General features: G+C 36.5%; 123 protein-coding genes, 1 rRNA gene, 2 pseudogenes and 1 riboswitch (2 of these 127 only partly in view). Of the genes and pseudogenes, 44 read left to right on the forward strand and 82 right to left on the reverse strand.

The window, feature by feature from the left end:
• Positions 1–259, reverse strand: a 16S ribosomal RNA gene (locus ACUXVC_RS24645) (it extends 1,293 nt beyond the left edge of the window).
• Between the two features lie 405 nt (positions 260–664).
• Between ACUXVC_RS24645 and ACUXVC_RS24650 the strand changes: the two genes are divergently transcribed.
• Both ACUXVC_RS24650 and ACUXVC_RS24655 read left to right on the forward strand, forming a co-directional pair.
• Entirely contained in the window at positions 665–1,345 is a 681-nt protein-coding gene (locus ACUXVC_RS24650; RefSeq protein ID WP_000386677.1) for an MgtC/SapB family protein, read from the forward strand.
• Positions 1,346–1,437: 92 nt separating this feature from the next.
• Positions 1,438–2,433 (forward strand): potassium channel family protein, encoded by a 996-nt coding sequence (locus ACUXVC_RS24655; RefSeq protein WP_000842316.1) that lies wholly within the window; start codon positions 1,438–1,440, stop codon positions 2,431–2,433.
• Here the strand turns inward: ACUXVC_RS24655 and ACUXVC_RS24660 are convergent.
• Positions 2,420–2,833 carry a YugN-like family protein gene (locus tag ACUXVC_RS24660; protein ID WP_000612347.1) on the reverse strand — a complete coding sequence of 138 codons (414 nt, stop codon included), beginning with the start codon at positions 2,831–2,833 and terminating at the stop codon, positions 2,420–2,422. The two genes, ACUXVC_RS24655 and ACUXVC_RS24660, sit on opposite strands and share 14 nt — an antisense overlap.
• Positions 2,834–2,940: 107 nt before the next feature.
• The gene (locus ACUXVC_RS24665; RefSeq protein ID WP_000103664.1) at positions 2,941–4,293 is read right to left on the reverse strand and encodes a glucose-6-phosphate isomerase; all 1,353 of its coding nucleotides are present in this window, start codon (positions 4,291–4,293) and stop codon (positions 2,941–2,943) included.
• 274 nt (positions 4,294–4,567) lie between these two features.
• On the opposite strand from ACUXVC_RS24665, the gene ACUXVC_RS24670 reads away from it, so the two are divergent.
• A complete protein-coding gene (locus tag ACUXVC_RS24670) occupies positions 4,568–4,801 on the forward strand; it encodes a DUF378 domain-containing protein (protein WP_000105788.1) in 234 nt (77 codons plus the stop codon).
• Positions 4,802–4,910: 109 nt separating this feature from the next.
• Here the strand turns inward: ACUXVC_RS24670 and yugI are convergent, their stop codons facing one another.
• The 3 genes from yugI to ACUXVC_RS24685 form a co-directional block, all read right to left on the reverse strand.
• A complete protein-coding gene (gene yugI, locus ACUXVC_RS24675; protein WP_000003764.1) occupies positions 4,911–5,255 on the reverse strand; it encodes a S1 domain-containing post-transcriptional regulator GSP13 in 345 nt (114 codons plus the stop codon).
• Between the two features lie 253 nt (positions 5,256–5,508).
• Positions 5,509–6,699 carry an aminotransferase gene (locus ACUXVC_RS24680; RefSeq protein ID WP_095690063.1) on the reverse strand — a complete coding sequence of 397 codons (1,191 nt, stop codon included), beginning with the start codon at positions 6,697–6,699 and terminating at the stop codon, positions 5,509–5,511.
• The gene (locus ACUXVC_RS24685; protein ID WP_000255696.1) at positions 6,696–7,193 is read right to left on the reverse strand and encodes an Lrp/AsnC family transcriptional regulator; all 498 of its coding nucleotides are present in this window, start codon (positions 7,191–7,193) and stop codon (positions 6,696–6,698) included. The genes ACUXVC_RS24680 and ACUXVC_RS24685 overlap by 4 nt, the downstream gene beginning before the upstream one ends.
• A gap of 118 nt (positions 7,194–7,311) precedes the next feature.
• On the opposite strand from ACUXVC_RS24685, the gene ACUXVC_RS24690 reads away from it, so the two are divergent.
• Together ACUXVC_RS24690 and ACUXVC_RS24695 are read left to right on the forward strand one after the other, a co-directional pair.
• Entirely contained in the window at positions 7,312–8,304 is a 993-nt protein-coding gene (locus tag ACUXVC_RS24690) for a 2-hydroxyacid dehydrogenase (protein ID WP_002094180.1), read from the forward strand.
• A gap of 109 nt (positions 8,305–8,413) precedes the next feature.
• Entirely contained in the window at positions 8,414–9,253 is an 840-nt protein-coding gene (locus ACUXVC_RS24695) for an alpha/beta fold hydrolase (protein WP_001015204.1), read from the forward strand.
• Positions 9,254–9,373: 120 nt separating this feature from the next.
• Here ACUXVC_RS24695 and ACUXVC_RS24700 read toward each other — a convergent pair whose 3' ends face one another.
• A complete protein-coding gene (locus tag ACUXVC_RS24700; RefSeq protein ID WP_000537641.1) occupies positions 9,374–9,625 on the reverse strand; it encodes a YugE family protein in 252 nt (83 codons plus the stop codon).
• A gap of 117 nt (positions 9,626–9,742) precedes the next feature.
• Between ACUXVC_RS24700 and ACUXVC_RS24705 the strand changes: the two genes are divergently transcribed.
• Entirely contained in the window at positions 9,743–10,894 is a 1,152-nt protein-coding gene (locus tag ACUXVC_RS24705) for a MalY/PatB family protein (protein WP_001175830.1), read from the forward strand.
• 198 nt (positions 10,895–11,092) lie between these two features.
• Here ACUXVC_RS24705 and sodC read toward each other — a convergent pair whose 3' ends face one another.
• Together sodC and ACUXVC_RS24715 are read right to left on the reverse strand one after the other, a co-directional pair.
• Positions 11,093–11,632, reverse strand: a complete 540-nt coding sequence (gene sodC, locus ACUXVC_RS24710; RefSeq protein WP_023523265.1) for a superoxide dismutase [Cu-Zn] — start codon at positions 11,630–11,632, stop codon at positions 11,093–11,095.
• A 68-nt stretch (positions 11,633–11,700) separates the two neighbouring features.
• Complete coding sequence (locus ACUXVC_RS24715; RefSeq protein ID WP_000982763.1) at positions 11,701–11,877, reverse strand: hypothetical protein; 177 nt, start codon at positions 11,875–11,877, stop codon at positions 11,701–11,703.
• Positions 11,878–12,042: 165 nt separating this feature from the next.
• On the opposite strand from ACUXVC_RS24715, the gene ACUXVC_RS24720 reads away from it, so the two are divergent.
• Entirely contained in the window at positions 12,043–12,426 is a 384-nt protein-coding gene (locus ACUXVC_RS24720) for a kinase-associated lipoprotein B (RefSeq protein ID WP_001209343.1), read from the forward strand.
• A gap of 40 nt (positions 12,427–12,466) precedes the next feature.
• Here the strand turns inward: ACUXVC_RS24720 and kapD are convergent, their stop codons facing one another.
• The gene (gene kapD / locus ACUXVC_RS24725; protein WP_000344360.1) at positions 12,467–13,090 is read right to left on the reverse strand and encodes a 3'-5' exonuclease KapD; all 624 of its coding nucleotides are present in this window, start codon (positions 13,088–13,090) and stop codon (positions 12,467–12,469) included.
• A gap of 289 nt (positions 13,091–13,379) precedes the next feature.
• On the opposite strand from kapD, the gene ACUXVC_RS24730 reads away from it, so the two are divergent.
• Entirely contained in the window at positions 13,380–14,705 is a 1,326-nt protein-coding gene (locus ACUXVC_RS24730; protein ID WP_000545210.1) for an ArsB/NhaD family transporter, read from the forward strand.
• 78 nt (positions 14,706–14,783) lie between these two features.
• On the opposite strand, the gene ACUXVC_RS24735 is transcribed toward ACUXVC_RS24730, so the two are convergent.
• Entirely contained in the window at positions 14,784–15,251 is a 468-nt protein-coding gene (locus tag ACUXVC_RS24735) for a hypothetical protein (protein ID WP_095690061.1), read from the reverse strand.
• 117 nt (positions 15,252–15,368) lie between these two features.
• Between ACUXVC_RS24735 and ACUXVC_RS24740 the strand changes: the two genes are divergently transcribed.
• Both ACUXVC_RS24740 and ACUXVC_RS24745 read left to right on the forward strand, forming a co-directional pair.
• The gene (locus tag ACUXVC_RS24740) at positions 15,369–16,082 is read left to right on the forward strand and encodes a DNA alkylation repair protein (RefSeq protein ID WP_095690060.1); all 714 of its coding nucleotides are present in this window, start codon (positions 15,369–15,371) and stop codon (positions 16,080–16,082) included.
• A gap of 344 nt (positions 16,083–16,426) precedes the next feature.
• Complete coding sequence (locus ACUXVC_RS24745; protein WP_000287154.1) at positions 16,427–17,803, forward strand: glycine--tRNA ligase; 1,377 nt, start codon at positions 16,427–16,429, stop codon at positions 17,801–17,803.
• A 39-nt stretch (positions 17,804–17,842) separates the two neighbouring features.
• Here the strand turns inward: ACUXVC_RS24745 and ACUXVC_RS24750 are convergent, their stop codons facing one another.
• Entirely contained in the window at positions 17,843–18,226 is a 384-nt protein-coding gene (locus tag ACUXVC_RS24750; protein ID WP_001140612.1) for a hotdog fold thioesterase, read from the reverse strand.
• 95 nt (positions 18,227–18,321) lie between these two features.
• On the opposite strand from ACUXVC_RS24750, the gene ACUXVC_RS24755 reads away from it, so the two are divergent.
• Both ACUXVC_RS24755 and ACUXVC_RS24760 read left to right on the forward strand, forming a co-directional pair.
• Positions 18,322–19,065, forward strand: coding sequence for a DUF3298 and DUF4163 domain-containing protein (locus tag ACUXVC_RS24755; protein ID WP_000810334.1), 744 nt, complete (start codon positions 18,322–18,324; stop codon positions 19,063–19,065).
• A 50-nt stretch (positions 19,066–19,115) separates the two neighbouring features.
• Complete coding sequence (locus ACUXVC_RS24760; RefSeq protein WP_095690059.1) at positions 19,116–19,709, forward strand: biotin transporter BioY; 594 nt, start codon at positions 19,116–19,118, stop codon at positions 19,707–19,709.
• Positions 19,710–19,754: 45 nt separating this feature from the next.
• On the opposite strand, the gene galU is transcribed toward ACUXVC_RS24760, so the two are convergent.
• Positions 19,755–20,642, reverse strand: a complete 888-nt coding sequence (galU, locus tag ACUXVC_RS24765; protein WP_000757815.1) for a UTP--glucose-1-phosphate uridylyltransferase GalU — start codon at positions 20,640–20,642, stop codon at positions 19,755–19,757.
• Between the two features lie 108 nt (positions 20,643–20,750).
• Positions 20,751–22,475 (reverse strand): phospho-sugar mutase, encoded by a 1,725-nt coding sequence (locus ACUXVC_RS24770; protein ID WP_001104220.1) that lies wholly within the window; start codon positions 22,473–22,475, stop codon positions 20,751–20,753.
• A 143-nt stretch (positions 22,476–22,618) separates the two neighbouring features.
• On the opposite strand from ACUXVC_RS24770, the gene cdaS reads away from it, so the two are divergent.
• Positions 22,619–23,224 (forward strand): sporulation-specific diadenylate cyclase CdaS, encoded by a 606-nt coding sequence (gene cdaS, locus ACUXVC_RS24775; protein WP_001158743.1) that lies wholly within the window; start codon positions 22,619–22,621, stop codon positions 23,222–23,224.
• A gap of 174 nt (positions 23,225–23,398) precedes the next feature.
• On the opposite strand, the gene pepA is transcribed toward cdaS, so the two are convergent.
• The 5 genes from pepA to ACUXVC_RS24800 form a co-directional block, all read right to left on the reverse strand.
• Positions 23,399–24,883, reverse strand: a complete 1,485-nt coding sequence (pepA, locus tag ACUXVC_RS24780) for a cytosol aminopeptidase (protein ID WP_095690058.1) — start codon at positions 24,881–24,883, stop codon at positions 23,399–23,401.
• A 145-nt stretch (positions 24,884–25,028) separates the two neighbouring features.
• On the reverse strand, positions 25,029–25,655 hold the full coding sequence (locus tag ACUXVC_RS24785) for a 3D domain-containing protein (protein ID WP_002094181.1): 627 nt from the start codon (positions 25,653–25,655) through the stop codon (positions 25,029–25,031).
• Between the two features lie 85 nt (positions 25,656–25,740).
• Complete coding sequence (locus tag ACUXVC_RS24790) at positions 25,741–26,058, reverse strand: YuiB family protein (RefSeq protein ID WP_000027016.1); 318 nt, start codon at positions 26,056–26,058, stop codon at positions 25,741–25,743.
• Positions 26,055–26,561 (reverse strand): NUDIX hydrolase, encoded by a 507-nt coding sequence (locus tag ACUXVC_RS24795; protein WP_000517993.1) that lies wholly within the window; start codon positions 26,559–26,561, stop codon positions 26,055–26,057. The genes ACUXVC_RS24790 and ACUXVC_RS24795 overlap by 4 nt, the downstream gene beginning before the upstream one ends.
• Positions 26,562–26,878: 317 nt before the next feature.
• Positions 26,879–28,087 (reverse strand): NAD(P)/FAD-dependent oxidoreductase, encoded by a 1,209-nt coding sequence (locus tag ACUXVC_RS24800; protein WP_141240972.1) that lies wholly within the window; start codon positions 28,085–28,087, stop codon positions 26,879–26,881.
• 462 nt (positions 28,088–28,549) lie between these two features.
• Between ACUXVC_RS24800 and ACUXVC_RS24805 the strand changes: the two genes are divergently transcribed.
• Positions 28,550–29,539: an NAD(P)/FAD-dependent oxidoreductase gene (locus ACUXVC_RS24805; RefSeq protein WP_000829772.1), complete on the forward strand. Its 990-nt coding sequence runs from the start codon at positions 28,550–28,552 to the stop codon at positions 29,537–29,539.
• A 114-nt stretch (positions 29,540–29,653) separates the two neighbouring features.
• Here ACUXVC_RS24805 and ACUXVC_RS24810 read toward each other — a convergent pair whose 3' ends face one another.
• Entirely contained in the window at positions 29,654–39,988 is a 10,335-nt protein-coding gene (locus ACUXVC_RS24810; protein WP_446025864.1) for an isopeptide-forming domain-containing fimbrial protein, read from the reverse strand.
• A gap of 446 nt (positions 39,989–40,434) precedes the next feature.
• On the opposite strand from ACUXVC_RS24810, the gene ACUXVC_RS24815 reads away from it, so the two are divergent.
• Together ACUXVC_RS24815 and ACUXVC_RS24820 are read left to right on the forward strand one after the other, a co-directional pair.
• Positions 40,435–40,914, forward strand: a complete 480-nt coding sequence (locus tag ACUXVC_RS24815) for a GyrI-like domain-containing protein (RefSeq protein WP_095690054.1) — start codon at positions 40,435–40,437, stop codon at positions 40,912–40,914.
• A gap of 218 nt (positions 40,915–41,132) precedes the next feature.
• On the forward strand, positions 41,133–42,380 hold the full coding sequence (locus ACUXVC_RS24820) for an MFS transporter (RefSeq protein WP_098976058.1): 1,248 nt from the start codon (positions 41,133–41,135) through the stop codon (positions 42,378–42,380).
• Positions 42,381–42,397: 17 nt separating this feature from the next.
• On the opposite strand, the gene ACUXVC_RS24825 is transcribed toward ACUXVC_RS24820, so the two are convergent.
• Positions 42,398–43,279 carry a helix-turn-helix domain-containing protein gene (locus tag ACUXVC_RS24825; protein WP_098976059.1) on the reverse strand — a complete coding sequence of 294 codons (882 nt, stop codon included), beginning with the start codon at positions 43,277–43,279 and terminating at the stop codon, positions 42,398–42,400.
• An 80-nt stretch (positions 43,280–43,359) separates the two neighbouring features.
• Here ACUXVC_RS24825 and ACUXVC_RS24830 point away from each other — a divergent pair, with 80 nt between their 5' ends.
• Complete coding sequence (locus ACUXVC_RS24830; RefSeq protein ID WP_446025865.1) at positions 43,360–43,821, forward strand: DUF523 domain-containing protein; 462 nt, start codon at positions 43,360–43,362, stop codon at positions 43,819–43,821.
• A 30-nt stretch (positions 43,822–43,851) separates the two neighbouring features.
• Here the strand turns inward: ACUXVC_RS24830 and ACUXVC_RS24835 are convergent, their stop codons facing one another.
• From ACUXVC_RS24835 to ACUXVC_RS24855, 5 genes and pseudogenes are all read right to left on the reverse strand, one after another.
• Complete coding sequence (locus ACUXVC_RS24835; RefSeq protein WP_089171920.1) at positions 43,852–44,205, reverse strand: YxeA family protein; 354 nt, start codon at positions 44,203–44,205, stop codon at positions 43,852–43,854.
• Between the two features lie 106 nt (positions 44,206–44,311).
• Positions 44,312–44,497, reverse strand: a complete 186-nt coding sequence (locus ACUXVC_RS24840; protein ID WP_069356400.1) for a methyltransferase — start codon at positions 44,495–44,497, stop codon at positions 44,312–44,314.
• A gap of 113 nt (positions 44,498–44,610) precedes the next feature.
• Positions 44,611–44,795, reverse strand: a pseudogene (locus ACUXVC_RS24845) (hypothetical protein).
• Between the two features lie 104 nt (positions 44,796–44,899).
• On the reverse strand, positions 44,900–45,682 hold the full coding sequence (locus ACUXVC_RS24850; RefSeq protein WP_098976060.1) for a hypothetical protein: 783 nt from the start codon (positions 45,680–45,682) through the stop codon (positions 44,900–44,902).
• Positions 45,683–46,071: 389 nt separating this feature from the next.
• Positions 46,072–46,164 (reverse strand): annotated as a pseudogene (locus ACUXVC_RS24855) (iron-sulfur cluster assembly accessory protein); the annotation flags it as partial.
• A gap of 406 nt (positions 46,165–46,570) precedes the next feature.
• Here ACUXVC_RS24855 and ACUXVC_RS24860 point away from each other — a divergent pair.
• Entirely contained in the window at positions 46,571–47,134 is a 564-nt protein-coding gene (locus tag ACUXVC_RS24860) for a GNAT family N-acetyltransferase (protein WP_001084691.1), read from the forward strand.
• 105 nt (positions 47,135–47,239) lie between these two features.
• Here ACUXVC_RS24860 and ACUXVC_RS24865 read toward each other — a convergent pair whose 3' ends face one another.
• The 3 genes from ACUXVC_RS24865 to ACUXVC_RS24875 all read right to left on the reverse strand — a co-directional run bounded on the left by ACUXVC_RS24865 (position 47,240) and on the right by ACUXVC_RS24875 (position 48,987).
• A complete protein-coding gene (locus tag ACUXVC_RS24865; RefSeq protein ID WP_053563443.1) occupies positions 47,240–47,593 on the reverse strand; it encodes a HesB/IscA family protein in 354 nt (117 codons plus the stop codon).
• Between the two features lie 41 nt (positions 47,594–47,634).
• Positions 47,635–48,501: a diaminopimelate epimerase gene (dapF, locus tag ACUXVC_RS24870; RefSeq protein WP_098976061.1), complete on the reverse strand. Its 867-nt coding sequence runs from the start codon at positions 48,499–48,501 to the stop codon at positions 47,635–47,637.
• Positions 48,502–48,747: 246 nt separating this feature from the next.
• A complete protein-coding gene (locus ACUXVC_RS24875; RefSeq protein ID WP_000595026.1) occupies positions 48,748–48,987 on the reverse strand; it encodes a YuzB family protein in 240 nt (79 codons plus the stop codon).
• A gap of 352 nt (positions 48,988–49,339) precedes the next feature.
• On the opposite strand from ACUXVC_RS24875, the gene ACUXVC_RS24880 reads away from it, so the two are divergent.
• The 4 genes from ACUXVC_RS24880 to ACUXVC_RS24895 all read left to right on the forward strand — a co-directional run bounded on the left by ACUXVC_RS24880 (position 49,340) and on the right by ACUXVC_RS24895 (position 52,312).
• Positions 49,340–50,410, forward strand: coding sequence for an NAD(P)/FAD-dependent oxidoreductase (locus ACUXVC_RS24880; RefSeq protein WP_088115400.1), 1,071 nt, complete (start codon positions 49,340–49,342; stop codon positions 50,408–50,410).
• 233 nt (positions 50,411–50,643) lie between these two features.
• Positions 50,644–50,817, forward strand: coding sequence for an aspartyl-phosphate phosphatase Spo0E family protein (locus tag ACUXVC_RS24885; RefSeq protein ID WP_001054090.1), 174 nt, complete (start codon positions 50,644–50,646; stop codon positions 50,815–50,817).
• Positions 50,818–50,871: 54 nt separating this feature from the next.
• Positions 50,872–51,531, forward strand: coding sequence for an ABC transporter ATP-binding protein (locus ACUXVC_RS24890; RefSeq protein ID WP_098976062.1), 660 nt, complete (start codon positions 50,872–50,874; stop codon positions 51,529–51,531).
• Positions 51,515–52,312, forward strand: coding sequence for an ABC transporter permease (locus ACUXVC_RS24895; RefSeq protein WP_000679254.1), 798 nt, complete (start codon positions 51,515–51,517; stop codon positions 52,310–52,312). Before ACUXVC_RS24890 ends, ACUXVC_RS24895 begins: the two co-directional genes overlap by 17 nt.
• A 200-nt stretch (positions 52,313–52,512) precedes the next feature.
• Here the strand turns inward: ACUXVC_RS24895 and phnA are convergent, their stop codons facing one another.
• The 6 genes from phnA to ACUXVC_RS24925 all read right to left on the reverse strand — a co-directional run bounded on the left by phnA (position 52,513) and on the right by ACUXVC_RS24925 (position 56,825).
• The gene (gene phnA, locus ACUXVC_RS24900) at positions 52,513–52,854 is read right to left on the reverse strand and encodes an alkylphosphonate utilization operon protein PhnA (protein ID WP_000212735.1); all 342 of its coding nucleotides are present in this window, start codon (positions 52,852–52,854) and stop codon (positions 52,513–52,515) included.
• A gap of 159 nt (positions 52,855–53,013) precedes the next feature.
• On the reverse strand, positions 53,014–53,295 hold the full coding sequence (locus ACUXVC_RS24905) for a hypothetical protein (protein ID WP_065229545.1): 282 nt from the start codon (positions 53,293–53,295) through the stop codon (positions 53,014–53,016).
• A gap of 69 nt (positions 53,296–53,364) precedes the next feature.
• Positions 53,365–54,162, reverse strand: a complete 798-nt coding sequence (locus ACUXVC_RS24910) for a DUF2628 domain-containing protein (protein WP_072940842.1) — start codon at positions 54,160–54,162, stop codon at positions 53,365–53,367.
• A gap of 299 nt (positions 54,163–54,461) precedes the next feature.
• Entirely contained in the window at positions 54,462–56,120 is a 1,659-nt protein-coding gene (locus ACUXVC_RS24915) for an outer membrane protein assembly factor BamB family protein (protein ID WP_446025866.1), read from the reverse strand.
• Between the two features lie 30 nt (positions 56,121–56,150).
• Positions 56,151–56,534: a hypothetical protein gene (locus tag ACUXVC_RS24920; protein ID WP_078385294.1), complete on the reverse strand. Its 384-nt coding sequence runs from the start codon at positions 56,532–56,534 to the stop codon at positions 56,151–56,153.
• A gap of 36 nt (positions 56,535–56,570) precedes the next feature.
• A complete protein-coding gene (locus tag ACUXVC_RS24925; RefSeq protein WP_000383680.1) occupies positions 56,571–56,825 on the reverse strand; it encodes a DUF7660 family protein in 255 nt (84 codons plus the stop codon).
• A gap of 89 nt (positions 56,826–56,914) precedes the next feature.
• On the opposite strand from ACUXVC_RS24925, the gene ACUXVC_RS24930 reads away from it, so the two are divergent.
• Together ACUXVC_RS24930 and ACUXVC_RS24935 are read left to right on the forward strand one after the other, a co-directional pair.
• Positions 56,915–57,385 (forward strand): SMI1/KNR4 family protein, encoded by a 471-nt coding sequence (locus tag ACUXVC_RS24930; protein WP_053563438.1) that lies wholly within the window; start codon positions 56,915–56,917, stop codon positions 57,383–57,385.
• Positions 57,372–58,010: a DUF4304 domain-containing protein gene (locus ACUXVC_RS24935; RefSeq protein ID WP_141241130.1), complete on the forward strand. Its 639-nt coding sequence runs from the start codon at positions 57,372–57,374 to the stop codon at positions 58,008–58,010. The genes ACUXVC_RS24930 and ACUXVC_RS24935 overlap by 14 nt, the downstream gene beginning before the upstream one ends.
• Before the next feature lie 75 nt (positions 58,011–58,085).
• On the opposite strand, the gene ACUXVC_RS24940 is transcribed toward ACUXVC_RS24935, so the two are convergent.
• From ACUXVC_RS24940 to ACUXVC_RS24950, 3 genes are all read right to left on the reverse strand, one after another.
• A complete protein-coding gene (locus ACUXVC_RS24940; RefSeq protein ID WP_053563437.1) occupies positions 58,086–58,754 on the reverse strand; it encodes a hypothetical protein in 669 nt (222 codons plus the stop codon).
• 123 nt (positions 58,755–58,877) lie between these two features.
• Complete coding sequence (locus ACUXVC_RS24945; protein ID WP_134207568.1) at positions 58,878–59,672, reverse strand: nucleotidyltransferase domain-containing protein; 795 nt, start codon at positions 59,670–59,672, stop codon at positions 58,878–58,880.
• 52 nt (positions 59,673–59,724) lie between these two features.
• Positions 59,725–60,033: a YuzD family protein gene (locus ACUXVC_RS24950; RefSeq protein ID WP_000248588.1), complete on the reverse strand. Its 309-nt coding sequence runs from the start codon at positions 60,031–60,033 to the stop codon at positions 59,725–59,727.
• A 195-nt stretch (positions 60,034–60,228) separates the two neighbouring features.
• On the opposite strand from ACUXVC_RS24950, the gene ACUXVC_RS24955 reads away from it, so the two are divergent.
• A complete protein-coding gene (locus ACUXVC_RS24955) occupies positions 60,229–60,465 on the forward strand; it encodes a NifU family protein (RefSeq protein WP_000431159.1) in 237 nt (78 codons plus the stop codon).
• A 320-nt stretch (positions 60,466–60,785) separates the two neighbouring features.
• The gene (locus ACUXVC_RS24960) at positions 60,786–61,001 is read left to right on the forward strand and encodes a hypothetical protein (protein WP_001125507.1); all 216 of its coding nucleotides are present in this window, start codon (positions 60,786–60,788) and stop codon (positions 60,999–61,001) included.
• A gap of 61 nt (positions 61,002–61,062) precedes the next feature.
• Here ACUXVC_RS24960 and yutH read toward each other — a convergent pair whose 3' ends face one another.
• Positions 61,063–62,064 carry a spore coat putative kinase YutH gene (gene yutH / locus ACUXVC_RS24965; protein ID WP_088025375.1) on the reverse strand — a complete coding sequence of 334 codons (1,002 nt, stop codon included), beginning with the start codon at positions 62,062–62,064 and terminating at the stop codon, positions 61,063–61,065.
• A 120-nt stretch (positions 62,065–62,184) separates the two neighbouring features.
• Here yutH and ACUXVC_RS24970 point away from each other — a divergent pair, with 120 nt between their 5' ends.
• Positions 62,185–62,676 carry a phosphatidylglycerophosphatase A family protein gene (locus ACUXVC_RS24970; protein WP_000665102.1) on the forward strand — a complete coding sequence of 164 codons (492 nt, stop codon included), beginning with the start codon at positions 62,185–62,187 and terminating at the stop codon, positions 62,674–62,676.
• Positions 62,677–62,699: 23 nt separating this feature from the next.
• Here the strand turns inward: ACUXVC_RS24970 and ACUXVC_RS24975 are convergent, their stop codons facing one another.
• Positions 62,700–63,179, reverse strand: coding sequence for a GNAT family N-acetyltransferase (locus tag ACUXVC_RS24975; RefSeq protein ID WP_088025373.1), 480 nt, complete (start codon positions 63,177–63,179; stop codon positions 62,700–62,702).
• A 162-nt stretch (positions 63,180–63,341) separates the two neighbouring features.
• Here ACUXVC_RS24975 and ACUXVC_RS24980 point away from each other — a divergent pair, with 162 nt between their 5' ends.
• From ACUXVC_RS24980 to ACUXVC_RS25000, 5 genes are all read left to right on the forward strand, one after another.
• A complete protein-coding gene (locus ACUXVC_RS24980; RefSeq protein ID WP_078401278.1) occupies positions 63,342–64,445 on the forward strand; it encodes an HpcH/HpaI aldolase/citrate lyase family protein in 1,104 nt (367 codons plus the stop codon).
• Entirely contained in the window at positions 64,390–65,736 is a 1,347-nt protein-coding gene (locus ACUXVC_RS24985) for a phosphoribosyltransferase family protein (protein WP_340782371.1), read from the forward strand. The genes ACUXVC_RS24980 and ACUXVC_RS24985 overlap by 56 nt, the downstream gene beginning before the upstream one ends.
• A 5-nt stretch (positions 65,737–65,741) precedes the next feature.
• Positions 65,742–66,854: a cysteine protease StiP family protein gene (locus ACUXVC_RS24990; protein WP_098125866.1), complete on the forward strand. Its 1,113-nt coding sequence runs from the start codon at positions 65,742–65,744 to the stop codon at positions 66,852–66,854.
• Positions 66,851–67,666 carry an HAD family hydrolase gene (locus ACUXVC_RS24995; protein WP_000575380.1) on the forward strand — a complete coding sequence of 272 codons (816 nt, stop codon included), beginning with the start codon at positions 66,851–66,853 and terminating at the stop codon, positions 67,664–67,666. Before ACUXVC_RS24990 ends, ACUXVC_RS24995 begins: the two co-directional genes overlap by 4 nt.
• A 555-nt stretch (positions 67,667–68,221) precedes the next feature.
• Complete coding sequence (locus ACUXVC_RS25000; RefSeq protein WP_446025867.1) at positions 68,222–68,803, forward strand: NAD(P)H-dependent oxidoreductase; 582 nt, start codon at positions 68,222–68,224, stop codon at positions 68,801–68,803.
• A 188-nt stretch (positions 68,804–68,991) separates the two neighbouring features.
• Here the strand turns inward: ACUXVC_RS25000 and ACUXVC_RS25005 are convergent, their stop codons facing one another.
• From ACUXVC_RS25005 to ACUXVC_RS25015, 3 genes are all read right to left on the reverse strand, one after another.
• Positions 68,992–69,756: a TIGR01457 family HAD-type hydrolase gene (locus tag ACUXVC_RS25005; RefSeq protein ID WP_000276470.1), complete on the reverse strand. Its 765-nt coding sequence runs from the start codon at positions 69,754–69,756 to the stop codon at positions 68,992–68,994.
• 107 nt (positions 69,757–69,863) lie between these two features.
• Positions 69,864–70,496 (reverse strand): helix-turn-helix transcriptional regulator, encoded by a 633-nt coding sequence (locus tag ACUXVC_RS25010; RefSeq protein ID WP_000503349.1) that lies wholly within the window; start codon positions 70,494–70,496, stop codon positions 69,864–69,866.
• A gap of 80 nt (positions 70,497–70,576) precedes the next feature.
• Entirely contained in the window at positions 70,577–71,017 is a 441-nt protein-coding gene (locus ACUXVC_RS25015; protein ID WP_000274010.1) for a DUF86 domain-containing protein, read from the reverse strand.
• A 147-nt stretch (positions 71,018–71,164) separates the two neighbouring features.
• Here ACUXVC_RS25015 and glpX point away from each other — a divergent pair, with 147 nt between their 5' ends.
• The 3 genes from glpX (at position 71,165) to ACUXVC_RS25030 (ending at position 73,290) form a co-directional block, all read left to right on the forward strand.
• The gene (glpX, locus tag ACUXVC_RS25020; RefSeq protein ID WP_000439090.1) at positions 71,165–72,136 is read left to right on the forward strand and encodes a class II fructose-bisphosphatase; all 972 of its coding nucleotides are present in this window, start codon (positions 71,165–71,167) and stop codon (positions 72,134–72,136) included.
• Between the two features lie 16 nt (positions 72,137–72,152).
• The gene (locus ACUXVC_RS25025) at positions 72,153–72,419 is read left to right on the forward strand and encodes a DUF3055 domain-containing protein (protein WP_000392611.1); all 267 of its coding nucleotides are present in this window, start codon (positions 72,153–72,155) and stop codon (positions 72,417–72,419) included.
• Positions 72,420–72,792: 373 nt separating this feature from the next.
• Positions 72,793–73,290 carry a hypothetical protein gene (locus ACUXVC_RS25030; protein ID WP_001174588.1) on the forward strand — a complete coding sequence of 166 codons (498 nt, stop codon included), beginning with the start codon at positions 72,793–72,795 and terminating at the stop codon, positions 73,288–73,290.
• A 45-nt stretch (positions 73,291–73,335) separates the two neighbouring features.
• Here the strand turns inward: ACUXVC_RS25030 and ACUXVC_RS25035 are convergent, their stop codons facing one another.
• Positions 73,336–73,647, reverse strand: a complete 312-nt coding sequence (locus ACUXVC_RS25035; RefSeq protein WP_000970508.1) for a YutD family protein — start codon at positions 73,645–73,647, stop codon at positions 73,336–73,338.
• A gap of 115 nt (positions 73,648–73,762) precedes the next feature.
• Here ACUXVC_RS25035 and ACUXVC_RS25040 point away from each other — a divergent pair, with 115 nt between their 5' ends.
• Positions 73,763–74,341 (forward strand): YhcN/YlaJ family sporulation lipoprotein, encoded by a 579-nt coding sequence (locus ACUXVC_RS25040; RefSeq protein WP_098125868.1) that lies wholly within the window; start codon positions 73,763–73,765, stop codon positions 74,339–74,341.
• Between the two features lie 34 nt (positions 74,342–74,375).
• Here the strand turns inward: ACUXVC_RS25040 and ACUXVC_RS25045 are convergent, their stop codons facing one another.
• Positions 74,376–75,110 (reverse strand): MerR family transcriptional regulator, encoded by a 735-nt coding sequence (locus ACUXVC_RS25045; RefSeq protein ID WP_000178775.1) that lies wholly within the window; start codon positions 75,108–75,110, stop codon positions 74,376–74,378.
• Between the two features lie 100 nt (positions 75,111–75,210).
• On the opposite strand from ACUXVC_RS25045, the gene ACUXVC_RS25050 reads away from it, so the two are divergent.
• On the forward strand, positions 75,211–76,026 hold the full coding sequence (locus tag ACUXVC_RS25050) for a YhfC family intramembrane metalloprotease (protein WP_016079840.1): 816 nt from the start codon (positions 75,211–75,213) through the stop codon (positions 76,024–76,026).
• Positions 76,027–76,051: 25 nt separating this feature from the next.
• Here ACUXVC_RS25050 and ACUXVC_RS25055 read toward each other — a convergent pair whose 3' ends face one another.
• Entirely contained in the window at positions 76,052–76,483 is a 432-nt protein-coding gene (locus ACUXVC_RS25055; protein WP_446025868.1) for a hypothetical protein, read from the reverse strand.
• Between the two features lie 133 nt (positions 76,484–76,616).
• On the opposite strand from ACUXVC_RS25055, the gene ACUXVC_RS25060 reads away from it, so the two are divergent.
• Complete coding sequence (locus ACUXVC_RS25060; RefSeq protein ID WP_000720575.1) at positions 76,617–77,171, forward strand: histidine phosphatase family protein; 555 nt, start codon at positions 76,617–76,619, stop codon at positions 77,169–77,171.
• A gap of 74 nt (positions 77,172–77,245) precedes the next feature.
• Complete coding sequence (locus ACUXVC_RS25065; protein WP_000272751.1) at positions 77,246–77,725, forward strand: YbaK/EbsC family protein; 480 nt, start codon at positions 77,246–77,248, stop codon at positions 77,723–77,725.
• Between the two features lie 20 nt (positions 77,726–77,745).
• Here the strand turns inward: ACUXVC_RS25065 and lipA are convergent, their stop codons facing one another.
• Positions 77,746–78,642: a lipoyl synthase gene (gene lipA, locus ACUXVC_RS25070; protein ID WP_000166367.1), complete on the reverse strand. Its 897-nt coding sequence runs from the start codon at positions 78,640–78,642 to the stop codon at positions 77,746–77,748.
• Between the two features lie 189 nt (positions 78,643–78,831).
• Here lipA and ACUXVC_RS25075 point away from each other — a divergent pair, with 189 nt between their 5' ends.
• A complete protein-coding gene (locus ACUXVC_RS25075) occupies positions 78,832–79,815 on the forward strand; it encodes a M23 family metallopeptidase (protein WP_098127150.1) in 984 nt (327 codons plus the stop codon).
• A gap of 73 nt (positions 79,816–79,888) precedes the next feature.
• Here ACUXVC_RS25075 and yunB read toward each other — a convergent pair whose 3' ends face one another.
• The 18 genes from yunB to ACUXVC_RS25165 form a co-directional block, all read right to left on the reverse strand.
• Positions 79,889–80,620, reverse strand: a complete 732-nt coding sequence (gene yunB / locus ACUXVC_RS25080; RefSeq protein WP_000021807.1) for a sporulation protein YunB — start codon at positions 80,618–80,620, stop codon at positions 79,889–79,891.
• Positions 80,621–80,674: 54 nt separating this feature from the next.
• A complete protein-coding gene (locus tag ACUXVC_RS25085) occupies positions 80,675–80,977 on the reverse strand; it encodes a YunC family protein (protein ID WP_000248467.1) in 303 nt (100 codons plus the stop codon).
• Between the two features lie 65 nt (positions 80,978–81,042).
• Positions 81,043–82,458 carry a bifunctional metallophosphatase/5'-nucleotidase gene (locus ACUXVC_RS25090; RefSeq protein WP_206705040.1) on the reverse strand — a complete coding sequence of 472 codons (1,416 nt, stop codon included), beginning with the start codon at positions 82,456–82,458 and terminating at the stop codon, positions 81,043–81,045.
• 525 nt (positions 82,459–82,983) lie between these two features.
• On the reverse strand, positions 82,984–84,381 hold the full coding sequence (gene sufB / locus ACUXVC_RS25095; RefSeq protein ID WP_001118824.1) for a Fe-S cluster assembly protein SufB: 1,398 nt from the start codon (positions 84,379–84,381) through the stop codon (positions 82,984–82,986).
• Between the two features lie 48 nt (positions 84,382–84,429).
• Entirely contained in the window at positions 84,430–84,861 is a 432-nt protein-coding gene (gene sufU, locus ACUXVC_RS25100; protein WP_000009523.1) for a Fe-S cluster assembly sulfur transfer protein SufU, read from the reverse strand.
• Entirely contained in the window at positions 84,851–86,071 is a 1,221-nt protein-coding gene (sufS, locus tag ACUXVC_RS25105) for a cysteine desulfurase SufS (RefSeq protein ID WP_001020767.1), read from the reverse strand. Before sufS ends, sufU begins: the two co-directional genes overlap by 11 nt.
• A complete protein-coding gene (sufD, locus tag ACUXVC_RS25110) occupies positions 86,071–87,363 on the reverse strand; it encodes a Fe-S cluster assembly protein SufD (RefSeq protein ID WP_000152173.1) in 1,293 nt (430 codons plus the stop codon). The genes sufS and sufD overlap by 1 nt, the downstream gene beginning before the upstream one ends.
• Before the next feature lie 15 nt (positions 87,364–87,378).
• Positions 87,379–88,164: a Fe-S cluster assembly ATPase SufC gene (gene sufC / locus ACUXVC_RS25115; RefSeq protein WP_000929163.1), complete on the reverse strand. Its 786-nt coding sequence runs from the start codon at positions 88,162–88,164 to the stop codon at positions 87,379–87,381.
• Positions 88,165–88,402: 238 nt separating this feature from the next.
• Positions 88,403–89,209, reverse strand: coding sequence for a methionine ABC transporter substrate-binding lipoprotein MetQ (gene metQ / locus ACUXVC_RS25120; RefSeq protein ID WP_095690035.1), 807 nt, complete (start codon positions 89,207–89,209; stop codon positions 88,403–88,405).
• 73 nt (positions 89,210–89,282) lie between these two features.
• A complete protein-coding gene (gene metQ, locus ACUXVC_RS25125) occupies positions 89,283–90,095 on the reverse strand; it encodes a methionine ABC transporter substrate-binding lipoprotein MetQ (protein WP_053563423.1) in 813 nt (270 codons plus the stop codon).
• Between the two features lie 23 nt (positions 90,096–90,118).
• Positions 90,119–90,784 (reverse strand): methionine ABC transporter permease, encoded by a 666-nt coding sequence (locus ACUXVC_RS25130; protein ID WP_000359401.1) that lies wholly within the window; start codon positions 90,782–90,784, stop codon positions 90,119–90,121.
• The gene (locus ACUXVC_RS25135) at positions 90,777–91,802 is read right to left on the reverse strand and encodes a methionine ABC transporter ATP-binding protein (protein ID WP_000601791.1); all 1,026 of its coding nucleotides are present in this window, start codon (positions 91,800–91,802) and stop codon (positions 90,777–90,779) included. The genes ACUXVC_RS25130 and ACUXVC_RS25135 overlap by 8 nt, the downstream gene beginning before the upstream one ends.
• 178 nt (positions 91,803–91,980) lie before the next feature.
• Positions 91,981–92,088, reverse strand: a riboswitch (SAM riboswitch).
• Positions 92,089–92,213: 125 nt separating this feature from the next.
• Entirely contained in the window at positions 92,214–92,558 is a 345-nt protein-coding gene (locus tag ACUXVC_RS25140) for a hypothetical protein (RefSeq protein WP_001242140.1), read from the reverse strand.
• Between the two features lie 152 nt (positions 92,559–92,710).
• A complete protein-coding gene (locus tag ACUXVC_RS25145; protein WP_002025020.1) occupies positions 92,711–93,019 on the reverse strand; it encodes a thioredoxin family protein in 309 nt (102 codons plus the stop codon).
• Between the two features lie 3 nt (positions 93,020–93,022).
• On the reverse strand, positions 93,023–93,367 hold the full coding sequence (locus tag ACUXVC_RS25150) for a toprim domain-containing protein (RefSeq protein WP_000640870.1): 345 nt from the start codon (positions 93,365–93,367) through the stop codon (positions 93,023–93,025).
• A gap of 370 nt (positions 93,368–93,737) precedes the next feature.
• Positions 93,738–94,121, reverse strand: a complete 384-nt coding sequence (gene gcvH / locus ACUXVC_RS25155) for a glycine cleavage system protein GcvH (protein ID WP_000026896.1) — start codon at positions 94,119–94,121, stop codon at positions 93,738–93,740.
• Between the two features lie 41 nt (positions 94,122–94,162).
• Positions 94,163–94,528, reverse strand: coding sequence for an arsenate reductase family protein (locus tag ACUXVC_RS25160; protein WP_446026157.1), 366 nt, complete (start codon positions 94,526–94,528; stop codon positions 94,163–94,165).
• Between the two features lie 494 nt (positions 94,529–95,022).
• A complete protein-coding gene (locus tag ACUXVC_RS25165) occupies positions 95,023–95,550 on the reverse strand; it encodes a hypothetical protein (RefSeq protein WP_000826910.1) in 528 nt (175 codons plus the stop codon).
• A 144-nt stretch (positions 95,551–95,694) separates the two neighbouring features.
• On the opposite strand from ACUXVC_RS25165, the gene ACUXVC_RS25170 reads away from it, so the two are divergent.
• Positions 95,695–96,342, forward strand: coding sequence for a phosphatase PAP2 family protein (locus ACUXVC_RS25170; RefSeq protein WP_000713773.1), 648 nt, complete (start codon positions 95,695–95,697; stop codon positions 96,340–96,342).
• A 65-nt stretch (positions 96,343–96,407) separates the two neighbouring features.
• Here ACUXVC_RS25170 and ACUXVC_RS25175 read toward each other — a convergent pair whose 3' ends face one another.
• From ACUXVC_RS25175 to ACUXVC_RS25220, 10 genes are all read right to left on the reverse strand, one after another.
• Positions 96,408–97,421: a PTS transporter subunit IIC gene (locus ACUXVC_RS25175; RefSeq protein ID WP_000666168.1), complete on the reverse strand. Its 1,014-nt coding sequence runs from the start codon at positions 97,419–97,421 to the stop codon at positions 96,408–96,410.
• A gap of 22 nt (positions 97,422–97,443) precedes the next feature.
• Positions 97,444–98,394, reverse strand: a complete 951-nt coding sequence (locus ACUXVC_RS25180) for an L-lactate dehydrogenase (protein WP_000820648.1) — start codon at positions 98,392–98,394, stop codon at positions 97,444–97,446.
• A 242-nt stretch (positions 98,395–98,636) separates the two neighbouring features.
• Positions 98,637–98,888, reverse strand: coding sequence for a spore coat protein (locus ACUXVC_RS25185; protein WP_001002982.1), 252 nt, complete (start codon positions 98,886–98,888; stop codon positions 98,637–98,639).
• A gap of 13 nt (positions 98,889–98,901) precedes the next feature.
• A complete protein-coding gene (locus ACUXVC_RS25190) occupies positions 98,902–99,087 on the reverse strand; it encodes a hypothetical protein (protein ID WP_001180555.1) in 186 nt (61 codons plus the stop codon).
• A gap of 143 nt (positions 99,088–99,230) precedes the next feature.
• Positions 99,231–99,944 carry a CPBP family intramembrane glutamic endopeptidase gene (locus ACUXVC_RS25195; RefSeq protein ID WP_001232991.1) on the reverse strand — a complete coding sequence of 238 codons (714 nt, stop codon included), beginning with the start codon at positions 99,942–99,944 and terminating at the stop codon, positions 99,231–99,233.
• 459 nt (positions 99,945–100,403) lie between these two features.
• Complete coding sequence (locus ACUXVC_RS25200) at positions 100,404–100,952, reverse strand: TetR/AcrR family transcriptional regulator (RefSeq protein ID WP_446025869.1); 549 nt, start codon at positions 100,950–100,952, stop codon at positions 100,404–100,406.
• 3 nt (positions 100,953–100,955) lie between these two features.
• Positions 100,956–101,678, reverse strand: coding sequence for an MBL fold metallo-hydrolase (locus ACUXVC_RS25205; protein WP_088022049.1), 723 nt, complete (start codon positions 101,676–101,678; stop codon positions 100,956–100,958).
• A gap of 138 nt (positions 101,679–101,816) precedes the next feature.
• Positions 101,817–103,601: an acyl-CoA dehydrogenase family protein gene (locus ACUXVC_RS25210; protein WP_000416293.1), complete on the reverse strand. Its 1,785-nt coding sequence runs from the start codon at positions 103,599–103,601 to the stop codon at positions 101,817–101,819.
• Between the two features lie 265 nt (positions 103,602–103,866).
• Entirely contained in the window at positions 103,867–105,039 is a 1,173-nt protein-coding gene (locus ACUXVC_RS25215; RefSeq protein WP_001206331.1) for an acetyl-CoA C-acetyltransferase, read from the reverse strand.
• Between the two features lie 21 nt (positions 105,040–105,060).
• Positions 105,061–107,442, reverse strand: coding sequence for a 3-hydroxyacyl-CoA dehydrogenase/enoyl-CoA hydratase family protein (locus ACUXVC_RS25220; protein WP_000486359.1), 2,382 nt, complete (start codon positions 107,440–107,442; stop codon positions 105,061–105,063).
• Positions 107,443–107,679: 237 nt separating this feature from the next.
• Here ACUXVC_RS25220 and ACUXVC_RS25225 point away from each other — a divergent pair, with 237 nt between their 5' ends.
• Together ACUXVC_RS25225 and ACUXVC_RS25230 are read left to right on the forward strand one after the other, a co-directional pair.
• The gene (locus ACUXVC_RS25225) at positions 107,680–107,826 is read left to right on the forward strand and encodes a YuzL family protein (RefSeq protein ID WP_001096344.1); all 147 of its coding nucleotides are present in this window, start codon (positions 107,680–107,682) and stop codon (positions 107,824–107,826) included.
• A 97-nt stretch (positions 107,827–107,923) separates the two neighbouring features.
• Entirely contained in the window at positions 107,924–108,763 is an 840-nt protein-coding gene (locus ACUXVC_RS25230) for a D-alanyl-D-alanine carboxypeptidase family protein (RefSeq protein WP_023523353.1), read from the forward strand.
• A 22-nt stretch (positions 108,764–108,785) separates the two neighbouring features.
• On the opposite strand, the gene ACUXVC_RS25235 is transcribed toward ACUXVC_RS25230, so the two are convergent.
• The 4 genes from ACUXVC_RS25235 to ACUXVC_RS25250 form a co-directional block, all read right to left on the reverse strand.
• On the reverse strand, positions 108,786–109,703 hold the full coding sequence (locus ACUXVC_RS25235) for a proline dehydrogenase family protein (protein ID WP_000436780.1): 918 nt from the start codon (positions 109,701–109,703) through the stop codon (positions 108,786–108,788).
• A gap of 311 nt (positions 109,704–110,014) precedes the next feature.
• Entirely contained in the window at positions 110,015–110,260 is a 246-nt protein-coding gene (locus tag ACUXVC_RS25240) for a YusU family protein (protein ID WP_001290600.1), read from the reverse strand.
• A gap of 48 nt (positions 110,261–110,308) precedes the next feature.
• Positions 110,309–110,611 (reverse strand): MTH1187 family thiamine-binding protein, encoded by a 303-nt coding sequence (locus ACUXVC_RS25245; protein WP_001018860.1) that lies wholly within the window; start codon positions 110,609–110,611, stop codon positions 110,309–110,311.
• A 77-nt stretch (positions 110,612–110,688) separates the two neighbouring features.
• Positions 110,689–112,689 carry a methyl-accepting chemotaxis protein gene (locus tag ACUXVC_RS25250; protein ID WP_088020145.1) on the reverse strand — a complete coding sequence of 667 codons (2,001 nt, stop codon included), beginning with the start codon at positions 112,687–112,689 and terminating at the stop codon, positions 110,689–110,691.
• A 186-nt stretch (positions 112,690–112,875) separates the two neighbouring features.
• Here ACUXVC_RS25250 and ACUXVC_RS25255 point away from each other — a divergent pair, with 186 nt between their 5' ends.
• The gene (locus ACUXVC_RS25255) at positions 112,876–113,634 is read left to right on the forward strand and encodes a TrmB family transcriptional regulator (protein WP_000939479.1); all 759 of its coding nucleotides are present in this window, start codon (positions 112,876–112,878) and stop codon (positions 113,632–113,634) included.
• 146 nt (positions 113,635–113,780) lie between these two features.
• On the opposite strand, the gene ACUXVC_RS25260 is transcribed toward ACUXVC_RS25255, so the two are convergent.
• The 3 genes from ACUXVC_RS25260 to ACUXVC_RS25270 all read right to left on the reverse strand — a co-directional run.
• Positions 113,781–114,293 (reverse strand): tellurite resistance TerB family protein, encoded by a 513-nt coding sequence (locus tag ACUXVC_RS25260; protein ID WP_053563418.1) that lies wholly within the window; start codon positions 114,291–114,293, stop codon positions 113,781–113,783.
• A gap of 105 nt (positions 114,294–114,398) precedes the next feature.
• On the reverse strand, positions 114,399–114,572 hold the full coding sequence (locus ACUXVC_RS25265) for a hypothetical protein (RefSeq protein ID WP_097912934.1): 174 nt from the start codon (positions 114,570–114,572) through the stop codon (positions 114,399–114,401).
• 80 nt (positions 114,573–114,652) lie between these two features.
• Positions 114,653–115,343 carry the 3' portion of an MFS transporter gene (locus tag ACUXVC_RS25270; protein ID WP_446025870.1) on the reverse strand. Its footprint extends 548 nt past the window's final position, so the window shows 691 of its 1,239 coding nt (coding positions 549–1,239); its start codon lies off the right edge, out of view; the stop codon is at positions 114,653–114,655.

Here is a 115,343-nt window from a genome sequence, read left to right on the forward strand (position 1 = left end):
CTAGCTAATGCGACGCGGGTCCATCCATAAGTGACAGCCGAAGCCGCCTTTCAATTTCGAACCATGCAGTTCAAAATGTTATCCGGTATTAGCCCCGGTTTCCCGGAGTTATCCCAGTCTTATGGGCAGGTTACCCACGTGTTACTCACCCGTCCGCCGCTAACTTCTCGAGAGCAAGCTCTCAATCCATTCGCTCGACTTGCATGTATTAGGCACGCCGCCAGCGTTCATCCTGAGCCAGGATCAAACTCTCCAATAAAGTTAGTTTGTCTAGCATCTAAAAATAAAAATTGACGTTTCACGTTGTTTGTTTCGTTCAGTTTTCAAAGAACTACTTGGTCGCTCATTTGCGACTTCCTTATGTTAACATCTTCGTTTTTCGATGTCAACTAAGTTTTTCAATTTCTTTTTTGTCGTTTTCTGCGTTTCTGCATCAGCGACGGTTATTAATATATCATGGTGAAAAATGAAATGCAACACCTTTTATAAACTTTTTTTAAAACTGCCCACATTTCTTTTTTAATATCATATACTTAAACGAAATATCTCTTTCATGTATGAGTAATTCCTACATATATTTTATATAAAGTTACTCTATCAAAAAACGTTTCTTTCTATACTAAGCGTTTTATTCATATACCATATCATACAAGGAGGAATATATATGGACTATACCGATTTATTAATCAAACTAGGTCTCTCGGCGATTTTAGGGTTTGCCATTGGTTTAGAACGCGAATTAAAACGGAAACCACTTGGTTTAAAAACGTGTTTAGTTATTTCTATTATTAGTTGCCTCCTAACGATTGTTTCTATTAAAGCAGCTTATAACTTACCACATACCGATCATATGAATATGGATCCACTTCGACTTGCCGCTCAAATTGTATCAGGAATTGGTTTTTTAGGTGCTGGCGTAATTTTAAGAAGAGGCAACGATAGCATTGCAGGGCTCACGACCGCCGCTATGATCTGGGGTGCTTCTGGTATTGGTATTGCCGTTGGAGCTGGTTTCTATATCGAGGCGATTTTCGGAATGTGTTTCCTTATGATTAGTGTCGAACTTATACCACTCGCGATGAAATATGTAGGCCCTAGGTCATTTCGTCAACGTGATATCGCTGTGAAACTTGTTGTACGAAATATGGACAATATCCCAATCGTAATTGAAGAAATAAAGGAAATGGATATAAAAGTTAAGAATATGAAGCTTAAAACATTAGAAAACGGTTCTCACTATTTACATCTTAAACTGTCCATTGATCAAAAAAGACCTACTGCTGATGTTTACTATGCTCTTCAACATCTTGAAAGTGTCCAACAAACTGAAGTGGAAAGTATGTAGCATAAAACAAACTCTCTTTAATTAGAGAGTTTTTCTTTTTTCTATAATGGTAACAATGAATGTAGTCCTGCAAAACAAGGAGGAATTTACTATTGAAATCCCGTCCGAATTTAGTAGATACATTTCGTGATTCCATTATTTTTCGTTTAATTTGTTTTATTATTGTATTCACTGCTTTTTCTGGTTTTCTTATACATAGATTAGAACCCTCTCATTTCACTACATGGTTTGACGGAATTTGGTGGTCAATCGTTACCATTTTTACAGTTGGATATGGCGACTTTGCTCCCCATACAACGATAGGAAAACTAATAGGTATAAGTATTATTTTATTAGGAACTGGCTTTTGTTCTTATTATATGGTTCTATTCGCTACTGAGATGATCAGTAAACAATATATGAAAATTAAAGGTGAAGAAGCCGCTACCTCTAACGGTCATATGATTATCGTTGGCTGGAATGAGCGTGCAAAACATGTTGTAAAGCAAATGCATGTATTACAACCAAACCTTGATATCGTTTTAATTGATGAAACACTTTCTTTACTCCCAAAACCATTTCATCATTTAGAATTTATAAAAGGTTGTCCGCACCACGATCAAACTTTATTAAAAGCTAATATTAAAACGGCACACACCATATTAATAACAGCGGATAAAGAAAAGAACGAAAGCTTAGCAGATACACAATCCATTTTAAATATTTTAACTGCAAAAGGACTCAATCCAAACATTCACTGCATCGCAGAACTACTTACTACTGAACAAATTCAAAATGCAACGAGAGCTGGCGCGTCAGAAATTATAGAAGGAAATAAATTAACGAGTTATGTATTTACCGCTTCTCTTTTATTCCCTTCTATTTCAGGTGTACTATTCTCACTTTACGATGAAATCTCTGATAATAAATTACAACTGATGGAGCTTTCTCCGTCCTGCACCGGACAAACCTTTGCAAATTGTAGCTATACCCTTTTAAAACAAAACATTCTCTTACTAGGTATAAAGCGCGACGATCAATATATGATTAACCCAGTCCATACCTTCATTCTTATCGAAAGCGACGTACTCATTGTTATTCACCATTAAGAAAATGTTTTTCTAGTTCCCGCATGAGCACTTTTCCAATATTGATATATTTTCTTTTCACTTCTGCATCTGGATCTTTCGGTTCAGCAAATTGATCCATCCCACTCGTTCCCGCGGTTAAAGTATTCACATTATCATCTAGTTCGTCTTGATATACGTGCGAAAGAATATACGGCGTTTCAAGACGGACTACTACACCAGGTACATCTAGTTCACCATCTACTGCTGTAAACGGCACTCGTAAAAATTGATACCCATCTTCTTCATCGATTTTGTAATCGAAGCATCCTTTATCATAATCCCAATTACCACCAATACTATATCCAAGTGGTTTCATAACCTCTTCTAATTTATATAACGCATATGTACGTCCTTCTAAATTTGATTGAATCGGAATCAAGCCCATCCCTCCAAGACTTTTCCTTTAGCATACCCACTCTAGTTTGAATATACTGATGGACTTTTCGATAAAATAATAAAAAGCGACCGGAATCCGATCGCTTTTTATTATTTTAAACGCTCTTCTAATTCTGCTTTTAATTCTTCAAATCCTGGTTTACCAAGTAAAGCAAACATGTTTTTCTTGTATGCTTCTACGCCAGGTTGGTCAAATGGATTTACGCCTAATAAGTAGCCGCTCATCGCACATGCTTTTTCGAAGAAGTATACAAGGTAACCGAATGTGTACTCATTTAATTCAGGAATATTTACGATTAAATTTGGTACTCCCCCGTCGCTATGTGCAAGTAATGTACCTTCGTATGCTTTTGTGTTTACGAAGTCTACAGTTTCACCAGCAAGGTAGTTTAATCCGTCTAAATCGTTGTCTTCTAATTCGATTGTTAGTTCATGTGTAGATTTACCTACTTTAAGAACTGTTTCAAATAAGTCACGACGACCTTCTTGAACGTATTGACCTAATGAGTGTAAGTCAGTTGAGAAGTTTGCTGAAGATGGGAAAATACCTTTTTGATCTTTTCCTTCACTTTCACCAAATAACTGTTTCCACCACTCAGCGAAGTATTGAAGTGCTGGCTCATAGTTAACAAGCATTTCAATTGTTTTTCCTTTATTGTATAAAGCGTTACGAACTACTGCGTATTGGTAAGCTGGGTTTTCTTCTAGTTCTGATGTTCCGAAGTCATCATGACCAGCAGCTGCACCTTTCATCATCTCTTCAATATTTAAGCCACTTACTGCGATTGGTAATAAACCAACTGGCGTTAATACAGAGAAACGTCCTCCAACATCATCTGGAATAACGAATGTTTCGTAACCTTCGTTATCAGCTAATGTTTTTAATGCACCACGTGCTTTATCTGTAGTTGCATAAATACGTTTGCGAGCTTCTTCTTTTCCATACTTCTCTTCTAATAACTTACGGAAAATACGGAATGCTAGTGCTGGCTCTGTTGTTGTACCTGATTTGGAAATAACGTTAATAGAGAAGTCTTTACCTTCTAATACGTCCATTAAATCTTTCATGTAAGTGGAGCTAATGTTTTGTCCAACAAATAGCACTTGTGGAGTTTTACGTTGTTCTTTAGATAGCGTGTTGTAGAAAGAATGACTTAACATTTCGATTGCTGCGCGTGCTCCTAGGTAAGAACCACCAATACCTACAACAAGTAAAATGTCAGAGTCGTTTTTAATTTTTTCTGCGCATTTTTGAATGCGAGCGAATTCTTCTTTGTCATATTGAAGCGGAAGGTCTACCCACCCAAGGAAATCGTTCCCAGCTCCAGTTTTTTCGTGGATTGCGTGATGTGTTACTTTCACTGCATCACGTAAATAAGTGATTTCATGTTCACCGATGAAGGATAACGCTTTAGAATAGTCGAACGTTACATGTGTACTCATCTTTTTCCCTCCAATTATGGATATGTATTTCTGTATTCACTTTAGCGAAACTGAAGTTGTAAATCAAGCGATTCAACCATTGTAAACGTAACCAATATATATTTTTTAGAAAAAGTTCATTTTTTGCATAAAAATTCGCATTTTTCGGTATAGATGTATATACATCCTCTTTCGAACATTTTTTATGTATAAAAACAACATAACTACCCCATTCTATAAAAGAGTTAATTAACTCATCGCTTGCTCATGCTTCACAATTAAGGGGGGCTTTTTCATGAGTACTTTGCAACGTATCGCATTAGTCTTTACTGTAATTGGCGCTGTGAACTGGGGACTAATCGGATTTTTCCAGTTTGACTTAGTAGCAGCCATTTTCGGCGGACAAAATTCAGCTCTTGCACGTATTATTTACGGCATCGTTGGTATATCTGGGCTTATCAACCTTGGTTTACTGTTTAAACCATCTGAAAATCTTGGTACGCACCCAGAAACAAACGAAATTCGATAATCAGTATGTCCTTTCACCTCCGACATACGAATATGATTGCATGCAATCATATTTGCAAATATATATCATAAGATAAAGTAAAAGAGGAACGCTCATATGCGTTCCTCTTTTACTTTGTTAACTCGGACTCTTCAATCCATTCTGCCAACTTTTCTCGCAGCGTATTAAATCCGTTTTCAGATGGGTTCGGTATAAGAATCCTTCCTTGTTTTCTTTTCGCCGCTTTTAACGATAAACTCATTTTTCTGTGCTCTTCATCAATTGAAAGTACCTTTACTTCTACTGTATCGCCGACTTTTAAAAAGTCATGAATATCCTTTACATATCCATTTGTAATTTCAGATATATGCACAAGTCCTTGTGTTTCTGCATCTAACGCTACAAATGCACCGTAATCTTGAATTCCAGTCACTTTCCCTGTTACAACCACTCCTGTTGTATATTGTTCTGACATATGAAACACTCCCATACGTTTACCATTCTCTCTACAATTATAGAGAGCAAAGCAGATATATTTATTTTAAATATCCGATTGGTTAGTACGCATTCTAGATAATGATATCTAGAATGCGTATACCTTATATTAGTAAATTATACCACTATGACAGAACTCATTCAAAATTCATGAAAAATTTCCCTTAAAGAAGTATAATTCTCCAATATTGGGATAGACTACTAACACATGGCTTTCTAGTATTCCCCCCCTTTTATGGACAAAGCGTATTACGTTTTGTCCTTTTTTTATTTTCTACAAATCGTTCCATTCTCTTCATCGCTTCCATAAGTTGTTCAAGCGACGTCGCATATGAACAACGAATAAATCCTTCACCACTTTCGCCAAATACGCTACCAGGGACAACGGCCACTTTTTCTTCCAACAATAACTGTTCTGCAAATTCCGCTGAAGATAATCCGGTTGAAGATATAGAAGGAAAAACATAAAATGCTCCGCCCGGCACATGACACGTTAAGCCCATTTCATTGAAAGATGTCGTCATGAAGTTACGACGCTTCTTATAGCTATCTCTCATTCGAATTACTTCATCGTTCCCTGCGCGTAACGCCTCAAGTGCTGCAAACTGAGACATCGTCGGTGCACACATCATTGAATACTGATGGATTTTGAGCATTAATTCTGAAAATTGAACAGGAGCTGCAATCATACCGAGGCGCCATCCTGTCATCGCAAATCCTTTTGAAAATCCTGAAATTAAAATCGTATGCTCACGCATATTTTTAATACTCGCGAAACTTGTATATACTTCGTCGTATACAAGTTCTGCATAAATTTCATCAGATAATACGATTAAATTGTACTTCTCAACAATCACTGCTATTTCTTCAAGCTCGGATTTATTTAGCATTGCACCTGTCGGGTTATTTGGTGAACAAAGCAAAATTGCCTTTGTTTTCGCTGTAATAGCTGCTTCAATTTGTTCTGGTTGTACTTTAAACTCGTTTTCTAACGTAGTCGCCACAGGAACCGGAACTCCTCCAGCTAATGTCACAAGTGGTGCATAAGAAACGAAGCTCGGTTCAATAATGAGCACTTCATCATCAGGATTTATAATGGCGCGCATCGCTACATCTAACGCCTGGCTCGCTCCAACTGTAACAATGATTTCATCACTTGGATCATAAGATACTGCAAATTGTTTTTTTAGATACTTTGCTATTTCTTGACGGAGCTCCAATAATCCTGCATTTGCTGTATATGACGTATACCCTTGTTCCAAAGAACGAATACATGCTTGCCTTACATTCCAAGGTGTAACAAAATCCGGCTCTCCTACCCCGAGGGAAATAACACCTTTCATATTTGCTGCTAAATCAAAAAATTTTCGAATACCAGATGGTTTTAAAGATTCTGCTGATCTAGATAGTTCAAATTGCTTCATGGTGTCACCACAATTCGCTTATCATCATCGTCTTTTTCATAAATAACACCCTCATGTTTATACTTCTTCAAAATGAAATGAGTAGTTGTAGAAACAACAGATTCAATTGTTGCTAATTTCTCAGAAACAAACATCGCTACTTCTCCCATCGTTTTCCCTTCTAATGTAATAGAAAGATCATATGTCCCTGACATTAAATAAACGGATTTCACTTCTGAATAACGATAAATTTGTTCAGCAACCGCATCAAACCCAACGCCATGCTTTGGCGTAACTTTCACATCGATCATTGCCGTTAAACCTGTATGTTCTTTCACCTTCGTCCAATCAATATGTGTTACATAATCCACAATAATCTTTTCATTTTCTAACCTCGCAACCATCTTCTTTACTTCTTCTACCTCTATATTTAACAGCTTCGCTAATGTATCTACAGATAATCGACTACTCTTTTCAAGACAAGCTAATAATTCTAATTCTTTTTCTGTCACCATATAAATCATCCTTCCTTTTCGTTTGTGTTTAAATTATACAAATACCCTTTCCAGTTTGAAAAGAAGATTTTTCTATTGAATTATGTCAAAATAAAGTGAAACTTTAATCAGCGGAAAAATGCGTGATAAAGCGAAAGGGGATGGAACCGTGAAACCAAAAGTTTATATTGCTGAACCAGTTCCAACATTTGTAGAAAACTATTTATCAGAACACTGTGATTATGAAAAATGGGATCAGAATGAGAAAGTACCTCGTGATGTTCTATTAGAGAAAATACAAGATAAAGATGGGTTATTAAATTTCGGATCTGCTATTAATGAAGAATTACTGACAGTTGCTCCTAACTTAAAAGTAGTGAGCAACATTTCTGTCGGTTACGATAATTTTGATTTACAAGCGATGAAAAACCGAAATGTTATCGGAACGAATACACCATACGTATTAGATGATACAGTAGCTGATCTCGTTTTCGCCCTTATGCTATCAGCTGGGCGCCGCGTTTGCGAACTCGATTCTTACGTGAAAAATGGTGAATGGAACGCTGAAATCGGAAAAGAACACTTCGGACTAGATGTACACCATAGCACAATTGGTATTATCGGTATGGGCCGAATTGGAGAAGCCGTTGCAAAACGAGCAAAATTCGGATTTGATATGAATGTTCTTTACTATAACCGCCGTCGTAAAGAAGAAGCTGAACAAAAATTCGATGCTACATATTGTGATTTACAAACGCTACTGAAGCAGTCTGACTTTATTGTTCTTCTTACTCCATTAACAGATGAAACATATCACCTTATTGGAGAAAAGGAATTTTCATTAATGAAAGAAACAGCAATCTTCATTAATGCTTCTCGCGGGAAAACAGTAGATGAAGAAGCGTTAATCCATGCTTTAACAGAAAAGAAAATCTTTGCAGCAGGTATCGATACATTTACACAAGAGCCGATTCAAAAAGATAATCCACTCTTATCATTACAAAATGTTGTAACTTTACCACACATCGGATCTGCAACATTAAAAACTAGGCAGCAAATGGCTATGACCGCCGCTGAAAATTTAGTTGCAGGATTACAAGGAAAAACACCGCCTAATATTGTTCGCGGGTAATACTGAATAAACGAAAGGCAAGATGACGTCGTCATCTTGCCTTTTTTTGTTAACATATTTTCTTCTTCCTTGGAGATGATATGAACAAAAATCAATGGAGTGACAAAAAATGAATCACGAATATACTTGTCCTTATTTCACTTTTTCCACTCGCGGCACTACTATTCATTACGAATTGTATGAACACGATAACAAAACAGAACGTCCTACTTTCGTACTCGTTCACGGCTTTTTATCTTCCTCATTCAGTTACCGTCGTCTCATTCCCTTACTATCGAAAGCAGGAACAGTGATTGCTCTTGATTTACCACCGTTCGGAAAAAGTGATAAGTCTCATCTGTTTAAGTATTCTTATCACAATTTAGCAACGATTATTATTGATTTAATTGAACATTTATCTCTCTCAAACATTGTATTAGTTGGGCACTCTATGGGTGGGCAAATTTCTCTCTATGTAAACCGTATACGTCCTGAACTCATTTCAAAAACGATTTTACTATGCAGCTCTAGCTATTTAGCACGCGCAACCTTACCTTTACTATACTCTTCTTATTTACCGTTCTTTCATTTATACGTAAAGAACTGGATTATTAGACGCGGTATTGTTCATAACTTAATGAATGTCGTTCATGATCACTCATTAATTGACGATGAAATGAAAAAAGGTTACTCCGCTCCTTTTTATGACGACCGTATATTTCCCGCTTTAACTCGCATGATACGAGACCGTGAAGGTGACTTATCTTCAACTGAATTACAAAAAATCGAAACACCTACACTACTCATTTGGGGTGAAAAAGACCGCGTCGTCCCTGTACATGTAGGTCATCGTCTACACAAAGATTTACCGAATTCAAAATTTATTTCTTACGAAAATACAGGACATTTACTACCTGAAGAAAAGCCTGAACATGTTTATGAAGAAATTATCGCTTTTTCTGCGCAATAAAGTGAAACTTTAATTAGCCCCCACCTAACTTCTTTGCTTCTGCTGAATTTTGAGGTGGGGGTCTTACTGCCCGGCAAATAGCGGGATAATATAAAAAAGGCCGTCGGAAATTCCGACAGCCTATAATGAACAGCTTCCGCCTTCTTTTATTACAAGTAATTCCACAGCTAATTTCTCACATTTTTCAAGCGCAGGTACTTCCTCAAAAGACATAAAGTATATATGTTGAATCTTCTTTGCGATGTATTTTGGATCATCAAACACACTTATGACGTTCACAACATCGCTCGCTTCTGTTTCATAAAACTCCGGTCCCATTTGAAACGGATCCCAATTCTTCACAACCTCTATCATCTTTTCATATGTACCCATTCGCTTCCCGCCTTTTCACTTTTTAATACTTTTCTTTATCCTATCACATCAGCTATTCTATAAGAAGAGAGAGAACTTTCATAACTTATTGGTTTTACAGAAGAAGGGGGCAAACGTATGCAACTATTTCATAAAGCAATCAATCGACGTGGAACGCATAGTATAAAATGGGATACATATAAAAACGAAGAACTTATCCATGCTTGGATTGCTGATATGGATTTTGAAGTACCAACACAAATTCAAACTGCTTTAAAGAAACGTATTGAGCATCCTATTTTCGGCTATACACTTCCTCCCGAAAATATTGGAGATATTATTTGTAACTGGACAAAAAAACAATATAACTGGGACATTCAAAAAGAATGGATTGTTTTTAGCGCGGGGATCGTTCCAGCTCTTAGTACGAGCATACAGGCTTTCACAAAAGAAAACGAATCCGTTCTCGTACAACCACCTATTTATCCTCCATTTTTCGAAATGGTCACAACAAACAACAGGCAGTTATGCGTGAGTCCATTACAGAAACAAAATGATACATATGTGATAGACTTCGAGCATTTAGAAAAGCAGTTTCAGCAAGGTGTCAAACTCATGCTTCTTTGTAGCCCTCATAACCCAATCGGACGCGTTTGGACGAAAGAGGAACTTGTGCAGCTCGGATTGTTATGTACTAAATATGACGTTATCGTTGTCGCGGATGAAATTCATTCCGATATCATTTATGCAGACCATACACATACGCCGTTCGCTTCCTTATCTGAAGAATTAGCAGAGCGCACTATCACTTGTATGGCTCCAAGTAAAACATTTAATATCGCTGGATTACAAGCTTCGATTATTATCATTCCAAACGAAAAACTCCGTCACGCCTTTACAGCTATCCAATATAGACAAGGCTTCCACGGGTTAAATATCTTTGCCTACACAGCGATGCAAAGTGCCTATACAGAATGTAATGATTGGTTAAACGAAATTCGATTATATATAGAAGATAATGCTCAATTTGCTTGTGAATATATTAAAACTCACATACCTGCTCTTTCCGTAACGAAGCCAGAAGGTAGCTTTTTATTATGGATTGATTGTTCTCGTCTAAAGCTTTCTCAAAACGAGCGTACTGCATTACTTGAGGAAAAAGGAAAAATCATCGTTGAACCTGGTGAGAAATACGGGTTAGGTGGCGAAGAACATATTCGAATTAACATCGGCTGTCCACGATCTGTTTTAGAAGAAATTTTGAACAGACTGCGTCATACGTTTTCATAATAATAGAGTAGTCTGTCCCCTAATCATTCTTGGACAGACTCCTTTGTCATATTTTGTCGGTAAGTTGATATATTTCAAGTTACGGTCAATATATTCTAATAATCGCCGATATAATTTGAGTTACAATCGATATATTCCAATAATCGCTGATATATTTTCACTTATACTACACAAAAAAAGCTACCAGCACGGTAGCTTTTACTTTTTCTTCATATCCGCTGCTTTTTTTACAATTACACCACAAGCAATTCGATCGCCTGATTTACCTGTCGGTTGTGTCATACCATCATCAGGGTTTTCTGTAATAATAATAGACGCTCCATCTTTTCTATGAATCGTCGTTTTTCCTTCTTCAAGTGTGATGTGAGGTGCATCGATTTCCGCTTTAATCTTCCCAGAACCATCTGCAACTACGTTCGGTAAATCACCGTTTTCTGCACCCTTCGGATTAAGAAGACCATGTTTTTTATCATCAGGATTAAAATGATTCCCGGATGATTCAAAACGAGGTGCCTTACACTCTCCGATTTCATGTACATGTAGTCCGTGTGGTCCTGGCGTGAAACCTTCTCCTTTAATCGTAATTTTCACGCCACTTGTTTGCTGCACTACTTTCGCAGTCCCTACTTCATCTCCTGAAGCATTATGTAATTTCACTTCAATTTCTTTCGGCTTTCCTTGGTCACAACCTGCCATCAGAAATAATAAACAACAACTGAAAAAAAGCCGTTTCTTCATTCCATTCCCTCCAAAATATATTCTGCCCTTAGATTGTCCGAGCATAGAGGGAAACATACAAAAATGCGTTACTGTTTCTTTTCAGCTAATAGTTTTTCTTCAACTTTCTGTAATCGCTCTGCTTCGCGTTTTGATACACGAATGAACATACGCCACGTAGCAACGGCACCAATTATAAATAGCACGCAAACAATCCCTGGAATAATATATTCTGTTTTATCTTCCGGAAAATATAAAGGCATCATATAGAACACTCCTTATTATAGGATTTGTAAAACATCAGAATTTTCTGTTATATAACTTTAAATTATAGTGGAACCTATCCATATTCTCAAGGGGGCGTTCCGAAAGCGAATGATTTCTTTGACTCCTTCTCCTACTTTCCTTACTATAAACTTGAGGTGAAAAATATGAGAGAAACATTTGAAATTGGTGAAATCGTTACTGGCATTTATAAAACTGGCAAATACATCGGCGAAGTTACAAATAGCCGCCCTGGCAGTTACGTCGTAAAAGTATTAGCTGTTTTAAAACATCCGGTGCAAGGTGACTTACATAACGTAAAACAAGCTGACGTACCATTTTTCCATGAAAGACGCGCTTTAGCTTTCCGTGAACAGACGAACATTCCAGAGCAAATGGTGAAAAAATATGAAGGAGAAATTCCGGATTATACCGAGTCACTAAAATTAGCATTAGAAACCCAAATGAATTCATTTTCTGAAGATGATTCACCTTTTGCAGAGCGTAGTCTAGAAACATTAGAACAGTTAAAGAAAGACTACAAACTTTAAAAAACAAAACGACCAAATTACATAATGTGCAATTTGGTCGTTACTGTGTGCTCACTTTCTTTAACACTTTTGAAAAATCAACGAGTTCTCCTAATGTTGGAGGTGCTGGTTTTACTAAATACTCTTTATCTTTTTCTACTAGTTTAAAAATATTGTACGTCGTCATCGCATCATCAAGCGCACAATGATGCTTCCCTGTCCCTACTTTTCCGTACGCCTCAATCGCTTTCCATAATCCTGTTTGATTTCTTTCTCCAAAAAACTTCTTATACTCAAGCGATAAATCACGACACTGTCCGAAGAATGGAAAAGCTATCCCTGCCATTTCACAATTATGCTTCAGCACTTTCATATCCATATTTCCCCACGTTACAATTGTCGGTTTACATTTTGTTTCGTATTCCGCAAGCTTCTTAACGAGTTCAGGAAATGAAATCCCTTTATCCACGACTTCTTGTTTTATTCCTAAAAACTTCTTACATCGATCCGTTAAAGAGGGAAATGTTTTCGGCCTGACATGTGATGAATACGTATCTTCCACCTTACGGCCAGCAACTGAAACGAGTCCTACCTCAATAATTTCCGGAAAAAATCCTTTCGGTTTCTTTCTATGCTGGGGCATCGTAAACTCAAAGTCTAAAAATAAAAATCGTTGTTCATCCATACGATCCCTTCCTTATCATTTTTATCATTCCTTTCTATTTGACACTCCTACACGAACAAGCTCGAATGCTAATTCCATTTTAAATATTCAGATTGGATGTATCTTATATATATGTCAAATGCCCACAAATATTTTAAAAAATAAGAAAAAATGACCTATGCAGAAAATATGACAAAATCCCTCCTTTCATTTACATCCGCAGTTTTTCTACTTTATAATGACGTTATGTGTGTTTCATCTAGTTAATATTTGACACACTAAGAAAAATGAATGAAAGGAGATGAGATTTTTGCACGAAACAACGCAAGAACTCGCTAACTGGCAGTATTATTTTGCTATCGCAGTCTTTTTAATTACATATGCCATTATTATTTCTGAAAAAATTAATCGCGCTGTCATCGCACTTCTTGGTGCAGCATTCATGGTAATTGTGGGGGTCGTCGATTTACATAACGCCTTTACGAAACATATTGAATGGGGAACGATTACGCTACTCATCGGTATGATGATTTTGGTGAACATTACGAGTAAATCAGGTGTTTTCCAATACGTTGCCATTAAAGCAGCAAAAGGGGCACAAGGAAATCCAATTAAAATTTTAATTTCCCTTTCCCTACTTACCGCGCTTGGCTCCGCATTTTTAGATAACGTTACAACTGTACTTCTTGTTGTTCCAGTTACTTTATCTATTACGCGCATACTGCAAGTAAATCCTGTTCCATATTTACTTTCTGAAATTATTTTTTCAAACATTGGGGGAACGGCAACATTAATTGGTGATCCACCTAACATTATGATTGGTTCTGCCAATAAGCATTTAGACTTCAATGCTTTCCTATTGAACCTAGCACCAATCGTAATTATTATTATTGGAGTTACAGCAACAATACTTTACTTCATGTACCGTAAACAATTAATTGCCGATCCTGTACAGGTTAAAAAATTAATGAGCTTAGATGAAAAACAATACATTAAAGATCCAGTATTAATGAAAAAATCTTTAACGGTGCTTGGACTTACGATTGTAGGTTTCATGACTCATTCTATTTTCCATATTGATGCGGCTATCATTGCCTTAACTGGTGCTACTGTACTTATGTTAATTGGTGTGAAAGAGCATGAAATTGAAGAAGTATTTGCAAGCGTAGAGTGGGTAACAATCTTCTTCTTCGCAGGGCTATTCGTACTTGTTGGAGGACTTATCGATATCGGTCTTATCAAAATGTTGGCTCAAAAAGTAATTGGTATAACAGGCGGAGATATTTCTTACGCATCCATCCTTATTTTATGGGTATCTGGTATCGCCTCTGCAACAATTGATAACATCCCATTCGTCGCAACAATGATTCCACTTATTAACGATATGGCAGTCGGGCTAGGCTTATCACCATCTGACGCACAAATCGATGTATTATGGTGGGCATTAGCACTAGGTGCTTGTCTCGGTGGAAACGGAACATTAATCGGAGCTTCTGCTAACGTAATCGTTGCAGGTATTGCGAGCCGCGAAGGACATAAATTTAGTTACATGGAATTCCTAAAAGTCGGTTTCCCAATTATGATCGTTTCATTAATCATTTCTCACATTTATATTTATTTACGCTATCTTATGTAGTAAAAAGAGCGCTCTGATAATCAGGGCGCTTTTTTACTTATATCTAAAATATATCGACTTATCAACAAAACGAAAAATCTACTCTTTATATCTCACCGGTTCATTTCGAATAATAAATAAATGAATCGGTAAGAACACCGAAAATGTGATTACATGAATAATCGTAAATAATATAGAGTTCGTTCCATATCTGTCTAAAATAGCGTAGATAAGATAAATAGACAATACAATCGATACAGCTGTTGCTAGTAAACTTATAATTGGTACGAAATTAAAAATGAAACATGCAACATATATACCGAATACTTTCCACCCTGCTTCTTCTTTCAAAAAATCTGGTAATTTATCTTTCGCTATGTCACCCCACGTCTTACTATTCAAAAACGGAATAAACGCAAGCACCCCGTCCGTTGCACCATCATTTTTCGCCATCGAATAAAGTGCAAAAGCCGTTAACAAATATGAAATAATTGCCCAAATCAATATAACAAGAATAAACGCAAAACTAAGAGCAAAGAAACCTGCTAGTACGCCTTGATCCTCCATCTTATCCTCTCCTCTCTACTTTCAACATATTTCATTACATTGCAAGTTATGTTTTAAAATTTATCCAAACTCTTTGTATAATAAGAGAAGAAAGAGAATAAGAGAGGAGAAACACTTATGCATCCATTTGTAAAAGCATTACAAGAGCATTTCACAGCTCATAAAAATCCTGAAAAAGCAGAACCTATGGCTCGTTATATGAAAAATCACTTCCCATTTCTAGGTATTCAAACACCGGAAAGACGCCAATTATTAAAAGACGTCATTCAAATACATACTCTCCCAGATAAAAAAGACTTCCAAATTATCGTACGTGAGCTTTGGGACTTACCAGAACGTGAATTCCAAGCGGCCGCACTTGATATTATGCAAAAATATAAAAAGCATATAAACGAAACTCATATCCCCTTCTTAGAAGAACTTATTGTCACAAAATCTTGGTGGGACTCTGTCGATAGCATCGTCCCTACATTCTTAGGTACTATCTTTTTAAAACACCCAGAATTGATTTCTGCTTATATTCCAAAATGGATTGCATCAGATAGCATATGGTTACAACGCGCCGCTATTTTATTCCAACTGAAATATAAACAAAAGATGGATGAGGAACTTCTTTTCTGGATTATTGGACAACTACATTCTTCAAAAGAATTTTTCATTCAAAAAGCGATTGGCTGGGTCCTTCGTGAATATGCAAAAACAAATCCGGATGTAGTTTGGGAATACGTGCAAAACAACGAGCTCGCTCCATTAAGTAAGCGTGAAGCAATTAAGCATATTAAAGAAAATTACGGAATAAATAATGAAAAAATAGGCGAGACTCTATCATAGATAGACGCGTTCCTCTATTGAGATTTAAAAAAGAACGTGTTAGAATATGTTCATTATTACTAATATAAGTAGCGATGACGGACTTATAAGTACTTGCATAAAAAGCGATTCAGGGATAGTGAAAGCCTGAAGCCGCAAGGAAACGGCAGTCCCGAGCAATACATGATAAAGTGGATGCACCTTTGTGTATCAACTAGGGTGGAACCGCGGGCAAACGCTCGTCCCTAGGCAAATAAGCCTTGGGATGAGCGTTTTTTTATGTTCTTTTTAGCTATACTGCTCGTTTCCAAAGTATCAGAGTATGTCATCGCCAATACGTTAACTTTCAAAAGGAGGATTTTCTTATGTATTCAATGGAACAAGTTGTAAACTTAGCGAAACATCGCGGTTTTGTTTTCCCTGGTTCTGAAATTTACGGTGGTCTTGCAAACACTTGGGATTACGGTCCACTTGGAATCGAATTAAAAAATAACGTTAAAAAAGCTTGGTGGAAAAAATTCATTCAAGAATCTCCATACAACGTTGGTTTAGACGCAGCTATTTTAATGAACCCTAAAACTTGGATCGCTTCTGGTCACGTTGGTAACTTCAACGATCCAATGATCGACTGTAAAAAATGTAAAGCTCGTCACCGTGCTGACAAATTAATTGAGGATGCTTTAGATGCAAAAGGCATCGAAATGGTTGTTGATGGTCTTACTTTCGACCAAATGGCTGACTTAATGAAAGAACATGAAGTAAAATGTCCTGATTGCGGTAGTGAAGAATTCACTGAAATCCGTCAGTTCAACTTAATGTTCAAAACATTCCAAGGTGTTACAGAGTCTAGCACAAACGAAATCTTCCTTCGTCCTGAAACAGCACAAGGTATTTTCGTAAACTTCAAAAACGTTCAACGCTCTATGCGTAAAAAGCTTCCATTTGGTATTGGCCAAATCGGTAAGAGTTTCCGTAACGAAATCACGCCTGGTAACTTCACATTCCGTACACGTGAATTCGAACAAATGGAACTTGAATTCTTCTGTAAGCCTGGTGAAGATTTAGAGTGGTTCGCATTCTGGCGTGAAACTTGTAAAAACTGGTTACTTTCACTTGGTATGACTGAAGAGAGCATGCGTCTTCGTGACCACGGTGAAGAAGAGTTATCTCACTATAGTAATGCAACAACTGACATTGAATTCAAATTCCCATTCGGTTGGGGCGAACTTTGGGGCGTTGCATCTCGTACAGACTTCGACTTAAAACGTCACATGGAACACTCAAACGAAGACTTTAATTATATCGATCCACAAACGAATGAGCGTTACGTACCATACTGCATCGAGCCATCTTTAGGCGCAGACCGTGTAACATTAGCATTCTTATGTGATGCATATGAAGAAGAGCAATTAGAAAACGATTCTCGTACAGTTCTTCGTTTCCACCCTGCTTTAGCACCATACAAAGCAGCTATCTTACCATTATCTAAAAAGCTATCTGAAGGTGCTACTGAAGTATTCGCAGAATTAGCTAAAGACTTCATGGTAGACTTTGATGAAACTGGTTCTATCGGTAAACGTTACCGTCGTCAAGACGAAATCGGTACACCATTCTGTATCACATACGACTTCGACTCAGTTGAAGACAAAGCTGTTACAGTACGTGACCGTGATACAATGGAACAAGTTCGTATGCCAATTAGCGAACTAAAAGGTTTCTTAGAGAAGAAAATCCAGTTCTAATTATAAGAAAAAGAGGCTGCTCATAAGAGCGCCTCTTTTTTACTTTTCACGTTTTTCTTTAATTGCTACTGTACATCTTGATATACATAGTAAATCATCATTTTCATCAATAATACGAACATCCCAAACCATTGTCGATTGTCCTCTATGTATCGGTGTTCCGATCGCTGTTACAATTCCATCTTTCTTTGAGCGAATGTGGTTTGCATTAATTTCTAATCCGAAACAAATACATTTTTCTTGATCAATTAAATTGTATGAACCAACACTTGCCACTGTTTCTGCCAATGCAACCGATGCACCGCCATGTAAAAATCCAAATGGCTGATGCGTACGCTCATCAACAGGCATCGTAGCAACCACCTTATCTTCTGTCATCTCTAACAACTCAATTCCAAGTGAATCCATTAAAGTTTTTGCCATATCGCTTCCTCCTTCTCTTGCTTTAATTAAATGTATAATTTTACCTATTTATTTTCAAACTACTTATAACACTTATATAAGGAGGCTTCACCTAAATGAAACAGAAATTTTGTATATTACTGCTTATGTTCTCCTTGCTGACTATTGTACCAAATTGTGCAATAACAGCCAAAGCATCTAACCTGACAATCGATGTTAAGACTGTAACGCAAAAAGGTAAGAAACCTTATATAGAATATCAAATAAATAGGCCTTCTTTTCACAACTTTTCTGACTCTACATTTCAAAATAAGCTCAATTTATACTACAAAAAGTCCACTGACAAATTTAAAAACAAATTAGAAAAAGAAGCAAAAAAATACTATAAAGAGACAGAAGGATCTAGTACACCATTTCATCCGTACGTAGCAAATGTTGATTATAAAGTCTCTTTAAACAAACCACCTTTTCTTAGCCTATATGTGAATTACTATCAATATACTGGCGGAGCACACGGTCTTTATACGTGGAAGGCAAATACATTTGATTTAAAAGAAAAAAAGCTACTGCACTTAGACGATTTATTTCAACAAAAAGATAAATATAAAGATGTAATCCGTGCAGAGATTGTAAGACAAATTAAACAAAATGAAAGTATTTATTTTCCTGATGCAACTGAAAAGGTAATGAGTATGAAAAAGTTTCACTTCTTTTTAGAGCCAGACAATCTCGTCATTTATTTCCCTTTATATGAGATTGCTCCGTATTCAAGTGGAATTCCGCAATTTCGTATTCCATATACGTTGCTAAGAGACTATTTAAAGCCTTCTTATCAAAATATTTTGATTGACAACAAGTAAATATTTTAGCTACGATAATGTTAACCTAAAAACAACAGGAGGTTAACATTATGAGAAGATTACATGTTTTAGATTTAGCATTAGCTGCCATGTTCGTTGCTCTTATGGCCATCGGTGCAAATATTGTATCTTGGGCACCATTCCTTCAAGTAGCAGGTATCCCATTATCTATGCAACCATTTTTCGCAATTTTAGCAGGTCTTCTTCTTGGAAGTAGACTTGGTGCTTTATCCATGACTGTTTATATGCTCGTTGGCGTAGCCGGCGCACCAATCTTCGCTAACTTCAAGGCTGGATTTGGAGCACTTTTAGATCCTACTGGTGGTTTTATTATCGCATTTATTATCGTTGCTTACGTATCGGGGAAACTAGTAGAACAAAAAGAAAGACCAACATTCATTACATTTGCGATTGCCTCTTTCACAGGAATTATTTTAACTTATATAATCGGTACTACTTACATGTACGGGGCAGTCAATTTCTTTATGGGTGGTAATATGAGCTATAAAGCTGCTTGGATGATTATGATGTGGTTTGCAGTAAAAGATATTGTATTTACAATTATCGGTGCTATTATCGCCCCTCGCATATACTATGCTGTGCGTCGTTCTGCTTATCAGCATTCTCATTCGACGATTTCATAATAAAAAAGAGTTATTGCAGCTTGCTGCAATAACTCTTTTTTTATATTAAGACTCTTGATTCACTTGTTCTTCTAAAATTTTCTTCATCATTACAACCATGTCATCACGTAATTCTGGGTGTTGCAGGGCCATTTCGATTGTCGTTTGAACAAATCCTAGCTTTTCACCTACGTCGTAGCGCTTTCCTTCGAAATCGTAAGCAAATACACGTTGGATTTCATTTAAGCTTTGGATTGCATCTGTTAACTGAATTTCACCACCAGCACCGACATGTTGCTGCTCTAAGAACATAAAGATTTCAGGCGTTAAGATGTAACGGCCCATAATCGCTAAGTTTGAAGGTGCTGTACCTTGTGCTGGTTTCTCAACGAAATTGCGAACTTGGTAACGACGACCTTCTTGTTCTAATGGATCAATAATTCCGTAGCGGTGTGTTTCATTTTCTGGAACCGTTTGTACACCAATAACAGAAGAAAGCGTTTTATCATATTCTTCGATTAATTGACGTAAGCATGGTTTTTCAGCTTGAACGATATCATCGCCTAATAAAACAGCAAATGGCTCATCACCGATGAATTTACGTGCACACCAAACAGCGTGTCCTAATCCTCTTGGTTCTTTTTGACGAATATAATGAATATCTACCATTTTTGAAGAAGCCTGTACTTTTTCAAGTAACTCATACTTTTTCTTTTCTAATAAGTTTTGCTCTAACTCAAATGCATTATCAAAATGATCTTCAATAGAGCGCTTTGTTTTACCAGTAACGATAATAATATCTTCGATTCCTGATTGTATTGCTTCTTCTACGATGTATTGGATAGTTGGTTTATCTACTATCGGCAACATTTCTTTCGGCATTGCTTTTGTTGCTGGTAAAAAACGTGTTCCCAATCCAGCTGCTGGGATTATGGCTTTTCTTACTTTTTTCATCACAAAATACCCTCTCTTCTGTCAGAATCAATAACGATCATTTCCTTACATAAAACAAAAGGGAGATTTCGCTCCCTTTTGTTCCCTACTACTTAAAATTACTTTATATTATAAACGATTCATAATATCTTCTTTAATAGTAAGTAACTTTTGTTCACTATTTTGTAAAGAACTATCTTTTACACCAAAGTAGAACTTAATCTTCGGTTCAGTTCCAGATGGACGTAGGCAGAACCATGAACCATCCTCTAATTGATATTTTAACACATTTGATTTCGGTAAGTGAATCTCTTCTTTATGTCCATCTTGTAAAGATGTAACAATGCTTGCTTTATAGTCTTCAACTGCTACGACTGTTAAGCCCGCTACTTCTTTCGGAGGATTCTCACGGAACGTCGCCATCATCTCTTGGATTTGTTCCGCTCCATCTTTTCCTTTTAACGTTAACGATACAAGGTCTTCACGGAAGAATCCGTATTTCTCAAATACTTCTAATAGACCATCATATAACGTTTTCCCTTGTGATTTGTAGTATGCAGCTACTTCACATGCAAATAGGACAGATTGTACTGCATCTTTATCACGGCAGAATGGACGGATTAAATAACCATAGCTTTCCTCATAACCGAATTGGAATTCGTATTGTCCGCTTTCTTCATACTGTCTAATTTTCTCACCGATAAATTTAAATCCAGTTAACGTATCAATTGTATCTAAACCGTATGCTTTTGCAATTGTACGACCAATTTCAGACGTTACAATTGTTTTTAATACGACACCGTTCTCTGGAAGCGTTCCGTTTTCTTTCTTTTGAGATAGTAAGTAATCAAGCATTAATGCACCTGTTTGGTTACCTGTTAATACTTGGAACTCACCATTATGATTACGAACTGCTACACCAAGGCGATCTGCGTCAGGATCAGTTGCGATTAATACATCTGCGCCTACCTTTTCACCGTCACGAATTGCATACTCAAACGCTGCGTGCTCTTCTGGGTTCGGTGATTTTACTGTAGAGAAGTTTGGATCTGGTAACTCTTGCTCTTTTACAACTGTTACATCTGTAAATCCAACTTCTTTTAAACCACGGCGTACAGAAATATTTGATGTTCCGTGTAATGGTGTAAAGACGATTTTTAAGTCTTTACCAACCTTTTGTACCATTTCTTTATTAATGATGACATTGTTCAATTCTGCAGCATATGCATCATCTACTTCTTGTCCAATAATATGTAATAAACCGTCAGCTTTTAATTGCTCTACATCAGCGACTTCAACTGTTAATTCATCTTCTACTGCGTTTACGTAGCTAATTAACTCATCTGCCTCTTTTGGAGGCAACTGTCCACCATCTTCACCGTATACTTTATATCCGTTATATTCAGGCGGATTATGGCTTGCCGTAAGGACGATTCCACTTACTGTATGTAAATGACGAACTGCGAAAGAAAGCACTGGCGTTGGACGTAAGCTTTCAAACACATATGTTGTGATACCGCGTGCGCCAAGTGTTGCAGCGACCTCCATTGCGAATTCAGGTGATTTATGTCGAGAATCATAGGCTACAACAACACCTCGTTTTTTCGCTTCCTCACCTAACTTTTCAATAAAGCTTGCTAATCCTTTTGTTGCTTTACGAACTGTATATACGTTTAAACGGTTCGTACCAGCACCAAGTTCACCACGCATACCACCTGTGCCAAACTCTAGATTTTTATAAAAGCTATCCTCGATTTTCTTCTCATCTTGCTTCATATTTTCTAGCTGTTCTTTTAATTCTGCATCTAATTGTGCGTAAGAAAGCCAGCGACTAAATTCTTGTTTCCAATTCATTCTTCTCTCTCCTCCCGCTTGTCATATCTTTATTATATGAAAAAAATATGCTGTATCTCAATATTTTATAAAATCTAGCAGGATTTTACTAGGAATATTTGTATACACTATTGTTAAATACTCCACTAAAGGGAATGAGGATTATGCAAGAATGGGGCTTGTCAGAAGAGCTCAAAATACAAACAAAGCAAATGATTGAAATTGCCGAAAGAGAACTATCGATTATGAGAAACGCAATCGATAAAGAAGATGAATGTATTTTATGCAAAATGGAAGATATTCATCATATGTTGGCAAATGTACAAACATTGGCAGCTACATACTATATTCAGGCATATTTATCACCTTATACGGAAAGTTCATCTTTTATTACGACAGCTATCCAACATTTAAGCGCTAGAAAACATGGTGCTCTTATCGTTGTGGAACGAAATGAAACGCTTGAAGCTTTCATTCAAACTGGAACGACATTAAACGCTCATTTAACTGCGCCATTACTCGAATCAATATTTTACCCAGGTAACCCTCTTCATGACGGTGCCGTTCTCGTAAAAAATAATCATATAGTCTCAGCTGCTAATATTCTTCCTTTAACGAAAAGTACAGAAGTTGATTCTGAGCTAGGAACGCGTCACAGAGCTGCAATAGGCTTATCAGAAAAGAGTGATGCACTTATATTAGTTGTCTCTGAAGAAACGGGCCGTACTTCTTTTGCTTTAAATGGGATTTTGTATACAATTTCTTTATAAAGTGAAACTTTAATCAGCCCTCACCAATTGAGCGTTTACGGGCAACCCCACCTCACTTCTTTACTTCCACTAAATTTTGAGGTTAGGGTCTTACTGTCCGGCAAATAGCGGGATAAACAAACCTATAAAAAAGAAGACTGTTCCAAAATATTGGAACAGTCTTCACTTATACTCTTATTCTTCTCCGAAACGCTCCACAAGTGTTGCAAGTGTGCGTACCATTGCACCAGTTGCTCCAGCTGGACCTAAGTCGTGCGCGCCTTTTGTTTCTGATGTTCCAGCGATATCTAAGTGTACCCACGGTGTATCTTCAGCGAATTCGCCTAGGAATGTACCTGCCATAACCGCATGTCCTTCACGGCCTGGTGAGTTATTTAAATCAGCAAACTTACTGTTTCTCACACGTTCTTTATCACGATCAAAAATCGGTAGTTGCCAAATTGGTTCATCTGTTTCCATAGAAGCCTCTAGTACTTGCTCAAACAACTCTTCATTATTTGTCATTGCGCCTGTCGTATGGTTTCCAAGTGCAACAATTACACCGCCTGTTAATGTTGCAACATCAACAAGGTAGTTTGCGCCAAGTTTTTTCGCATACGTAATACCATCAGCTAAAGCTAGACGACCTTCTGCATCCGTATTTAATACTTCAATTGTTTTTCCACTCATAGATGTGATTACATCGTCTGGCTTAAATGCCGTACCACTTACAACGTTATCTGTTGAAGGAATAACAGCGATCACATTTTGTTCTGGGCGCAGTTCTCCGATAATTTCCATCGCACCTAATACAGCAGCTGCACCGCCCATATCACCTTTCATACCAACCATGCCTTCACGTGGTTTTAAAGAATAACCACCTGTATCGTATGTAATACCTTTTCCAACGAATCCAATGACATCTGTCCACTCTTCTTTTCCTTTATAAATAAGAGCAATCATTTTGGGTGGCTCTGTACTCCCTTGGTTTACTGCAAGTAACGCACCCATACCAAGATCTTCCATCTCTTCTTTTTCAAGAACTTTATAGTCCATATCATACTTCTCCGCTAACTCAACAGCATACTCAGCAAGCTTTGTCGCTGTTAATACGTTTGGCGGCATATTTACAAGTGTACGAGCTGAATTTGTTGCACGTCCATGTACGTAGCCAACTGTTAATGCAGCTTCAATTTCTTGTGCATCTTCCGCTGTAATAACCGTGAACTTCTCTAACTCTACACGATCCTTTTTATCTGATTTATACGTTTGTAATTCATATGTACCAAGGCCTTGTACCTCTGCTGCAATATGAGCGACATCAATCGCGTCTAATTTCTCTGTTACGAAAGAATCAAGTAAGATTGCTGCATCTTGTACTTTTGCTGCTTGTAGTGTTTTAAACGTTTTTCCAAGAGCCACACGTAACGTTTCTGTCGTATAAGACTCCTTCTTGCCTAAACCAACAAAGTAATAACGTTTCACATTTGTTTTTCCTAAGCTATGTACTTTCGAAATGGCCTTTTTCTTCGTAGATAATTCTTTCTCTTCTAGTAAAACTTGTAATTGTCCTTCAAACGCTTTGTCCAGTTCTTGTACAAAACTACTCATTTTCTCTTCTTCAAATAAAGCGACAATTACTGCTTCGTGACCTGCTAATTCTTTTTGTACTTGAAACATGTTCAGACCCCCTAAATTTCTCTACCACCATTATAACTTTATTTTCGATAAAATGCGACAATTCTAACTACAGTTATATGACGTGTAAAATCTCCTCTATTATGAAATAAGCCAAGAAAAAAAGTCTAGCGTAATTACGACTAGACTATCTTTGCTTTAAATATTGACCACGAAACACTTGCATCGTTTCGTCTTGATTTAACATCGTTAACTCTTCTTCTGTAAACTTACCTTTTCCTACTTTTACTACATACACATTTACTTTTTTCTTACCCCATTGGCTATAAACATCTTTCACCGTATCATAATATAAATCAAGACGGTTTCCTTTTATTGCTCCGCCCTTATCAGCTACTACACCATACCCGTAACCTGGCACGAAGAGAATCGTTCCAATCGGGAATACGCGTAAGTCCGCAGCAATTGTGGAATATAAATCCCTTTTCACTTTAACACCTGAATATGTAATACCATACTCTGGATGCCCTGGCCTCTTACCTGTTGACTCAATCCCCGATGTATAACCTGTTGCAGTCATTTCAATTGAACGATATTTAGACCAGTCGTTTGCCTGCTCTAAAGCATTTATCACTTCTTTACTCGGAGCAACATTTCTCTTAACTTCTGCTGCATGTACTTCTTTTGCACTCATTCCTTCATATGTCTTTACAATCTCTAATAAAGAAACTCCAGTGAAAGCCTTCCATGTTACGCATAATGCAAATGCAAGTAAACAAGTCATCATAATGCGAATACAATATCGTTTTAACATTTTTATATTCCACACTCCTTCATCGTTAATCATTCCCTATACGATGAAGGAATATGCAAAAAATAATCTCCAACTTAGTTGGAGATTAAAACATTTGATATCCGCTTTTCCGAAGTTTCTTGATCACGACTCCTGCTAAAGCAGCCCCTACTAATCCAGTAGATAGAATAAACACGTCTGCTTGTCCTAAGTGCGATACACTTGTCCCAAATGAAGAAAATGTTTCTTTCGGTTTTGAAAAATAATCCCACATACTCGCTTTATTAATAATAAGCATACAAACAATCGGATACACAATAACCATTACCCAAGTAGCTCGCAAAATCATGTTGAGTAAAAATCCAATTCCAAAGAACAAAATAAAAAATAACATCATTGAAATAAGTAGTACCGGTATACTCACTCTTTCTCCCTCTCCTTCGCACGTGCCGTAAATACGTGATAGGCTGTATAACCAAATGGTTCTCCTGGATTTAATGTTTTGTCCACTTCAAGATGTAGTTCTGATCTTCCTTCTAACAAATATTTAATAAGTACAGACGTATTCGGATCGTCCGCAATCTTATCTGGATGTAAGAACGCCACTTCAGACAATTCTTTCTCCTGTACAATAATATTTTCTCCTTCAGGCTCCAAAAGGAAAATAATCATATTATCACTAATTTCATCACGAATAACACCCGATCGAACACCAATGATCCCCTTCACATGAGCGACAATGCCTGTCTCTTCTAACACTTCGCGTTTCACAGCTTCATCAACTGTCTCACCTTCATTTACAAAACCAGCCGGTAAAGACCATTTCCCTTTTAATCCACTGTATTTCTTCTTAACGAATAGCCACCTGCCATCTTTTGTAGCTACTAAGCCACTAACAGCTAACCATACTTTCCCGCGCTTCCCCATGATGCATCCTCCTCCATCCGAACGGACAGAATATTCTTTCTTTTCCATATATTATACTATACTTTTTAATTCGCTGTGAAATTTCCTTTTTTCAAAAAGTGAAAAAACCCATTTTGTCGATATACTGTTAACAAAAAAATATCAAGATGCAGAAATGTAATTATGAAGAAAATAAAACATTGAATTCATCCATTTCATGATAAGGCAATGTTCAAATAAAACATTTCTCCCATCTTTCTATTGTTATATCGAAAACATGTATTATATGAAAAAAAGCAGAAACGGCGCTTAGCCGTTTCTGCTTTTTCTACTATATATTAAAAGAACTTTAATTTACCTTTTTTAAGAACTAATAAAGGTCCACCTAATAAGAATAAGTAGCGGTTATCGATTACTTTCTTCATGAAGGAAGCTTTCCAACCTGTTAACTTTTTACCCATAACAACGCCCATTGCATCGTCATGACCTAAAGAACATACAGATCCTTTATTATCGAATGCGAATTTTTTCATTTCGCCCTTGCCACGAACTAATACAGTTAAGTTGTGTGCAATATTGTAACCTTGTTGAATTGCAATTTGTGCTGTTGGTGGGTAAGGACGGTTAATTTCTTCGTTAATGATTAACGCTGCATCACCAACCATGAATACCTCTTCGTATCCTGGAGCGTGCATGTACTCATCAACTTTTACACGTCCGCGCATTGCTTCAAAGCCAGACTCTTCCACAATACCATTACCACGAACACCTGCAGCCCAAACTACTGTTTCAGACTTAATTAATTCAGTATCATCACCATTTGCAACAATAATACCTTCTTCAGTTGCTTCTTTAATTGCTGTACCGATGCGGAATTCTACGCCTTTTTTCTCAAGTTGTTTTACAGCATATTCTACTAATGCTGGATCGAAACCTGGAAGTGCTGTTGGAGCAGCTTCTACACAGATGATACGTGCTTTTTCACGTGGTACATTGTACTGTTTGCAAAGTTCAGGAACACGGTTTGCAAGCTCACCTACGTACTCGATACCAGTAAATCCAGCACCACCAACAACGATTGTTACTAACTCATCGCGCTTTTCACCTGCATATTTAGCGAAACTAGCTTCCATATGCTCACGAATTTCACGAGTTGCATTAATGTTAGCGATTGAGAATGCATGCTCTTTTAATCCTGTAATTCCGAATGTTTCTGATTCGAAACCAAGACCGATTACTAAGTAGTCATACTCTAACTCGCCGTCTTTTAAGATAATACGTTTTTCAGCAGCTTTAATTTCTACTACTGTGTCTTGTACAAAGTTCACTTTATTTGTATCAATAACGTCTTGAATATCTAGACAGATTTTTTCATCTTGTAATGTACCAGCTGCGCTCTCGTGTAACCAAGTCGCTTGGTAGTGATAGCTGTTGTTGTTTACTAACGTAATTTCAGCTTCATTTACAGATAATGCTTTTTGCAGACGAACAGTCGTAATCATCCCGCCATAACCTGCACCTAAAACTACGATTTTTGGAGTCTTCACCAAATCACAACCCTTTTCTTTATATAATAGTAATGAGAAATAATACCAAGTACTAAAAACTCTATTTGTCAAGAATGTGGAATTTATCACATTCTATATCATAACAAAACGCAGTCAAAAAATCGTACGAATTTTGTCATAGAAATTTAACATAATACTTCCCTATATTAGTCGGTTTTATTCCAGAATTCAAGCTTCTGGAGAATTATCAATATTTTAAAATAACATAGCGTTTTCAAGGGTTTTTCAGCCTTTTTTTCATGTATTTTCCTTTCTGTATATTTTATACAATACAAAAAGCATCTATGCGAAAACTTACACACAATTCAGTCGTTTTCAGAAGTATTATGAACTCAAATATGCTATCATTTATTTGAAAGTGTCATCATTTGCAGGATTTTCGTGTACATATGAACAATATATGAAATCAATATCAAAATTCCATCTATAGGGGGAATGAAAGTGGCAGAAAATCAAAAAGTTTACGACATAACAATTATTGGTGGTGGTCCAACAGGACTATTCACAGCATTTTATGGCGGGATGAGACAAGCAAGTGTAAAAATCATTGAAAGCTTACCTCAACTTGGAGGACAATTATCCGCACTCTACCCTGAAAAATACATTTATGATGTAGCTGGATTTCCAAAAGTGCGCGCACAAGAATTAGTTGATAACTTAAAAGAGCAAATGAAGAAATTTGATCCAACCATTTGCTTAGAAGAAGCTGTTGATACGCTTGAAAAACAAGCTGATGGTATATTTAAACTTGTTACGAATAAACAAACTCACTATTCTAAATCAGTCATTATTACTGCCGGCAATGGTGCTTTCCAACCACGCCGCTTAGAATTAGAAGGTACAGCAAAATACGAAAAGAAAAACTTACATTATTTCGTTGATGATATGAATAAATTTGCTGGCAAGCGCGTCGTAGTATTTGGCGGTGGCGACTCAGCAGTAGACTGGACGATGATGTTAGAACCGATTGCTGACAAAGTTACAATCGTTCATCGCCGTGATAAATTCCGCGCACATGAACATAGCGTCGAAAACTTAATGAATTCTCGTGCAGAAGTAAGTACACCGTATGTTCCAGTTGAACTCATTGGTGATGACAAAATTGAACAAGTCGTTCTTCAGCACGTAAAAACTGAAGAAAAAGTTATCATCGATGTTGATGATGTAATTGTAAACTACGGCTTCGTTTCCTCTCTTGGCCCAATTAAAAACTGGGGCTTAGATATACAAAAAAATAGCATCCTTGTGAATTCAAAAATGGAAACAAATATTCCTGGCATTTACGCTGCTGGTGACATTTGTACATATGAAGGAAAAGTAAAACTTATCGCTTGTGGATTTGGCGAAGCACCGACAGCAGTAAACAATGCAAAAGCTTACTTCGATCCAAATGCAAAACTTCAACCAATGCATAGCTCAAGCATGTTTTAATATGTAAAAATAAAAGCTCCTTCCATACCCGGAAGGAGCTTTTATTTTATATACCACGAAAGCACACTGAATTCGATAAACTATCGAACTCAGTGTGCTTTTCGTCTACAAAAATTATTGTTTTCTTCTTCTACCTAATACGAATAATACTCCGCCAACTAAGAATGAAATTCCCGCACCAACTGACATCATCCATGGATGTGCTGCCCCTGTTTTCGGTAATTCTTTTTCTACTTTTACTTGCGAGTCTTTATTTAACTTTTCCAGTCTTACTTCCGGTTTCTTCAGATCTTTCGGGTCTTCCGGTTTCACTTCTGGCTCCTTCGGTTCTTTCGGATCTTCCGGTTTCACTTCTGGCTCCTTCGGCTCTTTCGGATCTTCCGGTTTCACTTCTGGCTCCTTCGGCTCTTTCGGGTCTTCCGGTTTCACTTCTGGCTCCTTCGGTTCCTTCGGGTCTTCCGGTTTCACTTCTGGCTCCTTCGGCTCTTTCGGGTCTTCCGGTTTCACTTCTGGCTCTTTCGGTTCTTTTGGATCTTCCGGTTTCACTTCTGGCTCCTTCGGCTCTTTCGGGTCTTCCGGTTTCACTTCTGGCTCCTTCGGTTCTTTCGGATCTTCCGGTTTCACTTCTGGCTCCTTCGGCTCTTTCGGATCTTCCGGTTTCACTTCTGGCTCCTTCGGCTCTTTCGGGTCTTCCGGTTTCACTTCTGGCTCCTTCGGTTCTTTCGGGTCTTCCGGTTTCACTTCTGGCTCCTTCGGCTCTTTCGGGTCTTCCGGTTTCACTTCTGGCTCCTTCGGTTCTTTCGGATCTTCCGGTTTCACTTCTGGCTCCTTCGGCTCTTTCGGGTCTTCCGGTTTCACTTCTGGCTCCTTCGGTTCTTTCGGATCTTCCGGTTTCACTTCTGGCTCCTTCGGCTCTTTCGGATCTTCCGGTTTCACTTCTGGCTCCTTCGGCTCTTTCGGGTCTTCCGGTTTCACTTCTGGTTCTTTCGGATCTTCCGGTATCTTAAAATCTTCTTTTGTTTTCGGTAAAATTGTAACTGTAGGCTCAAGTGGTGTATTTATTCTATCGTCCACTATCGCTCTATTTGTTATCCCTTTACTTGGTGCTGCTTTTACCTTCACTTTAAAAATAATACTACGTTCTTTCGTATCTGTAATTTCTAGATACTTCGCTATTACTTTTCCAAACTCCATTTTTAACTCTACTGGATTTGGTTCAGCCCCTTCAAATCGAATACTATCTTGCACGTACTCTAAACCGGCTGGAATTTCATCTTCTATCTTTACCTCAGCTAATTTTCCGTTTTCTACCGTATTTTCAAAGCTAATTCGGTATTCGATTTCTTCTCCTAGCTTCGGTTCTTTATTACTTACTGTCTTCGTTGCTTTTACCTTACCATCTTTATATTCTGGCTTTATTGTCGCTGTCGGTTCCATAACTGGATGATTTGGATCATCTACGTGAATAATCGCTTTATTTGTTATTTCCTCTCCAGCTTTTACTGATTCTTTTACCTTTACTTTAAAGATGATACTTCTTTCTTTCGTATCCGTAATTTCTGGATACTTTACTGTTACTTTTCCATTCTCAACTTTAAGTTCTGTTGGTACAGGCTTATCACCTACAGCCTTCAGACTATCTTTCACATACTCTAAACCAGACGGAATTTCATCTTCAATCTTTACATCAACTAACTTCCCGCCATCTACTATGCCGTTAAAAGTAATTCGATATTCGATTTCTTCCCCTAGCTTTGGTTCATGATTACTTACTTCTTTCCTTGCCTCTAGTTTCCCATCTTTATATTGCGGTGTAATTGGTACAAGTGACTCAACCGGTGGATTTGTCGGATTATTATCATCCACAACCGCCTTGTTTATAATTTCTTTTCCTACTTGTACCGTTTCTTGTACTTTCGCTTTAAAGATGATACTTCTTTTTTTCGTATCCGTAATTTCTGGATACTTTGCTGTTACTTTTCCATTCTCAACTTTAAGTTCTACTGGAATTGGTTCCGGCCCATCAGACTTTATACTATCTTGTACGTATTCTAAACCGGCTGGAATTTCATCTTCTACCTTTACCTCAGTTAGTTTTCCGTTCTCTACCGTATTTTCAAAGCTAATTCGATATTCTACTTCTTCTCCTAACTTCGGTTCATGATTACTTACTGTTTTTTCTGCTTGTAATGCACCATCTTTATATTGAGGCTGTATAGCGACATTCGGTTTCTCTGGTGGGTTTATTGTATCTTCCACAACCGCCGTATTCACAATCGCTTCGCCAATTTTAGCTTTATCTTTCACTTTTACTTTAAAGACGATGCTTCTTTCTTTCATGTCCGTAATTTCTGGATATTCTGCGAGTACTGTGCCGTTTTTCACTTTCACATACAACGGTTTCGGATTCTCTCCCTCGGCTCTTTCACTACCTTCTACAAACTCTAAGCCAGTTGGTAATTCATCCTTAATCTTCACCTTCGCTACTTTTCCATACTCTACTACGTTACGGAAAGTAATTCGATACTCTACTTCTTCTCCTAATTTTGGAGCCGGATTATTTACTGTTTTCTCAGCTTTTAGTTTTCCGTCCTTATACTCCGGCGTAATAATCGCTTCTGGTTTTTGCGGCGGATTCTTCGGATTATCATCATCCACAATTGCCGTATTCACGATTTTCTTACCGACTTTTACTGCTTCCGTTACTTTTACCTTAAAGCGAATACTACGCTCAGCTGTATCAGTAATATTTTCATACTTCGCACTAACCTTACCAGCTTCTTCTTTTAACTCTACTGGCGCTGGCTCATTACCTTCCGATTTTAAACTATCCTTCACATACTCTAAGCCAGTTGGTAATTGATCCTCAATTTTCACTTCTGCTAGTTTTCCGTTTTCTACCGTATTTTTAAAACTAATTCGGTACTCTACTTCTTCTCCTAGCTTTGGATCTTTTTTGCTTACCTTTTTATCAGCTTTAAATTTACCAGCTTTATGCTGCGGTGTAATATCTACTTCCGGTCGCTCTGGTGGATTTTTTGTATCATCAACAATTGCTTTATTTACAATTGCTTTGTCCACTTCAACAGAATCTTTCACCTTCACTTTAAAGATAATACTTCTTTCTTTCATGTCAGTGATATTTTCATACTTCGCACTAACCTTACCAGCTTCTTCTTTCAACTCTACTGGGGCTGGCTTATCACCTTCTGCTTTTAGACTATTTTTCACATACTCTAAACCAGACGGAATTTCATCCTCAATTTTCACTTCTGCCAACTGTCCATCTTTCACCGTATTATTAAATGAAATTCGGTATTCGATTTCCTCACCTAGCTTCGGTTTATGATTATTCACCTTTTTATGAGCAGCAATTTTACCGTCTTTATATTGCGGTGTAATTTTCGCTGTCGGTTCAGTTATAGGGTGGTTCGGATCATCAACGTGGATAATCGCTTTATTTGTAATGTCCTTACCTATTGTAACCGAATCTTTCACCTTCACTTTAAAGACGATACTTCTTTCTTTCGTATCCATAATCTCTGAATACTTTGCCATTACCTTACCATTTTCTACTTTCAACTCCACTGGTTTTGGCTCTTCACCTTCAGCCTTTTCGCTTCCTTCTACAAACTCTAATCCAGCTGGAATTTTATCTTCTATCTTTACCTCTACTAGTTTTCCATCTTTCACCGTATTATTAAAAATAATTCGATATTCGATTTCCTCACCTAACTTCGGTTCACGATTACTTACTTCTTTTCTTGCCTCAATTTTTCCATCTTTATATTGTGGTGTAATCGGTACATAAGGCTCTTCTGGTAGATTCTTTGTATCATCTACAATTGCCTCATTTACGATTTCTTCTCCCACTTTTGCGCTTTCTTTTACCTTCGCTTTAAAGACAATACTTCTTTCCTCTGTATCTGTAATAGCTGGATACTTTGCCATTACTTTATTATTTTTCACATGTAGCTCTACTGGTTTCGGTTTAGAACCTTCTGCTGTGATGCTGCCTTCTACATACTCTAAACCATTTGGTAAGGCATCCTTTATATTTACCTCTGCTATTTTCCCGTTTTCTATCGTATTTTTAAAACTAATTCGATATTCTACTTCTTCTCCTAGTTTCGGTTTATGATTATTTGCCACTTTCTGCGCAGCAATTTTACCATCTTTATATTGCGGAGTAATTTCCACATGAGGCTCTTCTGGCTTATTTTTTGTATCTACTACGATTGCTTTATTAACAATCTCCTTACCTATTTCTACCTCTTCTTTTACTTTCACTTTAAAGATAATACTTCTTTCTTTTGTATCGGTAATTTCTAGATACTTTGCCATTACCTTACCGTTTTCAAATTTCAATTCTACTGGACTAGGCTTAGATCCTTCTGCTTGTAAACTGTTCTCTACATACTCTAATCCAGCTGGAATTTCATCTTCTACTGTAACCTCTACTAGTTTTCCGTTTTCTACCGTGTTTTTAAAACTAATTCGGTATTCTACTTCTTCTCCTAATTTCGGTTTTTTATTGTTTACAAATTTCTCCGCTTTAAGCTTACCGTCTTTATATTCTGGCGTAATTGTTACTTCTGAAGTTGTTGGATCTTTTGTATCATCAACAACTACTTTATTGACAATGCCTTCACCAACCTTAAATTCTTCTTTTACTTTCGCTTTAAAGACGATACTTCTTTCTTCTAGATCCGTAATTTCTGGATATTTTGCGATTACTTTTCCATCTTTCACTTTCAGTTCTACCGGATTTGGCTTAGAACCTTCTGCTCGTAAACTATCTTTCACATACTCTAATCCATTTGGTAAATCGTCTTCTATTTTTAACTCTGCTAGCTTTCCGTTTTCTACCGTATTTTTAAAGCTAATTCGGTATTCCACTTCTTCTCCTAACTTCGGCGTTTCATTATTTACCGTCTTCTTCGCTTCCACTTTTCCGTCTTTATGCTGTGGAGTAATTTCTGCCGTCGGTGTTTCTGGCTCATTTTTCGTATCATCAATAATTGCTTTATTGACGATTTTTTTACCGACTTTCACTTCATCTTTTACTTTCACTTTAAAAGTGATACTTCTTTCTTCTGTATCCGTAATCTCTGGATACTTCGCCATTACCTTACCATTTTCCACTTTCAATTCTACTGGATCCGGCTTATCACCTTCTGCTTTCACACTGTTTTCTACGTACTCTAAACCTTCGGGTAAAGTATCTTCTATTTTCACCTCTGCTAGTTTTCCGTCTTCTACCGTGTTTTTAAAACTAATTCGGTATTCTACTTCTTCTCCTAACTTCGGCGTTTCATTATTTACCGTCTTCTTCGCTTTCACTTTTCCGTCTTTATGTTGCGGAATAATTTCTGCTGTCGGTGTTTCTGGCGGATGTTTCGTATCGCTCACAATCGCTTCATTAACAATTGAATCGCTCACTTTACCTTTTACTTTCACTTTAAAGGTAATACTTCTCTCTTTTGTATCTGTAATCTCAGGATACTTTGCCATTACCTTACCGTTTTCAAATTTCAATTCCACTGGATCTGGCTTAGAACCTTCTGCTTTTACACTATCTTTCACATACTCTAATCCATTTGGTAAATCATCTTCTATTTTTACCTCTGTTAGCTTTCCATGTTCTACCGTATTTTTAAAGCTGATTCGGTATTCCACTTCTTCTCCTAACTTCGGCGTTTCATTATTTACCATCTTTTTCGCTTCAATTTTTCCATCTTTATACTGAGGAATAATTTCCGCTGTCGGATTAACTGGCTTATTTTGCGAATCATCAATAGTTGCTTTATTAATGATTTTTTTACCGACTGTTACTCCTTCTTTTACTTTCACTTTAAAAACGATACTTCTTTCTTCTGTATCCATAATTTCTGGATATTTTGCCATTACCTTACCGTTTTCAAATTTCAGCTCTACTAAATCTGTTCCGGCACCTTCTGCTTTCAAACTATTTTCTACATACTCTAAACCTTCTGGTAGAGTATCCTCTATTATCACGTCTGTTAGCTTTCCGTACTTAACCGTATTTTTCATACTAATTCGGTATTCTACTTCTTCTCCTAACTTCGGTGTTTCATTATTTACGATTTTCTTCGCTTTAATTTTTCCATCTTTGTGTAATGGTGTGATTTTTGCTTCTGGTTCTTTCGGATGCTTCATATCATCAACAATTGCCTTATTAATGATTTCCTTACCTACTTCCGCTTCTTCCTTCACCTTTACCTTAAAGACAATACTTCTTTCTTTCATATCCGTAATATTTTCGTATTCAGCAATGACTTTTCCATCTTTCACACTTAACTTTAATGGAGCTGGTTTATCACCTTCAGCCTTTTCACTGCCTTTTACATACTCTAAACCGTTAGGAATTGTATCCTCTATCGTTACCTTTTCTAGTTTTCCGTTTTCTACCGTATTTTTAAAGCTAATTCGGTATTCTACTTCTTCTCCTAGTTTTGGTGATGGATTATCTACTGTCTTCTTCGAATCAATTATTCCATCCTTATATTGCGGAGTAATTCTTTCTTCCGGCTCAATCGGTGGATTTTTCGTATCATCAACAATTGCTTTATTGACAATCTCTTTATCTACTTTTGCTTCTTCCTTCACCTTTACTTTAAAGACGATACTTCTTTCTTTCATATCCATAATATCGATATACTTAGCTTTGACTATTCCATTTTCAACAGCTAATTCTACTGGTCCAGGTGCTTCTCCTTCGGCCTTGATACTATTTTCTACATATTCAAGACCTTTTGGAATTGTATCTTCCACTCGCACCTCTTCAAGTTTTCCGTTCTCAACCGTATTATGAAAACTAATGCGGTACTCGATTTCTTCGCCTAACTTTGGCTTCTTATTATTAACTACCTTTGTAGCAGCAATTTCACCTTTTTTACTTTGCGGTGTAATAACAACCTTTGATTCAACAGGCTCATTTTTCGGATCTTTTGCAATTGCTTTATTTACGATTGCCTCCCCTACTTTTGCCGAATCTTTTACTTTCACTTTAAAAACAATACTTCTTTTTTCTGTATCCGTAATTTCTGGATACTTTGCCATTACTTTGCCGTCTTCCACTTTTAGTTCTACTGGCTCTGGTTTTATACCTTCAGCTTTCAAACTATCTTTCACGTATTCAACACCTTTAGGTAGTGTATCTTCTACTAGCACCTTTTCTAGTTTTCCGTTTTCTACCGTATTATAAAATGTAATTCGGTATTCCACTTCTTCTCCTAGTTTTGGTGTTTGATTCGTTACGCTTTTTTCAACATCCACTTTACCGTATTTATAATCCGGCGTAATCTTTTCTTCTGGATGCTCAGTTTGTCCATTTGGCTCACTCACAACCGCTTTATTAACAATCGTTTCTCCGGCTTTTGCCTCTTCTTTTACTTTCACTTTAAAGGAAATGCTTCGCTCTTTTGTATCCGTAATCTCTGGATATTTTGCGATTACCTTACCATTTTCTACTTTTAACTCTACTGGATTTGGTTCAGCACCTTCAGCTCTCTCACTACCTTGAACAAATTCTAAGTTAGATGGAATTTCATCTTCTATTGTAACTGCATCTAGTTTTCCGTTTTCCACCGTATTTTTGAAGCTAATTTGATATTCAACTTCTTCTCCTAGCTTCGGCTTTTTATTTGTTGCTTTTTTCTTTGCAGCAATTTTACCGGCCTTATGGTGTGGTGTAATCTTCTCTTCTAAATCCTGTGGTGGATTTGTTTTATCACTAACGGTTGCTTTATTAACAATTTCTTCACCAATTTTTGCAGTTTCTTTTACTTTTGTTTTAAAGACGATACTTCTTTCTTCCATATCCATAATTTCTGGATACTTTGCAATTACTTTACCATTTTCAAACTTCAGCTCTACTGGCTCTGGTTTTGCACCTTCTGCTTTCAAGCTATCTTTCACGTATTCAAGACTACTTGGTAATTCGTCTTCAATTGTCAATACATCTAGACGTCCATCTTTTGTCTTATTTTTAAATGTAATACGATACTCTACCTCGTCACCTAGCTTCGGTGTTTTATTAGAAGCTATTTTTCTTGCCTCTATTTCTCCCGGAACTTCTTTCGGAAGCGTAACCGTAACATTTGCATCATCTGTAGTTTCATAATTTACCTCGGTACTATCTTTTCCCTTTACAGCAACGATATTTTTTATTGTTGTATCTGATTGTACAGAAGCTTTCACTTTTACTTTAAATGTAATAATGGCACTTTCACCAGGTTTTAAAACACCGCCGTCTTTAGCATCTGCCCCTTCACCAATACGGAAATCAATTTGATTATTTACAAACTCTGCTTCATCATCGCTTGCATTATCTGTTTTATTTCCTTTATTACTTCCAGAAATATATTGTATAGACCCCGGAACATACTCTAAACGATCATCTAATTTATCAAAACCTTTTACATTAGATACAGGTGCTTGGTTATTTTTCGTATCATTTTTCACTTCAATTTGATACGTAAACTCTTCACCAGATTTAATTTCCTTAACTTCTTTACCGGCACTATCTAATGCCTTTTTATCAACTTGTAAGTTTGGAGCATTATGTTCTGTAACGAATGTAGCGTTATTTAATACGTAAATATCACCACCGCCACCATTTGCTCTAAAACGCATTTTTGCTTCTTTTAAATCATTTTTTACTTGAGTAGGTCCTTCAAGATGATACGTATGAATGTCAGTACTGAATGAATTTGTCCAATCCGGGTTATATCCTGGATATTTTTTCGTAACAAACTCGTTAGTACCGTCTACTTGTACTTCTGTCATAGACGAATCATTCGCATCATTGTCTTTACCGTTAATATTTTTTATCTTTATATATCCAGCACCAAAATCATATTCTCCATAATCATATGCATATCCATCTTTCTCAGCTGGGTCACCTTGCGATGAAAAATAACTAAATTTCGCCTTAAAAGCACCTTCTTTTGGTGTGTTTATTTTATTAACACTAATATCTGTCCAGGCTGTACTTTTTTGAGAGACTAGCCCTTCCCAAATCTTCATGTCTTTTACTGTTTCTTTATAGTTTTCATAAACTAATATAAGATTCCAGTTACCCCAGTAATAGCCGCCACCTGTTACATCTTTAATTTGTGGCACATTTGCAACTGTCAACGTTTGTGAAATCCCTTGCTGTGCAATTACATTTGTTACATCTGCATACGCAACATATCCTGCGCCACTACCTGAGTAATTAGAAATATAAGGTAGGTAATCCGCTTTTCGTATGCTATCAGCAGTTACATCTGCATATTCTTTATTTCCCATTTTCATTTTGACTGGTTGCCTTACTTGATCCTCGGTAACCTTTCTATCAGCAATATTTCCTGGTAACCCCATTGCTGCTGTCCAGAATAAGTAAGCCTTTTTCACTTTACTTCCGGCAGGAATATTAGGAAATGCACCTGTTGACGAATTAAAAGTACTATCATCGTTATCAACGTCCACAGTCATTTTATTCGTTTTATAACCCATACTTTGTCTGCCATAATGATCAGTCGTCAAACCAAGTGTTACATTGCCAGTCTGTACTAAATTACCAGCAGTAATTGTAGAATACAGTGGATCTCCAAATCCTTGCTTATCCCCTGTTTGCATTTGAACCTTCGAAGCATTCTCTGATGCAGCTTGTACTTTTGCATCGCTCTGATTTTCCGCTTCTTTTTCTAGTTTCTTCTCATCTTTATCTACTGGCTGCTTCACTAGTTCCGTGTTCGCTGTAGGTTTATTTTTATCTCCTGCAGATACTTTTAATTTTCCATCCACTTCTTTTGATTTAGCATCAGCTGGTGATCCGATTTCTTTCTTACTACTGTCAGCCTCATCATCGGTATTAGCTTCAACCTTGTCTTCAGAAGGAATCCCTTCAACATCTACAGACATGTTTCCTATTTGTAGTTGATCCTTTTGCACACTAATTTTTTGCTTATACTCTTTATTAAAATGTTGTGCACGACGAGCTTTTATTAACACAGTCATTTTTTCATGTGATTTTAAATCTTTAATTTTAAGATTAGAAGAAAGAACCTTTCCTCCCTTATCTTTTTCCTCTACATAGAAATCCGCTACCTTATTTTCGGGTAACTTCTCTCCGTTTACTTTCACAGATTGCGAAGGGAACGTAATTTCATTTTCATTATTTTGTTTAAGCACCAATTCTTGAATTGGTGTAGCTCCCGTATTTTCAATCGTATATTGAAATACGTGCTCCCTCTCCGCTACTTCTCCCTTATATATTTCAGCATTTACTTGCTCTGCCTTAATTTTCACATCATTTCCTTGTAACTCATCCCAGCTTTTTTTATTTATCTCTGTAGCAAAAGCACTGGGTGAAGGCAATATGATGGATAGGAGAAGTGTGATCATCGTTACGACATTAAAACACTTCAATACTTGTTTCATATTTTCTACCTTTCTCCTTTCTATATACTTGCTATCCGTCTACTTAATTTCGTAGCCGTATACATAGCAATATATATCCACTCGCAACAATCCGTCCTACGAAAATGTATCGTTGAAATCCCAATGTCAACAATATAAATCTCATAGAATATTACTATTTTAATTTATCAAAAATAGCATATATATCGGACACTTATACAAACCTTTACCATTTTTAATATAGTAAAAACGTTCTACTGCATAGGCTTATATAACAGTTAAAGGATACATAAAAATCTTAACATACTCCCTAACCTATTCATACATACAATAGAATTTTTACCATTTTTTAGTTATTTCAGTTTGTTGTTTATGATTAAAATTTTCAAAAAACAATAACCGTTACATGTAAAAATATGTTACATTATTAAAGAACGTATGTTCTTATTTTAAAGGAGGAATTTGTAATGATAAACGAACCCATTATCGTAAAAAAAGAAGCTTTCCAAGCAATCGGCGTTTCGGTTACGACAACTAATGAAATAGAGGCATCTCCTGAAGGAAAAATCCCCGGGCTTTGGAACAAATACTTTCAAGAACAAATGATGCATCACATCCCAAATCAACAAACGAAAGAAACATTCGCTTTCTACTCCAACTACGAATCAGATGAAACTGGTACATATACATTTACAATCGGTATGCCCGTTTCTTCATTAGAAGACGTTCCTGAAAATATGACAACTTTAACAATACCTGCTGCTACATATGCTGTATTTACAACGAGAAAGGGACCAGTTGCTGAAGTCGTTTGCGAAGCTTGGGAATATATTTGGCAATGGTCGAAAGAAAATAAACGTGCCTTCACAACAGACTTTGAACTTTACGCCGAAAGAGCATTAGACCCAAATCATGCACAATTGGATATTTATATTGCGTTAGCCTAAAAAAAGATGCCCATTCGGCATCTTTTTTTGTCGTTAAATAGCTACTGGGCAAATCCATTATTATTGTCTACAATGAGAAAGTGCAGTATAGAAATATTAGAAACTGTATAAAGTGAAACTATACTCAGCGGAGGGCATCTCCCATTGAGTATTAGCCCTCACCAATCGGGCGTTTACTGGTTTTTTAGTTTAAATTTGTCACATAGAAAGGAAGCAATATGGAGGAACTACAACAAAATAAAACTGCTTTAGAAGGAAGCGGAAAACCGTTATTAAAAAATACGAATTTCCTTTTTCTTTGGGCAGCTACTCTTTTTTCAAGCTTTGCTTTAGCCTTTTTTACTTTTTCACAAACGTGGTACATAGCAAAAACATTAAACCTTGAAGCTTCACTCGGTGTTGTTTTCGTAGCTCTTAGTGTTCCAAGGCTTATTTTTATGATTATCGGCGGCGCTGTAGCTGATAAATTCCCGAAAAAAAACATTATGTTTTACTCCAATATTATTCGAGCGATTCTTGTCGCAACCATTCTCACATGGTTTATCGTTGGTGATGTAACACTATATACATTTGCTTTATTCGCTTTATTCTTTGGACTTGCTGATGCTTTCTTCTGGTCAGCAGATGGATCTATCTTACCTGAATTGGTAGAAAAAAGCCGGTTAACACAAGCGAATTCACTTACACAAATGACGAACCAAGCATCGGTCATCTTAGGCCCTGTACTTGGCGGAATTCTGATCAAATTTACAAACTACGAGACAATATTTTCTATTACAATTTTATTACTGATTGTCGCAGCCATAATCGTTCAAAAAATACAATTTACGATGCCAGAACTAAAAGATACAGATAAAGGTATGTTCACTTCCATTAAAGAAGGAATCTTATATGTAAAGGAATCGCCATTCCTTTCAACTTTCCTTCTTTGTAGCGCCTTTTTAAATTTATTTTTAATTGGTCCGATGCAAGTCGGTTTCCCGCTTTTCGTTAAAAATGTTCTGCACGGTGACTCGCTCCATTTCAGTTACTTAGAAGCATCTGTAGGCGGCGGAATGGCAATAGGCGCTGTCATTGTCGGTTTAAAAAATATTAATCGTAGACGCGGACTATTTTGCATTATCATGATGCTACTGTCTGGTGTATTCTTCTTATCCATCAACTTTAGCACCGTACTTTGGCAAGCATTATTAGCCGGCATGTTTTATGGTATTACAATTGCAATGGCTATCGTTCCGCTTATGGCGATGATTCAATCGACAGTAAAAGAGGAAATGATGGGACGCGTAATGAGCTTACTTATGCTATCATCAATGGGCTTTATCCCGCTCTCTTATGCATTCACATCAATCGCACTTGCAATGGGAATTCCAATCGTAACCGTTATGAAAAGCGGTGCAATTGCTGTTATCGTCTTCGTACTATTTGTAGCGATTCGTGTTCCAGTTGTAAGAAAGTTCGACTAGCTACTTGGAGTCATGTATTATACGCATGGCTCCTTTTTAAATGGATCAAATAACGCTATCCCCTTACTTCTTCTCACAGCTGCTCCCCATTCTAATCCAACCTCTAAAAATAAATCTCGCACTGTACTATATAAAAGTGCCTTCACATTTTTACGGATTTCCCCATATTTATAAGCTCTCACAACACTCTTCACTCGCCAAATGAAATTTCCATACACTTCTTCATCAGCTAATATCTGCTCTAATAAAACACCTTGTTCTAGTAACCCGCTCTTTTTATACGCAAGCTCGACCTTACTCCAAAATATATTAATTTTCTGCGGATTACTCGTCATCGGTACCAGTGCGTATATAAAAGGCTTCGGTATATCATGACGGCAATATGTCTCATCAAGCTCGTACGTTATTTTTCTTTTCTCTTTTATTTGTGGAATGTTTTTAGAAAGAGTTGTTTCCCTTTCGCTTTTTTGCTCCTTTCCGCTACAGCCAGCTGCACGATCCTCACTTTCACATGCGGACATTTTCATACGGTCATCCATGCGGTCAATTGCAGATATAAGAAAAATATATAAGTTCGCACTATACCCGCCGCGCTTATGTCTTTCTTTTGTTGCAACACGCTTTATAATTCCTAGTTCCTCTAACTTTGCAATTGAACGGCGTACTGTACGAATACTCTTTCCAACATTCTTCGCAATCGTCTCCATTAACGGACAAGCAACTCCCACTGTTTTTTGTTTCTCATTCACCGCATATTTTCCTAAAAAATGAATAATGGTAGCATCCGTTTTATTCAATTGAAATCGATAGCACTTCAAAACTTGTTTTTGATATGTATTAAACTCTTCTTTACTTCGAAATTCACTGTATGGTTTCATTAAATTATATAAGCTTCCCATTTATATCACCTCATTTATAAGTAAGAGGCAGGAAGAGAATTTGGCGTGGAATTTAATATTTTTTTAATGGAGATGAAAATATGATCGTAATTAGCGCTTGTTTAGGTGGTATAGCTTTTCGATATGACGGAAATGACAATCTCGTTTCAAAAATAGAGGAGCTACTACAAAAAGAAGATACAGTCCTCATTTGTCCTGAAGTATTAGGAGGACTGCCAACACCTCGTCCTTCTGCTGAAATTATTGGCGGGAATGGCGACGACGTTTTGGACGGAAAAGCGAAAGTGATGACAAAAGATGGTGAAGATGTCACAGAAGCTTTCGTAAATGGTGCTTATAAAGCATTAGAACAAATTAAAAATTTATACCCAGAATATATTATTTTAAAGGAACGTAGTCCATCTTGTGGCAGTTCTACGATTTACACTGGTGAATTTAATGGCAATAAGCAAACTGGTTACGGGGTAACTACTGCTTTATTTAAAAGACACGGATTTAAAGTCATTTCAGAAGAAGAATTTGAAAGCAAAAAAAGGAATTGACCCTGTTCGTCAATTCCTTTTCTATCTGTCTTATTTCACGCCTAATTTTTCTTTCACTTTCGCAGGAAGCTCGTCTTTCTTTACTTCTTCCCAAGCTGATACACCTTTTTTATCTGAGTGATATACGCGTAGGAATGCTTCTTTACGAAGATTTTTCACAGCTGTAAATTCTAATTCTTTTTCTTTACCTTCTTTATCAAATCCAGTTAGTTTATATTGATAATCTTTATATGGTTCACCATTACTAGACTTACCATTATACTCTTTTCCATCTACTGTAATTTGAACGTAGTACTCATCTTTACCCATACGGTTTAAATCACAACCAACTAACAAGCTTGCGAATACAACTAAAATACTAAATAGTGCAATGTATCTTTTCATTTCCTTCACCTCATATGTTTTTTCTTATATTCTTATCTTAAAGCCCAGAGCTTAAAGAAGAAATTCAAAAACATGACATGAACATTACACTTTTGTAAGATAATAATTATTTCTTCACTTTAGAAATTGTCATTCCATCACCAATTGGAACGAGTACAGATTCTAAATGCGGGTCGTTTGCTATCATTTCATTAAACTTCTTCATAACTTCTGTATAACGTTTTTGTTTCACACTCTCATCAGCTACACTACCGCCAATAACGTCTTTCACGCCAATTTCGCCACTTATCACGTAATTTCCTTATACCGTTTATTACGCCTTCTATTATGCCCTCAATTATAATCTCTATTACAAGATATCTTACTAAATTAATAATAGGTTTAATTACGTATCTCCCTATGAATTCAAAAATATCCTCCATCATATTTTCCTCCTTCTTTCAAAAGGAAACTGCTACTCCTCCGCGTCCTTTTACGTCCAATTACAATTGCTGCCCTACTGCGGTATATATCAGCAAAAATAATACGACAACAACATCCACAATAACGCTATTGAATTTGGAAGAAACTTCGGTAAATACTAATACTATAACATGGCTAAGAGAATTATTTTTTCATCTATATTTTGGGGTGCTCCCAAAAACTTTATAAAATCAAAGACAACTTTACTACAACTCTTCCCGTAACTAATTTATTATCGTGGTAAACCGTCTTCCACTACATCCGTAACAGTTCCATTCGGTTCAAAGATTACACGTAATGATCCTTCTCCACCATAACCAGTATAGTCATATACTGAATAAGATTTATATTTCTCAATCACATGTGGCTGTCCAATTGCAGCTTTTACCTGATTCGCGGGCATACCTTTTTTTATTTTCAAATATTGATTGTAACTTACTGCTGCCGAATTGTTATTTACATCTTTATACCACGGTACACGATCGTTTTTTTCTTCATATTCCTTTACAGGCTCTTCAATACGTTTCGTAGATACCCCATTCTCCTTACCTTTATCTTTATCATTATCTTTATCTGTATCCTTTATAGCAGTACGTTCAATATTCACAACGTAACCATATGTATTTAATTCAACCATAATTTCATATGTACCATCCGTATCTTTTTCAGTATAAAATACGCGTTTTTCATTGTTATTATAATATTTTATGTTCTCACCACCGTAGTCAATCGTATTAAGAATATCTGTATACGTCATACCTTCCTCAATTTTTTGAGATTCATCATGAGAAATATAACGCTTCTGTGATGATGAAGCGTCCTCATTTTTAATACTTTCACGTTTACTCGTAGTCATAGGTGTTTTCTTCTGATCTTTTAATACGTCACCTTCCGCCTTCGCTGGTTGCTTTGCTCCTACTTTTGTTAATACGTCTGTATCGCTAGAACAAGCTCCCAAAATCGATACTGTAGTCAACGCCATCCCTACTATAAGTACTTTCTTAAATGACTTCACTCTAATCCCCCCGGTGTTTTTTAATATCTAGTAATCAACGTATTTTAATTAATACGGAACTATTCAGTTCTATACAATTTGCTATAGCCTTCTCTCTCATGCACCTTTTTTATATACAGTGAAACTTTAATCAGCCCTCACCAATCATCTTCGTTACAAATATTAACATTAAATATAACTAATAAATAGTATATTTCTTCTATTCATTTACATTTCTGTTGCATAATATTTTCCGAAACGAACAATATGAAACTTGAATGAACAATTTTCATCATATATTCCATATATAATAACATTAAAATTTAATTTAAAAGTCACTTTGCATGCATTTTCTGTTTTAACGCCAAAAGAAAAGACCTTTCTAACGATTTTATTCTATCGCTAAAGACTTAGCATTCTTCTGGCTTACCAGCATTCGTCGCTGTACGGAAAAATGATCCAAATCTGCATGATGCGATTGCGTTTAGATAATCAATCGTGAATTATGCGTTCAATTTAAAGCAGGTTAAAAAATAATAATTTCTTATTCAATTAACCTATTCATTAGTTTAACAACCTAATGTTGCTGTACCAAATGATAGTTTAGTTTTCAATATGTGAAAAGGGATTTCTAAATGATGAATTGAATATATATTTATTGTTTACGCGTTTTTGAGAGGTTCCTTTATGGGAGATAAGCTTTACTATATTCCTGTACTTCGCACAGTTCTATAATAACTAATGGTGATGCTGTGACGTGATTTTCTATTAGTGAGATAAAGTATTTTTCAATTCATTTATTATAAATTGCAACTCTCGTCCTCCAGAATTATTTCTTTTGGGTGAAAGTTTTTTTATGATATAAGTTTCATTCTGTCCTAATTTAAAGTTTTCGAGAGGAGAAATGATATGAACTCTATTTTATTAGATGTTCCGTTACAAATAGAAACAGACAGACTCATTCTTCGAGCACCACTTCAAGCTGGTGAAGGGGATATAGTACAACAAGCTATTAAAGATTCCATTAATGAATTAAAGCAATGGTTGTCTTTATTTCAGTCCATTCCTACTGTTGAAGAAACGGAAATTCTTCTGAGAAATGCACATATAGATTTTTTGAAAAGAGAAAGCTTTCGCTATCTTATCTATCATAAAGAGACGAATGATTTTGTTGGAACAGCTAGCCTTCATCGAATTGATTGGAAGGTTTCTAAATGTGAAATTGGATACTGGATTAACACGCAATTTAGTGGCAGTGGATATATGACAGAAACAGTAAGTGCGTTAACAAACCTTGGATTTCAGTTATTCAAATTTAGAAGGATTGAAATACGATGTGAATGTAATAACACGAAAAGTCGTGCACTCCCTGAAAAACTAGGCTTTGAACTTGAAGGGATATTACGTAATGAAGATTTTTCAGCTGACGGCAAACAACTAACTGATACTTGCATCTATGCAAAAATAAAGTGAAATATTGATTAACCTTGGTAATCGGGCTTTTACGGCAAAAGAAAAGACCTCCTTAACGATTTTATTCCATCGCTAAAAAGGTCTTTTTCTATTTCGGCTAAAACCTTAGCACTCTTCTGGCGTACCAGCATTCGTCGCTGTACGGAAAGATGATCCACATCCGCATGATGCGATTGCGTTTGGATTGTCGATTGTGAATCCGCCACCAAGCATAGATTGTTTATAATCAATTTTTACTCCTTTAACAATTGGAGCACTTTCTGTATCGATAACAAATTCAACACCGAAAAACTCAAGAACTGTGTCGTCTTCTTTTGGTTCTACTTCAAATCCTAAGCCGTAAGAAAGGCCAGTACATCCGCCGCCATGTACAGCAAGGCGCACGTACTTCTCTCCATCTTCAGCATCTTTTAACATATCTTTAATTTGAAAAGCTGCTTGTTCTGTTACTTCAATCATGAAATACACCATCCTTTCTGTTCTCACTCTATTATACATCTTTACGCTTCTATCTTGTACTCATACACTCCGCGGCAAATTACTTCCGCAGGTCCTTTCATTAACACGTTTCCTTCTTTTGTCCACGCAATCATTAAATCGCCGCCAGCTAAATGGACTGTAATTTCTTTACCACGTTCCATCTTCCCATTCAAAATAGCAGCTACAACGGCAGCGCATGCCCCTGTTCCGCAAGCTTGCGTTACACCTGAACCACGTTCCCAAACGCGGAAATTCATTTCTTCATCGTTTAAAATCTCGATAAATTCAACATTCACTCGCTCTGGGAACATTTCATGTGTCTCAAGAACTGGACCAAGTGTTGTAAGAGGTGCCTTCTCTACATCCTCAACAAAAATAACCGCGTGCGGGTTCCCCATTGAAACAGCCGTAAATGCATAACGATGATTATTATATAAGAAGTTTTCACGAATAAATGGTGTTTCACCTTCACCGAGCATCGGTATTTCTGCACGTGTTAGACGCGGTGCTCCCATATCGATTTTCGCTAATGTCACGAAACCATCTTCTACTGTTACTTCAGCCGTTACAATGCCAGCTAACGTTTCAATTGTGAAAACTGTTTCCTCTACTAGTTTATGCTCATACGCATATTTCGCTACGCAGCGCAAACCATTACCACAGCTCTTTCCTTCTGATCCATCATTATTAAACATACGCATTTTCACCGGAGCTACATCAGACGGACAAATTAAAATCATTCCGTCTGCTCCAATACCAGTATTAATATTTGAAACCTTTTCCGCCACAAGAGCTAAATCTTCTTCAGGAATTTGCTCTTCAAACATATTTACATATATATAACTATTGCCAAGACCATGCATTTTTGTAAAAGAAAATTGGCTCATTTTTATTCACTCCAAAAATAATTTGTTATTTTAAGTATAGAATGCATGCTTTTAGAAAACAATATGAATGTCCCCCGTTTCTCATATTTGACAACGTTTGGCGATGAGCCACTCTTACACACATTGTGTAAGAAAAAAGCCCTTCTAAAAAGGGCCTTTTTTTATTTATCTATAGTATTAAACTACCCTCCAAAATAACGTTTTATCTAAAATAAAATGAAAAAGGCGTTGCTCATTCGCAACACCTTAAAACATTGGATTTTCATCCAAATACTCATATACATTATTAACAAGCTCTTCTACTGTTGCACCTTGTACAACTTCACCATTTACAAGTGCAAACGGTCCTTCAAAACAAATACCACAATATCCTAAACAACCATACTCCATTACATCTAAATTTGGATCTTTTTCTAACTTTTCTAGAGCTGCTTGTGAACCACTTGCAAGGTTACCTACACAAAATTCAATTAATGGTTTAATCAAAATTCTCCCCCCTGTACTACAAAACAAATTACCTTCTGACTTCATCTATAAGAAGAAAACTAAGCTGTCTCTTGTTGTTTTCGTTATACATCCTAAACTATTTAGTTACTTCACTATTTCACTTCAAAGTAGATGATTTTATTTTATATAACATGCTACTTGCAATGAAATAGTAACTAAAAAGGCAAAACAGTTTACTTTACTTTTCTTCTTATTGTACAACAGAGTATTCATTCATGCATTGTTATTTGTTCACAAATTCGATATAATTTGATTGAGTAAAGTCAAAATATTTTATTAATATAAAATTTTATGATTAGGGGATATTTCAACAGAAAAGGGGTAATCCATCATGAAACACCTCGTAATACTAGGTGGCGGCTACGGTGGAATGAGAATTCTACAAAGGCTACTTCCAAGCAACCAACTTCCAGATGATGTACAAGTGACATTAATCGACAAAGTACCATATCATTGCTTCAAAACTGAATATTATGCATTAGTTGCGGGTACTATTTCAGAAACGCATATTCGTATACCGTTTCCTGAGCACCCACGCCTCAATATTCAATACGGCACAATAACAAATATTGACCTCGAAGAAAAAGCGGTTCATCTCGATGGCGGCGAAGCAATCCAATATGATGATTTAATTATCGGACTTGGCTGTGAAGATAAATATCATAACGTTCCTGGGGCGAAGGAATATACACATAGTCTACAATCAATTGAACAAACACGTAAAACATATGAACAATTAAATAGTCTAGAACCAAATGCAACAGTAGCTGTCGTTGGTGCTGGCTTAAGTGGTGTGGAAGTTGCAAGTGAACTTCGCGAAAGCCGTTCTGATTTAAAAATCTATTTATTTGATCGAAAAGATAGAATTTTATTCCCGTATCCAGAGAAATTAAGTAGATACGTAGAAGAATGGTTCGTAAAACATAAAGTTAATATTATAAGAAACTCTAACATTACAAAAGTGGAATCAAATATTGTGTATAATCACGATGAACCACTTGAATGTGATGCAATTGTCTGGACAGCTGGTATTCAAGCAAATGAAGTTGTTCGAAACCTTCCAGTTGAACAAGATGGTAGCGGACGGGTTGTCTTAACGAAATATCACAATATTCCAAACAACGAGCACGTTTACGTTGTAGGAGATTGCGCAGCACTTCCACATGCACCATCTGCCCAACTTGCTGAAGGTCAAGGAGAACAAATTGTCCAAATATTATTAAAACGTTGGAATAATGAACCACTCCCTGATGAACTACCTGTTATTAAATTAAAAGGTGTTCTAGGATCTCTTGGTAAGAAGCATGGATTCGGTTTACTCGCAAATCAACCGTTAATGGGACGTGTACCAAGATTATTAAAATCCGGCCTTCTTTGGATGTACAAATATCATAAAGGTTAATACTTTACAGGCTGTCTACTATGTAGGCAGCTTCTTTGCATCAGTTTTTAAAAATTATCAGACACATCTTTCTCAATATGTATAATGATTTATTTTTCATTTTTATATTAAAAACTATTGATAAACAGTGTATGCTATTTGTAAGTTGTTTTATTATTTCCTTGAAGACCGAATTCATTCGGTCTTATTTTTTATGTTATAAATACTTTTGTAGGAGGCATTACATTCCACTTATGAACTTATCGAAACTAAACAATCGAATAGAAGCGAAAAAGAAAGAGTTAATCTATCTCGTTGAACGATACGGATTCACTCATGATAAAGTGATTTCTTTCAGCCAAGAATTAGATCGTTTACTTAACTTATTAATAAAACTCAAGACGCAGAAAAAACGTTGTTCGTTATAACCATTTCCCCCTCTTTTTTGATACGATATAACTAGAATCAGAAAGGAGCGATTTATGTTTATATTAAAAGACGTTATATATAAAGATATACTACACATTCCTTATTTACAGATTCAAAAAGAAAAGATCACTTGCATTATCGGTGAAAGCGGAAGCGGAAAAAGCACATTGCTTCGCATGTTAAACGATTTACAATCTCCAACATCCGGCACAATTGAATATAACGGAAAGTTAATTTCTAATTATCCGCCTATTCAATTACGTCGTGACGTAGTTATGCTTGGGCAAACTCCACCTCTTTTTGATGGAACCGTTAAAGAAAATCTATTAATGGGACTTCGTCTTTCTGAAAAACCATTTCCAAATGATGATGCCCTGCGAAGCGCACTACAAACCGTTAGCTTAGACAAGCAATTAGAAGATAGCGCCTCCTCATTATCCGGCGGTGAAAAACAAAGACTTGCCTTTGCACGTATCGTACTTATGGATCCGCCTGTCTATTTATTAGATGAACCAACTTCAGCATTAGACAGTGATACAGAACGCCGCGTTATGAAACAATTTACTGAACTAGCACGAAAAAAGAAAAAAACAATTATCTTCATCACACACTCACAACAACTTCCAGAAGAAATTGCAGACGACATTATTGAGATTAGTAAAGCAAACGGTGCAACTAGAAAGGAAGTGCTCTCTGTTGAAGGGCGTTATTGAACTCCAAATTTGGCAACTTGCAGCTGCCTATATTTTTATTCTTATTTTAATTGGACTTGTAAAATTAAAAGGAATACCTCGCGAAAAACAAATCGCGCTCGCAACATTCCGTATGACCATTCAGCTCGTACTTGTTGCATATGTCCTTACATACGTATTTGAAAACAGTAATCCATTTTATACAATTGCTCTCATTACTTCTATTACTACCTTTGCAATTTTTAATATTTATAAACGAGTTAACATCCCGATGTCTAAAGAATTAAAACGAGTAGCCGCCCTTTCCATGGTCGCCGGATCAATTGGGCCACTTCTACTATTTATCTTCGTTATTATCGGTCATGACCCTTGGTATGCTCCGCAATATATCGTCCCTATTACAGGAATGTTAGTTGGGAATGCCATGACTGGTGTTTCTCTCGGCGCAAATACGTTCTTAAACAATATGAAGTCGCAAAGAGGTCAAATTGAAGGTGCACTTATGCTCGGAGCAACACCGAAAGAAGCTGCTGCTCCGCTCATTCGAGACGCTTTTGATTCTGCTATTTTACCAACAATTAATTCTATGGTCGGAATGGGGATTATAAGCTTACCAGGCATGATGACTGGTCAAATATTATCCGGTGTATCACCATTCACAGCCATTCAATATCAAATCGCTATCATACTCGGTATTTCAGGAAGTACTGCCTTTGCTGTCATTATCTTTTTACAGCTTGGATATAAAACGTTCTTTAATAAGCGATGTCAGTTGAAAGAAATTGACTATGGTGCACGGTGAATCGTGCGTAGTTCACGATGAATGAAATTATATTAACGATTTTTTCAATATATCTATCATAACTTGCAATATATCAACGATTTTTCAAATATATCTATCATAACTCAGAATATATCAACGATTTTGTACGAAATATCGATTTACCGACAAAAAGTGACATAATAAAAAGAGGAGGCTATTCGCCTCCTCTTTTTATTGTCTTACGCCTTCTTAACGAACTGTGATTTTAACTTCATAGCTCCGAAACCGTCGATTTTGCAATCGATATCGTGATCGCCATCAACTAGACGGATACTTTTTACTTTCGTACCGATCTTCACAACTGAAGAAGTTCCTTTTACTTTTAAGTCTTTAATAACAGTAACTGCATCGCCATCTTGAAGAACGTTTCCGTTCGCATCTTTTACAACTTTTGCACCATCATTATTTTCAGCTTCTGCGTCTTGGCCCCACTCATGAGCACATTCTGGACATACGAAAAGAACGCCATCCTCATACGTATATTCTGAATTACATTTTGGACAATTTGGTAAAGTAGCCATAAATACATTTCCTCCGTTCATTATTTATACGTAAAAATCAAAATTGATGTTTACATCTCGATAAATAAAATTTGTATAGCATTTCTTTATAGTGCCATAGTCTCACGTTATTGACAAGCCTACCTCAAATTCTCATTTTTTATTGTATTTTACAAAATTTCAATTCGTATGCCTTTTTTCTATTTGTTCTTCTACTAATTTTAAAAATCTTCGTTGTGCATTTTTATTTTTTACGAGCAATCGAACTCTTAACTTACTTTGTAAATATGAGCGAACTTTGTAGTTCGTAATAAATAACTTTCGATACTTTTCGTCTTCATATATCATTCGAAACCATTCATACTGCTGCAAGTAAAGTATGTTAGCATCAATCTTTTTCGTGTGTAAACCCGTACTTAAACTAATAGATCCTATTAGAGCTTCTATTAATGCTGAAATTATTTCTCTCCCCCTAATAAATAAAAGAAGAACCTTCACAAGATTCTTCTTTTCAAAATGAACGAGTTCCCTCTAGAAACCCCAATTATTTTCTTCAATATAAATTTGATATTCTTCTACTTCTTCTTCACTTAATTTCTTATTATTTTCATATACCTCTTGCCACTCGAAATAATCTTCATCGAAATAAACAGCAAATTTAATTTTCACGTTTTTCTTCTCTGTATAATCATAACCAGTAAACTCTACTACATCATAATCTTTTTCTTTCTTCACAAACTTCCAGGTTGGATTATCAGTCATAATCTCTAAAGTAACCCCTTCACCAGTTGAACGAACAACGTTTTTAATATTCGGCTCAGTTGGTAAAAGAGAAAGTCCGAGCATAGCTCCGCCAAACACAATCCCGACTATAACTTGTAAACCAATCATACCAGCTACACTAGCGCCACCCTTAGATTGTAAGAAATACGCCTTCTCATGATCAGACGCATCTTCTCCCTTACGAAAAACACGAACAGCCTGCTTATAATATAAACGGTTTCCTTGCCATCCAGTAAATATCATCATTCCTAATTGAAGAGCTAAACTAAATGTTACATAAATCCCCTCTGGAATATCTATAAAAGGGGTTATAACTATACTAGGTATAGCCAATAACGCAAATATAATAAATAACTTATACATTTTGCGATAAGCTAACCAAAAGGTTGGGAAGAAAAAGGCTACCCAATTCCATGTATTCCCTTGCGCAGGGTTTTCTACTTTACCCCACTTAAAATCATAATAAGCTGTATTCTTTTGAACAACTTTATGTAATTCTTGTGGAGAAATCGTTTCTTGTAAAACAGTGTCCTTCACGTACATCATCCTTTTCTTATTTCTATATACATTTATTGTATATGGACAAAATGAAGGAATTTAACAAAAAGTACACATATTTCATAAAAATGAACGGAAATCGAATATATTCCGACAATTATCCGTTTCTTATTTCATTTTACTTTTAATTATATTAAAATAATCATGTATCATATCTTTAATACACTAAGTTAATTATTTTATATATTCACTAAAAAGGATGCATCAAAATCATTTTTATACATCTTTTTTAGTGAATATATACTACTACTTTAAAACAAACATCTCGACTTAAGAAAACTCACAAATTAGCCTTCTACTATTTCAAACATATTTCCACTTACACAACTAATGAATAGTCCATTATTAACTTCCTCAATTGATACAATAAAATCTATTACAACAACATTTTTAGGAAGTTTAATTATATTTTTTACTTCGCCACATTCAGCATCAAGTATTATCAATTCTAAATTTGAAGTTGCAATGTAAATTTCTCCATCTTTATATAACAGAACCTCTGTAATATCATGTAGAGTAGTATTATTCCAAAGCACTTTACCTGTTTGAATATTAATACCACAAATTCTGCCTTCTCCTAAGGACAATACCATCATCTCTCCGATAAGAAATGGAGGCAATTCAATTTCAAAAGACATATTTACTTCATATAACTTTTGACCGCTCTTATGGTCATAACATTGTATTTGTCTACTTACCCCTTCATATCCATACTCAGTTCTTGTTAATAGTATTTTCGCTTCCTTTGATTCAATGCAAGAGTACCATACCTCATCAAAAGCTTTTTCAAAAATTAAGTTACAGCCTTCTTTTCCATATTCCCACTTTTGTAATGAATCTATTGCTACACATATAAAATGTTCATTAGTTAAAGTAACTGGTTCATTTGGATTACAATCTTCCATCATTTGTTTCCATCGTGTAGAAGCATCTAATAATTGAATGGAAATTGCAACATTACTATATGCATCAACTTCCCCATCTTCATCAAAAGGATTCCCTGCTAATACATAGTAATCTGGGCCAAGATGGCACTGCAATTTTTCTCCTCCGACTCGAACATTCTTTTCCCATACTTTTACTCCACTTTCAAGCTCTAATAAAACATTGTAGCCTTCTTGTGTAATAACTAGTAAACGTGGTAACTCTTCTCCCGTAGTTTTTACATCTTGTATAATATGCCCTTCTATTTCTAAATCCCATAGAAGCTGTCCACAACTTGATGAAATAGCATACAATTTCGCAATACTTTCTCCAAATCTATTTGCATGCCAAATAATTACGACACCATTCACAGTAACGCAATTACAATCTTCTACTATTGGAATACGGCACTGCCAAATCTCTTCTTTCGTTTCACTATCGAGTTTACGAATTCTATGGTTATTTTCCTCTACATAAAAGATACTCTTCTTATCATGAGATAGTACCGGAGTAAATATCGGTTCAACCTCTCTCCCTTTTAAATACTTCCATTTTAATTCATACTTGTCACTTGTAGAATGATAAGTTCGATACATAATTTCGTCATTTCCATTTATAAGTTTAGGAACAAATGGATCAATTTCTAACATTCTATGGTAAGCATCTTTGATTCGAAAAGAATCAACTCCACTCATGTAAATCTGCCCTATCTCCTTTTTAAGAAACGAAAAGAGTACTCGTAAAAATTGCTCGCTATCAACACTAGCTAACTTCTTGCCTCTCTGATTAATAATGAGAAACTCCCCATCTTTCTTCTTAAATTCCATCTTTTTTTCATATTCATTTAAGAAAATTGTAGCGTCATCATATTTAAAAACCTCGATACAAGCATCAAACAACTGACAAATCGGTCCTATTATGTCTGTTTTTTCTTCAAACACAATTCTCTCATCTATACTAAGTACTATTTCTCCAGCATTTTCTGTCGGCAGTTTATTTAGTTCGATTTGAAACTTTTTCATTATTTCCTCCCTCTTAATCACATTGAAATACTATTTTATTTCCCCCACATTCCCCTTCACTTTCTCAATAATATCTTCTATACGTTCCGCTATACATTCCAGCTCCCATTCTCCCTCACCGTGCATAGCTGTATAAACTGGACAATTCTCATCATTACTATCTACAAAAATCGGGTCTCCAAGATATGAATCTATCCCTATTACAATCCATCCTTCTTTCCAATCTCCTTCTTCATTCCCGACTAAGCTTTGTCCTTCTTCATCAAAACTATAACCAAGTTGCCCTTCTTCTATTTCTTCACTATTAAACAATTCTATCGTCATAGGTTCAGATTCATACTCTAGCTCAATTTCATTATCCTCAGCACGATCTATATGTGTTAAAAGTTGTTTAATTTTATTATGGTTAATCATGATATCCTCTCCATTCTATCTTTTAAAAATCTAATTTTATTCATAATGAGCTGCCGCAAGTAACATTTGAGCAATAAACTTCCATGAAATATTTTCTGGAAACTTCTCTCCTTGATTTATATAAACCGATTCACAAGAACCTAACCAACTATTTAATGCCTCTAAATAAGTCTCTACCTCTACATTCTCCCATTCATCTTTATTCACTTTAAAATCCTTTTGGAGGTATACAAGAAATTTTAATAAATCTTCTTTAGAATTTACGTGATCGAGGTATTCATACACATCCATACTCCGTCCCTCCCTCTATTGCGTGTTATCTAAACTAACTATAATATATGACATAAGATTCTTAAAACTATTATTTGAGGTGACCGAATATGAAGAGTACAATTTGGGCAGACGATGACTATTTAAAACTAGCACCCATTAACGATGAACTAATCAAAAAAGCAGAAGAAGTACTGAACGTAAAGCTTCCAGAATCATATATAACCCTTCTAAAAGAACAAAATGGGGGAACTCTTCGTCTCGATGTTCACCCTACTTCAAAGCCAAATTCTTGGGCAGACGATCACGTTAATGTATCTGGTTTATATGGTATTTCTTTTGATGAAAATGAATCTAGTATTTTAGAGAGCTGCTATTTAATTCGAGAATGGGAAATGCCTGAGAATATCGTACTTTTATCTGGTGATGGACATACATGGATTGCATTAGACTATCGAAATGTAGCTGAAAATCCTCCAGTTATATTTATCGATAATGAGTTTGAGGAAATTATTGAATTAGCACCTAACTTTGAAAGTTTCTTACAAAACTTAACTACGTATGAATATGACGAAGAGTAAGCCTGGCTCTAAAAAGGAGCAAGATTTTATTACAAATTTACACGCCACTTTAAAACCACTCGGCTTTAAGAAAAAAAGACATACATTTTTCAAAGCTGAAAACGGATTTTATAAGCTCATTAACATACAAAAAAGCCAGTTTGGAGATGACTTTTATATAAATATAGGAGTCCACCCTATCGGTCTCCCGCAGCTTATTACGAACCAATTACAAATAAAAGAAAACATTTCAATATTCGATTGCATTCTACAAACGAGAATAGAGCCTATACATATCAAACAGAACCAGCTATTGCATAATGTTTCACATGAAACTATCGCTATTCCGGGTTACCTTTCTACTGTTTTCGACTGGTTTCAAACGTGGGCATCTTATGAAAATTTAGTGGAAACAAATATGCATTCCATTACTCCCGTACTAGCTGTCGTTCCAACATTAGAAGAAAAAGCGTTTCTACTTCTTACTTGTTTTTCTTTCTACAAATTAAAACAGTACGAACAAGCTACTCGCTACTTACAGCAATATTTACATTGCGCCGTGCATCTGAATACCGAGGAAAAAGAGCCCCTATTCTTTCATGAGGTTGATATGTATATGAAAAAACTAGTAAAAAGTGCACTGTAATTTCACATTGTGCTTTCTACTAGTGCTTTATATTCCTTTTGTGACTTTTTAAATCAGAAATATTTTATCCTCCCCCTACAACTCCCAAGTAATATTCATTTCTTCAAATGAGTCCTTACTAACTTCCAATCCTTCGCTATCTTCCGTTCCAATCATTGCTATTTCTTCTTTAGACAACTTAATTTCCTCATTTGGACTTTGGATTTTTTTCTTATACACGAGTTGTAAAAGCTCTATTTGTTCCTCTGTCAGTTCATACTCTTCTTCCAGTCTTTCTATTGCTGATTCTGTATCAAGTAATGGAATTTCTAATAAGAATCCGCCGTGCTCTTCCATCTCTTCAAATGAATCAATTGAATACGCACCACTATCCTCAATCCAAAATGCAGTTGTAATAAAAGGAACTGTTTCGCCTTCTACTTCTTCTAATACGTATTGAAGTGCTTCTTCTTTCGCAATATCTATTACTTCCGAAGGTGCCCCTTCAAAATAATTTTTCGCATCAATCCACTCATCAATTCTCTCGCTATTTACATCTTGAAGACATACAATCGTGTAATTCGGATGAAACGTAATTGTCCCTTGTCCGCCTTGGCTATCTTGCATACTATAGTTAAATCCATCCCATGAACTTTCATGTGAGAAATCTGGACAATGCGCTACATTAATTGCATGGGCAATCGAATTTAAAACGCAGCCTTTCCATAGTTGTTCTTTATCTATATGTAATTTATATTTACTCATCATCTTCCCCCATGCGCATATTTTTTTCTATTATCTTTCCTCTACACAATACTTGTAAATACTTTTCTATCTACTACAAAATAAAAAAGACAATACCCCCCACTGTATTGTCCATTTTCGTCCCTACCATTTCTCTCTACACGTCTCAATTAAATGCAGTAAGTACCTCTTCGTCATATCTGCTCTTCTCCACCTTGAGAGCATTCGCTTTTCTTTTGGATTGTGCCGTATTCTCGCTACTTCTTTTAATAAGAGCTCCCATTCTTCCGCTGAACGTTCTGACAAGTATTGCAGTCCTCTATCTTTTGAAACGATTGTTTTATGATCTAGTGTATATAAAATACGTCCCATCGTAACGACAGCTGATTCTACCCACTCTTCTATAAAAAATAAATATGGCTTCTTCGCCTTTTCACTCCAGTACTGTTCTACGTTATATTTCATCGTATTTACTACATCATTCCATTGTATTTGCAGCGGAAGATCTTCTGCTTCTTTTCCGGTAACTGTAATGCCTTGATTTTTCAACGTCCACCATGTGACCGCATTAATATCCCAATAACCAATGTCCGCTTTTCCTTCTGCACAATATACATACTCGTTCATTTCATCATTGTATTTTCCTAAGTCAGCAAGCGGAATATACATACCGTCCATTCTTTTACCTAGCGTATTATCACTAAGTTTCTTATGTAGTTCCACAAGCTGCTGTTTTTCAGCTTCATTCACGAAATCACTTATCACTGTAACAAAATCAACATCGCTCGTTTCTGCATAAAATGCACCAAGTGCGATGGAGCCGTAAATATATACCCCTACTATTTTTTCATCTAAAAAAATTTCTTTTAATTCTACTGTGTACCGCTCCATTAACTGTTGTACTTCCGTTGGTAACGCATGCTTCACTCCATTTTTCATATCTATCCCTCCAATAAAAAAAGCCTTTGCAAATTCGCAAAGACTTCTTGTTTTATAAATATTTCTCGATTTCTTCATAAACATCCTTCAAACGAGGATTTCCTTCTCCAACAATTTCTCCATTTACAAGAACGACCGGATAAAATAAATCTTCTTCCACTACGCGCTCTGCGAATGCTTTTTTATCTGCATCTTCTTGTTCTTCTTGGAAATCAATATACTCGAAATTAAATTTATTTTCTTGTCCTTCATATTTACGACCAATTGCCGCTTGTAACCATTCAAACGTTTCTGTTGAAGATGGCATTCCGACGCAGCTCGCACAAATTACTTTCGTCCCATACACTTGAACATTAACCATTTCTTCTCCCCCACTTCTTGTCCCAACAGTATATTCAGATGTCTTATTACATAAGCACATCATTTTACAAACTTATTCCATACCCCTATACTGAAAAAACACGATACAATATTTCGACAATAAAACAAGAAGAGAAAAAATAGATTTTCCCCTCTATCTTGATTATAATAAAACTGATGAAAGGAGTCGATAAAAATGGAAAACCCACATATGCAAGAACAAGTATTAGAAGTATTAGATAAATTACGTCCATTCTTACTTCGCGATGGCGGAGACGTTGAATTAGTAGACATTGAAGAAGGTATCGTAAAACTACGCCTTATGGGTGCATGCGGAAGCTGCCCAAGTTCTACAATCACACTAAAAGCTGGTATCGAGCGCGCGTTACTTGAAGAAGTACCAGGCGTTATCGAAGTAGAACAAGTATTTTAATCTAAAAGCGGAAGCGGCTCGTTCAGAACAGGAGGTCATTGGAGCTCCTGACGAAGAGGCGCTTTTTGCCTCACAGGAAGGCGCGAAATGGCCGACTGTTCTAGCCGCTGGAGCTAGATATTAATCTAAAAGCAGAAGCGGCTCGTTCAGAATCGCCTTCTAAAAGGAGACCAAATTTGGTCTCCTTTTTTTATTCAAATCACATTTATCCGTTAACATCATAAAACAAAATTGGAAATCCCTCTCAAAAAATGCGATAATTAATACTATATAGTGAATCGTTCACACATATACAGTAAAAAAACATAGGGGGACGACACATGCCAAAAATGGGGAACACTTTTGTAACAATTCAAGAACTAGAAAAGAAAAAAGAGTATTTATTAGGCCTTTCATCCGTTATACCAACATGGAATACAAGCTATCAATTTTTATTTAAAGAAATCCAGCAAGAATTATTAGGTAAAGTAAATGAAAAGCTCGAAAGGCATCAATTCGTTTTAAATATATGTACAGATCAGCAGGTAGGGGCATAATGTATTACATAAAATTGTGGTATATAAAAAAGAGACCTCACTCGGTCTCTTTTTTATATTTTTAAGATAGCCAATCTAATTTTCTAATCCCGAGCTTATCTACTGGTAAACGAAGTGAGCCATAAAAATGCTTCATAAATTGCTCTGAGCGGTTCACATCGTGTAAAATGGCTTCTAAGCGATCTCTATATATGCTTTTTTGTTCTTCGTTTCCAGTTTGGTAATATCGTTCGACCGTTTCAAAATAGTGAAGCGGGAACAGGAGCCTTGCAAATAATAAGCGCCAACCAAATGAGGACAGCGAGTAATTTCGTTCATAATCTGTAACAAATTGAACGATTGTTTGATCCCAGTCTTTCTTTTTTTCAATCATCATATAGCGAATCCATTCTGCTATATCTCGAGTTGGGTGATCATACACCCAATCAAAAGGGAGTTTGAGACGCTTCGTTTGATGCCATAATAAAGGTGTGAATCGTTCTTGGCAAATTGTCGCTGCATCCGTTAGTTGCGGCGTATCATCCATTTCTGTATCAACAACATATTGAATGGCATTTTCTGCAACTCCTAAGTAATACGGGAAGGATTCAATAAACAATTGATCGAATACGTCTGTAGGGTGGTTCATCACTTGCGATTGCCAAAACTTTTCTAACTGATCGAGTCTCTTTTCCCATAACGCTTTCCATTCACCAATGCGGCTTAATTGCTCGATTTCTTCTGGAAAGAATGCACCTCGTTTATGGAATATAGAAAGTTCACTTCCTAATGACATAGCATGTCGTTCTAACGTGCGCATACCTTTTAATAAGCAGTAATTTTGTTCTTCTATCTCACTTACATAGTAGCCGTGTATAGTCGGAACGAAAGTCGCTACAGTTATATCCCCTTGCTGGTTCATATAATCACTGAGCTTTTTCATCTCTACAAGTACTTCTTCCTCCATTTCTCCAATTGGAACAAGTACATAAATTTTGTTGCGAATCCAAAAGCTTTTATAGGGGCCAAGGGGGATTAATTCTTTAACATGCATGTGATAATGCTCATAAATATGCTGAATCATCGCAGTCGCCACCTATGGTTTTTCTTTATATATATGAGCTTGTGCTCGCCTTTCATTCCTATGCACATGATAAAGCAACGAAACGTATACAAATACTAAAAAGAAAAAAAGGTGATAAACATGAAAGAATCAAATCAACTACAAGAAAGAGCATTACAACTATTACAAGAACGCGGTGTAACAATTGACGATATTGCTGAACTTGTTCATTTTCTTCAAAAAAAATACCATCCAAATTTAGAGATGTCAGAATGCCGTTACAATGTAGAACGTGTACTATCAAAACGTGAAGTACAAAACGCACTGATTACAGGTATCGAACTTGATGTCCTTGCTGAAAAAGGAATGCTAAGTGAACCGTTACAAGATATTGTAAAACGTGATGAAGGCTTATATGGAATTGATGAAGTTATCGCACTTTCTATCGTGAACGTGTACGGCTCTATCGGTTTCACAAACTTTGGATATATTGATAAATTAAAACCTGGTATTTTAGAATACTTAAATGATAAATCAACCGGAAAGGTGCACACGTTCCTTGACGATATCGTTGGCGGAATTGCTGCCGCTGCCTCAAGCCGTTTAGCGCACCGAGCTGATCACTCGGAATAATAATGTTTTCTAGACCGTCAGTTTCATGCTGACGGTCTTTCGTATTCCATAAGCATAAATTCTCTTCCGCGACTCAAAAAAATAGGCCCTTGCTTAAATCCGATATTTTTATATAGCGTAATCGCTCTTGTATTAAATGTTGCTACGCTTAATCGAAACATTTTTGCGTTAAACTCTTTCGTGGCAAACGCTATTCCAGCTTGGAAAAATTCTTTCCCCATTCCTTTCCCAGTTAACGCCGGCTTCATACCAAGTCCGATATCAATCACATCTTCTCCACCATATAAATTAGCATCTCTTCCACCTGGTACTTGTGCATTTTCTCCAAAACAAAAATAGCCGATGAACTCTCCTTGATCGACACAACAGCCATAATACGTTCCATCTAATAGCTCTTCTATTACTTCTTTCTCGCCTGAAAAACTATATAAACTATATGGTTCCTCGTACGTCCACGTATTTATCTCATTTGCTTCTTCCTCTGTTAACTTATGTATATCCACTTTCTCTTTCCCCCTATTATATTTCTATTAACAATATTCGATATTCATCTTATAATTCATCTTTCTCAATATATTTTTTTAATTTCTCGCTTCATTTTTATGGAAGATTTTTCTTATTATGTTACGATTAAACAGAATCATTACAAATAAGGTGGTGACAATTTGAATTACTTTTCTTACCTCTCCTTAGAAGAACGGCAAAATTTTTTCTATAAAGAACCTCTTAGTTTTTCAAAAAATATAGGGAAAGAACAACTAGCTTACGCACTAGGCGCCACACTATATACTCCTGGCACGAAAGAAACGATTGCGGAAGATATAATTAGAAAGAAACATGTGGATGCTACCTCAATTATTCTTTGTCTAGAGGACGCTATCAGCGATGAAGAAGTAAAACTTGCAGAGCAAAACATCGTCGTTCAAATACAGCAAATCGCCAACTTAGTCAGTGCCAACATACTAAATCAAGCAGACATCCCACTTCTTTTTATTAGAGTTCGACAGCCAAGTCAAATGAAGACAATTGTTACTGAATTAGGTAGTGCTGTTCATTGTTTATGTGGTTTTGTCTTTCCAAAATTCACACCGATTAATGGAAAGGCTTATATCAATCAGCTTGCATATATAAACGAGTTATACTCATTATCACTTTATGGAATGCCGATTTTAGAATCACCAGAAATTATGTATAAAGAAACACGGATAGAATCATTATTACAAATAAAGGATTTACTAGACTCCTATCGTGATCACATCTTAAATGTACGTATTGGTGCTACTGACTTTTCAAGTATATTTAGTATTCGGCGTAATAAATACACACCTATCTATCATATTACTGTTGTTCGTGATTGTATTTCGGACATTATTAACGTTTTCTCAAGGGCAACAAATGAATATATTATTTCAGGATGTGTATGGGAATATTTTTCTAATGATTATGAAGAAGGGCTCATCCAAGAGGTATCACTCGACCATGCAAATGGATTAATCGGTAAGACAGTTATTCACCCATCTCATATTAAAGTTGTACAGGCAATGCATATTGTCACAATGGAAGATTATTTAGATGCGAGATCCATTTTACAAAATGCAGATACGTATAATGGAGTGCTAAAAAGCAGCTTTTCTAACAAAATGAATGAAGTAAAACCTCATTATGGCTGGGCTCGCAAAACCATTTTAAAATCTAATATTTACGGGGTGCTACATGAAAACAAACAATTCACCGATCTCCTTATTACAAACGCAAAGCAACACGTATAACGTTTTAAATAATATACAAGTTCATGTAGAAGTACGTGATAATCCATATAATTTAGCGCTAGACAATCTGTTTCAAATGGCTGCGAGAATAAATAAGAAACGTAGTTTTTTATTTGTGAGTACAATCCTTGGAAAGCATCTTCCTATTAAACCTGCAGTCTCTCTATCAAGTGGATTTGCTCTCGCTGCAAGATATATGGAAATGCTACATAATACTTCTCATCCATTTCAAAAAGAAATTTTAAATCTCATTTCATTAGAAATTCATGAAATCCCAGAGGAAGTATTTCGTTATCAATATCCTCTGCAAGAAGAAGTTTTGTTCATCGGATTCGCTGAAACAGCGACAGCACTTGGTCATTCTATGTTTCAATGCTTTCAAAATGCAAAGTATGTGCATACAACTAGGGAATCGATACCCCACCTAGAATCTGTCATTACATTTGAGGAAGAACATTCTCATGCAACATCGCACCGTTGTTATGTAGATGAAAGTTTTTTTCAAAACAACAATCCAATTGTTCTCGTAGATGATGAGATGACAACAGGAAAAACAGCATTAAATATTATTAGATCTATTCAAAATAAATTCCCAAGAGAAGAATATATAATTGCTTCTTTATTAGACTGGCGTTCTCATACTAATAGAAAACAATTTAAACAATTAGAAGAAGAACTTCAAATTAAGATTCATGTTATTTCTTTATTAGAAGGCAGTATTCATACAACTGGCCAACCATTAAATATTGCAAAAACAGATATTCAAATTAAAGAAACAAAACCTGATTTCAAAAAGCATACCCTTACCTGCCCAAAATCACCCTATACATCAAATTATATAAAATATACTGGGCGATTTGGCATTTCAGCATATGAACAAAAGCCCATTCTTTCTTTCGCTAAAGAAGCGGGAAAAACTTTAAAAAGAGAAAGAATTGGAAAACGAACACTCTGTCTCGGAACGGGTGAATTTATGTATATCCCAATGAAAATTGCTGCTGAAATGGGTGAAAATATTTTATATCAATCTACAACAAGAAGCCCTATCCATCCTGTTTCAAATGATGTGAACTATGCCATTCATAATCATTTCTCATATCCAAGTCCTGAAGATTCTACTATTACAAATTACTTTTATAATATTTCACCTCATGATTACGATGAAGTATTTGTTTTTATTGAGCGTAATTTAGGAGAAGAAGCCCTGTTTCCTCTTCTACAGCAGTTACAAACAGTTATTCCCTTTATTCATATCGTCTCATTTTCAAATAGCATAGAAAAGGAAGGTTGATAATTATGGTAAAAGTAAATTCTCATATTAGTAGTTACAATCCAAATGATGCTATTTTTCTATTAAAAGATATTAGTGATTTAATGAAAGAAAGTTCCACGGAAACTAGAGAACAAGCAATTCAAGCTGGCACACATTATTCCGAAATGTTACCAATGGAATATAAACCATCTAAAGCGTATATGGATTTATTCTTTTCTTCCCTGCAACAATACAAACACAAACTAGCCATTGCTGTTGGAGTTGTCGCCGAACAGATTATACAAACTAAAGGAACTAACCTTGTCCTCATTTCATTAGCTCGTGCTGGTACACCTATTGGCATTCTTATCAAACGCTACATACGCTATCAATACAACCTTGATGTACCTCACTATTGTATTTCTATTGTTCGCGGACGCGGTATTGATGAAAATGCACTCCATTATATTTTGGAACATCACCCTAAAGAAACAATTCAATTCATTGATGGGTGGACTGGAAAAGGTGCAATAAAAAAAGAATTAGAATATGCAGTACACACATTTAACGAACGAAATAATACACACATTTCTCATTGTATGGCTGTGCTTGCTGATCCCGGTTACTGTACTTCAATTTACGGTACACGTGAAGATTTTCTTATTCCTAGCGCTTGCTTAAATGCAACAGTCTCTGGACTAATTAGCCGCACTGTACTAAATGACACCTATATCGGTCCAAAAGATTTTCATGGTGTTAAATATTATAAAGAGCTAGAGCAAGAAGATTTATCAAATTTCTTCGTTGATGAGGTAACAGATTTATTCCCTTCTGTTCATTCTCATATAGATAATCAATTACGTTATATTACTTCAACTTACACTGATCCATCTTGGCAAGGATTAAAAGATATACAGTCTATCCAAAATCACTTTAAAATTGACGATATTAACTTAATTAAGCCAGGAGTCGGTGAAACAACTCGCGTATTACTCCGGAGAATACCGTGGAAAATTTTAATACGCCAGCAAAACAATCCCGATTTAAAGCATATTTTACTTCTCGCTAAAGAAAAGAATGTCCCTATTGAAATCTATGAGAATATGGCTTATTCATGTTGTGGGCTCATTAAGCCTCTTAGGAGGGAAACAATATGATTTTCGCCAGTGATCTTGATCAAACGCTTATTTATTCCCGGAAATCGTTTCGTGCCCCTATAGAAGATGAATCAATTCAACTCATTGAAACTTTAGATGGAAAAGAAATTTCTTTCATATCACATAAAACCATTTCACTACTAAAAAAATTACAACTGCACTCACATTTCATCCCAGTTACAACAAGAACTATTGAGCAGTTTCAGCGTATTGCTTTATTCCAAAACGAAATCATTCCCGAATACGCCATTACAAGTAACGGCGGCAATATCCTTCATAACGGGAAACAAGATGGTACTTGGAACAGGACAGTAAAAGAAAGACTATCGGTTGAATGTATAGAGAGAAACGACATACTAAAGGAATTTGGACAAATAGCTCATAAAGATTGGGTTATATCACAAAAAACAGCTGATGATCTATTCCATTATTGCATTATTAAACGGGAGAACATTCCTTATGATGAATTATCATCCTTCACTTCCTGGTTAGACAAACAAGGCTGGAATCATTCACTTCAAGGTAGAAAGCTATACTTTGTACCAAAACCAATTAATAAATGGGACGCCGTGCAATATATAAAAGAAATTTTGCAAATAGATACGATTATTACAGCTGGGGATTCTTTACTTGATTTATGCATGCTTGAAAAGGCGAACCATGCCTTCGCACCACTTCATGGTGAGTTAGGGGCAATGCATGATAACTTACAACCCCATATTTTAAAAACAGACGCAATCGGCATATATGCCGCAGAAGAAATCGTAAATAAATCACTTCAAATTATTCACAGTTCATTACCTACCTCATGATCATAATATGCACAATTGCATACGCACCGCGATTAAACAGATGGTACAATTTATTTGAATCGCTGTTGCTACACTTCTTGATTAAAGAAAAGGCGTTAACACGGAAATTAGCGTCTTATCAACCTCAAGCAATTGGCACATTTTGTCATCTTAAAAGACACTCGAACGAGTGTCTTTTTTTCTATATCCAACAAGGACTTACTCATTTCAAAGTATAAATACATAAAATAATGTAAATCATTACACGCATGAATCACTTTCTAAAAGTTATAAAGTAGATTCAAAATAAAAAAGCACTCTTAACTAGAGTGCTTTTTACTTTCAAACAAGGAGGCTACATATATGGATAGTACTCTCGTATTTAACTTTGGCATTGGTATTGTTATCATTTTATTCGTCTTCTTTGTACTTTGTATGAGCGGGGTATAAAAAGGCGATTTTCGAGCGTCTTTTTATACATACATATGTATTACTTGACTTCTATAAAAGTAGTAACCATAATAGTTACAGATATATAAATAGCTATTCACATATCCACAAATAGGAGGAAGAACAATGAAACATGTAATCGTTTATGCACACCCAAATACAGAAAGCTTCAACCATGCGATTTTAGAAACGGTAAAACGTGAATTAGAAGAAAAAGGTCATGAATTACGCGTTCGCGATCTATACGAATTAAACTTCAATCCAGTATTAGGCGCTTCCGATTTCATCTCATTTTCTCAAGGAAATACACCAGAAGATATTAAAGAAGAGCAAGAGCATATCTCTTGGGCGGATAGCATTACATTTATTTATCCAGTGTGGTGGGCGGGACTTCCTGCTATTTTAAAAGGATACGTTGACCGTGTATTTAGCCACGGATTCGCTTATGCTTACGGTGAAAACGGTATTGAAAAGTTATTAAGCGGTAAAAAAGGATTGTTATTATCTACAATGGGCAATACGAAAGAAGCATACACAGCAGGCGGCATGTTTGACGCAATGAAGAAAACAGCGGATGTTGGTATTTTTGAATTCACAGGTATTGAAACACTTGAGCATACATTCTATACAAGTGTCCCTTCTGTGGATAATGATGTGCGTAAACAATATCTTGAAGAAGTAAAAGACGTTGTGAATCGTGCATTCTAATAAAATTATATCAGCGATTTTTTTAATATATCAGCGCAACTCAGATTATATCAGCGATTTTCTAAATATATCGGCGTAACTCAGATTATATCGGCGATTTTTCAAATATATCGACTTACCGACAAAAATCGACACTAGTCACAACGAAATAAAAAAAGCTGTTCCAAAGTTTGGAACAGCTTTTTTCATTACATCTTCTCAATCCACTCCGTCAAGTTATGCACAACTTGCGTCGGTTGAACTTCGTATTCTGTTAACTTCTCCACAGTTGTGACTCCAGTGTGGACAAGAAGCGTATGCATACCAGCATTTACTCCTGCTAAAATGTCTGTATCATAGTTATCCCCAACCATTAATGCTTCATCTTTTCCTATACCAAGAACTTTTAAAGCTTGTTCCATAATGATTGATTCTGGTTTTCCGATAAAGATTGGATCCACACCTGTCGATACTGCTACAACCGATGTTAATGAACCGTTACCTGGTAATAACCCGCGCTCAGTTGGGATGGCAATGTCCCCATTTGTGGAAATAAACGTTGCGCCGTTACGCACAGCAAGACACGCTTTTGCTAACTTTTCATATGTGATGTCACGATCTAAACCAACAACAACGAAATCAGGATTTTCATCCACAAGTTCAAATCCTTTTTCCACAAGTGCATCGTGTAAGCCTTCTTCACCAATCATATATACAGTTGCATCTTGTTTACGTTCATAAATGAAGTTCGCAGTCGCCATACTCGTTGTGAATACTTGCTCTGCTTTCGCTGGAATATCGAAACGAACAAGTTTTTCTGCCACTTGTTCTGGTTTACGCGTTGAGTTATTCGTAACGAATAAATAAGGAATGCCGCGCTCTCCTAAAGCTTTTACGAAGTCGCTCGCTTCTTCAATTTGTTCTTCTCCGCGATACATCGTACCGTCTAAGTCAATTAAGTAACCTTTATACATCATTATGTCTCTCCTTCTATGCTAACGTTCTCACCTATCATACCACTCTTATATTACCCGCTTTTTCCAAAGAAAAAAACGCTTTACCTTAAAGCGCCCCATAACGTTCATTTTTTCTCTTTTATTTGGTAAGAACAACTACAATCGCCCTCGCACATGTTTGCTAGCGTTTTCACTTCTGCGTTCGTAAATAAACGATTATACATCTCTTTTTCATCTTCACATACTTGCGGGAATCTCTCTGCAATTTCTTTTAATGGACAGTTTTGTTTTTCAATTACGAAAGAGTTCTCTCCATCTCTCTTTATTTGAACCATATAACCATTTTTCTCTTGCATAGCTGCTATCTCTTGCACTTTATATGCTAAATTCTTTTGATTACTTACTCTCTTTTGCAACTGTTCTTCCATTCGCTTCGTTCTCTCTTTTAAAACGTAACGAAGTATTTTTTCATCGCCCATTCGAGCTAAATCTTCTAACATATCAATCGCAAATTGCTTATATTCTTTCGGGAATGTATCTTCTCCCTTTTCACTTAATCCATACAAATAAGTTGGTCTTCCGACATGTTGCCTTACCATCTTAGAATAAATGAGTCCGTCTTTCTCAAGATTACTTAAATGTCTTCTGATTGCCATTTCTGTAATCTCTAAAACATCAGCTAGTTCAGCTACTGTGTGCTCTCCCTTTACTTTCAACAATTGTACAATCTCGTCTTTCGTAGTACGTGCTTCCCCCATACTTCACCCTTCTCCCTTTTCTTTCTCACATACAATATAAGATCCCCAAAAGGCATTCTCTGGGGATCTTATAAGCATAATTATTCTGGTACAAATGCAGATACAGGTCCTAATTCCTTTTCTAAATAACTGCGAATATTTGCTGGGTATTTTTCTACCACTGCAATATGTTTTTGAATCGTCTTATATAATTCGTCATGATTCATTTGAATATAATCTTGCGTAAGCATCTTTCGAAGAAGGATAATTTCTTTCATCCCTTGTCCATCTTCTTCACTTATCACTCGCTCGTCCATTAAAATATCAATAATATCTTCATAGCTTCCTGGATCGCGCATAATAAATCCATCAATCATCGCATTTCCTACATCTAATACAGTATCAATAATAAGATGGGCTATGCGCTCTAATGCGTAAAATTCAAACTCGGTTTCATATATCTTTTTCTCTTGAAATGTACTTGTTGCTCGTTCTAAACATACTAGCATTTGTTCTATTTTCTTTCTGTCTACAAAATACATGAATGTCACCTACCTGGAAATTAAAGCATTTACATTTTAATTGTAACGCTTTCTTCTGAAAAAATCGACAATTTTTCGAATTCACCTTTTCTCCGTTATTTGTTATAGTTATATTTGTATGATTTTTGAAATTGGAGGAATGGAATCTTGGAACGTGAACTCGCACTAGAAATTGTCCGTGTAACAGAAGCAGCAGCCTTAGCATCCGCACAGTGGATGGGCCGCGGAAAGAAAAATGAAGCAGATGATGCAGCAACTACAGCAATGCGTGATATGTTCGATTCAGTAAACATGGCAGGTACAGTTGTAATTGGTGAGGGAGAACTTGATGAAGCACCGATGTTGTATATTGGTGAAGAACTAGGAACAGGTAACGGTCCGGAAGTAGACATCGCCGTTGATCCATTAGAAGGTACAAACATCGTTGCAAAAGGTCTTGCAAATGCAATGGCAGTTATTGCAATCGCAGACAAAGGGAACCTTCTTCATGCTCCTGATATGTACATGGAAAAAATCGCGGTTGGTCCAAAAGCAGCTGGTAAAATTAGCTTAGATGATCCAATTGAAAAAACAATTGAAATTGTAGCAGAAGCTAACAATAAAAAGATTCGTGACCTAACGGTTATCGTTCAAGAACGTGAACGTCATCAAGATATTATTGACCGTGTTCGTGCAAAAGGTGCACGCGTAAAATTATTTGGTGACGGTGATGTTGGTGCGTCAATCGCAACAGCACTACCTGGAACGGGTATCGACTTATTCGTAGGTATTGGCGGAGCTCCAGAAGGTGTTATTTCTGCAGCAGCATTAAAGTGCCTTGAAGGTGAAATGCAAGCTCGCTTAGTTCCAATGAACGAAGAAGAAGAAGCTCGTTGTCGTGAAATGGGATTAGAAGACCCTCGTCAACTTCTTATGTTAGATGACTTAGTATCTGGGGATGATGCAATCTTCTCAGCAACTGGTGTATCTGCTGGTGAGTTATTAGACGGTGTTAAATTCCTTGGCGGAGATTTAGCTGAAACATACTCTATCGTAATGCGTTACAAAACAAGAACAGTACGATTCATTAAAACGCATCACCATTTAGATCATAAACCACACTTAAACTTAGATATTTAATAAAGGAGCCATGTGTATGGAAGAACGTTTCTTTCTGTACGACGACACTGTCGCTACAAAAACTCGTTTCGTTAGCTTTATGGGAGAAAATGAGCGTCACGATTTAGCGCTTTTATACTCCGATCGTCATTACGGTAAAACAATTGTACTTGATATGCAAAGTAATAAATTTGCAATTATCGGTGCTGACGATTTAAACGAACCAGGCTACTTAGAGCACGCATTTTCTATGACTGAAGAAATTGCAGAAGAATTACGCTCATTTTTATTTGAACTTATATAATTTATCGTATGCACCAGCTATTTTAGCTGGTGTTTTTCCGCCTTTATTATTTCGAATTTTCAGTATTATATGTTATAATGAAGAATAAATCTATTTGGATAGAAAGGACGTTATCTACGTATGCCAACATTTACTTTGTAATGGACCAGCAATTGGATAGCATTACTCTCAAAAAAGCACCACGCTTTTTCAAGGGAGTAGTCTGCCCATTCCCATTACAAAGGAACGTATTGCATCTGTAGTATGATGTTTACGGAGGTTCCTCTTTGGGGAACCTCCTTTTATTTTTGTCTTTTTCTCATGTCTTCATACTACAAGACATCCAAATAGCTGTATTACGTTTCTTTGCCACTACTATAAGAGGTGAAGGAAAATGCAGAAAGTACAACTTTCTTGGAGTTTATATGAAAATCAGCAACACACAATCGAAAAATATTGTAAAAATTGCGGACGTACTACCCTATTTACTGATACGAATATTCGTAGGCATAACGCCAATGGAAAAAACATATACCGCTTTGCCATTTATAAATGTTCGAAAGATCATACGTGGAATCAAAAACTGCGTATTTATAAATCATTTACTGATCACGTTGAAACGATCGATATGACTCAGCAAGATCAAACAGAAACAAGTACTACTATTTCTATTACGCAACATAAAGAAAGTGGCGTAGCTGAAATCACGATCGTATTAGATATCGTTTTCGGTTCCCACCGCATTGATAAAGCCTTATCCACATATATTTCCGACTGGAGCCGTACACGCATTGTGGATAAAATTAAAAATGGGGATATTCAATTAAATGGACAACAAATGAAACCAAATGCAATACTTTCTGAAGGCGATCATATCTCGATTTGTTTATAAGCGAGAATATGTAAAAAATCCTCTTACAATTGTAAGAGGATTTTTTTATTTCTTCACTTTTCGTAATACGAAGTGTGCACAACCGAAGTTACAGTACTCGTATAAATACTCCGTTAACGTACTAATTTTCGTATCATATGTCGCACGTTGGTTACTATCATCAAAGAATCCTCGCAGTCTAAGTTGCTCATATCCCCAGTCTCCAACGATATAATCATATTTATTTAAAATTTCTGCATAGCGCTCTTTAAATGCTTCTTCACTAAAACCGTCACGAAAGTTTTTAATTACTTCGTACTGAACATTATTAATGCTCACCGTAGCATGAATCTCTTGCTCTTGCTTTTGCTCCATCATTAACTTCCTCTCTAAGCATTCTTCTTTTTATCGTATCACAAAGCATAACAACCAACAATTTCAAATACAAAAAATTGCAAATTAGTACATGCTATGGAGAAGGAGGTGATACATCGTGAAACAACAAATTTTACTTTCCCTTCTCACTCTTTCCTTATTTGCAGGCTGCCAAACAAATAATAAAGCCGAAATGGAGCGCGAAGAAGGAAGCCGTGTTCTTGTTTCCAATAAAAACGACATGTATCATACAGAAAATACAAATACAAGGCTCACGAGAGTCGGTTATTCATCTAAACAAAAACATGAAGTATCTAACAAACAAGTAGGGGCCATTAATCGCGAGAAGGTCGCTGAAATGATTACAAGCATGACAGTCAAACTTCCTGACGTTACAAACGCTGCTACACTTGTTACTGATGATGAAGTGTTCGTTGTATACCGTGCAAACACAACGGATCCGAAACTTGTAGCAGATCAAGTATATAAAACTGCTTTGTCCATCGTCCCTCGCTATTATAAAGCATATGTATCAACAGACCAAAAGTTGATTTCTCAAATTCAAGGGCTTCAATCTGGCGCATTAAATGATACAGAATATACACAAAGCCTCGATATGTTAAAACGAGAAATGAGTAAAAATCCTCATTTGAACAATACGGGAGATCAGACTTTGAATGATATGATTAAAAAGTAAAACAGGTGGAGAAAATCTCCACCTGTTTTACTTTTTATTTTTTATTACGATCCGCATAAACCTCCATCGCATCACACATAAACTGCGCTAACCCCTCACCAAACTTATCGATATTTTTCGTGAAGCGCTCATCAGCGACGTACATTTGACCGAGTCCTTTAAAAGCATCTAACGAATATTCACCGAAGTTTTGCAAGTAATCGTACCATACTTTAATAGCTGCCTGCGCCTCTTTAGAATCTGGTGCATCGTGTCTAAGCGTTGCTAAATTTCTATAAATAGCATTAAACTCCTCTTGGTTCTCTTTTGACATACCTTTTGCATATTCGTTCGCTTTATCTACAGCTGCATCTCCCCATTTTTCACGTGCTTCTTCTTCATATGGGTTATGGCTGAAATCGAATCCTTCAAATTTCTCTTTATTCGTCATTTCAATCTCTCCTTTTGTATGCTGAATTGTTTTATCAATCGTCGCAATCACCTTATCTAATCTGGCACGCTTTTCAAGAAGCATCTTCTTATGAAGCTGTAGTGCCTCTTCGCGATCAAATGATGGACTCATGATAATCTCTTTAATTTTCTTCAAAGGGAAGCCAAGCTCTTTAAAAAACAAAATTTGCTGCAATGTCTCTAAATTTTCATTGGAATACAGACGATATCCAGACTCTGTCGTCTCATCTGGGGTTAACAACCCAATTTCATCGTAATGATGCAGTGTGCGCACACTAATTCCAACTAAATCAGCTACTTCTTTTACTCTCATTGTCATTTGTATCTCCCCCTTAGTACATACGATAAAGTATGACGCAACGTTAGAGTCAATAAGTAAATTCATTTTCTTTCTAAAAGTTTCATCTCTCCCCTATTTCATGCATAATAGATATGTACATATATTAGAAAGCGGTGAAAGTATGGTTTCAAATACTGTAATTGCCAGCATCATTTTTCAACTCATTGTCTCGATTCTGGTCCCAATTATCGTACTCGTTTATTTCCGTAAAAAATATAATATTAATTGGAAAGTGGTCGGCGTTGGTGTTCTTATCTTTATCGGATTCACCCAAATTCTTGAAACACCATTCCACCTATTTATGCGCGGTAATCCAACAATCGCTCCATTTTTAGAAAATCCGTTTGTCTTCGCAATTTATGGCGGATTGACTGCTGGTATTTTTGAAGAATTAGGACGCTTCGTTGCCTTCTTCTTCTTACTAAAAAAATATCTAGAATATAAAGATGGCTTCGCTTATGGAATTGGTCACGGCGGAATTGAATCTATTTTAATTGGCGGTTTTTCTGCATTACAAGCATTAATTTTTGCTAATTCTATTAACGATGGTAGCTTCGCTCGACTGATTGAACAAAAACCCGAGCTCAGCATTTTACAGGACATGCTAATTCAGCAACCTGCCTACTTATACTTCCTTGGTAGCTTAGAAAGAATTATGGCACTCGTGCTTCAAATCGCCTTTACAATGCTTGTTTTATACGCAGTAAAACAGAAGAAATACATCTTCCTAGTATACGCTATACTATTCCACGCATTTGTAGACTTTTTCGCGGCACTTTACCAAACAAAAACAATCAACATCTTCGTTGCCGAAGGAATTACACTTCTGTGTACAATTGGCGCTGTCGTTCTTATTCGCAAAATGAAAGAGAAATTAATGAGTGTACCGGAGTAAAAAATAAACCACCAAAATTGGTGGTTTATTTTTTATATGGATGATAACTTTTGCCCTCTTGCAGCTCCCTCTTTGTTTCTGCATCTATAACGATATATTTATGAAACTCTCCTACTTCATTTTGAATAAAAGAAGCGAAAAAGTATACTTGGCGATCAGAGTGAACAAAAAAATCTTGAAGTACCACTCTACTTCGACAACCAACAGCTGTTTTTTGTAGGAAAGAAAATTCTTCATCAGGCACTTCTTTAAATAAGATTTTTTTCCGAACACTATATGCTGCATTTTTGTATTCTTTATAGATCTTCTTATCTAACTGTTTATAAAAAACATCCTCACTCACAAATGACTTATTTCGATTGCTTGGATAATTTAGTTTTTGATTCGACTCTGCATAAGTTGTGGACAAGTGTATAAAAAAACAAAGACTAAATACAATACATATCATTTTATTCATGATTGCACCTCAAATGTTCATTATCCACATTACTTTTCCACATATTTAAATCCATATGCTGTTTCCAATAAAAAGGAATTATTTCCACATTTGTCGAAGTATATAGCGTCAACTTGAAAGATGGGGATGAATTATGAAGAAAATTATTTTAATACGACATTGTTCAGCAACTGGGCAAGAATGTGATGCTGAATTAACGACCGATGGAAAAGACCAAGCAAATACCCTTGCTACATTCCTCTTAGAAAATACTCTACAAATCGATCATATTATTTCAAGCCCATTTGTCCGAGCTATCGATTCCATTCGGCCCTATGCACTCCAAGCTAACTTATCTATCCAAGAAGATGAACGATTAACTGAACGCATATTGAGCAACGTTCCAATGGATGATTGGATGCAAAAACTAGAATCCACTTTTACGAATATAGATATTGCCTTTTCAGGCGGAGAGTCAACAAAACAAGCAACAGACCGTGCCATATCGCTTATTCAAGACGTTTTACAATTAAACCATACGACAACACTACTTGTTACACATGGCAATTTACTTACGCTCATTTTAAAGCATTTTGATCATACGATTGGCTTTAATGAATGGAGAACTTTAACGAATCCTGATATTTACGAAATTACAATCGACGAACAATGTATCATAACACGCTTATGGGAAGCATCGTCCAAGTAATATCCCTTTCCAAAACATTCAGTTGACGCCACGAGAAGAGACTGTTCTAACAATAGAAAGGGGTATCATTTCATATGTACGAAGACGTACTTGCTTTACTACATAAAACAAATGTTTCTTATGAAAAATTCGAACACGAACCAGTACTCGATTATGAGACGGATCGGATCGTACGCGAGAGACTTGGCTTACAAGGCACTCCAAGTAAAAGCTTATTTTTAAAATCAACATCTGGAAATTTTTATGTGTTTTTTACGTTAGAAGGAAATCGGCTTAATCGCGGAGAGATGAAAGAAATAACGGGAGAACGCTTATCGCTCTGTTCTCCTGATGAACTAAGAATGGAAACTGGCTGTACTCCAGGATGTGTAGCTCCTTTTGGTTATTCACAAGAAGTAACAATTATTGTGGACAGTTCCGTTTATACGTACGATAAAATTTTAATTACACCTGGTGTACCTGAATTTACAATTGAATTATCCACAGAAGAATTAAAAAAGATTTTATTAACATGTACAAATACCGTTTTAGAGTACAAACAAAAAGAGAGCTGATCGTTAGCTCTCTTTTTTCATTATTTAGCTTCTGCTGTTTTTTCTTTTGCAGAACGTACTTGCTCGTCCGCATGGTAAGAAGAACGCACAAGTGGGCCAGCTTCACAGTGGCTAAATCCTTTGCTAAGTGCAATTTCTTTAAGCTCTGCAAATTCTGCTGGTGGATAATATTTAATAACTGGTAAATGCTTCTTAGATGGTTGTAAATATTGTCCAAGAGTTAAAATATCCACATTGTTTGCACGTAAGTCATCCATTGCTTCAATTAAATCTTCTCTTGTTTCACCTAAGCCGACCATAATGCTCGATTTAGTTGGAATATCAGGCTGCATTTCTTTTGCTCGACGTAAAAACTCTAATGAACGGTCATACTTTGCTCTAGCGCGAACTCGGTTAGATAATCGACGTACTGTTTCAATGTTATGGTTTAAAATATCTGGTTTTGCATCCATTAACATTTTTAAGTTTTCTTCTACCCCAGCCATATCAGATGGTAATACTTCGATAGACGTGAATGGGTTTTTACGACGTACTGCTCGTACTGTTTCAGCAAAAACAGCTGCTCCGCCGTCCTTTAAATCATCACGTGCAACCGCTGTTATAACAACGTGCTTTAAGCCCATTTGTACTACTGAATCTGCTACGCGTTCTGGTTCTTGTAAATCAAGCTCAGTTGGTAAGCCTGTTTTAACCGCACAAAAACGACAAGCACGTGTACAAACCGCACCTAAAATCATAAATGTTGCTGTTTTTCTTACAGCCCAGCATTCATGAATATTCGGACATTTTGCCTCTTCACAAACGGTATGAAGATTCTTAGAACGCATCATTTTCTTTAAGCCTGTATAGTTTTCATTCGTGTTTAACTTAATTTTCAACCATTCGGGCTTGCGCTTATATTCTGTTTGTTTTGTCATGGTTATCAACTCCGCACAATATGAAATAGTTTACCGTGTTCGCTTCTTTCAATGTAACATATCTATTCTAACGTATGAAAGCGATTTGCTCAAATGAAGATTCTAAGATTTTTTCCAATCGTTCCCTATAATGAAATACTCCGTATATCCCACACTAAAAAGAGTGATGTTATGAAAGGAGTCTATTTCATGCTTCGAAAAATTTCTCTTTTGCTTTCTATTTGTTTTCTTCTCCACCAAAACATCGCTTACGGTGAAGATAATCAGCAAAGCATATACGAAAAGCGCATGGCACTATATAAAGAAACCGAGCACTCTTCAGGCATTCCATGGTATTACTTAGCTGCAATGGATCAATATGAAAGAAATATACGGAGCGTAAGAAAAGATATTCCGAAAAAACCAGATGCCATCATTTCCCTTTATTTCAAACCAGAAATATGGGCTGGACCTGTTAATAGTAACGATACTCTCCCCCATACAATTTCTCTATTTGGCGGAATAGGTTTAGATGGTGACAAAGATGGATTTGCAAATGCAAATAGCGACCGTGATCTTCTGCATACCGCAGCGACTATTTTAAGGAAACAAGGAACGTCAGAAGACCGTATTAAAATTATGCTTTGGGAATATTATAGACGTGCAAAAACAGTTGATTTAATTAGCGAGTACGCCCAAATTTATAAACATTATGGACGTATTAATTTAGAAGGAAATGCTTTTCCTCTTCCGATTCGTAGTGACCATAGCTACCGTAGTACTTTCGGCGCTGGAAGAAGTTTTGGCGGAAGACGAATTCATGAAGGAACCGATATTTTCGCCGGATATGGCGTGCCAGTAAGATCGACTTGCTATGGCATTATTGAAACAAAAGGCTGGAACCGCCTTGGTGGATGGCGCATTGGTATTCGTGACCTTCATAACAATTACCATTATTACGCTCATTTAGGCGGGTTCTCAAAAGAAATACAGCTTGGACAAATTGTTGAGCCAGGAAAAGTAATTGGATTTGTTGGTAGCACTGGTTATGGACCTCCTGGTACAGCCGGAAAATTCCCACCCCACTTACATTTTGGCATATATAAAGACAATGGCTATACAGAATGGGCCTTCGATCCATACATGCATTTAAGCCTTTGGGAACGAAAAGAACGAGCAAATACAAAAAGATAACCGTAGCTGCATTGCTACGGTTATTTTTTATCCAGTAAAAGCCCGGCTCAGCCGAGTTTCACTTTATATGCAACTAACTATCTGTTTTCTTTTTATCAGGTACAGCAACACTTCCGCTTCCATAATACGTAGGCACTTCCCCTTGAACGATACGCGTCGCAATCGGAACATTTTGTTTCACAGTTATCTCTTTCGTATGAAATGGAATAATTACTTGCAATGTTACTTCCATTTCCATAACAATTTGAATCGCTGTAGTATTAATTCCATGCGGCTCAATTTTTTGTTTAATATCTGTATTCACATGCCCAATTGGCGTGAAATGAATCGGAATATCTGGTCCTATATTACCAAGAAGTGCATTATCAGTTACACGTCCAAAAGGAACTGCCATAGTCGCCCCGTTTTTTTCAGAAATACCTAGCTCCTTCAACTTCCCTTGTTCTACTTGTTGCAAATATTTTTCTATGTACGTGGTCGTTGACGTTACGATTTCATTTACTTGCTTCGTATTTAAATTAATTGTGGATACTTTTCCGTTTTTATCATTCTGTACTTTCATTAATGAATCGACATCGAATCCTTCATTAATTCTATCCTTTACCGCCTTCGTCATAATTGCTGTCGCCATTTTATGTGTCTCTACTTCCCCATATTTAATTAAGGTCGGCTGAATACTATTATTCACAATCCACAACCCTTGCGTAAGTAATATAACAAAAAGAATAAACGACATAAGCAGTATATACCGAAAGGCAATAGGTCCCCTTCGAAACCGCGAGTTTTTCGAGCGAAATATACTCATAAAAAAACCTCCTTCTTATATCATTTCTATGCAAGAAGGAGGGACGATATATGCTTATCTCATTTTTAATAATGCTTCTTTTCCAATCGTTCCTACTGGAATGCCTAACGCTTCAGCTCCAGTCGTTACCGATTCTAGTGGCGCTTCAAGAAGTTGTTCAATCGTTCTTACACCAACCGCACGGCCAGCAATAATTCCTCGATCACCTAATTTCTCATTTAAAAGACCTACATCTAATGCACCACACATAATATATCCTTTATCGCTCATTACAGCTAGCAAATTCGTCTTTGGAAGTTTCACGCTAACCGCAATAAACGTATAATTATCAATTATAATTGGCTCCACATTAACCATAGTTCACACTCCTCTCTTTCTTATCTGTATGACAAGAGAAAAATGAGTGTTACAAGTTAACTAGCCTATAGTTTAACGGAAGTTGTATGAGTTATTAACATATCCGTTAACACATCTCTAAGTAGTTCTGGCATATAATATTGTTTGCCAGAAAGTGTGGATAGCTCTGGGTATAAGTATCCAAACGTAAACATATCGATTGTTCCTACCGTATATATACGGTCTAACTCCAGCGATTCGCCGTTAATCAATACATCTTCTAATAAAATTTTATTGCCAGGAATCGTATCTGGAATGACTTCTACACCAGCATAAATCATTTTCCCCATCACTTTCCCCCGAAATCCGAATCCTTTCACCTCAAGATTCTCCATGTTCGGTTTACGTGCTTTCAAAATAACTTCTCTTAATATCTTTCCTGGAACTTTCAAAGCACACGGATTAATTGGATGTGGACAAATTCTGTGAATATCTCCGCGCGTTACAACACCCTCTTCTAGCCCTTCAAGAAGTACACCGGCGTTCACCATGCCAATCTCTGCATCGCACCATGTTTTCAGCGCACTTGCTAACATATGAGAAAACGGCGTCTCCTGAAACCAATCAACCGGTAATGACTCTTTTAAATGAACGACAGGCTCTGCCATTATATGATTACTTTCTTCCTGCAGTATTTCAATTGTGGATAACGGCTCGCTATAAGCACCTAACCGTTCCGTCTTAATCGCTCTACCGTCTTTTTTCAACAGCTTCTTCGTCTCTTTATCCACAGTAAGCTGAACGTGGCCAACGTAACGTCCCCACTTTTCACAACAGCAAAGTAAAGTATTGTTCAGTAGAACACCACGCTCAAATAAATGATGCGTATGTGCACCTAAAATAACATCTATATCATAATGCTCTGCCATATACTCATCCATACTTTTTCCAAGGTGAGATAGGACAACGGTAATATGCGCCTCATCTTTCACTTCTTCTAAAATGGACTCTAAATGGATAAGCGGATCTTCAATATGCCAATCGAGCATATGATAAAACTCTGGATAAGCTACCGTTAATCCGATAAAAGCAATGATAATCCCATCTGTCGTCGTATGTAATTTATAAGGCTTCGCCCACGCTGGACGTACCCCTTCTTTTTCAAATAAATTCGCAACGAGCACCTCAAATCCAGCATCATCATATAGACGATTCAAATGCTCCTTCGCTAACGTAATGCCTTCATTATTTCCGATCGTTACATAATCATATAACGCCTCATTTAAAAGCTTCGTATTCCCAAGGCCATTTGTCGCTTCCGAAATACTATGAAAACGATCCACATGATCACCGATATCAACCGTCAAAACAGTCTCTCCCGCTTCCTGTCTTCGCTTTTTCTCCCCTAGAACAAACCGAGAAATTTGCGGCCAATTTTCAAAATGACTATGTATATCGTTTGTATGATAAAGGTGGATGATTGTTTCTTTATTTGTATTCAGAGAAAAAACCTCCTCTCAGTTCCTTACTGCCATTTACGCTATGCGCACACAATAATCCTGTAAATACTTTTCGTCTTTTCTTGCTATTTTACATTGTACTCGCATTGTGAGAAAAAGCAAAAGATTGTCCTTTTCATATGAGAAACTTTTGCTAATGCAGGAAAGAATTCCAGATAGTGGAGGGAGGGGTGGATTTGTCAAAAAGTTTAATAGAGAATTCAGTGGGTGGTTGTTCAAGTGGATTTGTCAGTATCTTTGTCTTAAACCTAGTCGTTCTCTGTTCTTATAAAATGTTTGGGGTATGTGAGGATTTTCTTTTGTCTTATCTTGTCGACAAATCGATATTCCTTGTCGAAACGTTGATATATTGAAATAATCGTTGATATATTCCCGTTTATGATCGATATATTTGAAAAATCGTTGATATATTTAGCTGAACACCCACCCGGGTATCCTCTCCCAAGCCAAGACAAATCCGCAAAACAAAAAAGCGCCCTGCTGTGCAGGGCGCTTCTACTTTATCTATTAACCAATAGAACCTTCCATCTCAAACTTGATTAGACGGTTCATTTCAACTGCGTATTCCATTGGAAGTTCGCGAGTGAATGGCTCGATGAAGCCCATTACGATCATTTCTGTAGCTTCTTGCTCAGAAATACCGCGGCTCATTAGGTAGAATAATTGTTCTTCTGATACTTTCGATACTTTCGCTTCGTGCTCAAGTGAAACGTAATCGTTTTTGATTTCGTTGTAAGGAATTGTATCAGATGTAGATTGGTTATCCATGATTAACGTGTCACACTCGATGTTAGAGCGAGAGTTTTTCGCTTTTGGTCCGAAGTGTACGATACCACGGTAAGTTACTTTACCACCATGCTTCGCAATCGATTTAGAAACGATTGTTGAAGACGTGTTTGGTGCTAAGTGAATCATTTTCGCACCAGCATCTTGGTGTTGGCCTTTACCAGCAATCGCGATTGATAATGTTAAACCACGAGCGCCTTCGCCTTTTAAGATAACTGCTGGGTATTTCATCGTTAATTTAGAACCGATGTTACCGTCAATCCATTCCATCGTTGCGTTTTCTTCACAAACCGCACGTTTTGTAACTAGGTTGTATACGTTGTTCGCCCAGTTTTGGATTGTTGTATAACGGCAATACGCATCTTTTTTAATGATGATTTCTACTACCGCACTGTGAAGTGAGTTAGTAGTGTAAACAGGTGCTGTACAACCTTCTACGTAGTGTACGTGTGCGCCTTCGTCTACGATGATAAGCGTACGCTCGAATTGTCCCATATTTTCAGAGTTAATACGGAAATACGCTTGAAGTGGTGTATCAACTTTAATACCTTTTGGAACGTAGATGAATGATCCACCAGACCAAACTGCAGAGTTTAATGCAGAGAATTTGTTGTCTGTTGGTGGAATTACTTTTCCGAAATGCTCACGGAAAATATCTTCGTTCTCTTTTAATGCGCTATCTGTATCTTTGAAGACGATTCCTAGAGCTTCTAGGTCTTCTTTCATGTTGTGGTATACAACTTCAGATTCGTACTGTGCAGATACACCAGCTAAATATTTTTGCTCAGCTTCTGGAATACCTAATTTATCAAATGTTGCTTTAATTTCATCAGGTACTTCATCCCAAGACTTCTCAGATTTCTCAGATGGTTTTACGTAGTACGTAATTTCATCGAAATCTAAGTCGTTTAAGTCGCCGCCCCATTGTGGCATTGGCATTTCATAGAACTTATCCAGTGATTTTAAACGGAAGTCTAACATCCACTGTGGTTCTTCTTTCATACGTGAAATCTCTTCAACGATCTCTTTTGTTAAACCGCGTCCAGCACGGAAAATCGAAACGTCTTTGTCTTTGAAACCATATTTGTAATCGCCGATATCTGGCAGTTGCTTCGCCATGTTGGTGTGTCCCTCCTTAGATAACCTCATTTTTAGGAACCTTTAACATTACTTATCTTCGTTTAAGCCCTTTTCTAACGCTTTCCACGCTAATGTTGCACATTTAATACGTGCAGGGAACTTGCATACGCCTTGTAATGCTTCAATATCTCCTAAATCGATGCTGTCATCGTACTCTTTTCCTAGCATCATGTCAGAGAAAATTTTCGAAAGCTGAAGTGCTTCTTCAATTTTCTTACCTTTTACTGCTTGTGTCATCATTGAAGCTGAAGACATTGAGATTGAACATCCTTCACCTTCAAACTTCGCCTCTTGCACAATACCTTCTTCTACTTTCATCGTAAGTTGAATACGATCGCCGCAAGTTGGATTGTTCAAGTTAACGGTAACACTATCTTCTAACACGCCATGGTTACGAGGATTTTTGTAATGATCCATAATAACTTGACGATATAACGTATCTAAATTATTAAATGACATTTGTGAAATACTCCTTTGTCTTGATTAGCGATTCAACAAATGTATCAATTTCTTCTTTTGTATTATATAAATAGAAGCTCGCACGTGCTGTTGAAGAAGCTTTTAGCCACTTCATAAGCGGTTGTGCACAGTGATGTCCTGCGCGAACTGCAATGCCTTCTACATCTAATACAGTCGCTACATCGTGAGGATGTACGTCTTCAATATTAAATGTAACAAGACCAGCGCGATGCTTTGGACCATAAATTGTAACGCCATCTACTTCTGATAGTCTTTCTAAAGCGTATTGCGCTAATTCATGCTCATGCTTTTCAATATTATCAAGACCGATTTCTTCTAGGAAATCAATTGCCGCACCAAGTCCGATTGCATTACCGATAATCGGTGTACCTGCTTCAAACTTCCACGGAAGCTCTTTCCAAGTAGATTCTTGTAAATCTACGAAATCAATCATTTCACCACCAAATTCAATTGGCTCCATATTGTTTAGCAATTCTTTCTTACCATATAATACGCCGATACCTGTAGGTCCGCACATCTTATGAGCAGATAATGCGTAGAAATCACAGTTTAAATCTTGTACATCCACTTTCATGTGAGGTGTACTTTGTGCACCATCAACGACCATAATTGCTCCGTTTTCGTGTGCAATTGCTCCGATTTCTTTTACAGGGTTAATCGTTCCAAGTACGTTTGATACTTGCATAATAGAAACGATTTTTGTATTCGGTGTAACAGTTTGACGAACATCTTCTAAAGAAATTGTACCGTCTGGTTGAAGCGGAAGGTATTTCAAAGTTGCACCAGTTTTCTTCGCAACTTGTTGCCACGGAATGATGTTACTATGGTGCTCCATGTAAGAAATAACGATTTCATCGCCCTCTTTTACATTTTCAAGACCATAGCTAGCTGCTACTGTATTTAATGCAGTTGTCGTTCCGCGCGTGAAAATAATCTCTTCCATTGATTTCGCGTTAATAAACTTGCGAACTTTCTCACGTGCACCTTCATACGCGTCGGTAGCTTTCGTACCGAGCGTATGAACACCGCGATGCACGTTAGAATTATATTCTTTATAGTAACGTTCTAACGTTTCAATGACTTGAATTGGTTTTTGAGAAGTTGCTGCACTATCGAAATAAACAAGTTGTTTGCCGTTCACTTTTTGATCAAGAATTGGAAACTGTTTGCGTATTTCATGAATATTCATTAGCGAACTTTCCTTTCAATTACCTCAACAAGCTGTGCTTTTACTCCTTCAATTGGAAGCTCATTAACTACAGGTGCTAAGAATCCATGGATGACTAAACGTTCTGCTTCGCGTTTTGGAATACCACGGCTCATCAAGTAGTATAATTGGTACGGATCTACGCGGCCTACTGAAGCTGCGTGACCTGCCATTACATCATCTTCGTCGATTAAAAGAATTGGGTTTGCATCCCCACGAGCTTTCTCATCTAACATAAGAACGCGAGAAGATTGTTGTGCATTTGATTTAGATGCACCGTGTTCAATCTTACCAATTCCGTTAAAGATAGATGTTGCACTATCTTTTTGTACACCGTGTTTTAAAATCCAACCTTCAGAGTGTTTACCGAAGTGAACAACTTTAGTTGTAAAGTTTTGTGTTTGGTTACCACGGCCAATTGTTACTGTTTTCGTATCAGCATATGAACCGTCGCCCATTAAGTTCGTAACGTTCTCTGAAATTGTGTTTCCATCATTCATAAGGCCTAGAGCCCAATCAATGCGGCCGTCGCGTCCAACAACACCGCGGCGGTTAACGTAAGTTGTTACGTCTTTTGCTAATAGATCAACCGCACCGAATTTCACTTGTGCGCCTTGTTCCACGATTACTTCTGCTACGATATTTGCAATACCTTTAGCATTTTCATTTGCAACATAGTTTTCTACATAAGTTGCAGTACTGTTCGCATCAGCTACGAATAATACGTGGTTATATACGTTAGCTTCTTCGCCGTCTACTAAGAATACAGCTTGAAGTGGAGTTTCAAGAACAACGTTTTTCGGAACATATACGAATGCACCGCCGTTGATTAATGCAGCATGAAGTGCAGTTAGACGATGCTCGTCTACTTTCACGCCGTCTTTCATTAAATACTTTTGTAGTAGTTCAGCATGCTCTGTTGCAGCTGTTACGATATCTGTGAAAATAACACCTTTGTCTTTTGCTTCGTCTGCTAAAGAAACGAACGCAGTTGTACCAGTACGTTGCACTAATACGCTGTTATTTTCATCGATTAAGTTTTTCACTGCTTCTGGAAGCTCTGTTAAAGAACTTACAGGCTCTTGCTTAGCAGCGTCGCCTTTTCCGATAAAGTCCCATTTTTCAATTTTCGTTTTATCAGGCGTTGGCATTGGAAGTTCTGTTGCTTGTGCAAGAGCTTGTAAGCGGAACTCAGTCAACCAAGCAGCTTCGTTTACTTCGCTTGCGCGTTGACGGATTGTTTCTTGATCGAAAGGTAATGTACCGATTGTCATGTTTATGCTCCTCTCTTACGCTTCTTGCTCTGTTGTTTCGTCTTCAATACCTAATTCTTTTTTAATCCAGTCGTAACCTTCAGCTTCTAGACGTTGTGCAAGCTCAGGGCCACCAGATTTAACGATACGACCGTTCATCATAACGTGAACGAAGTCTGGAGTGATGTAGTTTAATAAGCGTTGGTAATGCGTAATCATTAGGCAACCGAACTCTTCGCCGCGCATTTGGTTAATACCTTTAGATACAACTTTTAATGCATCGATATCAAGACCTGAGTCGATTTCATCTAAGATTGCGATTTTTGGCTCAATCATCATTAATTGAAGAATTTCGTTACGCTTTTTCTCTCCACCAGAGAAACCTTCGTTTAAGTAACGTTGTGCCATTTCTGGATCCATTTCTAGGAATTCCATGTTTTTATCTAATGTACGGATAAATTTCATAAGAGAAATTTCATCGCCTTCTTCACGACGTGCGTTAATTGCAGAACGTAAGAAGTCAGCGTTTGTTACTCCGCTAATTTCACTTGGATATTGCATTGCTAGGAATAGACCCGCTTGTGCGCGCTCGTCTACTTCCATTTCTAATACATCTTCACCGTCAATGATGATGCTACCTTCTGTTACTTCATACTTTGGGTGACCCATAATTGCAGAAGATAAAGTTGATTTACCTGTTCCGTTAGGTCCCATAATTGCGTGGATTTCTCCACCTTTTACTTCAAGGTTTACACCCTTTAAAATTTCTTTGCCGTCAATTGATACGTGTAAGTCTTTAACCGTTAATGTAGAACCAGCCATCTCAATACCTCCATTAATCCTATATATACATTTTAAAAATTCCTAAAACGTTCATATTCTCATTTTATTCTCATTCTAATTTTATATCAAATAAAATGATATCGCAAACGACGAAAAAAAGTAACCGTTTTTTCACAAATGTATATAAGTATTTCCTTTACATCTTTCTATGATACACCTTTCTTCTTATTTATATAAAGAAAAAAGGACTGGTAATTTCCCAGTCCTTTCCTTATATTTATTCACTTACCGGAAGTACAGCACCTTTATATTCTTTATTAATAAAATCTTGAATTTCTTTTGAATGTAACACTTCTACTAGCTCTTTAATTTCTTTTTTCTTCTCATCACCTTTACGAACTGCAATGATGTTTGCATACGGAGAGTCTGCTCCTTCAATCGCAATTGCATCCTTCGTTGGATTTAATTTTGCATCAATTGCATAGTTCGAATTAATGAATAAAGCATCTCCCTCATTATTTTCATACAACTTCGGTGAAAGTCCAGGTTCAACATCTGTTTTAAATTTTAAGTTTTTCGGATTTTCGACTACATCTTTTACTGTCGCCTTAACCACATCTACACCATCTTTAAGCTTAATCACGCCGCCTTTTTGTAACAATGCTAACATACGGCCACGCTCCGCTACGTTATTACTCATAATCACTGTCCCGCCATCTGGTAAGTCTTTTAAGCTTTTATATTTCTTAGAATAAATGCCCATTGGCTCTAAATGGATTTTTCCTGCGTTTACAATTTTATATCCTTTTTCTTGGATTTCTTTATCTAAGTAAGGAATGTGTTGGAAGTAGTTCGCATCAATTTCCTTATCCGCTAACGCTTTATTCGGCAACACATAATCTTGGAATTTTTTAATTTCTAATTTAATACCCTTTTTCTCTAATATCGGCTGTGCCTTTTCTAAAATAACAGCGTGCGGCACGTTAGAAGCTCCAACAACAAGCTTATTCTCCTCTTTCCCTCCGCAAGCAGCTAATGCAAATACAGACAACGCTGTAACAACTGACAATAGAATCTTTTTCATATGATGTCCCCTTCTCCCCAATAGTTATGTAGTTATGAAAAAGAGCTGGCATCAGACCAGCCCTTTTCAGCAATTATTCTTTTACAGGAACAACTGCCCCTTTATATTCTTTATTAATGAAGTCTTCAATTTCTTTAGAATGTAATACTTCTACAAGAGCTTTAATCTCTTTCTTATCTTTATCGCCTTTACGAACAGCTACTATGTTTGCGTACGGTGAATCATTTCCTTCAATTGCAATGGCATCTTTTTCCGGATTTAACTTTGCATCAATTGCATAGTTAGAGTTAATTAAAACAGCATCGCCTTCTTTATTGTTATACACTTGTGGCAATAAACCAGGCTCGATATCCGTTTTGAATTTTAGATTTTTCGGATTATCTGCAATATCTTTTGGAGTTGCTTTAACTGGATCTATTCCGTCTTTAATCTTTAAAATGCCTTCTTTTTGTAAAATCGCTAAACCACGTCCATGATCAGCAACTGAATTACTCATAATGATTGTTGCACCGTCCGGAAGTTCTTTTAAGCTCTTATATTTTTGAGAATATACACCAATTGGCTCTAAATGAATTTTTCCTGCTACTTCAAAGTCATACTTTTTATCTTTAATTTCTTTTTCTAAATACGGAATGTGTTGGAAGTAGTTTGCATCTAAATCCTTATCCGCTAACGATTTATTTGGTAATACGTAGTCTTGGAATTTTTTAATTTCTAACTCAATTCCTTTTTTCTCCAGTAACGGTTTTGCCTTTTCTAAAATTTCAGCGTGCGGTACGTTAGAAGCACCAACAACAAGTTTCTTTTCATCTTTATCTTTCCCGCCACAAGCAGCTAAACCAAAAATTGAAGTTGAAATAAGTGCCGTAAGTAATAATTTTTTCATTTGAAACATCCTCCCGTTTTTTATTATCGTTTATCTATTCGAGTCGTTAAACTATCACCAATCCACTGAATTAAAAATACAACTAGTAATACACAAATTGTCGCAACGATTGTTACATCGTTATTCCCTCTCTGGAATCCTTCTAAGTAAGCAAGTGTTCCAAGACCACCAGCACCAACAACTCCCGCCATTGCTGTATAGCCTACTAAAGCAATTGTCGTAACTGTAATACCAGATACTAATGCTGGTAACGATTCTGGAATCAATACTTTTAAAATAATTGTGCTTGTTTTTGCTCCCATTGCTTTTGAAGCTTCAATTACACCTTTATCAATTTCGCGAAGTGCGATTTCAACCATTCTCGCGTAGAATGGTGCCGCTCCAATAATTAAAGCTGGCAGCGCTGCACTTGCTCCAAGAATTGTTCCAAGAAGAATCTTTGTGAATGGGATTAATAAAATAATTAAAATGATGAACGGTATAGAACGGAATATGTTTACGAATGCTCCAATCACCGTATTAATTGATTTGTTTTCCCATAAATTATCTTTCGCTGTCATGAAGAGTAACAATCCTAAAATTAGTCCTAAAACAAATGTCGCAAGAGCTGCGATTGCCGTCATATATAACGTTTCACCAGTTGCTTCTAACATTTGATTCCAATCAACATTTGCGAGTAACTTATCCATGTGCAATCACCTCCAGCTCTACTTGATCTTGATGAATTCCTTCTATTGCTTGCTGGATCGCTGTTTCCTCACCATTTAAATGAACAACTAAACTACCGTAAGAACCGTTATTCGTTTGTGCGATATTTCCTTGCAAAATGCTAACTTCTATATCACTGCGTTGCATCAATCGTTGAAGCACTGGTCTTTCTACAGCCTCACCGATAAACTGCAAACGAATCACTTTTCCATCTGGATATTTTTCAATTAAACTTTCAATCGTTTCATTTGTATCTTCAGAATCTGTTAACTGCTGTACAAATCGTTTCGTAATATCTTGCTTCGGATTACGGAATACATCAAGTACTGGACCCGTTTCTACAATCTTTCCTCTCTCCATTACCGCCACTCGATTACAAATCTTTCGAATTACGTGCATCTCATGTGTAATGAGTACAATTGTTAAACCAAGGCGCTTATTAATGTCTAATAGTAAATCCAAAATTTGATCTGTCGTTTCTGGATCAAGAGCTGACGTTGCCTCATCACATAAAAGTACTTGTGGGTTGTTAGCTAATGCTCTTGCAATCCCAACGCGTTGTTTTTGTCCCCCGCTCAGCTGAGATGGGTACGCGTCTCCTCTTCCTTCTAATCCAACAAGATGAATTAATTCATCAACACGTTTTCTTCTCTTCGTTTTATCAACACCTGCAATTTCAAGTGGAAACTCTATATTTTCACGTACAGTTCGTGACCAAAGTAAGTTGAAGTGCTGAAAAATCATTCCGATTTCTTGCCTTGCCTTACGAAGTTCACTTCCTGTAATTGCTGATATAACACGATTCGCAATTGTAATTTGGCCAGAAGTCGGTTTCTCTAACTGATTAAACAATCTGATTAAAGAACTTTTCCCAGCGCCGCTATATCCGATAACACCAAATATTTCGCCTTTTTCTATTTTTAAATTGGCGTTATCTACAGCAGTGACATCACCGCTTTTCGCCTTATATATTTTCCTTACATTCTCTAATAGAATCATGATGTTCACCCCTTTTTTGTTTAGGTCGACTCCGCAATTTTTTATTTTTAATGCGTGTAGTCCACTGTTATCATTACTTTTATTATTTGAATGTCCTCCACATTCAAACAATAAAAAAACCTTTCTGCTTTAGAGAAGCAGAAAGGTTTATATGCGTATATAACAACATTATCCCTCTCTCTCATCTCTCAAAGCATTCGCTTTGCAGGAATTGGCACCATTTCAACATAAGTTGACGGTTGCCGGGCTTCACAGGGCACAGTCCCTCCACCTCTCTTGATAAGAGAAATCAGATTCAATTTTCGTCTGATTTGAAATTTATGAAATTGTCTATATTTTATGACTTGAATTGTATCAATATACACTCACCATGTCAACAGAAATTTTCGTAAAAAATGAAACTTCAGAATTTTAAGCACCTACTGACATCGGTTTACATATATGAAACATCGATTCCACTAATAACATCGTTCGGTACGTTCCTGAATATTGTACACGTCCATCATTCATTAACATTTGCAATCGTACATTTCCATTCACCAATTGTTCTATATCCTTTTCGTCTAAGCAAATGATTTGTTCCGTTCCTCTTTCCTCATGTACCAGCTCTATATAATCTCTTGAAATTTGTAACGAACAACTTTCATCTCTAAAGCGGAAATTAACAGTTTTTTCTTCTTGTCTTAAAAGTGGCTCTAAATGATATTGACCATTAGCGTAATTTACAAATGATTGAAGCAAAGAATATAATCTCACCCTAAATCACATCCTTCATATCACTTTCTATTACATACCATTCCCTCTCACTAAAGAGCAATCCTGTTATTTTCGCTCGACAAATACTGTATCCATCCTGCATCTCGACATATTTCCCAAGAAATATGTCGAGGCGGCAAAAATTTTGCCGCCTACTTTAATTCCGTATATAAATATTCAACCGAATGAAATGCATATATCTTCTTCATCAGTGTCCCATTTTCAAAAACAAGTAAACAAGGTACACTTTCAATCCCATACTCTTTCGCTAAATGCGGAGCATAATTTAAATCTAACATCCCAATTTTGAGGCCTTCAATTGTCATCTCAACGACTGTTAACATCTTTTTTGCTAATTGGCATGTTCCACACATTGGAGTATATACATATAACACTGTTTTTTCTTCATTCTCTATTAGGGCTGTAGCTTCGGCTCCTGTCCAATCGATCACTTCTATCATTCCTTACCGTAAATATTCTGTATAAACGTCAATGTCGGCTCCCCATAATACATTTGCTAAGTGTGTAGATGGCGCAGTTGCCACTTCTCGGTACGAGCGATCAATATAGATATGCTCGGCTTGCGGAAATTCTTTTCGAAATTGTTTCCTTAACTTTTCTCCAGCATCATCAGCATCCACTAGCACATACACTTCCTTATCAAAAAACTGATCAACGAGCTCATCCATTTTCGACAAACCAATTGTACCATTTGTACAAACAATTTCCACTGGTTCACGAATAATAGATTCAATCTTTCTTCTATCTGATGTACCTTCTACAATAATGACTTTTTCCACATAAATCATATGTCATCACCCGATCACCATATACTATACAACCTTGAACTTAGTATATAGTATATTCGTTATTTTCATGTTGTTTCCTGTTTATTTTTGCAAAAGAAAAGCGAAACCGACTGTTTAGCCCTGTTGGCTAAGGTTCTTCCGTACAGAAGACGCTTTTTGTCTTCTCGTGCGGAAGGTTCTTAGACATGAAGGGCTAGGAGTTGGAGCTAGACAACGAAAAACAAAAACGGCTAGACCTGCATAAAGATTAAACGAAAAAGTTTTTTCAAAAAACGTTCTCCTACACGATAATTAGTATATGATTCTACATTCATTATTTTACACAAAATAAAAAAGGACAGCACAAAGGCTGTCCTTTAGTCGACTATAATTAGTCTTGGTTTGTCATTTCTGCATATTTTTCTGCAGTTAATAACTTCTCAACTTGGCTTGCATCAGAAAGTTCAACTTTAACCATCCATGCACCCTCGTATGGAGATTCGTTAACAAGTTCTGGTTGGTCACTTAATTCTTCGTTTACTGCTACAACTTTACCGCTTACAGGTGCGTATAACTCAGAAACTGTTTTAACAGATTCTACGCTTCCGAATGGCTCGTCAGCTTCGATTGTTGCACCTACTTCAGGAAGTTCAACGAATACGATATCACCTAGCTCACCTTGTGCAAAGTGAGTGATACCGATAACAACTTCATTACCTTCAGTTTTTACCCATTCGTGTTCTTCAGAGTAACGTAAATTATTTGGAATGCTCATGACTGTACCTCCAGTGAATGTATTAATTATGTAAAAATACCTTATTGGTACTTTTTCCACACACTTTCAAACTGCTCTTCGTTAAAACCAAGTGTTACATTCGTTCCATCTGTTACAATTGGACGTTTGATCAACATGCCATCAGATGCTAAAAGCTCATACATTTTGTCTTCGCTTGCATCTTTCAACTTATCTTTCAGACCAAGTTCACGGTAACGCATTCCACTTGTATTAAAGAATTTTTTTAATGGTAATTCACTTTTTTCATGTAAATTACGTAAATCTTCTTTTGATGGTGGATTTTCAACAATATGAATCATCTCATATGCTACATCGTTTGCCTCAAACCATTTCTTTGCCTTTTGACATGTGCCACACTTTGGATATGAATAAAATGTTACTGTCATAAATTCACCTACTTTTTTACTAACCTTTACCTTTATCATATAGAAAACGTTTTATTATTTCAAACCATTATTCGCTAAACTTTTACTTATTTCGTGATAATTTTTAATAATCCTGCGAATTTTTCTTATTTTTCCGCCATTTGTTAAGAAAAAAATAAATATATAAATTTTTTTAGATTCTGCACCAAACATATATCTTAAACAAGCGTTTGATTAATTTCTTATTTTTCTTTGTTAACCTTTGAACTACATGAGTTTCTTTCTACCGAACATACAGCTTAAACAAACGTTTGATTAATTCTCCATTTTTCTTTGTTAACCTTTGAGCTGCATCGATTTCTTCCTACCGAACATACAGCTTAAACAAACGTTTGATTAATTTCTTATTTTTCTTTCTTAACCTTTGAACTACATGAGTTTCTTTCTACCGAGCATACAGCTTAAACAAACGTTTATTTTTAAAAAATAAGAAGCCTTTTTTACAGGCTCCTTCATCATCGACTTAAGTAATCCGAAATGGTTTGAAATACGACTATATACATATTATGAATATTTCGATCGGAAACAGTATCATTATATAATCCCATACCCCAATATTGACCTTCAGGGTTCCCCATATTTACAAACCCTTGCGTATACGTCATCGTTTTATCCTTGGGGGTATTATCATAATCTAAATCCTTGTTAGTAAAAATTAAATACGGTCTATCTTGCAAACCAATAAAAAATACCGGCTTCTTTAACGATAAAAATAAGTCCGTATACTGCTCCTTTGATGCCTCTTTAAAGTATTCTTTCATAACGAAAAAACCATCAACTTTTGCTGATTTCTCCTGCATTTCTTCTAACTTTATACTTTCAAACTTTACATTCCTAAACGTATCTTTCGGCTTTTCTCCAACAACTCCAATTACGAGTGCTCTTCCGTTATATTCTAATTTTTCTCCTTCGTTATTCTTTGCACACCCAGCACCTACTAGGCATAACAATATAAAAACTAAAAAATATGATAAACGCTTCATTTAGCACCCTCACCCTTCTTTTTAGTCAAGTGACAAAAACGTAAGGTTAATTCAAGAAAATGTAAGTAAAATCGATAGCCCAATTCACGTTTCTATATTATAATCAATTGAATTTACTTACATTACTAAACATAGGAGATCAACATGAAGAAATTTAAACTTTCATCTTTTCTTCCGTTAAGTTATATACTTCTACTCGTACTCGTAAGTCCCCTTTACGACGTATTAAATAAATCGACTGTTCACGCAGTAGACGTTACAACTGTAGTAGATGATTGGATTCCATTTGTAAAAGCATTTATTATTCCTTATTTACTTTGGTTTCCATACTTATACGGCGCACTTATTTATTACTGCTTCGCTGACCGAAAGCAATATTATGTCACTTTAAGTAGTGTTATTTTTGGAAAGCTTGCTTGTTTTTCTATTTATTATTTTTGGCAAACAACTGTACCGCGTCCGACTGTCGTTGGAACAGATGTATTTTCTGAACTAGTTCGCTATATTTATAGTATCGATCAACCGGTAAACTGTTTCCCTAGCATTCACGTTCTTACTACATTTGTAATTATGTTAGCTGCCTTTAAGCGTAGAGAACAACATGCTTTTGAATATTACATCCTTACTTTCTTCGGTACACTTATTATTTTATCAACGCTATTTACGAAGCAACATGCCTTTGTAGATGCCGTTTCTGGAATGACACTCGCAAGCATACTATACTTCGGCGTTCAACTCTTATTGGCCAAAGAATCAATAAGAGTTCCAGTAAAACAAAATCATAGAATGTAACATGAAAAAAAAGCAGACTGTGGCTTCTCAGTCTGCTTTTATCTATTATTAAGGAGATGTTCAATTTAAGATTGCGGTACAGTCATATCACCAGAATGAATACGACCTGCTTTTTTAAGAGCAATGTAAAGTATATAAGAAACAGCTACTGGAATGACGATATAAGTAATTACCATCGCCGGGAGAACTTCCCATCCTTCGCTGGAAATTAAATTAATTGGTGCGATAAGAGAACTTAATCCAAGACCTGCAATTTCTTTTCCTGCTTCCAGTTGGAAAATTAATGCGGATACCGGACCGACTATAGCACTGGCGACGACAGTTGGGACGAGAATCATTGGATTTTTAGTGATATTTGGCAACTGTACTTTCGGAGTACAAAGAGCTTGAGCTAATATGCCACCTAAATTGTTTTCTTTTGCTGAGATGACAGAGAATCCGATAAACTGAGCAACGCATCCGGCAAGAGCTGCACCACCTGCAACACCGTCTAAGCTAAGTGCGATCGCTAACGCAGCTGATGAAGCTGGAGAGATAAGTAATAGTCCCCAAACTACTGCAATGACGATAGAAGCGATAAACGGGCTACCAGCTGAGCTATCTTTAATGAACGCTCCAACTGCATTTAAAACAGGAGTAATATTATGAGATAACCAAATACCAACTAAACCAGAACCTAATATGGCCGCAAATGGAACGAGCATCATATCTAAAGCAGTTTTTCCGCTTAAACGTTTACCAATATATACAGCTAAAGTTGCTGTTAATAATGCACCGATTGGCTCACCAGTTTTAATAATTAGACCAGCTTCAGTAATTGAAATGGATCCGGCACCAATCGCTCCGGCTACCATCGCCGAGAAGATTACAAGACCGTTTGCACCGAGCATAAAAGCAATGCCGGCACCAATCGCTGGTGCCATTAGTGATTTTGCAACAACTCCGATTGTAATAAGTAATGGTATATCAACAATTCTTCCTATATTTTCGATTAGTAAACCAATTCCGAGGGATACGAAAATACCTTGTGCGATACCAGCAGATGCTTTAAATACACGAGACATTATATATTCCTTCATTTGTTTCACCTTCTCCTATAAGTTAGTAACCAATTGTTTTCATATAATCACGTAAAATATCGTTTGATTTTGCGAATCGAGATTCTTCATCCTCTGTTAAATTGAGTTCTACAACTTCTCTTATACCGTCTCTAGTAATAATAGCGGGTACTCCTGTACAAATATCATATTCACCGTACTCACCATCTAAAATGGCTGATACAGCAATGACACGGTGATCATCATTAAAGATTGAGCTTGCAATATATGCTAGAGAATTTCCGATTCCGTAATAAGTAGTTCCTTTACGTTTATAAATTTCCCATCCGGCTTTTGCAGTCTTCTCAACGATTTCATCTAAATCTATTTCACCAAATCGTTCTTTTTGTTCTTCTAAAATTTGCAGAATTGGCTTTCCACCAACAGTTACATGAGACCAAGCAACCATTTGAGAATCACCATGTTCTCCTAATGAATACCCATGAATACTACGAGGGTCTACATGTAGCATTTCAGATAAAATTGTTCTTAAGCGAGAAGAATCTAGTGATGTACCAGTACCGATTACGCGATTTCTAGGTAATCCAGATAATTTCCACACTTCATATGTAATAATATCAACTGGGTTCGATGCAAGTAAGAAAATACCATCAAATCCACTTGCCATTACACCACCAACAACACTTTCCATAATCTTCGCACTCGCTCCTAAAGTATCTAAGCGACTTTGTCCAGGTTTTGGTGCTGGCCCTGCTGTAATAATAACAATGTCCATATCTTTGCAGTCTTCATAGCTTCCTGCATATACTTTTGTTCTTGTATTTGTAAAGTTAATGCAATGTGATAAATCCATTGCTTCCCCAACTGCACGTTCATGATTTATATCAATTAATAATAGCTCTTCGCAAATACCTTGATTCACAATAGAATACGCACAACTTGATCCAACTAATCCAGTACCGATAATTGCAATTTTTCTTGTATGTCTTTTCATAGCAATCTCTCCTAAGTGATCATATAATCTATTTCTTTTGTTCTTTACACTCCTAATTATAGAGGTTCTCACGATAGAAACCATGGATACTTTGTGAAATATTGAGCAAAGTTTTTGTCCTTTTTGTGAATTGTCATATTCCATTTTCGTCATATTTGTTACAACTGGAAAAATATTTATTATGTATTTATTGACATATACAAAAAGAAAACGAACGAATAGATTCGCTCGTTTTCTTTTCCCTATTGTTCCGCACTTAATTGACTTTTTAATTGCTGTACAATCATCGGATTAGCAGGTGCTGCCGGTTTGTAATAACTCTTTTGCTTTGCGTACTCATACATATTACGTTGGCGCGCCTCGTCTTGATTACGAATTTGAATTAACGTTTGATGTAACTGTTCATTATCAGACTGAGCAATATAATTTGCATAGCTTGTTAAACTTGCATTTAATCCTGCTAAATAATCATTTACCATATCTTTTTCATTCATCTTTCTCTTCCTCCTATCCTAGGAAAGTCATTAATTGCTGTTTCGTATTTCGTGCATCTTGCGCATCTTTTTGTAGCATTTGTTTCAGTTGTGGATCTGTACACGTCTGTGCATACTGCTCCAACTTGTTAATAATCGTTGCATGTCCACCAATTAAATGACGTAAGTTTTCTACTTCAAGCTCTGTTAAGTTTTGCATATAACATACCCGCCTTTCTTTGTTCATTCATCATTAGTATTTGGTTCTTTTTGGATTGTATTCATCAACTTTTCCCACATATAAACAAAATAAAAGATGAATAGCTAGGCCATTCATCTTTTATGCTAAATATTCATTCAATTTTATAAAGAAACAATCATACTTATACTCACAAGTAGGTTCCATACAATATGTAAAATGATGCTAGGTAAAATAGATTGTGTTTTCTTATATAACATAGCAAATACAATCCCCATAATCATTGCCGTAACCGGAAAACCACCATGAAGAATCCCAAAGATAAAGGAAGAAATAATAATACCAACTAGAAAACTATATTTCTTTTCAAAAAATCGATACAAAATACCTCTATATAAAATTTCTTCTTTAATTGGTGTAATTATAGCAACACTTAACACATATATAATACTTTGTAGACTATTTTGAAGTCCTAAGCTCCCTAATTGATCTCTTTGCTGCTCTGCACTTTCAAAGCTAAACAACTCTAACATTACATACTGAGTTAATGCAATGATGATAAAACCTATTAATAAATACAAGTAGGTTTTCCCATTTTTTAAAATAGATACATCCCATATGTTCTTAATAAAATGAAGCACTGGTTTATACGCAAATAAAACAATAGTAACAACAGCTGCATCAAATAGAAGTAAATAATATCCCTCTAAATTAGCACGTAATACCTCTTCTCCAAAAATTCCAAGGGCTAAAGCAAGGAATAATCCCCCTAAGAGTGAGAACCCTAGAATGCTTGCAATCGTTACAACTAGATTTTTATATGTTATGTTATCTACTTCTCTTTCTGCATTATACGCGTCTAATACTGTTTTTCTCATACTATTCCTCCATTTGTTTTCATTACCTTAACAAAAAACCTTTAATACAAATATATAGATAATATAACAATTTTTTCAAAAAGAATAATATGCAATTTTACATATCATGAAAGCTTTGTATTATATAGTTTTTGGAATTAGATTACTATAGAATAATTATTAGATGAAATTCCAAAAATTTCTTATCTATCCACCATAACTCTCGCATCATATAAAATTTATTAGTTAAAGGAGCAATGAACATGAAAACACATGACTTCCTTACAGGAATCCAGAAGGGCTCTGAGCCTAGTCCATATCAAGATCCTATTGCTTTTATTTTCGTTTGCCTTTCTATATACACATTTTTCAAACCTGCTAAATAATATCATGTAATGAGAAAAAGCCTACCGCTCTTTTCGAATCATATGCACTAAAAAACCTTAGAATCACTTCTAAGGTTTTTGTTTGCCTCGTTTCTTATTCACGTAATCCTTTAATAAACGTTTCCAATAATACATATAAACTTATATCCAGATCTAACGGCAAACCAAATCCGCCTTGCTGTTCAATCGAAGCAAATCCATGACAAATACTTCTGAATCCGCGTGTCGCATGAAGTGCATTCTCTCCTTCTAAGCCATACTGTTGTAAAACTCGAAGACAAAGCTTTACAATTTCGTCACCTGCTTTTCTTACTTCTTCATCTCGTAAAAAAGTTGCTTCATATAGTCCAGGATGTTTTCGGACAAATGCTACATACGCTTCTCCTAATGCATGAATTACTTCATCCATCTGTTTATCCTCGGCCGCTTCTTCCAGTTTGTTATGCAGCTGTTTTATTCCGTAAATACCAAGATGTTTCCGTACATCTTGTAACCCTTTTACATGATTATATAGTGAGGGCGAACGTATCCCTAACCTTTGCGCTAATGAAGCTAACGTTACTTCTTGTATTCCATTTGTATCTGCAATTTCTGCAGCTGTTTCTACAATTTTCTGCAATGTAAGTCCGATTCTCGGTGACATAAATTACCCCTCTTTCTTACTTTCTATATTCCGCTTCGCTTCCTTAATAGAAAGCTCTATGACGGCCCCTGGATTCTTTATCATTTTTCCGTGCCCTGCCGCAAGCAAGGAAGGTTCATATTCGCTTAGCTTCTGTGCACTTTGTAATGATATTTCTTTGCTCCACGTTGCCATCGCTGGAAACGGAAACCAAAATTTCATTTGTCCCGAAACAGCCATACCTCCTCTTGTTTGAAATGCATCCCCAACAATAAGAGCTTTATTTCGTACATCAAGAAACGACATGGATCCTGGTGTATGTCCCGGTGTCATAATCGCAAGAAGCGATCCAACTCGGTCGCCATCTTCTAATAAAACATCAGGTACCGTTTTTACTTTTTTAGGTACACCGCCTTTTATCGGTATATTCGGTTCATCCTTTTGTAACGTCGTATCTCCTTCTAACAGCTTTGCGTCCCGCTTAGAAATATGGACTGGAACATGAGGAAGTACTTCCTTTAATGCATCTAATGCACCGATGTGATCATCATGCGCATGTGTTAATACAATCTTAGTAATTGGTTTTCCTATTTTCTCAGCCGCCTGTAAAATACCTTTTGCGCTATATGGCAAAGCCGCGTCAATTAAAGTTAAACCATCATCTTCCTCTACAAAGTAACAATTTACAGGAAACGCTCTTGGCAAAAATGACAATTGATATAACGTTTTTTCATGTATCACCCTCATAGTCCCATCTCCCTTTTCACGAAAACTAATACCATTAGTTTTATTATACTAATGGTATTAGTTTTATGTCACTAAAAATTTCTTTTTTTCAAAAAAAAGAACAGTAGCCGTATAAACGACTACTGTTCTTTAAAGATATTAAACTGTGTAACGCTCATCTTCTAAAATTTTCGCAGCGATTTCACGTTTCTTCGGAATTACGTTAAGTGGTGTGTGGCGAGTTAATTTACGTAATGATGATAACATCATGCGCAGCATGTCGCCGTTTTCAACTGCGATAAGTGTTTCTTTCGCGTCTGCTTCGATTTCGTTAAATGCTTCTTGGCAGAATACTTCAGTGTATAACACTTTTTGTTTATTCTTTTCAAGACCAGTTGTTTTGATTGCTTTTTCTGTACGAAGAACAGCTGATTCCATTGCGTATAGGTTGCTTACGATGTCAGCGATATTCACAAGAATTTCTTGCTCTTTATCTAATGCTTTACCGTATTTTTGAGCAGCTAATCCAGCTACCATTAAGCCTATTTTCTTCGCATTAGTTACTAAATACTTTTGAAGTGCTAATGGCTCATCGCCTACTTCTTCTGGCATCATCATCATTAACTCTTCTTGTAATTTTTGTGCTTTTTGAAGAAGTGGTAATTCACCTTTCATCGCTTTACGTAAGAACGTACCTGGTACGATTAGGCGGTTAATTTCGTTCGTTCCTTCGAAAATACGGTTAATACGAGAATCGCGGTACATTCTTTCAATCTCGTATTCTGCCATAAATCCGTAACCACCGTGAATTTGAACACCTTCATCTACTGTATAGTCTAATACTTCAGAACCGAATACTTTGTTTAAAGAGCACTCGATTGCATATTCAGCGATAGAAGCTGCTACTGCTTTACCGTCTTTTACTTCTTCTTCAGATAATGTGCTCATGCGGCTTTCGAATAAACCTACTGTACGATATACAGAACTTTCAGCTGCATATGTTTTTGCTGCCATATTCGCAAGTTTCTCTTGAATTAATGGGAAGCGAGCGATTGGTTGCTTGAACTGTTGACGTTGGTTTGCATATTGTGCTGAAATTTCTACTGCACGTTTTGCAGATCCAACTGTACCAACACCTAATTTATAACGACCGATATTTAAAATGTTGAATGCGATAATATGACCTTTACCGATTTCACCAAGTAGGTTTTCTTTCGGTACTAACGCATCTTCTAAAATTAACGTACGAGTTGAAGAACATTTAATACCCATTTTCTTCTCTTCAGGGCTTGTAGATACACCAGCGTATTCTTTCTCTACGATAAATGCTGAGAAATGCTCTCCATCAATTTTTGCATATACAACGAATACGTCAGCGAATGCAGAGTTTGTAATCCACTGTTTTTCACCGTTTAATACATAATGTGTACCTTCTGCATTTAAACGTGCAGTTGTTTTTGCGCCTAATGCGTCAGATCCTGAACCTGGCTCAGTTAATGCGTATGCAGCTAATTTTTCACCAGTTGCAAGTAATGGTAAATACTTTTTCTTTTGCTCTTCGTTACCGAATAATACGATTGGTAAAGATCCGATACCTACGTGAGCACCGTGAGTGATTGCAAAGCCGCCAGCGCGAGAGAATTTCTCTGCGATTAACGCTGAGCTTACTTTATCAAGACCAATCCCACCGTACTCTTCTGGTACGTCAGCGCCTAATAAACCAAGCTCCCCAGCTTCTTTTAAAAGACGAACTGAACGATCAAATTCATGTTGCTCTAAATATTCAAGCTCTGGAAGAACTTCATTTACGATAAAGTCCTCTGTCGTTTTTGCAATCATTTTATGCTCAGATGAAAAATCTTCTGGCGTAAACACTTGATCAATCGTAATCTCATCAACTAAAAAGCTACCGCCTTTAACCGCATTTCCTACTGTTTTTTCCATGAAAATTTCCTCCTTCATATTTTCATGAGCAGCTTCTCTCTTTTTGAAAGAAGCTGGCTCTCCCGTTTATTTTTTATAAACCTTTGTTGCTTCCATTCTTTGCTTTAGCGTCGTCTCGTTCTGAGCGAACTGCTTGCACTTTTTTTTATAATCCAGTTCCAGCGGCTAGAATGTTCGGTGGCTTCGCTTCTTCCTGCGAGGCAAAGAACGCCTCTACGTCTGAAGCTCCATCCCCCTCACATTCTGAACGAGCCGCTTCCACTTTTTATAGTAATTCAAATACTCCCGCTGCTCCCATTCCGCCGCCAATACACATTGTTACGATACCGAATTGTTCGTTGCGGCGTTTCATTTCGTGAATAAGAGATAGTGTTAGTTTTGCTCCTGTACAGCCAAGTGGATGTCCAAGTGCGATTGCACCACCGTTTACGTTTACTTTTTCTTCATCTAAACCAAGTTCACGAATAACTTGGATCGATTGAGAAGCAAATGCTTCGTTTAGTTCGAATAAGCCAATATCAGATAGCTCTAAGCCAGCTAGTTTTAACGCTTTTGGAATTGCAGCGATTGGGCCGATTCCCATTACTTCTGGTGGTACGCCAGCTACTGCAAATGAACGGAATTTCGCAAGTGGCTTCATGCCATCGCTCACTGCTTTTTCACGATCCATTAATAGTACAGATGCTGCACCGTCACTCATTTGTGAAGAGTTACCAGCTGTTACAGAACCGCGAACGTTAAATGCTGGACGTAATTTCCCTAAAATGTCTAGCGTCGTCTCTGCTCTTACACCTTCATCTTGTGCGAAAATGATTGTTTCTTCTTGCAGTTTATTGTTTGAGCCAACCGAGCGTAACGTCACATCTACAGATACTGTTTCATCAGCAAAGTTTCCTGCCGCTAATGCTTTGGCAGCACGTTGATGACTTCTTACTGCAAATGCATCTTGCTCTTCACGAGAAATTCCATATTTCACAGCAACTTGCTCTGCTGTATGTCCCATACCCATATAATATTCCGGAGCCGCTTCTACAAGGCGACTATTCGGACGAACAACGTGTCCCATCATTGGAACTAAACTCATTGATTCCGCTCCGCCTGATAATACAGCTTCAGAGTGACCAAGCATAATGCGCTCTGCTCCGTAAGCGATACTTTGTAAACCAGAAGAACAGTAACGGTTAATTGTAATAGCTGGAACATCGTAAGAAAGTCCTGCTAGTCCGCCGATATTACGAGCCATATTTAAACCTTGTTCTGCTTCTGGCATCGCACAACCGAAAATTAAATCATCGATTGGTCCTTCATAATTTGCACGCTTTAACGTTTCCTTTACTACTAACGCCCCTAGATCGTCAGGACGAACTGTTTTTAATGAACCCCTCTTTGCTTTTCCAATTGGTGTTCTTGCTCCCGCAACAATGACAGCTTCTCTCATGAACGATATCTCCCCTCGTTATTAGTTACGTAATGGCTTTCCTTTTACAAGCATGTGCTGCATTCTTGCTTGTGATTTCATCTCACTTACTAAGCTAATAAATGCTTCACGTTCTACATCTAATAAATACTGCTCATCAACTTCTGTTCCGTACGGCACTTTTCCGCCCGCAATGACATATGCAAGTTTCTTCGCAATGTGAAGATCATGTTCAGAAATGTAACCTGATAAATGCATTGCTTCTGCACCAAGTACAAGAGTTGCATATCCTGTTTCACCAACAACTGGTATCTTTTTACGAATCGGTGCTTTATAACCAGCTTCATATAAAGCAAGTGCTTTCTGTTTTGCATCATATAGTAAGTGATCACCATTCACACTAATACCGTCTTTATCGCCTAAGAAGTTGTTCGATACAGCTTCTTGTGCTGATGTAGAAACTTTCGCCATCGCTACAGATTCGAACACTTTATTCGCAACTTTTTGCAGATCAAACTCTACACCGTTTGGCATTTTATTTAAGTGTTTAATGTATAACTCTTTATTACCGCCTCCGCCAGGGATTAAGCCAACACCAACTTCTACTAAGCCCATATACGTTTCACTAGAAGCTTGAATGCTAGCTGCTGGTAAGCAAACTTCTGTACCTCCGCCAAGCGTCATACCGTATGGTGCTGCTACAACTGGCTTAGAAGAGTACTTAATTTTCGTCATTGCATCTTGGAAGTTTTTCACAACCAACTCAATTTCAAAGTAGTTGTCATCTTGTGCTTCCATTAAGATCATTGCTAGGTTCGCACCAACGCAGAAGTTCTTCGATTGATTACCGATAACAAGACCTTTATAATTCTTTTCTACTTCATCAACAGCGTAGTTAATCATTTGCGTAATATCCATACCGATTGCATTGCTCTTCGAATGGAACTCTAAGCAAAGGATGCCGTCGCCTAAATCAATTAAGCTCGCTCCGCTATTTTTCTTTAATACACCATTTTTCGCTTTTAATTGCTTAAGAGAAATTGCTTTTTTATTACGCTCGATTAGCTTATATTCGCCATTATCGTAATAGTAGCTATCGCCGTTATCATGTTTATAGAAAGTAGTGAAACCTTTCTCTAACATTTCTTTCACCCAAGTAGGAACGACTACGCCATTTTCTTCCATCTTTTGAACAGATTTTTCAACGCCGATTGCATCCCAAACTTCAAACGGTCCTTGCTCCCAGCCGAAGCCCCACTTCATCGCTTGGTCAATTGCAACGATATCGTCAGCAATTTCTTTATGAAGTTTTGCAGAGTATAAAAGAGTTGGTGTAATGATGTTCCATAATAACTCTCCTGCGCGGTCTTTTGCGTATACAAGCGCTTTCAATTTATTCGCTAATCCTTTTTCTTGTTTACTTAACTCTACGGATGCAGCTTTTAATTTTTTACGCGCTTCATATTCCATCGTTTCAGGATTTAGTTCTAAAATTTCTTTTCCTTGTTTTAAGAAGAAGCCTTGACCTGTTTTGCTTCCAAGCCATTTTTTATCAAGCATGTCATGCATGAAAGCTGGTACTTTAAATACATCACGCTCTTCTTCTTGTACGTTTTCATATACGTTATTTGCAACGTGTACGAATGTATCTAAACCGACAACATCTAATGTACGGAACGTTGCACTCTTCGGACGACCAATTAATGGACCTGTTACAGAATCAACTTCCCCAATGCTGTAGCCGCGTTTTATCATCTCTTGAAGAGTTACTAATAAACCGTACGTACCGATGCGGTTTCCAATAAAGTTTGGTGTGTCTTTTGCGATAACAACGCCTTTTCCAAGAACGTCTTCTCCAAATAGTTTCATGAAGCTTAATACTTGTGGATCTGTTTCTTTCGTCGGTATTACCTCTAGAAGTTTTAAATATCGTGGTGGGTTAAAAAAGTGTGTGCCTAAGAAGTGTTTCTGGAAGTCGTCTGAACGACCTTCTGCCATTTTTTCAACTGAAATACCTGACGTATTCGAGCTTACAATAGAACCTGGTTTACGAACAGCGTCTACTTTTTCAAATAATTTCTTTTTAATATCTAAGTTTTCAACTACTACTTCAATAATCCAATCTACATCAGCAAGAAGCTCAAGATCATCTTCTAAGTTACCTGCTTCAATCAGTGCTAGATTTCCTTTCACTGTCAGAGGAGCTGGTTTTTGCTTCAATAGTTTCTGTACAGCCGTATTACTAAAACGATTTCTCACACTTTTATGTTCTAATGTAAGTCCCTTCGCTTCCTCTTCTTTCGTAAGCGCAGGTGGTACAATATCAAGCAATAATGTCGGAATACCAATATTAGCTAAGTGTGCCGCAATTCCCGAACCCATTACGCCTGAACCTAGAACAGCAGCCTTTTTAATTTGGAACATCCAATTCTCCCCCTATTCTTGAATGAATGCTCATTCAATTTTTCGACATAAGTCGCAATCAATGAGTGAGCCTCTACTAATAAATATATGATACTGTTTAAATTTTCGCAATATATTTATTGATAAAATTTTCTGAAATAAATTTTTTTCTTTCATTTGGCTATGCTATACATGTGTATTTTCTTTGTTTAAATGCACTTTTCCTTTTTATAATCTGACGAAACTGGAGGAATATATATGGCAAAACTTAAGAAGAACCCTTCAAAGGCTGGAATTAGTGCAGCTAGTGTAACTGGAAACGCAGGTCCACATAATCACGGTGTTGAAAAAGGACGCCAAGGTAATAACCAACAATATAAGAAGCATAATATGGGCGAAAAATAACGCTATATTTTTGGGCAGAGAACGTGGCATAATGATTAATGGCTGCTTTTTCTGCCCAATTTATTTGTACATATGGAAAACAAAAGAGGGAACGATGATGAAACGAACAATAGTTATGATTGTAATGATTGCTACACTATTTACAGGGATGATTTTCTTCTCTTATGCACAAAGGCAACAAGCTGTAAGAGCTGATCAACCTAACATTACTGGGCAATATGGGGTTACAATCGATGCAAACACAGGTGAAATTTTATATGGGAAACGCGAAGACGAACGTTCTTATCCGGCTAGTATAGCCAAAATGATGACAACCCTTCTTTTACTAGAGAATGTAAAAGAAGATGAAGAAATTACGGTTACAGAAAATGCAATTAAAACAGAAAGTCAAAGCAAGAAAATTAAACTTCGTGCTGGAGAAAAATTAAAGCGTGATGAGGCATTAAAACTTATGCTTATCATTAGTGCAGATCCAATAGCTGAATCAATTGCAGAACATATCGCAGGATCAAAAAATGAATTTGTGAAAATGATGAATGCTAGAGCAAAGGAACTTGGTACAAAGCATGCAACTTTCAAGAACGCAAGTGGTGCTGATGCAATTGGGAATAAAGTATCACCATATGACATTGCTATTATTACGAAAGAAGCATTAAAGTATCCAGTTGTTTTAGAATATATGAATTCAACACGTACAACTCTACATACTTCAGAACGCTCTCCAAACATCGCAAACTATGGACGAGAAGAACTATATGACGATCCATATGCGATTGGAAGTAAAAGCGGTCTATCAGCACTCGGCAAATATACAGTCGTAACAGTGGATGAAAAAGACGGTAAACGCGTCATTAACGTCGTATTATCTTCTACTCGCGCGCAACTATATCCTGATACGAAAAAAATGGCGCATTACGCATTTCAGCAATTAAAATAACCAAGGAGTATTTTCTCCTTGGTTATTTTTTAACCATACCTTTTAATACGAACGCAACGTTTGCTGGACGCTCTGCTAGACGACGCATGAAGTAGCCATACCAGTCGTTTCCATAAGGTACGTAAACACGCATTTTGTACCCTTCTTTTACTAGCTCAAGTTGACGCTCATTACGAATACCATATAACATTTGGAATTCAAATTGATCCCTTGGAATGTTGTGTTCTTCGGCAAGTTTTTTTGTATATTCAATAATCGCTTCGTCATGTGAAGCAATTGCAGTATAATTCCCATTTAATAAGTGCATTTTAATAATTTTTTTATAATTGTCATCTACATCTTTCTTGTCCGGGAACGCCACTTCTTCAGGTTCTTTATAAGCCCCTTTTACAAGACGTAAATTAGGATTATAAGCGTTTAAGTCTTCAATATCTTTTTCTGTACGATATAGGTAAGCTTGAATAACAGTACCAATATTATCGTATTCAGATTTTAATTGTTTAAAGATATCAATTGTTTTCCCGCAGCGTGTATAGTCTTCCATATCAATGGTAACGAACACACCATTTTCTTTTGCCGCTTCTAAAATACGGCGCATATTGTTCATTACGATTTCATCAGAGATATCTAATCCCATAGAAGTCATCTTTAAAGAAAGCTGCGAATCAAGACCTTCTCTTCCAATTGCACGGATCGCTTCAATCGATTGGTTAGCCATTTCATTTGCTTCCGCTTCATTATCAACGAATTCACCTAAATAATCGATTGTTACACAAAGTCCTTGCTTATTTAATGCCTGAATGGCAGCTGTAGCTAATTCAATCGTCTCCCCTGCGACGAAGCGACCTGCACCAAAGCGTAAACCGTACTTTTTAGCCAGTTTTGTTAGCGCTTTATTTTTAGATAAGAAAAGAAACGAATTTCGCATTAATTGTTCCATGTAATTCACCCCTATGACTGTAATTTATCTGTTTTTTACCCCTCTTCAAAATTATATCATTGTTTAAAATTATTGGATACAAATAATTATTTAGATAATTTATAAAATACTATAAAAACATTTAAAAACCTATATTCTCGCATGTAAATATGAAGGGAATATTTTTCGACATTTAGAAAAAACGGGTTTACTAGGGCAAAAATAGGCATACCGAAAATATTCGACATGCCTATAAAACCCTTAATATTCCATGTAAATTATATAAGGATATTAATAAAGAAAACTTGAGGTAACATTCACCTCAAGTTTTCTCACTGCTCATTTCTCTTCTCTTCATTCAGCCTTTTAATATCCGTAATTAACTGCACCATCTCTTCTTTCGCATCTGGATATGTCTCATTCCAATGCTTCACTAAAGCTGGCATCGTCTTCGCTATGTAAGAATAAAGTGCCCACTTCTGCACCTGTTCTTTTCGCTCTTCACTACTCTCTCCAAGTAACAGCTCAGTGTATTTCTCTAGTAATCCGTCAAACTGCTCGTTAAACTTTTCACTCATTTCATTTACCTCCTATATGAAAAAAGCAGCGAAAATCGCTGCTTTTTCTTATAATTTTGATCGAACAGAGTTTAATTTCTTCTCCATTGTGCTTACTTTATCACGACGATCATCAATACGAATTGTTGTTGCAACACGCTGTGCACCTTTCGTATAAGGCACTTCATGCATTTGTTGAATTACTTCTAGAATGACAGGAAGATCTCCTTCAATAATTGTATTCATCGGTGTTAATTGATACTTCACGCGATCCGCATTTTTCTCTAGCACCTTTTGTACTTCTGCTACATATTCACTAACACTTGGATTACCTGTTCCTACTGGAATAATCGATACATCAACAATTGCCATAGTAGTCTTCCTCCTATAATCGTTTCTTATATATCCATTGTCTATTTTACCGAAATCCTCATCATTTTACTAATATGTTACTCTTCCACTTTAAACTGCTCGACTAATCTTTCTAAATCTCTCATATGTTCTGTCAAACTTTCCATCGTGTGAGCTACCTTTTCTAAATGATTCACCTGTGATTCCGTTGCAGCATGTACCTCTTCGGAAACAGCTGCACTTTCTTGACTCGTACCAGCAATTGTGTGCATTACCGCTGTAATTTCTCCTTGCTCGTAACCTATGTTATGTACCTCTTCTACAATTTTTTCAACTGAAGTACTAATCGTATTTACAACTGACATAATTGTGCGGAACTCCATTTCTGCCTCTGTCGTCACTTTATTTTGCACATCTGCAATGTCTTTCAATTTACTTACAACTTCTACAACTCTTTTTACTTCTACTTGCACATCACCAATCATCGTTGTGATTTCTCCAGTTGCCTCTTTTGATTGTTCCGCTAATTTCCGAACCTCTTCAGCAACAACCGCAAATCCCTTACCTTGCTCACCTGCACGGGCAGCTTCAATCGAAGCATTTAAAGCAAGTAAATTTGTTTGATCCGAAATGCCTTTTATAAGCTCAACAACATTTTGAATCGATCCAACTCTTTGTTCTAACTTATCCGATGCTTCTTCTGTATGAACAACAATCGAAGATGATTGTCCCCTCGTACGGATTAAATTCCTCATTGTATTTAATCCTTGCTTAGATGCCTCTTCCGCTTTGCCAGCCACTCCTTTTATTTCATCAACAGAGCTATTCATTTGTTCCACTGACTCCGCCATATTTTCGAGCTGAGCAGAAACTTCATCCACACTATTCGCAAGAGTAGAAGCTCCTCCGCTCACATCATCCATTGCTCCTGAAACTTCTCTACTAGCCGCCACTGTTTCGTTCGTTAAATAATGTAAACTATTCGTTGATTGTTGCACCGTTGATACGCTGTTTTTAATTTTACTTACCATTTCATTCATTTGTTCAACCATATCATTAAAGTGCTTCGTCAACTCTCCAACTTCATCTTTACTTGTCACTTTCATTCGCAGCGTTAAATCGCCTTCTGCTACTTTTTGAACGTGATTCTTTAATAGTTGCAGTGGTCTTGCTAATCTTCTTGAGAATAAGTAGGAAGCTACGATTCCAACTAATAAACTAATACATGCCATTATAATAACTGTATTTCTCGTACTATTTAATAGCCCATCGATCGTTTCTTTCGGATAAAAGATTCCTATCGTCCATTTCATCGTATCAAATGATTGACTGTAAACAACTACATCTTCACCTTTTATTGTAGTGACCGCATATTTTGTTACCTCTTTATTTAAGCTCTTTATAAGTGGCTCTTTAGAAACATCTTTTCCTATCTTTTCTGGATAAACAAGAGCCATATTTTTATCATTTATAATAAACATTTCTCCGTCATTATTGTATTGAATATTGTGAAGCAACTTCTGAATCGTCCCAAGCGATACATCCATCGCAACAACGCCTAATACAGACCCATCTTGAGCTGTAATTGCTTTAGAAACACCTACACTTAACTTGCCTGTTGCAATTTCATAAGAAGGTTGTCCCCAATGGACCTTTTTTACATCAGCCTCTGAATCTTTATACCATGGTCTTGTCGTTGGATCGTATCCTTCTGGCACTTGCCCACCTTCAGCAAGATTGGCACTTAATGTTTTTTTATCTTTCGTACCAATATATAAATCTAAAATACCAGGATGATTCTTTTTATACTCCGCAAACTCTTTCGTTAAAAACGCTTCCTCTTCCGGAGTAACCCCACCTTGAAGCATATTACGAATCATCTCACTGTTCGCGTAATACCCCATATCTTCATCCGTTCTTTGAACAAATGTCGTAAGTTGCTCTGTCACAAGATCCATCGCATTTTGAGAATACTCGTCTAAGGAACGCACTTCCTTTTCTTTCTGTAATTGATACACAGCTGTACCCAATATTACGAACATCATAGAAATAAGAACTGAAAACACTACCGCAATTTTTAAACGTAAACTTCTTAACATCTTTCCCCCAGCATCCCCTTCGCATTAAATTAAAATCTTATTAATCATTATATTAAGTATAATAGATAAAATTAAAAAATTGAAATTAATTCTCACCTTAATACAATTAGAAAACTTACTACCACTTGTGCAAAAACAAATAGTTCATTATCCTTAAAATATAATCTCATTCGTTCGGAGGGAACTATGTTACAAAAATTCGGTTTCTCACAATATGAAAGCCAAGCTTATGAAGTTGTCGTATCAAGCAATGAACCATTAGATGCTACAACAATTGTGAAGCATTCAGGTGTTCCAAAAGCAAAAATATATGAAGTACTAGCACGCCTAATCGATAAAGGAATGGTAATGGATTCTGTTTCAGAAAAGAAAAAATTGTATACAGCATTACCACTAAAACTAGCAATTGAAAAATTAACGACAGAATTCCAATCAAATATTAAAGAGCTGGAAACAAACATATCAAAAAAATCATTTACAGATGACCGTGTGTGGAGCTTAAAAATGCAATCTTCTATTCGAGTTCAAAGTAAAGAACTCATTGAAAGTGCAAAAGAATCAATCCGTATTTCAGCTTGGAATGATACTCTTTTAGAATATCTCCCTTTACTAGAACAAAAAGCAAAACAAGGTGTTCAAATTGAATCTCTTATTGTTGGAGAAGTAGAAACAGACTTAGAAAACATGCATTTTCTAATCCCAGCTGAAGAGCCTAATGCATTAGAGCGCTACTTACTACTCATCGTTGACGATCGTGAAATTTTATTTGCTGGCGTAGAACAAGAATCATGGCAAGCGATGAAAACAATGTCACAACCTTTCGTAAAGTTCTTTACAGAATTTTTCTATCACGACGTTGCACTTGCAAAGATTACTCAGAAACATCATGATCTCTTTATGGAAGATGAGGAAATTAAGAGTTTGTTAATGAAGTTGAGGTACTAACACATTTCTAAATTAATTTCTTACATAAAAAGAAGCTGTACCGAAAGGAGTTTTTCATACTCTTTTGGTACAGCTCTTTTTTATCTCGATTTATGAGGGCTAATAATCAGTGTGGAATGAACCACTTCACTGATTAAAGTTTCACTTTATGCTTTCGCTAATTCAATTTTACGTAATTGGTTTTTCGGATGATTTTGATTTGTAAATACAGAACGGTCATTCTTTAATACGATTACTTCAAAGAATGGCTTAAATCGTTCTTCTGAAATATCAAAGGCTTGTAGAAACTTTCCAAACATCATTTGTTCTTCACGTTCAGCCTCCCCATCAGAAAGAGATGAATCAATTAAGTTAACAAGGATACACATTTTTTGTGCATCTGTAAGTGAAGGCGCTGCTTCTTTTAAGAATGTATCTAAACTATTTTTACGAACATACTTAATAGCCTTCTCAAGTAGGTCATCGTTATTTCCACCTACATAAATTGTGCCACCTTTATTTTTACCACCTAAAACAGATAATAATTGTCCTAATTCTTCATTATCATATTCTCCATCTGCACCCATCATGTAAAGTAAAGATGTAGCAAATGCAAAGTGTGGTTCCATCCCATTTTCCGTACGAGTTTTGTCTCCCTTAAACATATCAAATAAGCCCATTTTTAGCCCTCCTATATGAAAATATAATCTTCCTAAATATAACAGAAAGCGCTACAAAATAATGTGTCCGTTTTGTAAAGTTTACACTCTAATAAATCGGCTAGTTCACGATTTTTCTTTCTCTTTTATCTCCCTCAAAAGCTCAATGATTTTCTCATTTTGCTCCACTTGTTTCTCTGAATTTTGATAGATGCAACGAATCCAGCCTAATACAAAAACAGCTACAACTATCGGCAATAGTGTAAGTATTATACCGAATATCGAGAAATTAAACACCATTTTCCCATCACCTCGCTACATACCAATTCTCCATATTCTTACTAAAACCTGCAATTTTTTACAAATAAAAAAAGAACCTATCAAACGATAGATTCTTCTTTCACGAACTGAGTAGAGCGTCCTCTCGTAATCGAGAAAATCGCGCAAAGCAGTGCTAATATAATAAAGCCACCGCCTACCCAAGCATTATATATAACAGATGATTTTTCAATAACAACTCCGCCTACTGTTGAACCAAGTGCAATCCCTAAATGAAGCGCAGAATTATTTAAACCTTGCTGAATACCAGCTGATTCCGGTGCAATTTCAATTAAATAATTTTGCTGTGCTGGTGAAATAGCCCAGCTAAGCATACTCCAAAGTCCCATCATAATGATGAAGAGCGGGAATGAGAATGTCATTAATGGCAACATGAAGATTGCACATGCAAATACGATAATAATCGAGATAATACTTTTCTTCGATCCCCATTTATCAGCAAGCCATCCACCGAACCCGCCGCCAATTACTGCTGCGATTCCGAAAATAAAGTAAAACACACTAATCCAGTTTGCTTCAACATGCATAACATCTTTTAAAAACGGTGTTAAATATGCATACAATGTTAAATGACCCGTTAAAAACAAAAATGATGTTAACTGTGCACTTACAATTTTTTTATCTTTTAAAGTAGCAAGTTGTTCTTTTATTGATAATACCGATGTCGGTGGTACTTTCGTTAAGAACAATGAAATACAAGCAATTGCCATAACTGTTAATACAGAAATTAAT

This window comes from Bacillus sp. N6 (assembly GCF_052805735.1).

Bases quoted from the DNA above. Each gene is read 5' to 3' on its own strand.
- cdaS (WP_001158743.1), top strand. From the start codon at position 22,619: ATGCAAGAATGGGGCTTGTCAGAAGAGCTCAAAATACAAACAAAGCAA.
- ACUXVC_RS25030 (WP_001174588.1), top strand. From the start codon at position 72,793: ATGCAGAAAGTACAACTTTCTTGGAGTTTATATGAAAATCAGCAACAC.
- ACUXVC_RS25195 (WP_001232991.1), bottom strand. From the start codon at position 99,944: ATGAGAAAAACAGTATTAGACGCGTATAATGCAGAAAGAGAAGTAGAT.
- ACUXVC_RS24940 (WP_053563437.1), bottom strand. From the start codon at position 58,754: ATGAGTAAATATAAATTACATATAGATAAAGAACAACTATGGAAAGGC.
- ACUXVC_RS25045 (WP_000178775.1), bottom strand. From the start codon at position 75,110: ATGACAATGAGAGTAAAAGAAGTAGCTGATTTAGTTGGAATTAGTGTG.
- ACUXVC_RS24830 (WP_446025865.1), top strand. From the start codon at position 43,360: ATGATCGTAATTAGCGCTTGTTTAGGTGGTATAGCTTTTCGATATGAC.
- ACUXVC_RS24740 (WP_095690060.1), top strand. From the start codon at position 15,369: ATGCATCCATTTGTAAAAGCATTACAAGAGCATTTCACAGCTCATAAA.
- galU (WP_000757815.1), bottom strand. From the start codon at position 20,642: ATGAAAAAAGTAAGAAAAGCCATAATCCCAGCAGCTGGATTGGGAACA.
- yugI (WP_000003764.1), bottom strand. From the start codon at position 5,255: ATGTCAGAACAATATACAACAGGAGTGGTTGTAACAGGGAAAGTGACT.
- ACUXVC_RS25170 (WP_000713773.1), top strand. From the start codon at position 95,695: ATGAAGAAATTTAAACTTTCATCTTTTCTTCCGTTAAGTTATATACTT.
- ACUXVC_RS25060 (WP_000720575.1), top strand. From the start codon at position 76,617: ATGAAGAAAATTATTTTAATACGACATTGTTCAGCAACTGGGCAAGAA.
- ACUXVC_RS24825 (WP_098976059.1), bottom strand. From the start codon at position 43,279: ATGGGAAGCTTATATAATTTAATGAAACCATACAGTGAATTTCGAAGT.
- ACUXVC_RS25165 (WP_000826910.1), bottom strand. From the start codon at position 95,550: ATGAAGCGTTTATCATATTTTTTAGTTTTTATATTGTTATGCCTAGTA.
- ACUXVC_RS24990 (WP_098125866.1), top strand. From the start codon at position 65,742: ATGGTAAAAGTAAATTCTCATATTAGTAGTTACAATCCAAATGATGCT.
- ACUXVC_RS25255 (WP_000939479.1), top strand. From the start codon at position 112,876: ATGTTACAAAAATTCGGTTTCTCACAATATGAAAGCCAAGCTTATGAA.
- ACUXVC_RS24665 (WP_000103664.1), bottom strand. From the start codon at position 4,293: ATGAGTACACATGTAACGTTCGACTATTCTAAAGCGTTATCCTTCATC.
- ACUXVC_RS24745 (WP_000287154.1), top strand. From the start codon at position 16,427: ATGTATTCAATGGAACAAGTTGTAAACTTAGCGAAACATCGCGGTTTT.
- gcvH (WP_000026896.1), bottom strand. From the start codon at position 94,121: ATGAGCATTCCAAATAATTTACGTTACTCTGAAGAACACGAATGGGTA.
- ACUXVC_RS25055 (WP_446025868.1), bottom strand. From the start codon at position 76,483: ATGAATAAAATGATATGTATTGTATTTAGTCTTTGTTTTTTTATACAC.
- ACUXVC_RS24835 (WP_089171920.1), bottom strand. From the start codon at position 44,205: ATGAAAAGATACATTGCACTATTTAGTATTTTAGTTGTATTCGCAAGC.
- sufC (WP_000929163.1), bottom strand. From the start codon at position 88,164: ATGGCTGGTTCTACATTAACGGTTAAAGACTTACACGTATCAATTGAC.
- ACUXVC_RS24945 (WP_134207568.1), bottom strand. From the start codon at position 59,672: ATGAAAAATGGAGTGAAGCATGCGTTACCAACGGAAGTACAACAGTTA.
- ACUXVC_RS24750 (WP_001140612.1), bottom strand. From the start codon at position 18,226: ATGGCAAAAACTTTAATGGATTCACTTGGAATTGAGTTGTTAGAGATG.
- ACUXVC_RS24815 (WP_095690054.1), top strand. From the start codon at position 40,435: ATGATAAACGAACCCATTATCGTAAAAAAAGAAGCTTTCCAAGCAATC.
- ACUXVC_RS25215 (WP_001206331.1), bottom strand. From the start codon at position 105,039: ATGAGAGAAGCTGTCATTGTTGCGGGAGCAAGAACACCAATTGGAAAA.
- ACUXVC_RS25075 (WP_098127150.1), top strand. From the start codon at position 78,832: ATGCTTCGAAAAATTTCTCTTTTGCTTTCTATTTGTTTTCTTCTCCAC.
- sodC (WP_023523265.1), bottom strand. From the start codon at position 11,632: ATGAAGAAACGGCTTTTTTTCAGTTGTTGTTTATTATTTCTGATGGCA.
- ACUXVC_RS25235 (WP_000436780.1), bottom strand. From the start codon at position 109,703: ATGGAACAATTAATGCGAAATTCGTTTCTTTTCTTATCTAAAAATAAA.
- ACUXVC_RS24970 (WP_000665102.1), top strand. From the start codon at position 62,185: ATGAAAGAATCAAATCAACTACAAGAAAGAGCATTACAACTATTACAA.
- ACUXVC_RS25190 (WP_001180555.1), bottom strand. From the start codon at position 99,087: ATGCAAAACTTAACAGAGCTTGAAGTAGAAAACTTACGTCATTTAATT.
- ACUXVC_RS25000 (WP_446025867.1), top strand. From the start codon at position 68,222: ATGAAACATGTAATCGTTTATGCACACCCAAATACAGAAAGCTTCAAC.
- ACUXVC_RS25015 (WP_000274010.1), bottom strand. From the start codon at position 71,017: ATGTATTTTGTAGACAGAAAGAAAATAGAACAAATGCTAGTATGTTTA.
- ACUXVC_RS24680 (WP_095690063.1), bottom strand. From the start codon at position 6,699: ATGAAGCAATTTGAACTATCTAGATCAGCAGAATCTTTAAAACCATCT.
- ACUXVC_RS25065 (WP_000272751.1), top strand. From the start codon at position 77,246: ATGTACGAAGACGTACTTGCTTTACTACATAAAACAAATGTTTCTTAT.
- ACUXVC_RS24880 (WP_088115400.1), top strand. From the start codon at position 49,340: ATGAAACACCTCGTAATACTAGGTGGCGGCTACGGTGGAATGAGAATT.
- metQ (WP_053563423.1), bottom strand. From the start codon at position 90,095: ATGAAAAAATTATTACTTACGGCACTTATTTCAACTTCAATTTTTGGT.
- kapD (WP_000344360.1), bottom strand. From the start codon at position 13,090: ATGGATGAACAACGATTTTTATTTTTAGACTTTGAGTTTACGATGCCC.
- yutH (WP_088025375.1), bottom strand. From the start codon at position 62,064: ATGATTCAGCATATTTATGAGCATTATCACATGCATGTTAAAGAATTA.
- ACUXVC_RS25180 (WP_000820648.1), bottom strand. From the start codon at position 98,394: ATGAAAAGACATACAAGAAAAATTGCAATTATCGGTACTGGATTAGTT.
- ACUXVC_RS25185 (WP_001002982.1), bottom strand. From the start codon at position 98,888: ATGAATGAAAAAGATATGGTAAATGATTATTTAGCAGGATTAAATGCA.
- ACUXVC_RS25200 (WP_446025869.1), bottom strand. From the start codon at position 100,952: ATGTCACCGAGAATCGGACTTACATTGCAGAAAATTGTAGAAACAGCT.
- ACUXVC_RS24650 (WP_000386677.1), top strand. From the start codon at position 665: ATGGACTATACCGATTTATTAATCAAACTAGGTCTCTCGGCGATTTTA.
- ACUXVC_RS24955 (WP_000431159.1), top strand. From the start codon at position 60,229: ATGGAAAACCCACATATGCAAGAACAAGTATTAGAAGTATTAGATAAA.
- ACUXVC_RS25005 (WP_000276470.1), bottom strand. From the start codon at position 69,756: ATGTATAAAGGTTACTTAATTGACTTAGACGGTACGATGTATCGCGGA.
- ACUXVC_RS25035 (WP_000970508.1), bottom strand. From the start codon at position 73,647: ATGATGGAGCAAAAGCAAGAGCAAGAGATTCATGCTACGGTGAGCATT.
- metQ (WP_095690035.1), bottom strand. From the start codon at position 89,209: ATGAAAAAGATTCTATTGTCAGTTGTTACAGCGTTGTCTGTATTTGCA.
- ACUXVC_RS25025 (WP_000392611.1), top strand. From the start codon at position 72,153: ATGGAAGAACGTTTCTTTCTGTACGACGACACTGTCGCTACAAAAACT.
- ACUXVC_RS25265 (WP_097912934.1), bottom strand. From the start codon at position 114,572: ATGGTGTTTAATTTCTCGATATTCGGTATAATACTTACACTATTGCCG.
- ACUXVC_RS25225 (WP_001096344.1), top strand. From the start codon at position 107,680: ATGGCAAAACTTAAGAAGAACCCTTCAAAGGCTGGAATTAGTGCAGCT.
- ACUXVC_RS25260 (WP_053563418.1), bottom strand. From the start codon at position 114,293: ATGGGCTTATTTGATATGTTTAAGGGAGACAAAACTCGTACGGAAAAT.
- ACUXVC_RS25150 (WP_000640870.1), bottom strand. From the start codon at position 93,367: ATGATTTATGTGGAAAAAGTCATTATTGTAGAAGGTACATCAGATAGA.
- sufB (WP_001118824.1), bottom strand. From the start codon at position 84,381: ATGGCGAAGCAACTGCCAGATATCGGCGATTACAAATATGGTTTCAAA.
- ACUXVC_RS24685 (WP_000255696.1), bottom strand. From the start codon at position 7,193: ATGGTGACAGAAAAAGAATTAGAATTATTAGCTTGTCTTGAAAAGAGT.
- ACUXVC_RS24925 (WP_000383680.1), bottom strand. From the start codon at position 56,825: ATGGATGTGTATGAATACCTCGATCACGTAAATTCTAAAGAAGATTTA.
- ACUXVC_RS24670 (WP_000105788.1), top strand. From the start codon at position 4,568: ATGAGTACTTTGCAACGTATCGCATTAGTCTTTACTGTAATTGGCGCT.
- ACUXVC_RS24915 (WP_446025866.1), bottom strand. From the start codon at position 56,120: ATGAAAAAGTTTCAAATCGAACTAAATAAACTGCCGACAGAAAATGCT.
- ACUXVC_RS24810 (WP_446025864.1), bottom strand. From the start codon at position 39,988: ATGAAACAAGTATTGAAGTGTTTTAATGTCGTAACGATGATCACACTT.
- ACUXVC_RS24920 (WP_078385294.1), bottom strand. From the start codon at position 56,534: ATGATTAACCATAATAAAATTAAACAACTTTTAACACATATAGATCGT.
- ACUXVC_RS25250 (WP_088020145.1), bottom strand. From the start codon at position 112,689: ATGTTAAGAAGTTTACGTTTAAAAATTGCGGTAGTGTTTTCAGTTCTT.
- ACUXVC_RS24890 (WP_098976062.1), top strand. From the start codon at position 50,872: ATGTTTATATTAAAAGACGTTATATATAAAGATATACTACACATTCCT.
- ACUXVC_RS24985 (WP_340782371.1), top strand. From the start codon at position 64,390: ATGAAAACAAACAATTCACCGATCTCCTTATTACAAACGCAAAGCAAC.
- ACUXVC_RS24950 (WP_000248588.1), bottom strand. From the start codon at position 60,033: ATGGTTAATGTTCAAGTGTATGGGACGAAAGTAATTTGTGCGAGCTGC.
- ACUXVC_RS24865 (WP_053563443.1), bottom strand. From the start codon at position 47,593: ATGATTGAAGTAACAGAACAAGCAGCTTTTCAAATTAAAGATATGTTA.
- ACUXVC_RS24720 (WP_001209343.1), top strand. From the start codon at position 12,043: ATGAGAGAAACATTTGAAATTGGTGAAATCGTTACTGGCATTTATAAA.
- ACUXVC_RS24785 (WP_002094181.1), bottom strand. From the start codon at position 25,655: ATGTTAAAACGATATTGTATTCGCATTATGATGACTTGTTTACTTGCA.
- dapF (WP_098976061.1), bottom strand. From the start codon at position 48,501: ATGAGCCAATTTTCTTTTACAAAAATGCATGGTCTTGGCAATAGTTAT.
- lipA (WP_000166367.1), bottom strand. From the start codon at position 78,642: ATGACAAAACAAACAGAATATAAGCGCAAGCCCGAATGGTTGAAAATT.
- yunB (WP_000021807.1), bottom strand. From the start codon at position 80,620: ATGAGTATATTTCGCTCGAAAAACTCGCGGTTTCGAAGGGGACCTATT.
- ACUXVC_RS24770 (WP_001104220.1), bottom strand. From the start codon at position 22,475: ATGAATTGGAAACAAGAATTTAGTCGCTGGCTTTCTTACGCACAATTA.
- sufU (WP_000009523.1), bottom strand. From the start codon at position 84,861: ATGTCATTTAATAATTTAGATACGTTATATCGTCAAGTTATTATGGAT.
- ACUXVC_RS24705 (WP_001175830.1), top strand. From the start codon at position 9,743: ATGCAACTATTTCATAAAGCAATCAATCGACGTGGAACGCATAGTATA.
- ACUXVC_RS25210 (WP_000416293.1), bottom strand. From the start codon at position 103,601: ATGGAAAAAACAGTAGGAAATGCGGTTAAAGGCGGTAGCTTTTTAGTT.
- ACUXVC_RS25010 (WP_000503349.1), bottom strand. From the start codon at position 70,496: ATGGGGGAAGCACGTACTACGAAAGACGAGATTGTACAATTGTTGAAA.
- ACUXVC_RS24860 (WP_001084691.1), top strand. From the start codon at position 46,571: ATGAACTCTATTTTATTAGATGTTCCGTTACAAATAGAAACAGACAGA.
- ACUXVC_RS25085 (WP_000248467.1), bottom strand. From the start codon at position 80,977: ATGGTTAATGTGGAGCCAATTATAATTGATAATTATACGTTTATTGCG.
- ACUXVC_RS24755 (WP_000810334.1), top strand. From the start codon at position 18,322: ATGAAACAGAAATTTTGTATATTACTGCTTATGTTCTCCTTGCTGACT.
- ACUXVC_RS24735 (WP_095690061.1), bottom strand. From the start codon at position 15,251: ATGGAGGATCAAGGCGTACTAGCAGGTTTCTTTGCTCTTAGTTTTGCG.
- ACUXVC_RS25230 (WP_023523353.1), top strand. From the start codon at position 107,924: ATGAAACGAACAATAGTTATGATTGTAATGATTGCTACACTATTTACA.
- sufS (WP_001020767.1), bottom strand. From the start codon at position 86,071: ATGAATATTCATGAAATACGCAAACAGTTTCCAATTCTTGATCAAAAA.
- ACUXVC_RS24820 (WP_098976058.1), top strand. From the start codon at position 41,133: ATGGAGGAACTACAACAAAATAAAACTGCTTTAGAAGGAAGCGGAAAA.
- ACUXVC_RS25050 (WP_016079840.1), top strand. From the start codon at position 75,211: ATGCATAATAGATATGTACATATATTAGAAAGCGGTGAAAGTATGGTT.
- ACUXVC_RS24795 (WP_000517993.1), bottom strand. From the start codon at position 26,561: ATGGGGAAGCGCGGGAAAGTATGGTTAGCTGTTAGTGGCTTAGTAGCT.
- pepA (WP_095690058.1), bottom strand. From the start codon at position 24,883: ATGTTTCAAGTACAAAAAGAATTAGCAGGTCACGAAGCAGTAATTGTC.
- ACUXVC_RS24695 (WP_001015204.1), top strand. From the start codon at position 8,414: ATGAATCACGAATATACTTGTCCTTATTTCACTTTTTCCACTCGCGGC.
- ACUXVC_RS25160 (WP_446026157.1), bottom strand. From the start codon at position 94,528: ATGACAGTAACATTTTATTCATATCCAAAGTGTGGCACATGTCAAAAG.
- ACUXVC_RS25130 (WP_000359401.1), bottom strand. From the start codon at position 90,784: ATGGATAAGTTACTCGCAAATGTTGATTGGAATCAAATGTTAGAAGCA.
- ACUXVC_RS24690 (WP_002094180.1), top strand. From the start codon at position 7,312: ATGCGTGATAAAGCGAAAGGGGATGGAACCGTGAAACCAAAAGTTTAT.
- sufD (WP_000152173.1), bottom strand. From the start codon at position 87,363: ATGACAATCGGTACATTACCTTTCGATCAAGAAACAATCCGTCAACGC.
- ACUXVC_RS25145 (WP_002025020.1), bottom strand. From the start codon at position 93,019: ATGATAGAAGTGATCGATTGGACAGGAGCCGAAGCTACAGCCCTAATA.
- ACUXVC_RS25205 (WP_088022049.1), bottom strand. From the start codon at position 101,678: ATGAGGGTGATACATGAAAAAACGTTATATCAATTGTCATTTTTGCCA.
- ACUXVC_RS24930 (WP_053563438.1), top strand. From the start codon at position 56,915: ATGAAGAGTACAATTTGGGCAGACGATGACTATTTAAAACTAGCACCC.
- ACUXVC_RS24715 (WP_000982763.1), bottom strand. From the start codon at position 11,877: ATGATGCCTTTATATTTTCCGGAAGATAAAACAGAATATATTATTCCA.
- ACUXVC_RS24995 (WP_000575380.1), top strand. From the start codon at position 66,851: ATGATTTTCGCCAGTGATCTTGATCAAACGCTTATTTATTCCCGGAAA.
- phnA (WP_000212735.1), bottom strand. From the start codon at position 52,854: ATGGCTACTTTACCAAATTGTCCAAAATGTAATTCAGAATATACGTAT.
- ACUXVC_RS25220 (WP_000486359.1), bottom strand. From the start codon at position 107,442: ATGTTCCAAATTAAAAAGGCTGCTGTTCTAGGTTCAGGCGTAATGGGT.
- ACUXVC_RS24885 (WP_001054090.1), top strand. From the start codon at position 50,644: ATGAACTTATCGAAACTAAACAATCGAATAGAAGCGAAAAAGAAAGAG.
- ACUXVC_RS25245 (WP_001018860.1), bottom strand. From the start codon at position 110,611: ATGGCAATTGTTGATGTATCGATTATTCCAGTAGGAACAGGTAATCCA.
- ACUXVC_RS25175 (WP_000666168.1), bottom strand. From the start codon at position 97,421: ATGAAGGAATATATAATGTCTCGTGTATTTAAAGCATCTGCTGGTATC.
- ACUXVC_RS24760 (WP_095690059.1), top strand. From the start codon at position 19,116: ATGAGAAGATTACATGTTTTAGATTTAGCATTAGCTGCCATGTTCGTT.
- ACUXVC_RS25135 (WP_000601791.1), bottom strand. From the start codon at position 91,802: ATGATTCTATTAGAGAATGTAAGGAAAATATATAAGGCGAAAAGCGGT.
- ACUXVC_RS25240 (WP_001290600.1), bottom strand. From the start codon at position 110,260: ATGAGTGAAAAGTTTAACGAGCAGTTTGACGGATTACTAGAGAAATAC.
- ACUXVC_RS24935 (WP_141241130.1), top strand. From the start codon at position 57,372: ATGACGAAGAGTAAGCCTGGCTCTAAAAAGGAGCAAGATTTTATTACA.
- ACUXVC_RS24960 (WP_001125507.1), top strand. From the start codon at position 60,786: ATGCCAAAAATGGGGAACACTTTTGTAACAATTCAAGAACTAGAAAAG.
- ACUXVC_RS24700 (WP_000537641.1), bottom strand. From the start codon at position 9,625: ATGGGTACATATGAAAAGATGATAGAGGTTGTGAAGAATTGGGATCCG.
- ACUXVC_RS24910 (WP_072940842.1), bottom strand. From the start codon at position 54,162: ATGATGTACGTGAAGGACACTGTTTTACAAGAAACGATTTCTCCACAA.